Raw genomic sequence first — 113438 nt, 5'->3', positions numbered from 1 at the left:
AGCGGACGGACTGCTCCATGAACCACTCGACGGCCCACATGCGGTGCCAGCCCAGGGCCCAGTTCTCGGCGGTGAGCCCGCCGCGCGGGGCGAGGGCGCCGGGGGTGCCGCCGGCGGTGACGTACTGCTCCAGGAAGACGCGCAGGCGCACGGGGTGCGGGGGCTCGATGGTGCCGTGCCAGCTGGCGAGGTCGAGCAGGCCGGGGCCGGTGAAGGCGCGGGCGAAGTCGAGCAGCCGCCAGCCGCGCTCGCCGATGTGGAGGCTGGTGGGGTGGAACTCGGAGTGCACCCATCCGAACGGCTCCAGCGTCGCTCCGGCCGAGCGGGCTTCGGCGGCCTGGGCGATCCGGTCGAGCGCGTCCTCGATGTCGTCGGCGTCCTGCCACCGGTCGGCCTTGCGCAGCCGTTCGAGATGCTCCAGCGCCCTGGCCGGAAGCGTCCGCAGCCGGTCCTGGTCGAGGATGGGCAGGGGCGGAGCCGTACGGGTGCCGTGCAGGACCACGGCCGCAGCGACGCCGTCGAGGTCGTCGGCCTCGCGGACGGATGGTCCGAGGTCCTCCATGAGCATGCCGAGCCAGCCGTCCAGGACGGCGGAGGCGTGGACCTGGGGAACAGGTACGCCGAGGGTGCGGGCCAGGCGGAGGGCCTGGTCCTCGCTGTCGAACGGCTTCTTGGCGTACTTGAGGACGGCGGTGGAGCCGTCGGGGAAGGTGACGCGCTCGACGCCGGACATGGACCACACGCGCACCTCCTCCCGTACGGCGGTGGTCTGGCCGGTCGCGGTGAGGAGGTTGTCGAGGAGTTCGGCGCTGAGGTTCATGGTCACAGGAGGGCTCCGGAGAGATGGTGGCGTCCGGGGCGGGCGGGAGATGCCGGCCCGCCCCGGAGCCTGATCGAATGGTGGTTACGCGGCGGGGTTTACGCGGTGGGCGTAGATCTGCTCGATCCAGCCCGCCTTGAACGCGGCGAGGTCGTCGCGGAAGTTCGCCATCGAGGCGCCGTAGGGCGCGACCACGCCGCCGGACTGGTCCGGCACGGACTGGCAGCCGTGCACGAGCCGGCCGCCGAGCGCGGCGTGGGCCTTGATGGACTCGATCCGGCGGTGCTCGTTGAACCAGCCGCCGTGGTAGACCTCGTCGAGCATCCCGCCCGTCTCGTCGTCCAGGTCGAAGACGACGGAGGTGGCGGCGGGGAAGAACCAGCACGGGCCGACGTTGGAGATGTGCCCGTCGAGCTCGACCTTGTTGAGCGCCATGAGCGTGGCAGCCTCGCGGAGCATCCGCAGGTGGTCGGCGGTGATCTGCGGAAATCCGAGGCCGGCCAGGTGCTCGTCGCGGAAGAGGTAGGCGTACACCTCGTATGCGGTGGCCAGGACACGGGCGGCGTCGAAGGTCGACTCGCTGTGCTGCTTGATGAAGTCGAGCGTGAGCTGCTCGACCGCGCTCTCGGTCGTCTCGTCCACGTCCAGGAGCTGGGACTTGACCAGCTCCCAGTCGGCGACGAGCCAGGTGTTCGACTCGAAGCGGAAGAAGTACTCGGCCGGGTCGATCGTGATGCGCCGGCCGTCGACCTGGATGCCGGGCAGGCGGCTCCAGCGCGCGTCGAACGCCTCGGGCAGCTCGACCGTGATGGCCGTGGTGTCGATGGTGGTCACCGTGTCTCCGTCTCTGATCGGCCGGGTCCGGGCACAGGAATGCCCGAGCCCGGTGTGGGCGTACGGAACTTCGGGGTGCCGCCCGGACCAAGGGGGAGCCTGGATCACGGTCGCGCCGTTCCGGGCGGCTGCTGATAAGTGAACCGGTGGTCACGCTCAGTGGGTACGGTGGAAGGCAGTTGAAGCGGTATACGCGGTTTACAGCTCCGGAGTGGAGGCGATCGTGGCGGCGCAGAGAGAACCCAACTTCCGTCTGCGCGACGTCATTGAGGCGGTCGGCTGCACCTACGAGGCTCTCGCCAGAGACGTGCGGCGCATCGCCGCCGAGAACGGCGAGATCCTCCAGACCAACAAGTCGGCCATCTCGCACTGGGTGAACGGCACCCGTGCCCCGTCCGGCCGGGTAGGTCAGTACCTGGCCGAGGCGCTGTCTCGCCGAGCGGGGCGCACGGTCACCCAGACCGAGATCGGCCTCCAGGCCAGCGATGACGAAGCGCCGGCGGAATCCGACCCTGTCCTCGCCGCCACCGACCTGGGCCGCGCCGACGTCGAGCGCCGCCGCTTCCTCGCCATCTCGGCCTTCACCACTGCTGGCGTCGCCATGCCGCTCGGATACGACCACGAGGCCACCGCACGCATGCTCCGGGCCCGCACCGGCACGTCCGTGGTCGGGGTGGAGGACATGGACGTCGTACGGCAGATCACGGCGGCCTTCAGCGCGGCCGACGAGCGCCTCGGCGGCGGGCACGGACTGACCACCGTCACCGCGTATCTCGCCGATACCGCCGCCCCCATGCTGCGCGGACGCTTCCCCAGCGAAGCCTTACGCCGGGCCGCGTTCGGCGCCGTCGCCGAACTCGCCTACCTCGCAGGGTGGAAGCATCACGACCTCGGCCAGGAAGGCGCGGCCCAGCGCTACTACCAGGTCGGCTACAAACTCGCCTGCGAAGCCGACCCCCACGGCCACGCCGCCTGGATGATGCGCGCCCTCGCCCACCAGGCCCTCAGCCTCAAGCAGCCCCACCACTGCGTCGACCTCGTCGAAGGCGCCCTACACACAGGTCTCGGCCACGTCGACGGCCAGACCGAGGCCCTCCTCCACATCACCCACGCCCGCGCCTACGCGGCCGTCGATGAGCACCCCTTGGCCGCGCGCGCCCTACTCGCTGCCGAAGACGCCCTCCTCCGCGACGACGGCCCCCAGCCCACCTACTCCCGCGTCAGCGGCCCCGCCGCCGGCACCGTGGCCAGCCACACCGCCCGCACCCTGACCGACCTCGCCGACCACATCGGCACCGAACAGCAGCACCGAGACGCCCTCACCCGCTGGGACCCTGCGAAGTACAAGCGCGTCCACGCCCTCACCCACGCAGACCTCGGCGACAGCCTCGCCGCCCAGGCCCGCGCCGACGAAGCGGTCGCCGCCTGGACCCAGGCCCTGGTCCTGATGGAGGGCATGACCTCCGACCGCACCCGCAAGGCGATCACCTCAATCCGCTCCACTCTCGCGGTCTACCAGCGCCGCCGCGTTCCCGGTGCCGCCGATCTCGCACGCCGCGCCCGCGAGGCCCTCGCCTAACATGCCCAACAACCCGCCCGACGAAGGGAACACCGTGGCCCAGCAGACCGACGACCAGCCGAAGGCCCTCAAGCCGGCGCTCGAATCGATGACCCTGCTGGTCGCCGCCGTCATCGTCCACGACAAGGCCACCAACCGCGTCGTCCTCCTCCAGCGCAGCGAAAACGCGAAGTTCGCCCAGGGAATGTGGGACCTGCCCGTCGGCAAGAGCGAACCGGGCGAACCCATCACGGAAACCGCAATCCGCGAGCTCTACGAGGAGACGGGCCTCACGGTGAAGCCCGAGTCCCTCAAGGTCGCCCACATCATCCACGGTGCCTGGGGCGTCGAAGCCCCCAACGGCTTCCTCACCGTCGTCTTCGCCGCCCACGAATGGACCGGCGAACCGGAGAACCGCGAACCCCGCAAGCACTCCCAGGTCTGCTGGGTCGACGCCGACGCCATCCCCGAGAACTTCGTGGACACCACTTCAAGCGCCCTCCACCGGTACCTCGCGGGAGGCCCGGAGGTTTCCCTCGACGGCTGGCAATAGCGGCCCATGCGTCATCTTGGAAACCTCAGAACCACCTCGCCAAAAGAGCCAGCGATTGACTTAACGTCACTCGTAGGGTGAGTCCTTGGCCAACAGTGAGCTCCTTCGATGAGGAACCCAAGTGACAATAGGCAGTGATCGAGATCAGGTTCGCACTACTCCCCAAACAGGTGGGAACCGTGCTGGATCGGGACAACCACGCTGGGCATGGTGGGTCGTTGGGATTGTCATCCCCATCATCGGCATTCTCGTCACGCTACTCGCCAACGGAACGGGCGATCCGAGCCCGGAGGCTCGCGAAGACGGCGGAAAGCCTCCCACGGGGAATTCCGACTCGGAGGGGCTACCGGCACCCGACTCACAGCAGACTCCGAAGATCATGTACGGGCCGGAAGTGATCGCAGTCAAGGTAAGCGCCTACGGCTCGAACCTGGAACTGGACTCGTCGAAACCGATGCCGCTGGCTTCGGGAAAGGGGTCAGATCTCACCGCAACGTCAGCCGGAGACGGCACAAACGCCAGCACAAGGTTCTTCGCACCTCCTGCTGAGGACAGGCTCGCACCACTACCCCAAGGGTCCCCCAAGCCCACGGCCGCCGCGTGCGGTGAAGCCATTCGACGGAACGCCTCCTACGAGATAGACAATCTCATCTCGGGACGACAGTTCTGCATGTACACAGACGAAGGACGAACGGCTTACGTCCGGGTGATCTCAGCACCGGCAGCCAGCAATGTGATCAAGATAGAGGTGACCGTCTGGAACCTGGCCTCCTGATTTCCAGACGGGTCATGTTCCGCCTGGATCGGCAACTACCTCAGCCGAAGGCAGCCCAGCCAGTCCGCACACAGTCCGCAGGACACCCGATCAAGACCGTCGCACCCCATCGCCACCCAACAGCAAAAGGCCAGGTCAGCGACCTGCAGCCATCATCACCGCAGGTCACCGACCCGACCCATTACTAGGAGACCAAGAAGGCCTGATCTCCTCACCTTCATGGCCCCGGCTCCGCCGCGGGTCAGACGGTGAATCAGAAGAGCCCGACCGCTTCCGCCGGTCGGGCTCTTCTGCGCTCCCAAGATCGTATGGGAGACGTTTGGGAGATGGGGTCAGGGAAGAACGCCTCTCCCGCCACTCCGTCGCCTCATCCGCACTCAACGCGATTGCCCTCGACAGCCGGCTCCTCGGCCCGCTGCCCGGCCGGCTTCAGGCGCCGCTCCTCGCGCTGATACCAGCCGCGCTGACGTGGCCGGCCAGGTACCAAGCCCTGCCCACACCATGCAGCAGACACAAGGCAGTCGAGTGACCCCACAGGACCCGGGGTGTCCATTTTCCCGGCGCAGATGTATCAGGAGATGAGATCCCTGCACGACGCCGTGAGCCGGGTCGAGGCCAAGCTCGACGGACCGAGAGACAACTACGCCGAGGTCACGAAGGACATCGCTGACCACGTGACCCGAATCCGGGCATGGGAGGGCACGGTGTGGCGGGCGGCCCCGGCGCCGCAGCGCTCGGCGCCGGGGCCGGTGTCCTCGTACCGTTCCTCCTCCGGTGACACTGCGGTGCCGATTTTGTCTCGATCAGCGAAAGCACTGAGTTCCTGGCATCGCACGGCGCAACACCGCTGGTCGGGACCCTGGTCCCCGCGTGTGCGGGGTTGGTCCCATTACGACTGTTTGTACAGGTACCAAGCAGACGCTGGTCCCCGCGCATGTGGAGTTCGCGCTACCACGCCCCCCTGTCCTCTTCGGGCGAGAGGGGGCGGTTTCGTGCGTCCAGGGGTCAGCCGTCGTCCTCGGCCGGGTGTCGGACCACACTCTTCAGCTCCCGCACAACTTCGAAACGACGCCACTACAGGGTTGGGCCAGCAAGCACGCCGACCGCATCAAGGGCGAGATGCCATGGGTACCCCCCGGAACGACGCTCACCCGGCTGGTTTGGCACGAAGCCGCCCTCCCCGTACAGCACGGCGACTCCCATCTCTCGCAGCTCGGCGATACTCCGGTCGAGCGCGCGATGCTGCGCGTAGGCGGAGTTCACACAGGGCATTGCAACGAGCGGGATACCCTTCCCGATCGCCTCGGCCGCGAAGCCCACAACGAAGCTCGACGTGATTCCCAGCGCCCACGAGTTGATCGAATTGAACGTGGCCGGAGCGAACAGAGCCACGTCCCCGCGGGGCCATACATCGTCCGCCGTCGGCATTTTGTACTCGGACCGTACGGGGTGCCCGGTCAGCCGCTCCAGCTCTGCCAGCTCCGGGGCCAACCAGCGGGCCGCCGACGGAGTGAGGCCAAGGCACACGTCGTAACCGCGGCTCTGGGCATTCTCAACCGCCGAAGCGATCTCCAGGACAGGTGGAGCAGCAGAGCCGAGCAGGTAGAGAGTCGTCATGCCGTCATCCCATCGCGCCCGGGATCGAACACGCAACCGCCCCCAATCTGCTTCGGATCACGGGCGATTGAAGTCCATCACCGAAAGGCCCGGGTACCGTCCAGACGACGAGTCAGGAACGAGGTACCCCTATGCCCACCCCCGACGACAGCAGCACAGGCGATCGTGTCAAGGAGCAGCGGAAACGTGCCGGACTCAGCCAGCGTGGACTGGCTGCCCGCATCCCCTATTCCTACAGCTTGCTGAATCAAGTCGAGTGCGGGGCCCGGAGCGCCACTGCCGAGTTCACCGCTGCTGTCGCTGCCGCCCTCGGAATCGACATCACTATCCTCACAGGGCCACCGCACGAGACCGAAATGCAGCACGGGCGACTCGCCTGCCTGGTACGTCCGATCCGCGAGTCCCTCGCTCTGTACGACCTCGTCCCGGACGGGCACACGCCCACCCGCCCTGTGGGCGAGCTGGTACTCGAAGCCGACCGCCTCTGCCAAGAAGTACGGGCGACACACCTCAGGAAGGCCGCCCGCGCGCTCCCAGGGGTCATCAACGTCCTGACCCTCGCCGTCCACACGGCACCGACCACAGAGGCATGGCGCGCCCTGGCCTCCACATACCGCACCGCCCACGACATCGCCATCAAGCTCGGTTCCCCGGACCTCGCCGTCGTCGCCCTCGACCGCATGGGCTGGGCCGCCGACCACGCCTCCGACCCGTGCCTCGCCGCGATCCGCCAGTACCGGAGAGCCCTGGGCCACGCCGAGGCCGAGCAGGACCTGGGACAACGTCTGGTCGCAGCCGGCCAGGAACTCGTTGCTGACCAGACCACGCGGGAAGGGCTTGCTGTGGCCGGCCAACTGCACCTTGGCGCGTCGGCCGTGGCTGCCCGAGCCGGAGATGGAGGCGCCGTGGCGCAGCACATCGCCGCCGCCCGTGAGTTGGCCGACCGCGTCGGTGGCGAGGCCCGCGAAGTGCACTGGCTGTCGTTCGGCCAGATGAACGTGACCTTGCACGAAATGGGCGCAGCCATCACCATGCTCCAGTTTGACGACGCACTGCGCCAGGCCCGCGCCGTGAAGCTGCCGCCTGCGACGCTGACTTCACGACGGGCCCGCTTCCTCGTGGACCGGGCCGTCGTCGAGATGGAGACCGGGCACCCGGACGCCTCCCTGCGCCACCTTGTAGCAGCGCGGCGGGCCGCCCCGGAGCAGACCCGCTATCACCCACGAACCCGGGAAACCGTGACCGGGCTGCTCCACACGAGCCGCCGCACTTCGGACACCCTGATCAACTTGGCTGCCTGGATCGGCTTGTAGGCCACTTACAACACTCACAGAACTGTGAGCGTTGTGCCTCCCGCGCCCTGGCACCCTCCCACCAGTCAGAGATGAGCCGGAGATGCCATGACCGTGAGGGACTTATCGCTAGTCAGTGAACTGACGGAACGGCAGCAGCGCGGCGCAAGCTGCGTCTGGTGCGCGGCGCCCTTGTGGAACATGGCGGCGCACGACCTTGGGCCCCGCTATGTCGACGCGCACGGCAGCGCGGCGCGTTGGTTCCCCCGTTGCTGCCCCACGTGCTGGAAGGGGCACCAGTGATCACCCTGACGAAATCCGTACCCGGCGAGGCCGAGTACCGCGCGCTTCTCGGCCACACCTATGCGTGCGCGGCCTGCCGCTGCTCACCGTGCCCCACCGCGCTCCGGCTCAGCCGCACCTGGCGGGAGGCGCGCCGATGATGTGCGACCGCTGCCACAAGCCCATGGCTCCTGAGGAGTCGAAGGCGTGCGAGGTGGCCGGTGCGACCGGCCCCGGCATCACGGTCCACGTGCACGAGCGACCGTGCGCACTGCCCGCCTGGGCGCGGCCGCGGACGTATCCGGCCCGCCGTTCGTGAGCCCCGAGGAGCACGAGGCGGCATGGGATGCCCGCCTGGCCCGGATGGAGGCCGCGTGGGGCTCCCCGGTCAGCGCCCTCTGCGTCGCCGCCGAACGATTCGACGACCCGCCGCTGCATCACGAGTGCCGAAAGGCCGGCTGCGTCTGTTCCTGCCACACCCCCTGACTCCCGCCCGCGGCTGTGACCATCGCGCCGACCAGTCGCGGGCGGGCTCCATCCTCACCCGCGGCCGACGGCGGCCGGAGTCCGGGTGGCCATCCAGATCCGCCCATCACGCAAGGGCACCCGCACGGGCACCAGAGACACCATCAAGGCAGTGCGGTCCGTCATCGCGAGGGACGTCAGGAACGCGTCCACGCCCGACGCCCCCACACGGACGCAGGGCGCGGTGGCTGACCGGCGCATCCGGCAGCACGCCCCTGACCGGCTGTGCGGCGAGGATGCCGACCTGGTCGACGAGGAGTAGGCCCGCCTGCTCCCGTACGAAGTCTGCGAGCGGCATACGAAGTGCGGCAGCAGGCCGAGCGGGCAGTCGAGGCCGAGTCCGCCGTCGGGCCTCCACCGCGGAGCCGTCCGGACTGTCCGGTTTCTTTCGCGTAAGGTCAACGCCCGGCGTGTGCCCACCGTTTACCCCGCACGAGGCCGTACCCTCCGACGGGATCCCCGTCACCGCCATGACCCAGCCGGTGTTCGGCAGGTCCGGATGTCCATGGGGTCGAGTGCCCCCAATGCCCCAGTAATATCCGATGAGTTGCCGGACGGCATCAGTCGGTATGGGCGGACATGCGCACACGGCAGACATGCGCTCACGACAGGAGACAGCGATGACCACCGAGGGCTTCACCACGTGTCTGTGGTTCGACGGGCAGGCCGAGGAGGCGGCGGAGTACTACCTCTCGGTCTTCGAGAACTCCCGCCTCGGCAGGATCGTCCGCTACACCGAAGCGGGCCCGGGGCCCGCCGGGCAGGCGATGACGGTCGAGTTCGAGATCAACGGCCAGAAGTTCGTCGGGCTGAACGGTGGGCCGCAGTTCACCTTCAACGAGTCCATCTCGTTCCAGATCCGCTGCGGGGACCAGGACGAGGTGGACCGCTACTGGAGCAGTCTCACCGACGGGGGCGAAGAGGGGCCCTGCGGCTGGCTGAAGGACAGGTACGGCATCTCCTGGCAGGTCGTCCCCGAGGCGCTGATCGATCTGATCGGCGACCAGGACGCGGAGAAGGCCGCGCGGACGACTGCGGCGATGATGACCATGAAGAAGCTGGACATCGCCGCACTGCGGAAGGCGCACGACGAGGGCTGACGAGGGCTGACGAGGGCTGACAAGAGTCGACGCGAGCCCGACCCGAGCCGACAGGGCGGAGATGCCCGGCGGACAGTGAAGCCGTCGATGTCTCCGTCCCACAACTCCCTCCGACCTCCGGAAGTCCGGCAGTGCGACAGTCCGGCGGGCCGCAGAGTGGCGGTCCGGCAGCGGGTGGCGGTGCGGCCTGGGTGGCCCCGCTCCCGGCTGCCGGCCGACCGCGGTTCGCGCCACGAGGCGGCGGTGCGGGTGGGTGGGTAGGTAAGTAGAGGTAGGTACGTGCGGTGAGGCGCGGTCAGCCGGCCGGGTGGGCGCGCAGACGGGCCGCCCAGGGGTGGCCGGCGCCCTGGGCCAGGGTGATCGTCTCGGTCAGCCAGGCGCGCTGGTCCGCGGTGAGGACCGGCAGCGCCGTCGCGAAGTCCTGCTCGTCCTTGGGGCGCGGGGACGCGGCTTTGTACAGGAGCTGCACCTCGGGGGCGAGATACGGGACGCCGGACTTCGAGACCCGGCCGAGCCGGTCGAGCGGAAGGCGGATGCGGAAGTCGCGGCGGAACAGCCAGTCGGTGCCCTCCGCGTCGTCGAGCATGAGCTGGACGCGCCAGGGTTCGGCGGGGCCCGGGCGGCACCAGATGTCGTGGACGTACGGCGGCAGGACCTCGCCCGGGAGCCACGGGCACAGGGTGCCGGGCGGATCGGCGGCCCACCATTCCCAGCCCGCCAGGATCTCCTGGGCGACGAGCTGGTCGCGGCGCAGCAGCAGTACGTCGATGTCGCCGTGTTCCCGGAAGGTGTGGCCCACGGCGAGTTCGACCGCGTATCCGCCCGCGATCCACCACGGGACGTGCAGTGGGGCGAAGAGGCGCGCGGCCTCTTCGAGCGGGGGCGGGTCCCAGGGGCCCCAGGGGGTTTCCGTACGCATCGGCTGTCGGCTCTCCTCCGGGGCCGCCCGCCCCTCCACTCCTCCGGGGGCCGCTCGCCCCTCTTCTTCTTCCCGTACCGCCCGGCGCGAGGTCAGTCCGTCGTCAGCAGATGCCGGTAGCTGTCCGGATGGTCCCGCAGATAGGTGGCGAGGTTCGTCGCCGGATGTCCGGTGAGGTTCGGTACGGCGTCGGAGACGGTGGACATCTCGCCGGTGGCGATGGCCTCGTACGACGTCACCCAGCCGGCCACCTCCCAGTCCTGCGCACCGTAGTGCGCCCGTGAGGCGTAGGCCTCCTCGCGGGTCTCCGGTACGTAGGTGATGGTCCGTCCGGCGGCCCTGCCGAGCTCCTCGGCCGCTTCGGCGAGGGTGAACGCCTCGGGGCCCGTGAGGTCGTAGGTGACCCCGTCGTGGCGTGTGCCGTCGGGCTCGGTGTCGGCCAGCAGCACGGCGGTCGCGGCGTCCGCGATGTCGTCGTGGGCCACCGCCGCCACCCGGCCGTCGCCGCCCGGACCCCGCAGCACCCCGTCGGCGCCGGTCATCGCCGGGATCGCGGCGAGGTACAGGCTGTCGCGCAGGAAGGTGTAGCGGACCTCGGCGACCCGGATGTGCGCCTCGGTGTGCCAGTGGTCCCGGGCGAAGGTGAACGTGGCTTCCGGTGCGGCTCCGAGGAAGGAGACGTACACGATCCGTTCGACGCCCGCGGCGACCGCCGCGTCCACGGCCGTCGTGTGCTCGCGCACCCGGTCGGCGCTCTCGTGCGCCGAGACGAGAAAGAGGGTGTGCGCCCCGGCGAGCGCGCGGCGCATGGCCTCCCCGTCGCCGTAGGGGGCGGGCGGCGCGGCGACGGCGCCGGGCAGTTCCGGCAGCCGGGACGGGTCGCGGCCCAGGAGCCGCACGGGCACTCCGGCGCGCGCGAGCCGCCGGGCGACGCGGCCGCCGACCGCGCCGCCGGCGCCGGTGACGGCGACGATCGGGGCACCCGGGCCCACGGGGCCTGTGTGGTCTGTGTGGTCTGTGGGAGGTACGGGGTTCATGTGGGGTCGCCTTCCTTGCGCGGCCAGGGGAGCACCTCCACGACCGCGTCCACCGGGACGGGTCCGTAGATGTGCGGGAACTCCTCGCCGCCGATCTCGACGGACTCGTACCGTACGGGTGCCGGGAGCCGGGCGGGATCGATGACGAGGACCACCAGGTCCTGGTCACCCGCCCCGGCCCGGCTGCCGGCGCCGTACACCCTCTCGGCCACGCCGTCGAGCTGGTGCGGCAGCGAGCAGTGGATGAAGCCCTCTTCGTGCAGGGTGCGGCCGCGGGTGGACATCTCGTACGTCCCGATCCCGCGGGCCGCCTCCCACAAGGGGCCTTCGGTGAGGTGCAGCAGCAGTTCGGCCATGGGCCAAAGCTAGCCGCGTCGACGCGTCCTGCGGGCCATCAGCGTGGCCGCCGATCCGGCGACGAGCAGAACTGCGGCGATACCACCGAGAATCCATTCACCTCCGTTGGAACCGGTGTTCGGGAGCGAGCCCCCCTGGCCGGAGTGGTCCGGCCACTCGGAGCCGGGGTGGTGCGGCCAGGAGTGGCTCGGGGTGGGTTTCGGTCCGGGTGCCGTGTGCGAGGGGGTCGGGGCGGTGGTTTTCGTCTCCGACGGGGTCGGGGCGGGCGACTCCGTCTCCGACGGGGTCGGCGTGGGCGTGGGCGACTCCGTGGGCGTGGGCGTGGGCGACGGCTCCTCGCCGCAGGCCGGCAGGTCTCCGTCGAAGGGATAGGCGTGCAGTTCCTGGCCGCCCGACTGCCCCTCGGAGGTATGGGTCAGCGAACCGGCGGTGTAGAAGCGGCCGTTGGTGCCGCTCATCGCGAGCGTCGTCGTGCCCGACCGGTTGCCGGCCAGCACGCTGCCCTGGAACTGGCCGGTGCCCTTCAGACCGATCTCGGTGGCGTCCGGGAAGTTCCACATCAGGCGTTCACGGAGCCCGGCCCGGGGCAGCGAGCCCATCAGCGTGCTGATGGTGCGGCTGCTGCCGTAGACGTTGACCAGCACCGTTGCGCCGTCCGGAATGCCGTCGAACGTGATGCCCTGCTGGCCGCCCTGGGCGGTCGTCACATCGGCGTCCAGGGCGAAGACCTGGATCGCGGAGCTGCCGTCACCGGTGAAGACGGTCGCGGAGCCGTTGTTCCGCACGGTTCCCGTGGCGGGGCGGCGGTGGTCCTTGCCGTCGTCGTACGCATAGCAGTGGCTGGCCTCGGTCAGCCGGTCGCGCAGCGCGGTGTACGGCGCCGTGGCGTCGGGATCCCTGACCGCGACCGGGATCACCCTCCCGCTGAGATTCTGCGCGTACTTCACCGCACCGTGGTTCAGGCCCTCTTCGGCGAGCAGCCGCTGTCCGCTCGCGACGGTCAGATCGCCGCCCACGGTCAGGTAGTCGGAGCCGTTGGGCGGCGGTACCCGGGAGCCCACTCCCGCGACACCGACGTTGTAGATCTGCGAGGCGCCCTCGCGCTTGTCCATGTCGAACTCTCCGAGGGTGACGATCTTCCCCTCGGCCTCGGCGGCCGCCTCCCGGACCAGGAAGTCACCGCCCACGAAGATATTGATGTTGCTGTCGTGATGGGTGACGGGCCCGTTGCCCGGGTCGGGCCATGTCGTCGGGCAGTCGCTGCCCAGACACGGGCCGAGCCCGCCGGGCAGCGGGTCGGCGACAGCGGTGGACGCGAGCGTGCCCACCATTGCCGCAGCCGCCGCCACGGCCACCGCCGCCCGGATACCTTTGCCGCGTCTACGCGCACATGTTGCCATAAAAGCAAATATGCAGGTTTGGCGAACAAATGACCGGAATGCCACGCCGTTGGGTGACCTTCCGCCCGGATACCCCGATCACGGCGGTGACTGATGACGGCGATGCCCGATCACGGCGGTGCGCGATGACCGCCGTGCCCCATCACGGCGGTGACCGATGACCGCCGCGCCCCATCACGGCCGGTGCCGGAGGCCGCGTCGGGGCACGTCCTGCGCGCGGGTGTGTAAGCGCGCGTCAGGCCGTCTGCGCCAGCAGTGCGGCCTCCACTCGCGGGTCCAGACCGACCGCGGGGCGGTCCGGCCGCTGCGGGGCCGCGCCGTCCAGCCCTTCCAGCCATTTCCAGGTGTCGGCGACCGTCTCCTCGACCGGCCGGCAGCGCAGACCGGCCGCATGCGCCTTGCGGACATCGCCCCGGCACAGGGTGTCGTGCAGCTCACCCGGCGGCAGCCAGACCGGCAGATCGCTCCAGGGCTCCACACCCGCCGCGAGGATGGTCTCCGCGGGGATCCAGCGGAGTTCCGCACCGGAGCCGGTGGCTCGTACGCAGGCTTCCAGCAACTGCCCCATGGTGGCGTGGCCGGGGTGGCTGACCAGGTTGTACGGCCCGTGCAGACCGCCGCGTCCCGCGTCCAGGAGCCAGTTCGCGAGGTCGCGGGCGTCGATGTACTGGAGCATCAGGTCGGGTGTGCCCGGCGCCAGTACCGGGCCGCCGCGGGCGATCCGCAGCAGCCACCAGGGCAGCCTGCCGATGTTCTCCCAGGGGCCCAGGATCAGTCCCGCACGGGCCAGCAGGGCCCGGTCGCCGAAGGCGTCGAGTGCGGCCAGTTCTCCGCCGCGCTTGGCGAGGGGGTACGGGACGTCGCCACCGGCGTCGGGCGAGGCACCCGCCACCAGCGGACCGCCCTCGGGCAGACCGGCCGGAGCCGGGTTGTCGTAGACGGACCGGCTGGAGACGTACACGTACCGCCCGGCCCGGTCGGCCAGCAGACGGGCCACGTCCCGTACGGCCGAGGGGGCACCGCTCCAGGTGTCGACGACCAGGTCCCAGGTCCGCGCGCCCGCGCGGCCTCCGGCGGTCGCGGCCAGCGCGGCGAGGCCGTCGCCGGTGGTGCGGTCGCCGAGGAGTTCCGTCACGCCCGGCGGAGGTGCGTGACGGCCCCGGTGGAACACGGTGACCTCCCAGCCGCGCGCGAGCGCCGCCTCGGTGACCGCGCGACCGACGAATTCCGTACCGCCCAGCATCAGAAGTCTCATGACACCGACTCTGCCCGCCGGACGGCCGGGCGGACACCGATCCTCGCTCTCGGCGCAATCGGGGACCGCCCCTTCACGGTGTACGGGCGAGCGGGCTGCGGTTGCGCAGCAGCCACTGGTGGTACCCGGACGCCCGCTGGGCCGCCTCCCGGTAGGCGGCCTCCAGTTCCCCGTACACCGTCGCCGTGTCGGCGCCCGGCCGGGACACCAGCAGCAGCCGTACGGCGAGGGGGTCGTCGCGCAGCGGCCGGATCGCCATGTCGTCGCGCGGCCCGGAAGTGGGCTGGCAGGGGGCGACCGCCTCGCCGAGCACGACGAGGGACGCGGCGGTGAGGTAGTCGCCGTGCAGGACGGTCGGTGCGAGCCCGGCCTCGCCGAACACCCGGCGCAGCCCGTCCCATTCGCCGTCCACCGTGGGGTCGACCATCCACCGGTCGGCGGCCAGGTCCTCAAGGTCGACCACCGGCCGGGCGGCGGCCGGATGGTCCCGGGCCATGGAGATGAACTGCGGTTCCCGGTCCAGGAGTACGCGCTGCGCCAGGCCCTCCGGGACGGCCAGCGGACAGCCCTCGACCTCGTGCACGAACGCGACGTCGAGCCCGCCCGCCTCGACCGTACGCAGCAGTGCGCGGGCCGACACGTCGACCCGCAGCGAGATGTCCGTGTCGGGCAGCCGGAGCCGCAGCCTGCGCAGCCAGCTGCCGATGACCCGGCTGGCGGTGGAACCGATGCGCAGCCGGGGGCCGGAGGCGCGGACCGCGTCGGCCTCCGCCTTCGCGTCGCTGACCAGGGCGGCCATGCCGTCGACCAGGGGGCGGGCCCGGTCGAGGACGGTGCGGCCCAGCAACGTCGGGCGGCAGCCGGTCCGTTCGCGGCAGAACAATTCGGCGCCCAGGGCGTTCTCGATCCGCCGCAGCTGGGTGGTCAGGGAGGGCTGGCTCACGCCCAGCTTGCGGGCGGCTCGGTGCAGGCTGCCTGTGTCGGCGATGGCGCACAGCGCCCTGAGGTGCCTCACCTCAAGCTCCATGCCGTCGAGCGTAGGACGGCGCGAGGCCGTCGCACCAGACGCCACAACCCCATCAAAGCCCGTTAATTCACCGGGAGTTGACGCAGAAGCCGAGCACCGTACCGGCGGTGGCGATAGGGCGGTGCTATCGCCGGTTGACATCATCCGCCGCGGCTTCCACTCCCCGACACTCTCTCCGTACCGCACCCCGTCCGAGTCCGATGACCGGACGGGTTCATCGGACAGGCAATCGGTAGGAGAACCCCCCATGAGACACCCCAGGACCGTCATGTCGGCCGTGGTCGGCCTCGGCTTCGGACTCGCGGCCGCGCTGGGCACCGCACCCGCCATCGCCTCCTCGCCCGCACCCGCACCCGCACCCGCGGCTACCCAGGTGGGCTACACGTCCCACTCCGGTTCGCACGAGAGCGCCGCCGCCAACAAGGCGTTCTTCGAGGCGGTCGCCAAGTCCGTCGCCGAAAAGCGGGCGGCGAACCCCGGCGCCCAGTCGGTCACCATCGTCTACAGCACCGCCAACGCACCGAGCTTCCGCACCCAGATAGCCAACAGTGCGCAGATCTGGAACAGCTCGGTCTCCAACGTCCGGCTGCAGGAAGGCTCGAACGCCGACTTCACCTACTACGAGGGCAACGACCCGAGCGGGTCGTACGCCAGCACCGACGGGCACGGCAACGGGTACATCTTCCTCGACTACGCGCAGAACCAGCAGTACGACTCGACCCGCGTCACCGCTCACGAGACGGGTCACGTGCTCGGCCTTCCGGACCACTACTCCGGCCCGTGCAGCGAGCTGATGTCCGGGGGCGGCCCCGGCCCGTCATGCACCAACCGGTATCCCAACGCGAGCGAGCGCAGCCAGGTGAACTACCTGTGGCAGAACGGCTTCGCGGCCGCGCTCGCACGCAGCGCCTCCTGACCGCGGCCTCCCTGCTCAGCGGCAACGGGGCCACCTCGTAGGACGGGGTGGCCCCCTCGGCGTCCCCGGCCGGTGAGGGCGTCGGCGATCCCGGCCCCGGGCGCCGCGCCGGGGCCGGGAGGCCGGCAGGTGAACGCACGCCGGGCCGGGAGGCCGCCGGATCCGGCAGCCGGACGAGGCGCCGCGCCGGGGCCGGTACGGCCCGCGCCGCCCTACGAACTGCCCAGCGCGGTGCGGACGAGGGCCAGCAGCTCCTCCTCCGTCATCCCCAACTCGCGTGCGTCGGCGACCACTTCGCGTACGCGTTCCAGCAGTCGGGCCCGGTGCGGGGACGCGCCGCCGGTGACGGCCGCGCCGCGCCCCCGGCGGAGTTCGATCAGCCCCTCCTCGCGGAGCTGCTGGTATCCGCGCAGCACCGTGTGGACGTTGACCCCCAAGGACTCGGCGAGCACCCGGGCGGCGGGCAGCCGCTCGCCCGGCGCCACCGTCCCTTCGGCGACGGCGCGGCGTACGGACGCCGCGATCTGATCACCGAGCGGCACGGTGGAGGTGGGATCGACCCGGAAGAGCATGGTCAGTGCCCCGCCCGTCGCCGGTCGATCAGGGTGTTGAGGAGTGCGGCCCCGGTCGCCGAGTCGTCGACCGTCACCGCGAAGTCCCGGCCGCCGACCAGCGTCGCCACGATTCCTTCGCCGGGACGGATCATGACACCGCTCCGTCCCGGGCGGATGCGGTAGCCCCAGCCCCCGTACTCCGCGATCGGGTTGATGTCCCGGCTGGTCGCCGTCTCGATCCGGTCCAGCGGCACCCTGACGCGCGGCCAGGGCAGCATGCCCGAGATGGTGATGCCGCGCCGGTCCACCACCACGTACGGCCGCGCGAAGCCGGCCATCAGCACACCGAGGAGCAGCAGCGGAATCGCGGCCGCCCAGCCCACGACGAACAGCAGCACCACCCCGCCGGCCATGCACGAGAGCGCGATCAGCGGCAGCCACCAGCTTCCGGCGCTGCGCGCCCATCCGGCGACCTCCCCGTCGGCGAGCGTGATCCGCGCGCCGTCCCCGGCGCTCAGGGGCGCGGCCGGCTCCTCCGGTACGGGGGCGAGCGCGGCCAGCACCAGACCCAGCCCTCCGGCGAGCGCGGCGACCCCCAGGGCGACGGCGAGCTGCCACATGGGCATCGACACGCCCTGGGCGTCCCCCCGCGCGTTCTCGACGGCGTCCACGTTGGCGAGCAGCATGGCGGCCATCACCCAGCCGAGGAACCCGGCGAAGGCGTAACCACAGGCCACCAGCCGGCGGTGGGGCCGCCCGTCGAACTTCCCCCGCACCACCATCAGGGTCCACAGCACACCGGTCACGACGAACAGCAGGACGTCGGCCACGGCGTGCCCCCTCTGGCCCATGTGTCCGTCCGCCCGGCCGTCGGCCCCGAAATGGCTGGCCAGCCGGTCCGGAAGCCGGTCACGGAAGGCCGCCAGCAGCGCCAGATCCAGGATGAGCGCGAGCAGGAACGGCAGGGCGACAAGGGTGGCCCTGCCCAGGTTCTTACGCTTCATGAAAACCTCCATTGTTTGCATGCTAGTAGAACAATGAAGGTGCGGCAAAGCCTTGACGGCATGCCGCTGCCCCGGCCCGGCTTCATCGGCATGCCGATTCCCGGCCGGGGCAGCGGCCGAACGCCGTCGCGGCCGGACGTTGCCACCTGGCCGTAAGGCGCCACCTGGCCGTACGTTGCCGACGCCCCGCTTTCCGGCGGGGCCGGACGCGGACCGCCCTCGCCGTGGCGAGAGACAGTCCGACGAGCAGTTGGAGGGCGGCGAGCACGAGCAGTACGGCGAGGGGCCGTGCCCACCCCCCGGTGGCGGAGTGCAGCAGCCCGATACCAAAGGGGCCGGCCGGCCGACAGACCGCCTTACGCCTTACGGCTGACCGCTGACCGCTGACCGCTGACCGCTGACTACTGACTACTGACCGGCAACGGGCCGGTCGGGCAGGGGAGTTCAGGCCGGTTCAGGCCAGTTCCAGTGGGAACGCACCTCGATGTCCCGTACCTGCGCCCCGGTCCGGGCGGGGTTCGTACTCGCGGCAGCTCCAGACCTCCTGGACGAATCCGGTACGCCGGTCCCACAGGTCCAGGAGGTCGCCCTCGCCGGCCGCCCCGCGGTAGGCGTCTTTGGCCCCCCGGAAGCAGGCCAGGCCGCCGGAGAGGCCGCGGCGGGGAGCCGGGAAGTAGTCCGAGAAGGCACAGGCGATGCAGGTCTGGAGACGCACCCCGGGCGGCAGGACGCGCTGGATCGTGGCGAGCGCGGACGCGAAGTCGGTCTCGGCGCGGTGGGATCCGTACGCGGCCCCGCCGAACTGCAGCTCCAGGTAGAGATACGGATCGGGGTTGCGCAGCGACAACAGGCAGCTGAGCGTGGCCTGATGAACGGCTCCGTCCCAGACGACCGGGAGCGGCAGGTCCCATTCCAGGACGCAGTCGCCCAGCACACCGTCCACCAGGGCGAACAGGCCGTCGGCCGGTGGTGTGCCGGCCACCGGGGCGAGGCCGTCGAAGCTTTCGCCCTCGAAGTCGATGCCCCTGATCCGGAGGCGGAGTTGCTGTCCGTCGGTGGTGAGGACGACGGCGTCGGAACCCTGTCGGTCCCGGTACCACCCTGCCCATGACTCATCTGTCATGGGCAGGGACTGTAGCCCGTGCCCATGACAGCCGCTCTGTCGCCCTCCTTTTCGCCTCACGGGCCCGGTGACCTCGGCACCTTGCGCTGTCCTCCTCGCTCCGTCGCGCTTTCTCCGTTCGCCTCTCTCCGCCCCCTTCACCGCCCTCGACGCTCCCGGTTCCCTGCACCCGGCTCCCGGCACCCGGCACCCCTGTCCGCGCCCCTCCGGTGCCACTGCCCGTACTGCGCTCTCCCCGCCGGGCTCAGTGCGTACGGCGCGTGACGAACTCCGCCAGGGTCAGGAGGTCGCCCGCCGCGGCCAGGTCGGGGATCGCCCGCGACAGGTGGTGGACGGCGCGTGACATCCGGTCCGCCGCACCGATCTGCGCCCAGTCCCGGCCACCGGCCCGGTCGACGGCGTCGGTGGCACGGCTCACCTCACCGGGGGTGTTCATCGGTCCCCGGTAGAGCGCGGCGAGTTCGGATGCCGCCGGGGTGCCGGAGGTCAGTGCGGCGACCACGGGCAGGGACTTCTTGTGGGCGGCGAGATCCGCCCCGACCGGCTTCCCGGTCTGCGCCGGATCCCCCCAGATGCCGATCAGATCGTCGATGAGCTGGAAGGCGAGGCCCGCCTCCCGGCCGAATCCGTCCATCGCGCCGACCACCCGCTCCCCCGCGCCGGCGTACAGCGCCCCGAGCGCGCAGGCGCAGCCGAGCAGGGCGCCCGTCTTGGCGGTGGCCATGGTCAGGCACTCGTCGAGCGAGACCTCGCCCGGATCGCGGTCCTCGAAGGCGCAGTCGGCCTGCTGGCCGGCGCAGAGCTCGATGACACAGGTCGAGAGCCGTGCCGAGGCGCTGGCCGAGGCCGGGCCGCTGTCCTCGGCCAGCAGGCGCTGGGCGAGGGCGAGCATGGCGTCGCCGGCGATGACCGCGTCGGGGATGCCGAAGACCGCCCAGGCCGTGGGCCGGTGGCGACGGGTCCGGTCCTCGTCGATGACGTCGTCGTGCAGCAGGGTGAAGTTGTGGACCAGCTCCACGGCGACGGCCGCCCGTACCGCCCGTTGCGGGTCGCCGCCCAGGGCTCGGGCGGCGGCGAGAACGAGGGCGGGCCTGATCGCCTTGCCCGCCTGTCCGGACACTGGTGTGCCGTCGGCCTGCTGCCAGCCGAAGTGGTACATCGCGACGCGGCGGATCGATCCGGGCAAGGAGTCGACGGCGGCGCGCAGTTCGGGGTCGACGAGGGTCCGGGTCTGCTCCAGGAGGGCCGGGGCCTCTTGAGCCGGGGGCATGAGCGCGGCCGGGTCGTCGTTCCCGGGCGCGCGGGGTGTGGGTGGTTGGAGTGCGTGCTGAGTCTTCACTGGGACGTCCTCCCGGGACCGCCCCGGGCACGGCTGCCCGGTGGCGGGGGTTGACGGGGGCCGGACCCTGCCGTCCGGGCCCCCGAGCGGCTACCGCCAGCGGCTGACCTCGACGTTTTCCAGTACGCCCAGGGCGTCCGGTACGAGGATGGCCGCGGAGTAGTAGGCCGTCACCAGGTAGGAGATGATCGCCTGCTCGTCGATGCCCATGAAACGCACCGACAGACTGGGCTCGATCTCGTCGGGGATGCCGGTCTGCTGGAGTCCGACGACGCCCTGCTCGGCCTCACCCGTCCTCATGCAGATGATCGACGTGGTCCGGGCGTCGGTGACGGGGATCTTGTTGGACGGGAAGATCGGTACGCCCCGCCAGGCCGGCACGTGGTGCCCGCCGACGTCCACGCTCTCCGGCACCAGACCGCGCTTGTTGCATTCACGGCCGAACGCGGCGATGGCCCGCGGGTGGGCGAGGAAGAGCTTGGAGCCCCGGCGGCGGGAGAGCAGTTCGTCCATGTCGTCGGGGCTGGGCACACCGTCGTGCGGCTGGAGGCGCTGCCCGTAGTCGCAGTTGTTGAGCAGGCCGAACTCCCGGTTGTTGATCAGCTCGTGCTCCTGGCGCTCGCGCAGCGCCTCGACCGTGAGCCGCAACTGCTGCTCGGTCTGGTTCATCGGCTGGTTGTAGAGGTCGGCGACCCTGCTGTGGACCTTCAGCACGGTCTGGGCGACGCTCAGTTCGTACTCGCGCGGCGCCGCCTCGTAGTCGACGTACGTGTGCGGGACGACGGCCTCGCCGACATGACCGGCGGAGAGGTCGATCTCCGCCTCGCCGTACTTGTTGGTGCGCTGCTGCGGAACGTTGAGCAGCCCGGCGAGGTGGAGGCGGAGGGAATCCGCGCGCTCGGCGAGATTCAGCACATCGGCCCGGCTCAGCGTCAGCACCGTGCAGGCCGTGACGGCGCGGGCCGTGTACTCCCAGACCGCGTCGCCGTCGATCAGGGCGTGGTCGCCGAAGTAGGCCCCGTCCGCGTGGACCCCGAGCACCGTCTCGTCCCCGTAGGGGCCGGTGCCGACCTTCTCGACCCTGCCGTGCGCCAGCAGGAAGACGCGGTCCGCCGCGTCCCCGGTGGAGGCCAGCAACTGGCCGGCCGCGATGTCGCGCTGCTCGCACCGCCGGGCCAGCTCACCGAGCACCTCCTCGTCGCCGAACTCCCGCAGGGCGGGGAGCTCTCCGAGCTCGGCGGGGATGACCGAGACCCGGTCGCCCGTCTGCACGAAGGTCACCCGGCCGTCCCCCACCGAGTAGCTCAGCCTGCGGTTCACCCGGTACGTGCCGCCCTGCACCTGCACCCACGGCAGCATCTTCAGCAGCCACCGTGAGGTGATTTCCTGCATCTGCGGAGCGGACTTGGTGGTCGTCGCGAGGTTCCGCGCCGCTGCCGTGCCCAGACTCTGCTGCGGCGGCACCGGTGCGTTCTGAACCTCTTCACCAACGGACATCTGACGCCCTCTCGATCATTCATTGGTTGACCTGTGCGAAGAAGCCTTTCAGCACGGAGAGTCGGCGCACCATTACACAAATGAGTGTGATTAATCGGGCTTTGGGCTGGGCACGACGCTCGGCAATGTCCACGGGGGCCATTAAGTTGCATCTCCGATGCAACTTATCTAACGTGACCACCATGCGGCTGACGAGATTCACCGACGTGGCGCTGCGCGTACTGATGCGCCTCGCCGTCGTGGAGAACGAGGACCCGCCGACCACCCGGGAGGTGGCGGCGACCATGCAGGTGCCGTACACCCACACCGCGAAGGTGGTCGCCAAGCTCCAGCACCTCGGCCTCATCGAGGCACGCCGGGGCCGCGGCGGCGGGCTCAGCCTCACCGGAGCGGGCCGGTCCGCCTCGATCGGCGGACTCGTCCGGGAGCTGGAGGGGCCCGGCGACGTCGTCGAGTGCGAGGGCGCCACCCCCTGCCCCCTCCGCTCGGCCTGCCGGCTGCGCGGCGCCCTGCGCCGGGCCGAGGAGTCCTTCTACGCGACACTCGACCCGATCACGGTCGCCGAACTCGTCGCCTCCCCCACCGGACCGCTGCTGATCGGCATCAGCAGGGGCCGCCCGGCCCCCGACTGAGGCCGGACCGCCCCCGCCGACACCCCTCCACGCCCGCACTCGCACCCACACCACCGTTCGCACCGCACCACGGGTGCCCTCACCCGGTTTCACGCTGCCCAAAAATACGAATCTCAGATTCCAATTCAAGAGTCAGGAGTCACCGATGCTCTCCGAGTCGTCGACCGCCACCGTCCGTGCCACCCTCCCCGCCGTGGGAGCGGCCATCGGAGACATCGCCGATCTCTTCTACCGCAAGCTCTTCGACGCCCACCCCGAGCTGCTGCGCGACCTCTTCAACCGCGGCAACCAGGCGTCCGGCGCCCAGCGCCAGGCCCTCGCGGGCTCCATCGCCGCCTTCGCGACCCAACTGGTCGAGCACCCGGACACCCGCCCCGACGTGATGCTCGGCCGGATCGCCCACAAGCACGCCTCCCTGGGCGTCACCGCCGCGCAGTACGACATCGTGCACACCCATCTGTTCGCCGCCATCGCCGAAGTGCTCGGCGACGCGGTCACCCCGGAGGTCGCCGCCGCCTGGGACGAGGTCTACTGGCTGATGGCGGGCGCCCTGATCTCGATCGAGGAGCGGCTGTACGCACAGCAGGGCGTCATCGCGGGCGACGTGTGGCGCGAGTGGGAGGTGGCCGCCCGGATCGAGGAGACGGCCGATGTCGCCACCTTCCAGCTCCGCCCGGCGGACGGCGCGCCCGCCCCCGCCTTCCGCCCCGGCCAGTACGTCTCCGTGCAGGTGGAACTCCCCGACGGCGCCCGCCAGATACGCCAGTACAGCCTCTCCGGCGCCCCCGGCTCGCCGCTGCGCTCGATCACCGTCAAGCGGGTGCACGGCGGCGGCTCGCCCGACGGCGAGGTCTCCCGCCATCTGCACACCGAGGTCGGGGCCGGCGACCGGCTGCGGGTCTCCGCCCCGTACGGCGACCTCGTGCTCGACTCCGCCGATGCCCCGCTCCTGCTCGCCTCCGCGGGCATCGGCTGCACCCCGATGCTCTCGATGCTGGAGCACCTCGCGGCGACGGGACACCGCGCCCCGGTCACCGTCGTGCACGGCGACCGCTCCCCCGCCACCCACGCGATGCGCACCGACCACACCCTGCTCACCGGCAAACTCGCCGACGCCACCGCCCACTTCTGGTACGAGGACCCGGAGCCCGGCCACCCCGCCGACCGCACCGGACAGGTCGACCTGAGCGCCCTCGCGGTCGCCCCCGGCACCCACGCCTACCTCTGCGGCCCGCTGCCCTTCATGCGTGCGGTACGTACCCAGCTGCTGGCCAAGGGCGTCCCCGCGGCCGACATCCACTACGAGGTGTTCGGCCCCGACCTCTGGCTCGCGCAGGACTGAAACCGGCCAACGGCGCGGTGATCCACCACACGGCCCCGAGGGCACCACGTCCACCGTCCGCATCTGCCGCGACGGCCACCCGAAGGTGCCCGGCCCGCTGTGCCACGGGGTGATCGCCAAGGACGGCACGGTCCACCCGGTCGGCCACGGCAGGGCCGACCACGCCGGACTCGGCGACGACGGCGTACTGCGCGCCGTCGTCGCCGAGAAGCGCCTCCCGTCCGACAACGAGGCCGACACCGGCGGAAGCAGGCGCTTCCACGGCTTCGCGTGCGAGAACCTCGGGGACGGCGAGGACCCCTGCCCGAAATGACCCGCATCCACCCCTCCCCTCCACGGCCGGGTACGGCACGACGACAATGGCGGCATGTCTTCCGAAGTACTCGACCTCTCCCGCCTGCGGCCGGTGCTCCCCTCACCCCTGCGTCCGGCCGAGGACGACCGCTTCGCACGCCACGGCGTACGGCTGCTGCTCAAGCGCGACGATCTGATCCACCCCGACCTCCCGGGCAACAAATGGCGCAAGCTCGCCCCCAACCTGCGGGCCGCTGCCGGGCGCACCGTGCTGACCTTCGGCGGCGCCTACTCCAACCATCTGCGGGCCACGGCCGCCGCCGGGCGGCTGCTCGGGTTCCCCACGGTCGGGGTCGTACGCGGTGACGAACTGGCCGGCCGCCCGCTCAACCCCTCGCTCGCGCAGTGCGCCGCCGATGGCATGACCCTGCACTTCGTGGACCGTGCGACGTACCGCGCGAAGGCCGATCCCGAGGTCCTGGCGGGGTTGCTGAGCGCCTTCGGGGAGTGCTGCGTCGTCCCGGAGGGCGGCAGCAACGCCCTGGCCGCACAGGGCTGTACGGAGCTGGGCCACGAGTTGCGCGGGCGGGCCGACGTGGTCGCGGTGGCCTGCGGTACCGGTGGCACACTCGCCGGGCTCGCCGCCGGCCTCGCACCGGGGCAGCGCGCCCTCGGCATCCCGGTGCTGCGCGGCGGCTTCCTCGGCGACGCGGTTCGGGAACTGCAGCAGGAGGCGTTCGGCGGGCCTGCCGGATCGTGGTCCCTGGACGAGCGCTTCCACTTCGGCGGCTACGCCCGTACGCCCGCGCGGTTGCACGCCTTCGCGGACGACTTCGAGCAGCGGCACGGGCTGCCCGTCGAGCGGCTCTACGTCGCCAAGCTGCTGTACGCGCTCACCGCGCTGGCAGAGGAGGGCGCGTTCCCGGCGGGAACCACGGTCGCGGCCGTGGTCACGGGCCGGCCCACGCCGTAGGCGGGAGGGCCGGCTCGCCGCACGTGCCTGCCTCACCGGGCCCGTCGTACCGACCCGCTTCCGTGTCCCAGGCACCGGCAGACGGGAGGGCTGCGGCATCAGCCACCGCACGACGCCCCGGCCCCTTCCGGTTCCGGCCCGTCCGGTCAGGGCGCGTCGGACTCCTCCCGGTAGGCCGCCGCCTCCTCCAGGTCGAGCCGTCTGAGCAGGGTGCGGAGCATCTCGTCGTCGATCCGCCGCTCGTCCCGCAGCCGTACGAAGACCTCGCGCTCGGCGTCGATCATCTCCCCGGCCAGGCGCCGGTACGTGTCGTCCGCCGACTCCCCGGTCACCGGATTGGCCGCGCCCAGCCGCTCCCACACGGCGTTGCGGCGGCGCTCCAGGACGGTGCGCAGCCGGTCGGTGAGCGGTCCCGGCAGCGAGTTGCGCGGGTCGTCGAGCAGCTCCCCCAGACGCGCCTCGGCCGCCGTGGACGCCTCGCTCTGCGCCTGCGCCTCGGCCAGCGTCTCCGCCGTCGTGTCGCGGCCGGGGAGCCTGAGGACGCGCACCAGCAGCGGCAGGCTGAGCCCCTGCACGACGAGGGTGCCGATGACGGTGGTGAAGGTCAGGAACAGCACCAGGTTGCGGGCCGGGAAGGCCGCTCCGGCGGTCGTGACCAACGGGATGGAGAAGGCGATGGCGAGCGAGACGACCCCGCGCATGCCGGCCCAGCCGACGATCAGCGGCCCCATCCAGGTCGTCTCCGTCTCGCGCTCCCTGATCCGCCGCGACAGCCAGCGGGGCAGATACGTCGCCGGATAGACCCAGATGAAGCGGACCACGACGACGGCGAGGAACACGGCGACCGCGTACCAGAGGGCGTCCGCCACCGCGTATGTGCCGAGCCCCTTGAGTACGAAGGGCAGCTGGAGCCCGATCAGCGCGAAGACCGCGGACTCCAGGATGAACGCGACCATCTTCCACACGGCCGCCTCCTGGAGCCGGGTCGCGAAGTCCACCTGCCAGGACCGGTGCCCCAGATAGAGCGCGACGACGACCACGGCGAGCACCCCGGAGGCATGCACGCGTTCGGCCGCCGCGTACGCCACGAAGGGAATCAGCAGCGACAGCGTGTTCTGGAGCAGGGCCTCCTTGAGGTGCGTACGGAGCCAGTGCAGCGGCACCATCAGCGCCAGGCCGACCACGACGCCGCCGACCGCGGCGAGGAGGAACTCACCGATCCCGGCGCCCCAGCTCATGCCCTCGCCGACGGCGGCGGCGAGCGCCACCTTGTAGGCGGTGATCGCGGTGGCGTCGTTCACCAGGGACTCACCTTGCAGGATCGTCGTGACGCGGCCGGGCAGCCCGACCCGGCGGGCGATCGCGGCGGCCGTGACCGCGTCCGGCGGGGCGACGACCGCGCCGAGCACCAGGGCGGCGGTGAGGGGCAGGTCGGGCACGAGGCGGTACGCCAGCCAGCCGACCGCGACGGTCGCGAACAGGACGTAACCGACGGAGAGCAGCGCGATGGGCCGGAGATTGGCCCGCAGATCGAGGTACGAGCTGTCCACAGCCGCCGTGTAGAGCAACGGAGGCAGTAGCAGCGGCAGCACGATGTGCGCGTCCAGGCTGTATGTCGGCACCCCCGGCAGATACGAGGCGACCAGCCCCGCCGCGACCAACAACAGGGGGGCCGGTACGGGGGTGCGGCGCGCGGCCCCCGCCACGGCCGCACTGGCAGCGACCAGTGCCACCAGCGGCAATGCGTCCATTTCACGGTCCTCGCATCCGTCGTAACCTGACAATCATGAGTGAATGTCCGCACGTGTCCGAACTGCCGCGCCCCGAGCCGGCCCCGCTGAGCGAGACCTGCCTCCGCTGCCTCGCGGCGGGGAGCCATCCGGTGCAGCTGCGGCTCTGTCTGGTCTGCGGCCATGTCGGCTGCTGCGATTCCTCTCCGCTGCAGCACTCCACCGCACACTTCGAGGAGACCGGCCATCCGGTGATGCGGAGCTTCGAGCCGGGCGAGAGCTGGCGCTGGTGCTTCGAGGACGGTTCGATCGTCTGACGTCTGGGTACGTCAAACCGGCGCCGGTTGTTCGTAATTGGCCGCCGCAGACCCCTACCCACCGTGTGTACTCATGGGCTTACCATGAGTGACAGTCATGGGTGGGGGCCCGGCGACACGGCATCATGGATCGCGATAGCGTCGCCGGGCCAGAACCGAAGACGTACCGCATGGCTCCGGGGCACCCTTCCCGGATCCTCGAAAGAGTTTGTGCCACCTTGGAGGTGAGGGTGTCCCAGATCGCAGGCGAGCCCGGGAATCAGGACTTCGTAGAGGTCCGGCTGCCCGCTGCGGGTGCCTACCTGTCGGTGCTGCGTACGGCCACGGCCGGTCTCGCAGCGCGCTTGGACTTCACCCTCGACGAGATCGAGGATCTTCGCATCGCGGTCGACGAGGCCTGCGCGATCCTGCTTCAGCAGGCCGTGCCGGGCTCCGTCCTCAGCTGCGTCTTCCGGCTCATCGAGGATTCCCTCGAGGTGACCGTGTCGGCGCCGACGACGGACGGCCGGGCACCGGAGCGCGACACCTTCGCCTGGACGGTGCTCTCGGCACTGGCCGGAAAGGTGGACTCCTCGGTGGCCGACGACCGCACGGTCAGCATCAGCCTGTACAAACAGCGCGGCGCGGGACCCGGGCCGGCGTGAGCAGCGGGAACGGGGACGGTCCTGTGCGGGACGAGACGATGCGACCAGGGGTGGTGCGCGCAGCAGGCATCCCGGAGCAGCAGGCCCTGCCCCATCCGGAGGACGGGGTGGACGGGCCTGCGCGCCGTACGGTCGCGGTGGAGCAGTCGCAGGCGGAGCGGGCGGGCCAGATGAGCGAGCACGGGCACCACGATCCACAGGACCGCAGCGGGGCGCGGGCGCTGTTCATCGAACTGCGCGGCCTTCCCGACGGGTCGGCCGAGAAGGCGGAGCTGCGCAATCGGCTGGTGCGGATGCATCTGCCGCTCGTGGAGCATCTCGCCCGCCGGTTCCGCAACCGCGGCGAGCCGCTGGACGACCTGACCCAGGTCGCCACGATCGGCCTGATCAAATCGGTCGACCGGTTCGACCCGGACCGCGGCGTCGAGTTCTCGACGTACGCGACCCCGACGGTCGTCGGCGAGATCAAGCGCCACTTCCGCGACAAGGGCTGGGCGGTCCGGGTGCCGCGCCGGCTCCAGGAGCTGCGCCTCTCGCTGACCACGGCCACCGCCGAGCTCTCCCAGCAGCACGGCCGCTCACCGACGGTGCACGAGCTCGCCGAGCGGCTGGGCATCTCCGAGGAAGAGGTCCTGGAGGGCCTGGAGTCGGCCAATGCGTACAGCACGCTCTCGCTGGACGTGCCGGACACGGACGACGAGTCCCCGGCGGTCGCGGACACGCTGGGTTCCGAGGACGAGGCGCTGGAGGGCGTCGAGTACCGGGAGTCGCTCAAGCCGCTGCTGGAGGACCTGCCGCCGCGCGAGAAGCGGATTCTGCTGCTGCGCTTCTTCGGCAACATGACCCAGTCGCAGATCGCGCAGGAGGTCGGCATCTCGCAGATGCACGTCTCGCGGCTGCTGGCCCGCACACTGGCGCAGCTGCGCGAGCGGCTGCTCGTCGAGGAGTAGCGCGAAGGACCGGTGCGGGCGCGCGGGACGGCGGGAGCGTCGAGGACCGCGCGCCCCGCGCGGGCGGGGCGGACGGGTTCGCGACCGCCTCACCCGGGCTCCCGGCTCAGGCCTCCGGCGTGGTGCCGGGTTCGGTGCCCGTCGCCGTGCCGGGGCGGCGGATGCCGAGTGCCTCGATCGTCGTCGGCCTGACCAGCTGGTAGAGCGCCGTCAGGACCACCGCGGCGAGGACGATCCCGGCCGGGATCAGCGCACCGTGGGACCGCAGCAGCGTCCAGGCCACCGGGAGCGCGATGATCTGTGTGATGAGCGCGGGACCGCGGCTCCAGCTGCGCCGCCGCAACAGGCCACGCGCGGCGATCAACGGGATCAGGCCGAGCGCGATCAGCGTGAGGCCGCCCATCTCCGCCTGCTGCGGGCTCTCGGGGCGTCCGAGCAGCCCCATGACCAGCATGTAGATCCCGCCGATGACGAGCGCCGCCCCCTCCAGGGCGGTGAGTCCGGCCACGAGGGTGATCCTGCTCGGCTTCGCCGGTTCGGCCGACGGCAGAGGCGACGACGACGGCGTGTTCTGCTGAGTACTCACCCTTGCAGGTTGGCATCCCGGCCCCGTGAAAGCGAAGCCGGGGTGAAAACGCGCCCGGTCCGTCACCGAGCGTAAAGGCTATGGGGCAGGACTTCAGAGCGATACCGCGCGGTAGGTAGTCTGGCCGTCATGCGCGCACTTCTCGTGGTCAATCCAGCTGCTACCACCACCAGTGCGCGGACGCGTGACGTGCTGATCCACGCGCTGGCCAGCGAGATGAAGCTGGAGGCCGTGACCACGGAGTACCGGGGCCACGCCCGGGACCTGGGGCGGCAGGCCGCGGACGCCGACGACATCGACCTCGTGGTCGCCCTGGGCGGCGACGGCACGGTCAACGAGGTGGTCAACGGCCTCCTCCACAACGGCCCCGACCTGGACAGCCTGCCGAGCCTCGCGGTGGTTCCCGGCGGCTCCACCAATGTCTTCGCGCGCGCCCTGGGCCTGCCCAACGACGCGGTGGAGGCGACCGGCGCGATCCTGGACGCACTCGCCAACCGCACCGAACGTACGGTCGGTCTCGGACTGGCGGCCGGCACCCCCGGCACCGAGGACGAGTCGGTTCCGGAGCGCTGGTTCACTTTCTGCGCCGGACTCGGATTCGACGCGGGCGTGGTCGGCCGAGTCGAACAGCAGCGCGAACGCGGTAAGCGCTCGACGCACGCCCTGTATGTACGCCAGGTGGTCCGGCAGTTTCTGGAGGAGCCGCACCGCAGGCACGGTGTGATGACCCTGGAGACCCCGGGGCAGGATCCGGTCACCGACCTCGCGCTTTCCATAATCTCCAACACGGCCCCCTGGACCTACCTGGGAAATCGCCCCATGTACGCGTCCCCGAAGGCCACCTTCGACACCGGTCTGGACGTGCTCGGACTGAAGCGGCTGTCCACTTCGGCGGTCGCCCGTTACGGCACCCAGCTGCTCACTTCGAGTCCCGAGAAGGGGCCTCGCGGCAAGCACGCCGTTTCACTTCACGACCTCACGGACTTCACCTTGCATTCAAAGGCACCACTGCCTTTCCAGATGGATGGCGACCATCTGGGAGTGCGCACCAGTGTGACGTTCACAGGCGTACGCCGTGCACTGCGTGTGATTGTGTGAGTGGAAGGGACCAAAGTCCTTTAACTCGAACGTTTGGGCTGGACTCCACCCCATAGAAGTACGGCTGTGACCTAGTCGACACCGAGGAATCAAAAAAAACTTTCCAGAAGGGGTTGTATCCGCCGCTGAGGTTTGCGAATCTCTACATGGCGATCGGGACGGCGCAACAACAGCCTCCACTGAGAGCCAGAACCCCTCCTCACCACACAGGACCACAACCAGTTCATCTGGGCGTCGGCCCGTCACCTGCGGGGGGATTCGTGAAAGCGTTCACATTCACAAGCACCAGTATGTAATACCAAGGAGAGGTAGCAGCCATGGACTGGCGTCACAACGCCGTTTGTCGTGAGGAAGACCCCGAGCTGTTCTTCCCCATCGGCAACACCGGTCCTGCGCTGCTGCAGATCGAGGAAGCCAAGGCCGTCTGCCGCCGCTGCCCCGTCATGGAGCAGTGCCTGCAGTGGGCGCTCGAGTCCGGCCAGGACTCCGGCGTCTGGGGTGGCCTCAGCGAGGACGAGCGCCGCGCAATGAAGCGCCGTGCAGCTCGCAACCGGGCGCGTAACGCCAGCGCCTGATCCGACGCCACCGCTACGAGCCTCAGCCAGGCGGCGCGTACAGAGCGTACGCACAACCCCGCCCCCCGAGTCGCAGCGCGCAGTACCCCCGAAGCGCACGCTTGAACAGTGAGCCCGGACCGTGATCACGGTCCGGGCTCACTGCTGTGCTCGTTCCGGCCGGCGGCCGGCCGCCGGGGCTACTTCGCGGTGCGGACCGGGATGTCGAGGACGACCCGGGTGCCTCGCTCGGGGGCCGGGACCATCCCGAAGGCTCCGCTCAACTCGCCCTCCACCAGCGTTCGCACGATCTGGAGCCCCAGATTGCCGGCGCGCTGCGGGTCGAAACCCTCGGGCAGACCACAGCCGTCGTCCTGAACGGTGATCAGCAGCCGCGCTTCGGCGGAGGAGCCACCGCGTACCGCCGACACCTCCACCGTGCCGGACTCGGCGAGGGTGAAGGCGTGTTCCAGGGCGTTCTGCAGGACTTCGGTGAGCACCATCGCCAGCGGTGTGGCCACTTCGGCATCGAGTATGCCGAAGCGGCCCGTGCGCCGGCAGGTGACCTTGCCCGGGGAGATCTCGGCGACCATCGCGATGACCCGGTCGGCGATCTCGTCGAACTCCACCCGCTCGTCCAGATTCTGGGACAGCGTCTCATGAACGATGGCGATCGAACCGACGCGCCGCACCGCCTCGTTGAGCGCCTCACGGCCCTGCTCCGAGTCCATCCGGCGGGCCTGGAGCCGCAACAGGGCGGCGACGGTCTGGAGGTTGTTCTTCACCCGGTGGTGGATCTCCCGGATGGTGGCATCCTTGGTGATCAACTCCCGCTCGCGGCGGCGCAGTTCCGTGACGTCCCGGAGGAGGACCAGGGAGCCGATCCGGACCCCCTTGGGCTTGAGCGGGATCGCCCGGAGCTGGATCACCCCGCCCGCGCACTCGACCTCGAACTCGCGGGGCGCGTAGCCGCTGGCGAGTTTGACCAGTGCCTCGTCGACCGGGCCGCGGGAGGGGGCCAGTTCGGCGGTGATCCCGCCGAGGTGCTGGCCGACCAGATCGGAGGCGAGGCCGAGACGGTGGTACGCGGAGAGGCCGTTGGGGCTGGCGTACTGGACGACTCCGTCGGCGTCGAGCCTGATCAGCCCGTCGCCGACGCGCGGCGACGCGTCCATGTCGACCTGCTGGCCGGGGAACGGGAAGGACCCGGCGGCGATCATCTGGGCCAGGTCGGAGGCCGACTGGAGGTAGGTGAGTTCCAGCCGGGACGGCGTCCGTACGGTCAGGAGGTTGGTGTTGCGGGCGATGACGCCGAGGACCCGGCCCTCACGGCGTACGGGGATGGACTCGACCCGGACCGGGACCTCCTCGCGCCACTCCGGGTCGCCCTCGCGCACGATCCGGCCCTCGTCCAGTGCCGCGTCCAGCAGCGGGCGCCGGCCGCGCGGCACCAGGTGCCCGACCATGTCGTCCTGGTAGGAGGTGGGGCCGGTGTTGGGCCGCATCTGGGCCACGGAGACGTAGCGGGTGCCGTCGCGGGTGGGGACCCACAGCACGAGGTCGGCGAAGGAGAGGTCGGAGAGCAGCTGCCACTCCGACACCAGCAGATGCAGCCACTCCAGGTCGGTGTCACCGAGGGCTGTGTGCTGGCGGACGAGGTCGTTCATGGAGGGCACGTGTGCGAGCGTACCCGCGGACGGGTACGGGTTCCGAACCGAATGACCCGGCCGTACGTGCAAGGGGAAGGAGCCCCGGAAATTGCGGTGCTCCGACGGATGGACAGGGGTGAATGGTCTAGTCCACAATGCTCAAGACAGAGCTTCCGCTCTCCCCGCACAGGAGAGCGGATCGAGGTACCCGCGCTCTCTGCCCTGACCGCGCAGGTGCCTCTCCCCGGCCGGGGGCACCGCACACCGCCGGCCGAGCAACTCCGGGCTGCGGTGCCGGACGGGCCGAGGGTCCCGTCCCGGCGCCGCGGCCCGCGGGTGTTTCCGGGGGGCCGCGCCCTCGTGACCGGCGCGGTCGGCGGGTCTCGGCGACCTCGGCCGGTGCACGGGGAGCGTCCGGGTCCCGGCCGCGGGCGATCGCCACCTCGCACGTCGGCGTCCTGGGCGGCGAGAGCTCGGCGCTGTCCGGCGCACCACGGGCCGCAAGAAGGACGAAACGCGGTTTCCCCGCCGCGATCCCGGCGGCCACCTCGCGGATCCCGGGGACGCCCCGGCCGGTGACGCGGCGCAGCGCAGCGGGCTGTTCGGCCCTCTCACCGGCCGTGATCCGCCCCGGCTGCCCGCTCCCCCGGCGGAACAGGCGGCGAACATGCCGAGCGCCCCCAAGCGTGTTCTGGGGCGTCAGGAACGCCGCTCGCCCCCGTTGGCCACGGGGATCCGGACAGCCGCCTGCGAGGTGCGGCCGGGGCGGATGCGGGAGTCCGTGCCCGCGTTACCCGGTTCTGCTAGATTGGACCACGATTGGTCTATACCACATATTGATACGACTCCTCAGATCGGCAGGCCCCGCGTGGAAGTTGTCATCGTCCCGGACGCCAAGGCAGGCGGCGAACTCATCGCAGAGGCCATCGGCGCCCTGCTGAGCCGCAAGCCCGACGCCCTTCTCGGCGTTGCCACGGGCTCTACTCCGCTGCCCATCTACCAGGCGCTGGCGGCCAAGGTCCGCTCCGGCGCCGTGGACGCCTCACGCGCCCGCATCTGCCAGCTCGACGAGTACGTCGGGCTGCCGGCGGGCCACCCCGAGTCCTACCGCTCCGTGGTGCTGCGCGAGGTCGTCGAGCCGCTCGGCCTGTCCGAGGCGTCCTTCATGGGCCCCGACGGCTCCGCCGAGGACATCCCGGCCGCCTGCCAGGCGTACGACAAGGCGCTCGCCGAGGCCGGCGGGGTGGACCTGCAGCTCCTCGGCATCGGCACCGACGGGCACATCGGCTTCAACGAGCCGTGCTCCTCGCTCGCGTCGCGCACCCGGATCAAGACGCTCACCGAGCAGACCCGGGTCGACAACGCCCGCTTCTTCGACAACGACATCTCGCAGGTTCCGCACCACGTGATCACCCAGGGCATCGGCACGATCCTGGAGTCCCGCCACCCGATCCTGCTCGCCACCGGCGAGGGCAAGGCGGACGCCGTGGCGCAGACGGTGGAGGGGCCGGTGGCCTCGATCGTGCCCGCGTCCGCGCTGCAGCTGCATCCGCATGCGACGGTGGTGGTGGACGAGGCCGCGGCGTCGAAGCTGAGGCTGGCGGACTACTTCCGCGCCACGTACGCGGCGAAGCCGCTGTGGCAAGGCCTTTAGGGTCTTTCGTTTGCGTCGGGCCGGGCTCGCGGGGTCCGGCACGCACGCTCCCTGATCCGGCCTGATCCAAACGAGAGGCCCCAGCCGTCGTCCCGGACATGGAGAGAGGGCCGGGGCACCCGTGATGGGTGTCCCGGCCCTCTCGCGTTCGCCGCGCCTCCCGCGGGTCCTCGACCGCCGGACGGGACCGTCCGGCCCTGCGCCGCGGGGAGGCGCGGACGCGTGGACGGGTGTCTCAAGCACCGGACGGGCGCGGGGGCGGCCCGGGGCCGGGCAGGCGTGATGCGGACCCCCGGGCCGCATCACGCCGTGCCGTCAGGCCCGGGAGCCGCCCGTACCGCCGGCGATGATCTCCGCGGCCGCCAGGCCGCAGACGCGGGCCGCGCCGTGGGTGGCGATGTGCAGGCCGCCCCTGGGAGGCGCCTGCGGAACGCCCATCTCGACCACGACCGTGTCGGGGCGCTCCGCCACCAGGGCGTCGAGGGCCTCGGCCATCCAGGCGTGGCGGTGGACGTCGCGGACGACCACGACGACGCGCCGCTCCCCCGCGGCCCGCAGCACGGCGGCCGCGGGTTCCTCGGTCTCGCTGCTGTACGTGTCGGTCTCCGTACCCGGCACCAGCCGGCCCAGCTCCGCGGCGACGCCCCAGGGGGTCTCGTTGCCGACCGCGATGTTCGACGCGGAGGTGAACGCGGCGACATAGGCGGGTCCGGTCAGCGGCTCGGCGGAGCCTGTCACCCGCACCGCGCGGCGGGCGGCGACCAGGCCGATGTCGGAACCGATCCCGGTGCCGGACGCGGTCCCCTCCCGCACTGCCGCGCCCGGCCCCGAACCGGTCCTCGCGGCCCCCTGCGTCCAGGACGCGAGGGCACGCACCCGTGCGGCCGCGTCCGCGAGCCGCTCCTCGGCGAGTTCGCCGCTGCGTACCGCCGCGACCAGCGCGTCGCGCAGCCGCTGCACCGTGCCGTCGTCCTCCAGCCCGCCACCGACGCACAGGGCGTCGGCCCCCGCGGCGATCGCGAGGACGGAGCCGCGCTCGATGCCGTACGTCCCGGCGATGGCCTGCATCTCCACGGCGTCGGTGACGATCAGGCCGTCGTAGCCCAGCTCTTCGCGCAGCAGTCCGGTGAGGATCTGCGGGCTCACCGTCGCGGGGCGGTCCGGGTCGAGTGCGGGCAGCAGGATGTGCGCGCTCATCACGCACTTGGAACCCGCCGCGACGGCTGCCCGGAAGGGCACCAGCTCACGGGCGTACAGCGTCTCCAGGTCCACGTCGATGCGCGGCATCGCGTGGTGCGAGTCGACCGCCGTGTCGCCGTGCCCCGGGAAGTGCTTGGTGCAGGCGGCGACTCCGGCGGCCTGGAGACCCTCGATGTACGCGGCGGTGTGCCGGGCCACGAGTTGGGTGTCGGCGCCGAAGGACCGTACGCCGATGATCGGGTTGCCCGGGTTGGAGTTGACGTCCGCGGACGGTGCCCAGTTGAGGTTGACGCCGCACTCCGCGAGCCGGCGCCCCAGTTCCTGGGCGACCGCGCGGGTCAGCGCCACGTCGTCGACGTGGCCGAGCGCGAGGTTGCCGGGGAAGGAGGACCCGGTGCGCACCTCCAGCCGGGTGACGTCACCGCCCTCCTCGTCGATCGCCACGAGGAGGTCCTCGCGCCCGGCCCTGAGCTGGGCGGTGAGCGCGGTGAGCTGCTCGGCCGTCTGGATGTTGCGGCCGAACAGGGCGACGGAGGCGAGACCTTCGTCGACCCGGCGCAGCACCCAGTCCGGGGCGGTGGTGCCGGTGAATCCTGGCTGCAGCACGGCGAGAGCGTCGCGGGTGACGGTGTCCGTGGTGGATGTCAAGGTGGTCATGGAGGAGCGTTATCCCTTCACGGCGCCGGAGGTGAGGCCGGTTGCCATGTACTTCTGCACCAGCAGGAAGAAGGCCACGACCGGGATCGCGATCAGCGTCGAAGCCGCCATCAGCGCGCCGTAGTCGATGCCTCGCGACGTGGTGAAGTTCATCAGCCAGACGTTGAGGGTGTACTTGTCGTTGTCCTGCAGGACGACGTAGGCAAGCAGGTATTCGTTCCAGGCCGTGATCAGCGAGAAGATGGAAGCGGCGGCGAGGCCGGGGGCCAGCAGGGGGAAGGTGACGCGCCAGAACGCTCCCATCCGGCTGCAGCCGTCGACCATGGCCGACTCTTCGAGTTCCTGCGGGATGTTGATCACGAAGCCGCGGATCATCCACGTCGCGAACGGCAGGGTGGAGACGAGGTAGATGACGATGACGCCCCAGTACTCGTTGAGTCCACCGAGGTCGTTGAGCTGGATGTAGATGGGGATCAGCATGGCCGTCGGCGGCAGCAGCTGGACGACGAGCAGCACGATCATGAAGAACTTGCGCCCGCGGAACCGGAACCGGCCGATGGCGAAGGCCGCGATCGTGGCGAGCAGCATGCCGCCGAGGACGGCGACGCCGCACACGATGAGGCTGGATTCGATGGCCGTGCCGAAGTTCGGCTGCTTGATGGCCCGGGAGAAGTTGTCGAAGGTGATCGACGTCGGCCACAGCGTCTGGTCGTAGCTGCGGATCTCGGCGTTGGGCCGCAGGGAGCTGACAACCAGCCAGTAGACCGGGAACGCCATGAGCACGAAGGCGACGAGACCCGCGATGTTGTAGCCGATGCGGCTCTTCTTGCGGTCCGGGCGGAGGACCTGAGGCGTGGAGGTACTCACTCGACCTCTCCGATCTTGAGCAGCTGGCGCAGGTAGTACACGGCGACGCCGGACAGCAGCAGGACCGTGATGAGTGAGATGGCGGCGCCCTGGCTGAACGAGTTGGACTCGAATGCCTTCTCGAACGAGTAGATGCCGAGAACGGAGTACTCGGGTTCCGGCTTGTTGCCGCGCATCAGGAAGATCTGGCCGAAGACATTGAAGTCCCAGAGCACGGACAGGGTGGCGACCATCTGGAAGACCGGCTTGATGACGGGCCAGGTGACGTAGCGGAAGACGCCGAAGGTGCCGGCTCCGTCGAGCGAGGCGGCTTCTTCGAGCTCCTTGGGAACCTGGGTCAGCGCGGCGTACAGGGTCACGGAGACGAAGGGGATGGCCCCCCAGACCACGACCGCTCCGATGATGACGAAGCCCTGCTTCGGGTCAAGGAACCAGTTGTGCCCCTGCGCGTCGATCCCGAGGTACTTGCTCAGCACCATGTTGAGGACGCCGTAGTCGGAGTCCGCGAACCACCGGAAGATGGAGGTGGCCACGAGGAGGGGCATGGACCACGCGGCGACCAGTGCGGCGGTCAGCAGGAGCCGTACCCAGGTGGCCATCCGCTGCATGAGCATGGAGAGGCCCAGGCCGCCGACCATGGTCGCGGCGACGCAGACGGCCATGAAGACGATGGTCCGCCAGACGACGTCCCAGAACTCGCCGTCGCCCAGGATGTTGGTGAACTGGTCGAAACCCACCCAGGGAGCGGCCTGTCCCGACCACAGCTCCCGGCGGCCCACGTCCTGGAAGGACATGATGACCGTCTTGATGAAGGGCCAGACGAACACAGCGGCGATCGCGATGAACGCCGGAGCTATCAGGAGGTACGGCAGCAGAGCGCCGGCCTTCCGCGGGGGACGGTTCACGTTCTTCGCAGGCTGAGGTTGCGTCTCCTCAGGGGCCCGCGGGACGGACACCGGCGGGTCGGCTGCTTTCATATCGGCGGCACTCACTGTGCTGGCCTTCCGTTCGGACCTGGTACCGGGGGGCGGGGGCGGCGGTTCCTTTCGGACCGTCACCCCCGCGAATGATCACTGGAGCCGCTGGTTCAGGAGTCCACCGGCTCGGATTCCGTGAGACGGAGGCTCAGGAGTCCTTGTTGATCATCGAGTCGATCTCCGCGTCGGCCGCCTTGGTGGCGTCCGCGACCGACTTGCCCTTGATGATGTCGAGCAGCATGACTTCGAGCGTTTCCTTCTTCTCGATCGCCGTCCAGCCCGGGGCGATCGGCGTGAACCAGGCGTCCGGCACGGCGTTGGCGATGGCCGCGGTCTCCGGCTTGGCCTTCAGCGGCTCAAGCTGCTTGGTGTTGTTCGGGAGGATGTTCTTGGAGGCGAGCACCTCTTCGGACTTCTCGCTGGTGAACATCGAGATCCACTCCTCGCCAAGGTCCTGGACCTTGGACTTGGAGATGGTGGCCAGGTCGGAGCCGCCGATGAAGGAGGGGAGTGCCTTGCCGTTCGGGCCGGGCATACCGGCGGTGGCGATCTTGCCTTCCAGCTTCGGGTTGCCGTTCGCCTTGGAGTCGACGACGCTTCCGGCCTCCCAGCCGTTGCCGTAGAGAAGCGCGGTCTTCTCGTTGGCCATGACGTTGGCGTGGTCCGCCTCGTCCTTGGTCTTGTCCCCGTGGTTGTACTTCTTGACCAGCTCGACGAAGTCGGTGATGCCCTTCTGGGCCTCGGGGGTGGAGAGGGTGGACTTCCACTCCTTCTTGCCCTCGTCGTACTTGGCTATCTGGCCGCCCTCGGCAGCGACGTAGGACATCGCGGCGTACCAGTACCGACCCGGCAGGTACAGCGGCGAGAACGCCTTGTCCTTGCCGTACTTCTCACCGATCTTGTCGAGGGCGGCGGTCAGCTCGTCCTGCGTGGCGGGGAGGGCGTCCTTGCCGGTGCCGGCCTTGAACATGTCCTTGTTGTAGATCGCCACGCGGGCGCCCGCGTAGTACGGCACGCAGTACTGCTTGCCCTCGAAGGCGCAGGTGTCCTTCAGACCCTTGATCCAGGTGTCCGAGTTCTCGTACTTCTTCGGGTCGATCTCCCCGAGGGCCCCGTTGAGGATGTACGTCATGGTCTCGGTGTTGCCGAGCTCGACGACGTCCGGGAACTTGTCACCGGCCAGAGCGGCGTCGAGCTTCTTGGCCTTGTCCGCCCAAGTCTGGTACTGGACGTTGACCTTGACGTTGGGGTACTTCGCCTTGAACTGGCTGTTGACATCCTTGACCAGCTCGGGCCAGGTGCTCTGCGCGTCCGACATCAGCCAGACGGTGAGCGTCTCCTTGCGGTCCTTCGGGTCCTTGGACGAAGTCTTGTCGTCGTCCGAACCACACGCTGCGATCGAAACCAACATGCCCGCGACGCCGATCGCCGCGATGAGCTTGCGCTTCACGCCACCCTCCTCAGGGATGCTGCAACCCCTCCCCCGCGAAGACCGTCGACGAGTACTGCTGGGGCTGGGACCTGGTCTTTAATGGTTTAGACCAGTACCGGGAGCTTGGCCTAGACCTTTTGGGGTGTCAAGGGTGTATAAGAAGTGCACTCGCGTCCGTTATAGGACCGACACCTGAGGGAGGGCGACGAGCCGTGACCGGACCGTGCCACCATGTGAGCCGCGACAGACGGAGGAGCCGGTGACGGCAGCAACGCAGCAGTCGGGAAGGCGGGCCATGGGTGCCGACGGGGGCAATACGGAGAACGAGACGGGCGCGGCCACACGGACGGCGCGCGTCCCCAAGTACTACCGGCTGAAGCGACATCTCCTCGACATGACGGACACCATGCCGCCGGGCACACCCGTGCCGCCGGAGCGGACCCTGGCCGCCGAGTTCGACACCTCGCGCACGACCGTGCGCCAGGCGCTCCAGGAGCTGGTCGTCGAGGGCCGGTTGGAGCGCATCCAGGGCAAGGGCACCTTCGTCGCCAAACCGAAGGTCTCCCAGGCCCTGCAACTCACCTCGTACACCGAGGACATGCGCGCCCAGGGGCTCGAACCGACGTCCCAGTTGCTGGACATCGGCTATGTCACGGCCGACGACACACTCGCCGGACTGCTCGACATCACGGCCGGCGGCCGCGTGCTGCGGATCGAGCGGCTGCGGCTCGCCAGTGGGGAGCCGATGGCGATCGAGACCACGCACCTTTCGGCCAAACGCTTTCCCGCGCTGCGCCGTTCACTGGTGAAGTACACCTCGCTCTACACCGCACTGGCGGAGGTGTACGACGTACGGCTGGCCGAGGCCGAGGAGACCATCGAGACCTCGCTGGCCACCCCGCGCGAGGCCGGACTGCTCGGGACCGACGTGGGCCTGCCGATGCTGATGCTGTCCCGGCACTCACTCGACGGCCGGGGCGAGCCCGTGGAGTGGGTGCGCTCGGTCTACCGCGGTGACCGGTACAAGTTCGTGGCGCGGCTGAAGCGGCCGACGGACTGAACCCCCAGCGCGGCGGCCAACCATTTCCGGCCACCGCACTCTCCGTACAACCGCCTCGGCCCTCGTGGGATCCAGCACCCCGCGAGGGCCGTTCGCGTGCCCCGGTCCGGACCAAGTTCCGTACACTTGAAACCATTTCGAACATTCACACCCATTCGCGGGACCGTTTCCGGACGGCAATGCGGACGGGGGGTGACGGTGACCGGATTCCTCCCCTAGATTTCCTGCGCATTACGCCAGGTGATCAGCGAGGGGACGGAGTCGCCACATGCCAGTAGACCCAGTAGACCCAGCAGACCCAGCAGAGAATCCACCCACCGTCACACCTGTACGGGTGGTCATCGCCCTCTGTCTCGTCGCGCCGTTCGTGGCGATGCTCTGGGTGAGTTCGTACGCGAAGGTGGACCCCGCCTTCATCGGTATTCCGTTCTTCTACTGGTACCAGATGCTCTGGGTGCTGATCTCCACCGCGCTCACGATGCTCGCGTACAAGCTGTGGCAGCGTGACCAACGCGCCCGCAAGGGGGGTGCGTCGGCATGAAGGACGGCGTGAACGGCGTCGCGCTCGGCGTCTTCATCTTCTTCTTCCTGGCCGTCACGGTCATGGGCTTCCTGGCGGCACGCTGGCGGAAGGCCGAGAACGACGCCAGTCTCGACGAATGGGGCCTGGGCGGACGGTCGTTCGGGACCTGGGTCACCTGGTTCCTGCTCGGCGGCGACCTGTACACCGCGTACACCTTCGTCGCCGTTCCCGCGGCGATCTACGCGGCGGGCGCGGCCGGCTTCTTCGCCGTGCCGTACACGATCCTCGTGTACCCGCTGATCTTCACCTTCCTGCCGCGGCTCTGGTCGGTCTCGCACAAGCACGGCTACGTGACCACCTCGGACTTCGTCCGCGGGCGCTTCGGGTCGAAGGGGCTGTCGCTGGCGGTCGCCGTCACGGGCATCCTCGCCACGATGCCGTACATCGCGCTCCAACTCGTCGGCATCCAGGCGGTACTGGACGTGATGGGCGTCGGCGGCGGCGAGAACACCCACTGGTTCGTCAAGGACCTGCCGCTGCTGATCGCGTTCGCGGTGCTCGCCGCGTACACGTACTCGTCCGGGCTGCGGGCACCCGCGCTGATCGCGTTCGTCAAGGACGGGCTGATCTATCTGGTCATCGTGGTGGCGATCATCTACATCCCGATCAAACTCGGGGGCTTCGACGACATCTTCGCCAAGGCGGGCGAGGCGTTCTCGCAGAAGAACGCGGCGGCCGGCAAACCGGTGGCCGGACTCGCGCCGGGCGAGGCGGGGCAATGGGGTTACGCCACCCTGGCGCTGGGCTCGGCGCTGGCGCTCTTCATGTATCCGCACTCGATCACGGCGACGCTCTCCAGCCGCAGCCGCAACGTGATCCGGCGCAACACCACGATCCTGCCGCTGTACTCGCTGATGCTGGGTCTGCTGGCGCTGCTCGGCTTCATGGCGATCGCCGCCGGGATCAAGGTGGACAACGGGCAGTTGGCCATCCCGCAGCTGTTCGAGGACATGTTCCCGGACTGGTTCGCGGGCGTCGCGTTCGCCGCCATCGGCATCGGCGCGCTGGTGCCCGCCGCGATCATGTCGATCGCCGCGGCGAACCTCTTCACCCGCAACATCTACAAGGACTTCCTGAAACCGGACGCGACCCCCGAGCAGGAGACCAAGGTCTCCAAGCTGGTGTCGCTGCTGGTGAAGGTCGGCGCGCTCGCCTTCGTCCTCACCATGGACAAGACGGTCGCGATCAACTTCCAGCTGCTCGGCGGGATCTGGATCCTCCAGACGATGCCGGCCCTGGTCGGCGGCCTGTTCACCCGCTGGTTCCACCGCTGGGCGCTGCTCGCGGGCTGGGCGGTCGGCATGGTGTACGGGACGGTGGCCGCGTACGGGGTCGCGAGCCCGACCCAGGCGCACTTCGGCGGGTCGTCCAAGGAGATCCCGGGGATCGGTGAGATCGGGTACATCGGTCTGACGGCGTTCGTGCTGAACGTGGCGGTGACGGTGGTGCTCACCTTCGTCCTGAACGCCGTGAAGGCGCCCGCCGGGGTCGACGAGACCTCTCCGGCCGACTACACGGCCGACGCCGGCGATCCGGGCGTCCAGGTGGAGCTCCCGGCGGCCACGGCCGGGGCTCCCGGCGGCCACTGACGGTCGCGCCGACACCGTGCGGACGGCCCGTCGAGCCCCTTCAGCGGGGCGCGGCGGGCCGTCCGCACGGTCGGGGTCCCGCGGCCCGCACGAGGGCCGCAGAACCCGTTCTCCGGGTCCGAGTTCTGTTGCGCGACACAACATGTGGGGGCTGCCTCATCGGGCGGCCCCCACATGTATGCTCATCCTCGCTGTCGCCGCAGGGGAATCCGGTGCGAATCCGGAACTGTCCCGCAACGGTGTGATCGGTGTGCATTTGCGCACCCCCGAGTGAGTCCGAGGACCTGCCGACAGCGCGTCCGGCTCGACCGAACCGGATGCCAAACGTCCGGGCCTCGCGGATGGGCCGGTGGACGCCGAGCGGAGTACTGCCCTGCCCCGGGCCCACCTCTGCCCGGCTGCCCCGTTCCCCGCCGGCCCCGAGCCGAGCGAGGGAGAGCACCCCGTGACCATCGCGCCAGCCGATCCGGCTTCAGTCGCCCTGTCCGAAGCAGTCGAGTCCGAGGCGACCGCATCCGACGGACCGGGGACCGCGCTGCTGCGGACCCTGACCGACCTCACCGCCGATCTGCCCGACACCGACCCCGGTCGCGTCGCCGCCGCCGCGCTGCGCGGCCGCAGCGCCCGCGCGGACGAGGCCGAGCTGCGGTCGCTGGCCACCGAAGCCGCCGCGGGGCTGATCTCCGAGGACCCCGCCTACTCCCGGCTCGCCGCCCGGCTCCTGACCCGCACCGTCGCGGACGAGGCGGCCGGACAGGGCGCGGTCTCCTTCTCCTCCTCGGTCGCCGTCGGACATCGCGAGGGACTGATCGCGGACCGTACGGCCGCGTTCGTCGCGCTGCACGCGGCGGCCCTCGACGCGCTGGTGGAGCGTTCGCTCGCCGACGGCGCCGACGACCGCTTCGGCTACTTCGGGCTGCGGACCCTGCACAGCCGCTACCTGCTGCGCCACCCGCACACCCGCCAGGTCATCGAGACGCCCCAGCACTTCATGCTGCGCGTGGCGTCCGGGCTCGCCGAGGACGACTCGCAGCGCGCCCTGGACGAAGTCGCGGCGCTGTACGGGCTGATGAGCCGGCTCGACTACCTGCCGTCCTCGCCGACCCTGTTCAACTCCGGCACCCGCCACCCGCAGATGTCCTCCTGCTATCTGCTGGACTCCCCGCTCGACGAGCTCGACTCGATCTACGACCGCTACCACCAGGTGGCGCGGCTCTCCAAGCACGCGGGCGGCATCGGTCTCTCGTACTCCCGCATCCGCGCCCGCGGTTCGCTGATCCGCGGCACCAACGGGCACTCCAACGGCATCGTGCCGTTCCTGAAGACGCTCGACGCCTCCGTCGCCGCGGTCAACCAGGGTGGCCGTCGCAAGGGCGCTGCCGCCGTCTACCTGGAGACCTGGCACGCGGACATCGAGGAGTTCCTGGAGCTGCGCGACAACACGGGCGAGGACCAGCGGCGTACGCACAACCTCAACCTGGCGCACTGGATCCCGGACGAGTTCATGCGCCGGGTCGACGCGGACGGCGACTGGTCGCTGTTCTCGCCCGCCGACGTGCCCGAGCTGGTCGACCTGTGGGGCGACGAGTTCGACGCCGCGTACCGGGCCGCCGAGGCCAAGGGGCTGGCCCGCAAGTCGATGCCGGCCCGTGAGCTGTACGGCCGGATGATGCGCACCCTCGCGCAGACCGGCCAGGGCTGGATGACGTTCAAGGACGCCTCCAACCGGACCGCGAACCAGACCGCCGAGCCGGGCCGCGTCGTCCACTCGTCGAACCTGTGCACCGAGATCCTCGAAGTCACCGACGACGGCGAGACTGCCGTCTGCAACCTGGGTTCGGTCAACCTGGGCGCGTTCGTCGCCGACGGCTCCATCGACTGGGAGCGGCTGGACGCCACCGTCCGTACCGCCGTGACCTTCCTCGACCGGGTCGTCGACATCAACTTCTACCCGACCGAGCAGGCCGGCCGCTCCAACGCGAAGTGGCGCCCGGTCGGCCTCGGGGCCATGGGCCTGCAGGACGTCTTCTTCCAGCTGCGGCTGCCGTTCGACTCCCCCGAGGCCCGCGCGCTCTCCACGAAGATCTCCGAGCGGATCATGCTCGCGGCGTACGAGGCGTCCTGCGAGCTCGCCGAGCGGTCGGGCCCGCTGCCGGCCTGGTCCGAGACGCGTGCCGCGCGCGGTGTGCTGCACCCCGACCACTACGACACCGAGCTGAACTGGCCGGAGCGCTGGGACGCGCTGCGTGCCCGGATCGCGCGGACCGGGATGCGCAACTCGCTGCTGCTCGCCATCGCGCCGACGGCGACGATCGCCTCGATCGCGGGCGTGTACGAGTGCATCGAGCCGCAGGTCTCCAACCTCTTCAAGCGCGAGACGCTCAGCGGTGAGTTCCTCCAGGTCAACGCGTATCTGGTGGAGGAGTTGAAGCGGCTCGGCGTGTGGGACGCGCGGACCCGCGAGGCGTTGCGCGAGGCGAGCGGCTCCGTGCAGGGCTTCGCCTGGATCCCGGCGGACGTGCGGGCGCTCTACCGCACGGCGTGGGAGATCCCGCAGCGCGGTCTGATCGACATGGCGGCGGCCCGTACGCCGTTCCTCGACCAGAGCCAGTCGCTGAACCTGTTCCTGGAGACGCCGACGATCGGCAAGCTCTCCTCGATGTACGCGTACGCCTGGAAGCAGGGGCTGAAGACGACGTACTACCTGCGCTCGCGCCCGGCGACCCGGATCGCCCGCGCGGCCTCCGGCCAGACCGCGGCCGCCGCCCCCATTCCCGTACAGCAGGCTTCGGCGCCCGACGCGGACGCGATCGCCTGCTCCCTCGAAAACCCCGAGTCCTGCGAGGCCTGCCAGTAATGAGCTCCACCAAATCCGAGAAGAACCTGCTCGACCCGGGCTTCGAACTGACCCTGCGCCCCATGCGCTACCCGGACTTCTACGAGCGCTACCGCGACGCGATCAAGAACACCTGGACGGTCGAGGAGGTCGACCTCCACTCCGACGTCGCCGACCTCGCCAAGCTGTCCCCCGGCGAGCAGCACATGATCGGCCGGCTCGTCGCGTTCTTCGCGACGGGTGACTCGATCGTCTCCAACAACCTCGTGCTGACGCTGTACAAGCACATCAACTCCCCCGAGGCGCGGCTGTACCTCTCGCGGCAGCTCTTCGAGGAGGCCGTGCACGTCCAGTTCTATCTGACGCTGCTGGACACCTATCTGCCCGACCCGGACGACCGTGCCGCCGCGTTCGACGCGGTCGAGGAGATCCCCTCGATCCGTGAGAAGGCGCAGTTCTGCTTCAAGTGGATGGACTCGGTCGAGAAGATCGAGCGGCTGGAGACGAAGGCCGACCGCCGCCGCTTCCTGCTGAACCTGATCTGCTTCGCGGCGTGCATCGAGGGGCTGTTCTTCTACGGCGCGTTCGCGTACGTCTACTGGTTCCGCTCGCGGGGTCTGCTGCACGGCCTCGCCACGGGCACCAACTGGGTGTTCCGTGACGAGACGATGCACATGAACTTCGCGTTCGAGGTCGTGGACACCGTCCGCAAGGAGGAGCCGGACCTCTTCGACGACGAGCTCCAGCAGCAGGTCACCGACATGCTGAAGGAGGCCGTGGCCGCGGAGCTGCAGTTCGGCCGCGATCTGTGCGGTGACGGCCTGCCGGGCATGAACACGGAGTCGATGCGGCAGTACCTGGAGTGCGTCGCCGACCAGCGGCTCACCCGGCTGGGTTTCCCGGCGGTCTACGGCTCCGAGAACCCGTTCTCGTTCATGGAGCTGCAGGGCGTGCAGGAGCTGACGAACTTCTTCGAGCGCCGGCCGTCCGCGTACCAGGTGGCGGTGGAGGGCTCGGTCGCCTTCGACGACGACTTCTAGTCGGACAGCCCTTGGGGTCTTCCGTTCGGACCGGGCCGTATCAGGGACCCCGCGAGCCCGGCGTGTTCCCCACGAGAGACCCTGGCTAGATCCTGGCCCAGCTTCTGAGGTAGGGACGCCGCGTGGCCGTGACCGGCTGCGCGGCGTCCGCCGTTTCCGGGGGCGCGTCCCCCCGCGCCCGTTCCGCCTCCCGCAACTGGCGGTCGATGCGGCGTTCCCGGAAGAGTCCGAGCAGGGTGGGCACCAGGAAGAGAGTGAAAAGTACGGCTATGCCCAGGACGTTCTCGATCGCGTTCATGGCTCCACTCTCGTCCGCGCGGACGGGATCCGGCAGTGGCAGGACTGTCATGGAACATCGAATTACTGCCACACTGGCGTCATGCTGAACAATGTCGCCGCCCTGCTGCTCGACGAGGTCCACCCCTTCGAGCTGGGTGTGCTGTGCGAGGTCTTCGGACTCGACCGCAGCGACGAGGGGCTGCCGGTCCACGATTTCGCGGTGGTCTCCGCCGAGGGCCCGGTGCTGCGGACCCATGCCGGGTTCACCATCGGTACGCCGCACGGCCTCGACCGCCTGGAGGAGGCCGACCTCATCGCCGTGCCCGCGGGCAGCCACTTCATCGAGCGGGACTACCCCGAGGAGATCCTCGACGCCCTGCGCCGGGCCGTGGACCGGGGGGCGCGCGTGCTGAGCGTCTGCTCCGGCGCGTACGTACTCGGCGCGGCGGGACTCCTGGACGGGCGCCGCTGCACCACCCACTGGCGCCACGCCGGAGAGCTGGCCCGCCGCTTCCCGCGCGCGGTCGTCGAACCCGATGTGCTGTACGTGGACGAGGGCCCGGTCATCACCTCGGCGGGCACGGCGGCCGGGATCGACGCCTGTCTGCATCTGGTCCGGCAGGCCTACGGCCCCGGTGTCGCCAACGCGATCGCCCGCCGCATGGTGGTCCCCCCGCACCGGGACGGCGGGCAGGCGCAGTACATCGAGCGGCCGCTCCCCCGCACCCGGTGCGACACGGTCGGCGAGACGCTGGTCTGGATGGAGCGCCACCTCGACCAGGAGATGACCGTCGAACAGCTGGCCGCCCAGGCGCACATGTCACCGCGTACCTTCGCCCGCCGCTTCCAGCAGGAGACGGGCACCACTCCGTACCGCTGGCTGCTCCGCCAGCGGGTGCTGCTGGCACAGCACCTCCTGGAGACCTCCGACGAAACGGTGGACACGATCGCCGGGCGCACCGGCTTCGGTACCGCCGCCGCACTGCGCCATCAGTTCGTACGGTCGTTGGGCACCACGCCGAACACGTACCGCCGCACCTTCCGCGGGCCGGCCGCGACGACCGAAGTCGCCTGAGCCACAACGGACTTGAGGCCCGATCGCCCGCACCACCGGACAAGCCCCCGGTACGCCGGTCCGGACGGGCCGGCGTACCGGGCCCTCATGTGTCAGATGCCGCAGTTCGGCGCCGACCAGAAGCGGCTGGGCCCCTGGTTGACGTGGACGTGGTCGCCGTGGTCCGGGTAGCCGGGGCCGAGGATCCCGTTGAAGCCGTGGTTGCGGGCCTCCTTGGCGAGGGTGCAGAGCGCGTGCGGTCCGGCGCCCAGGTCGGCCGCGTCCCCGTACAGATGGCGGCTGTTGGACGCGCCGCCGACCGCACTGTTGCAGGAGGTGGAGCGGAAGCCGCTGGTGATCCGGATCGACTGGTCGCCGAGCGCGTGCCGCAGCGCCTCCAGCTTCCACATGGTGCTCAGGGCGTTGGCCTTCGCCGTGCCCGCCGCCACGGCACCGCCTGCCCAGGTCGTATTGCACTGGTTGTGCTCGGCGTACGTGAAGTGGACCGGAGTGCAGTCGTTGTCCTGGAGCGAATAGATCCTGGCCTGGGTGGCCGGGCCCGCGATGCCGTCGGCGGCGAGGCCGTAGGCGGCCTGGAAGCGCTTGACGGCGGCGGTGGTGGCCGGCCCGTAGGAGCCGTCGACGGCGAGCACGGAGTTGTAGCCCGGATAGCCGGCCACCCGTATCTGGAGCTGGACGACGTCATTGCCGGTGGCCCCGGGGGACAGTGTGCGGGTCCAGGTGTAGCAGCCGTCGGCCTGTGCGGTGCCGGCGGTGGCCACGGCCCCGCCCCAGGCAAAAGCCATGACCATGACAAGTCCCAGCAGGAGTCGTGCGGCGCGTCTGAGCATGAAGGGGCTCCCTACCATGACGGAGATGTGGTGAGAGAGCTTGTCGGACGAGTCGACGCGCGTCAACTATGCGCAAATAAACGGTGGTTGACGATCGCCCGGAGGGCGGAGACCGAGGTCGGAACCGGCGGACGCAGAACGGGGCCGGCGGACGGAGAACGGAAACCGGGGCGGAAACCGGCGGGCCCGGCCTCCCGCGCAGGGGAGACCGGGCCCGCCCGGTGGCCCGGACGCTCAGTCGTTCGGCACGACCTCGTAGCGCGGCGTGTTCTCCGCCATCTGCCGCAGCGCGTCCTTGCGGTCCCGCTTCGAGAGCCGGTCGATGTACAGGTATCCGTACAGGTGGTCCGTCTCGTGCTGGAGGCAGCGGGCGAAGTAGCCGTTGCCCCGGATCCTGACCGGGTTGCCCTTGGCGTCCTGTCCGCGTACCACCGCGTAGTCCGGGCGGGCCAGCGCGGCGTACGCCGTCGGGACGGAGAGGCAGCCCTCGTTGGAGTCGTCCAGGATCCGGTCCTCCGGCGCCAGCTCCTCCAGCACCGGATTGCAGACGGCGCCCACGTGCCGCACGCCGTCGTCGTCCGGGCAGTCGTAGACGAAGACCTTCAGGTCGACGCCGATCTGGTTGGCGGCCAGGCCCACGCCCTCCGCCGTCCGCTGGCTCGCGAACATGTCGTCGATCAGCCGGCTCAGCTCGTCGTCGAACTCGGTGACGTCCCGGCACTCCTTGTGCAGCACCGGGTTGCCCACGACCGTGATCGGACGGGAGGTGCCACGCTCGCGACAGGCCGTCTCGCGCGCCTCACAGTCCTCCGTGTCCACGACGAAGCCCTCGTCGTCGACGATGATCTGCTCGTCCGTCTCCTGCTGCGCCATGTCCGCCGTACGCCTTCCTCAAAACCTGAAACCCGGGCATCCGAAGGTCCGGGGACCCGGGCACCCGTGCACCGCGATCGGTGCCCGTACAGCCTACGGGCACCGGTCAGCAGACTTCTTCGAGATCCCGCCACTCGCGGCTGTCCGGGCTGTCCGCGACCCAGCCGTCCAGCAGTCCGCGCACCAGTCCGGCCGGTGCCGCTATCCCGCACTCGCGCTCGGGCACCCACAGCTCACCGGCGGTGCGGTGGCCCAGCGGGCCCGGGTGCCCCGGCTCGCTGTGGTCGTGCGGGTCGAGGTGCTCACCGTCGCCCTCGTCGCTCTCCATCCGGCTCTCCGAGCAGGCCCGGCAGAGCAGCCGTACGGACGACGACCAGTCCTCGGCGGCGAACCCGGCGTCGGACGCGAGCTGCTCCAGCGCGTCCCGGTCCGCCTCGGTGGCCGCTTCGAGCAGCACCACCCAGGTGGGTACGGGGGACGGCGCCCACAGCTCGATCTCGTCGAAGACGGGGTACGAGGGCCCGGCCGCGGTGACCCGCTCGCCGTGCGGCACCCCGTCGTGCAGGACGACCTCGCCCCAGCGGCGGCCGGACGACGGCAGCGGGATGGAGAGCACCTCCATCCGGGCCGGATCGAGCCTGCGCCCCCAGACCACCTCGGCCTCGCCCTCCGGCGACAGCCGTACCGCGGCGCTGCCCAGCTCCATGCCGACGGGCTCGCTGTTGGCCGCCGAGGTGTGCTGGCCGGCGCCCGGCACCTTCAGGCCGTACGCCTGCCAGGCGCGGCGCGCCAGCGGCCAGTCCTGCAACGCCGTGGCCGCGATCCCGACGTTCCACCAGTCCGGAGCGCCGGATTCCTTGTCGAGCAGCGCGACGGCCCTCAGGCCGGCGGCTCTCGCCTGTTCCCAGTCATGCCGGAACTTGTGCAGCAGGGCCAGGTTGAACCACGACTCGGAGAGCCAGGGTTCCAGGTCCGCCGCACGTGTCAGCAGCGCGCCCGCGTCCTCGTACCGGCCGTCGCCGATCAGCGTGAACGCGCGGTCCGTGGCCTGCCGCCAAGAGGCGGACGGCCGATGCCGTACCTTCCCGAAGATCCTCACGATTCCCGCCTGTCCCGACTGGACACCCTCGTTTTCCGCTCTTCTTCGCATCCAACCATGCCGGGCCGGACGCTCGCTCATTACCCATGGGTTACCCATGCGGGACAGGGGCCAGACCGCCCCGGGCCGGGACCCGGGCCAGTGATTCCACGACCTCGGACCGGTGGGCGCGGCCGGTCCCGGGCCCGAGCTGTTCCAGCGCGCCCGGCGGCCCGATGAGACCTTCCCCGGAGAGGTCGCCGTATGCGTCGACGGCCTCGACGATCCTGGCGGACAGCGGCCGCTCGCGGTAGGGGTCGGCCCGCCGTTCCGCCACGACAGCGGCCTCCGGGCCCACCCCGGTCCGCCGGACCGCGGCCCCGCCGAGCAGCGCGGTCCGGCGCCGCTCGGTGAGGGGCGGGGCGGCCGTTCGGCCGCGACCTGGATGGAGCCGTCCGGGGCGGCCAGGACGAGGCCGAAGGCCAGGGCGGCGGCGCAGGCGGGCAGCAGGGCGTACGGGAGGTCGGGAGGCAGGCCGGTGCAAGTGCAGGTGCCGATGCGGGTGCGAGTGCCGGGGGCGGGGCCGCCGAGCGCGCCGGTGCCGCCGAGCGCGCCGGTGCCGCCGAGCGCGCCGGTGCCGCCGGGTGTGGCCGGTGCCGCCGGGTGTGGCCGGTGCCGCCGAGCGGACCGTGGACGGGCGGGGCCGCCCAGGCGGTGACGGCGAGCCGCGCGGCCCGCCGCCGGACGCGCCGTGCGGTGGCGGGCACCATGGCCAATGGAGGTGCCACATCGGCGAGTTGGGTGTGCGGCCGAGGGTCAACGGCCGGATTGACACATTCGGGTGATGTGCCGGAGACGTGGACACATACGAGGGGGCGCCCCTACGCGCGGCGCCCGCCGGGCATCATTCCTTGGCGGCGGTCGGCTGACCGGACTCCGACGCCGTCACATCCTGCTCGGGCACCGCCTGCCCCGAGCGGATCAGGTCGATCCTGCCCATCACCTTGGAACGCAGATCGCTCGGCACGTCGTCCTGGCCGCAGCAGCGTTTCACCAGCTTCTTCACGGCCTGTTCCAGACCGTACTTCTCCAGGCACGGGGAGCACTCCTCGAAGTGCACCTCGAACTTGGTGCAGTCGCTGTCGGGCATCTCGTGGTCGAGAAACTCATACAGATGATCGAGGACCTCTGAGCAGTCCGTCTCGTGCGGCTCTCCGCAGCTCATGAGCCCGAGCCTTTCCGATCGTCCGACTCTCCGGCACCGGCCGGGACGAGCCCGCGCTCACGGGCGTAGTCCTCCAGCATGCCGCGCAACTGGCGGCGGCCCCGGTGCAGTCGGGACATCACCGTACCGATGGGAGTCCCCATGATGTCCGCGATCTCCTTGTAGGCAAAGCCCTCTACATCGGCGAGATACACGGCGATGCGGAACTCTTCGGGGATCGCCTGCAGAGCGGACTTCACATCCGAGTCCGGCAGGTGGTCGAGCGCCTGCGACTCGGCGGAGCGCAGACCGGTCGACATGTGCGACTCGGCGCGCGCCAGCTGCCAGTCCTCGATCTCTTCGGCGGCGCTGCGCTGAGGTTCACGCTGCTTCTTGCGGTACGAGTTGATGAACGTGTTGGTGAGGATGCGGTACATCCACGCCTTGAGGTTCGTGCCCTCGCGGAACTGGTGGAAGGAGCCGTACGCCTTGGCATACGTCTCCTGGACCAGGTCCTCGGCGTCCGCGGGGTTGCGCGTCATGCGCAGCGCGGCCGAGTACATCTGGTCGAGGAAACCGAGAGCGTCCCGCTCGAAGCGCGCGTTGCGCTCGGCGGTCGTCTCCTGCGCGCGGCCGTCGTCGGTCCCTGTGTCGGTCCCAGTGACCGGACCCACCTCCTCCAACGCTGTGGCGGAGCCGAAACCGGACCCGCTCGAATCGGAGAATAGTCGACCTTGCTTCGAGGCGGGCTGTCGATCCGATCCGCTCAGCGCTCGCTCGGGAGTGGTCTTGGCCGCATGCAGCACCGTCCACTCCAGGTCAGCGGCGTTCGAGCGGCGCGGGCAGATGGTCGAACCCATGCGACGGACTCCCTCTCCACGTACGACGTTGATGTACCGATGACTCGCACAACAGTGGCCCCTGCCTCAACATTCCCGGGGGTGTGTCACACGAGCGCGGACAGCCACCCGGTCACAGCGGTGGTCAGGATCTCCATCGCCTGGTCCTCGGTCGGGCCGGACTTCTTCGGTACGGCGAACCCGTGGTCGGCGTACGGCACCTCGGTGAGCTCGTACTCCCCCGGAGGGAATTCGGCGGGCCGCCCGAACGGGTCGTTGCCGCCCTGTACGACGAGTACGGGTACGCCCGCCCCGAGGAGCTCGTCCTCGCGGGACTTCTCCGGCTTTCCCGGTGGGTGCAGCGGGAAGGCGAGTGCGAGGACGGCGTGGGCGCCGAGCTCCGCCGCCGTCCGGCAGGCCACCCTCGCCCCGGCGCTGCGTCCGCCCGCGACGACGGGCAGCCCGGCGGCGGTGAGCGCGGGCCACAGGCCCCGCCACCCGGTGTCCAGGGTCTTCGGGGCGGGCGCGACCTTCTTCCCGGCGACCCGCCACGGCTGCTCCACCAGGGCGACGGTCACCCCGTGGGCGGGCAGCGCGGCGGCCAGGGCCCGGAGGTCACGGGTCTCCACGCCGCCGCCCGCGCCATGGCTGACGGCGAGCACCAGCCGGGCACCCCGGGTGCGCTTCGCCGGGCACCAGGTGATCCTGGCCTGTCCGGCCTCGGTGTCGACCGTCTCGGTCTCGTGCTCGCGGCCTGTCTCTGCGGTGGTCACGCGCCCCATCCTTCCCGGTGAGCGGTCAGAAGAGCGTCCCCGCCTCCGGCGCGGCCAGCTCCTCCAGCAGTTCGGGGCCGTTGTTGCGGACGTTGCTGACGGCCGTGGCGACCGGGTACGCCCGCATCAGCCCGCCCGGCGGCGGTGCGAGCAGCGCCCGCAGTTCCCCGACGTCGGTGCGTGACGGGTCGAGCCAGGCGTCCCACCGGTCCGGGGTCAGCATCAGCGGCATCCGGGGGTGGATGTCGGCGAGCGCGGCCGGGCCCTCGGCGGGGGCGACGGCGAGCGGGGTGGTCTCCGCCTCGGTCGTGATCACGGAGCAGGTCGCCCACCAGGCCGTCGGGTGGTCGTCCGGCAGGGTCCGGTCGCGCCAGAACTCGTACAGCCCGGCCATCGCGAAGACCGATCCGTCGGCGGGTGTCACGAAGTACGGCTGCTTGCGCGGCCGCTTCTTCTTCCCCTTCTCCTCCAGCTGCCGTTCGTCCGCGCCGGTGACCCACTCGTAGTAGCCGTCGGCGGGCAGGATGCAGCGCCGGGAGAGGAAGGGGCGGCGGAAGGACGGCTTCTCGTGGACGGTCTCCGCACGGGCGTTGATCATGCGGGCGGCGCCCTCGGGGGACTTCGCCCAGGACGGCACGAGCCCCCATTTCAGGGCGCGCAACTGGCGAACCGGACGCTGCTCGTCTGCGTCTTTCAATGGACGTTCCAGTACGGCGTAGACCTCCTTGGTCGGCGCCACGTTCCAATCGGGCGCCAGGGCCTCCGCCGGTTCCCACTTCTCGACCCGGAAGAGTCCGGTCAGGTCCTCGGGCCGCCGACTCGCTGCATACCGTCCGCACATGAGTGCCAGACTGCCACGACTGCCACGACGGCAGGACGCCGATACCGCAAGGAGCCGCCCGCACCATGGACAGCACCGATCTGGGCAATCTGTGGGACCGCGTCTTCGGCACCCAGCCCCTCCCCGAGCAGTGGCTGGTGGTGGTGACCGGCACGCTCGCGCTGATCGCCGTCGTGCCGAACCCGATATGGCGGCTGGCCCGCAACGCGATCACCATCGCGCACGAGGGCGGCCACGGGCTGATCGCGCTGTGCACCGGACGGCAGCTGTCCGGCATCCGGCTGCACTCGGACACCAGCGGGCTGACGGTCAGCCGCGGCAGGCCGACCGGCATCGGGATGATCCTGACCGCGGCGGCGGGCTACACCGCCCCGCCGCTGCTGGGCCTGGGCGGGGCATGGCTGCTGGTCGCCGGCCGGATCACGCTGTTCCTGTGGCTGGCCACCGCGCTGCTCGCGGTGATGCTGGTGATGATCCGCAATGTGTACGGGGCGCTGGCGGTGATCTTCACCGGATCGGCCTTCCTGCTGGTGTCCTGGCTGGCCTCGCCCGCCGTGCAGTCGTTGTTCGCCTGCACCGCGGTCTGGTTCCTGCTGCTCGGCGGCGTACGCCCGGCCTTCGAGCTCCAGTCGAAGCGGCGGCGCGGAGGTGCGCCGGACTCGGACGCGGACCAGTTGTCGCGGCTGACCGACGTGCCGGCCGCGCTCTGGCTGTTCCTCTTCCACGCGGTCTCGCTCTGCTCGCTGATCGGCGGCGGACGCTGGCTGCTCGGTATGTGAGCGGCCGCCGCCGCGCCGGTATCGGCTCCGCGACGACCGGTAGCGGTCCCACGCTGCCTTACCACGATCGCGTTACACCCCGATTTCGTCATGTTTGATCGAGATTCGGGTTTGCGGTGAACCACTAAAGTGAGGTCCATGACCGAAAGTTCCGTGCACCCCGCCCTCTGGCCCGCCCCGCATGCGAGCGGAGCCGTCGACGCGACCGTCACCGTGCCCGGATCGAAATCGGTCACCAATCGCGCGCTCGTCCTCGCCGCTCTCGCCGCCGAGCCCGGCTGGCTGCGCCGCCCGCTGCGCTCCCGCGACACCCTGCTGATGGCCGAGGCGCTGCGCGCGATGGGCGTCGGCATCGAGGAAGGCGTCGGCCCGGACGGCTCCGGCGAGGCCTGGCGGGTCATCCCGGCCGGACTGCACGGCCCGACCACGATCGACGTCGGCAACGCCGGGACGGTCATGCGATTCCTGCCGCCGGTCGCCGCCCTCGCCGACGGCCCGGTCCACTTCGACGGCGACCCCCGTTCGTACGAGCGCCCGCTGAACGGCGTGATCGACGCGCTGCGGGTGCTCGGCGCCCGGATCGACGACGACGGACGCGGATCGCTGCCGATGACCGTGCACGGCAGCGGTGCGCTGGACGGCGGAGCGGTGGCGATCGACGCCTCCTCGTCCTCCCAGTTCGTCTCGGCGCTGCTGCTGTCGGCGCCGCACTTCAACCAGGGGGTGGTGGTGCGCCACACCGGCGCCCGGCTCCCCTCGATGCCGCACATCCGGATGACCGTCGACATGCTGCGGGCCGTCGGCGCCCAGGTCGACGAGCCGGAGACGGGCGGCGAGCCGAACGTCTGGCGGGTCTCCCACTCCGCCCTGCTCGGCCGCGATCTGACCATCGAGCCCGATCTCTCCAACGCCCAGCCGTTCCTCGCGGCCGCGCTGGTCACCGGCGGCCGGGTCACCATCCCCGACTGGCCGGAGCACACCACTCAGCCGGGCGACGCACTGCGGGAGATCTTCACCGCGATGGGCGGCAGCTGCGAGCTGACCGAGCGCGGCCTCACCTTCACCGGTTCGGGCCGTGTCCACGGCATCGACGTCGACCTCGGCGAGGTCGGCGAGCTCACCCCGGGCATCGCGGCGGTCGCGGCCCTCGCCGACGGCCCGTCCACCCTGAGCGGCGTCGCCCATCTGCGGCTGCACGAGACGGACCGGCTCGCCGCGCTCACCAAGGAGATCAACGGGCTCGGCGGCGATGTCACCGAGACCGCCGACGGGCTCCACATCCGCCCGCGACCGCTGCACGGCGGTACCTTCCATACGTACGACGACCACCGGATGGCCACCGCGGGGTCGATCATCGGCCTTGCCGTCCCCGGAGTGGAGATCGAGAACGTGGCGACAACCGCCAAGACCCTGCCGGACTTCCCGCAGATGTGGACCGGAATGCTCGGGGCCTGAGAGATGCGCCGCTACGGCAAGAACCCCGACGAGGACGACATCCGGTTCCGCCCCAACCCGAAGGGCAACCGGCCTCGTACGCACACCCGCCCCAAGCACGAGGACGCCGAGGACGGCATGGTCCTCACCGTCGACCGCGGCCGCCTCACCTGTCTCGTCGACGGCCGTACGGTCATGGCGATGAAGGCCCGCGAGCTGGGCCGGAAGGCCGCCGTGGTGGGTGACACCGTCTCCCTCGTCGGCGATCTGTCCGGCGACAAGGACACCCTCGCCCGGATCGTCCGCATCGGTGAGCGCCGCTCGGTTCTGCGCCGGACCGCGGACGACGACGACCCGTTCGAGCGGGTGGTCGTCGCCAACGCCGACCAGCTGGCGATCGTCACCGCGCTCGCCGATCCGGAACCCCGGCCGCGGATGATCGACCGCTGTCTCGTCGCCGCGTACGACGGCGGGCTCTCCCCGCTCCTCGTCCTCACCAAGTCCGACCTCGCCTCCCCGGACAAACTGCTGGAGGCGTACACCCCGCTGGGCGTCCCCTTCATCGTCACCAGCCGCGAGGAGCTGGAGAACGGCGACGCGGCCGAGCGGGTCCGCGAGCAGTTGAACGACCGGGTCACGGCCTTCGTCGGGCACTCCGGTGTCGGAAAGACGACGCTGGTCAACGCACTCGTGCCGAAGGACCGGCGGCGTACGACAGGGGTCGTCAACGCGGTCACCGGCCGAGGCCGGCACACCACCACATCGGCGCTGGCGCTCCCGCTGCCCGACTACCGCGGCTGGGTGATCGACACCCCCGGCGTCCGCTCCTTCGGGTTGAACCACATCGATCCGTCCCGGGTGATCCACGCGTTCCCGGACCTGGAGCCCGGAACCGAGGAGTGCCCGCGCGGCTGCACCCACGACAGCCATGAACCGGAATGCGCCCTGGACGCCTGGGTGGCGGACGGCCACGCCGATCCGGCGCGGCTGGACTCGCTGCGGCGGTTGCTCTCCACCCGGGAACGACGCGAAGGCGACTGATCCGGGCACGTTTGCGATCGGACGAGACCGGTAAATGCATAATCACGCCCAGCGGGGCAAGGCGGTCACCGACGTGGGAGGGCACTGACGATGGCGTGGCTGCTGGTCGTGGTCGCGGGGATCCTGGAGACCGGCTTCGCCGTCTGCCTGAAGCTCTCGCACGGGTTCACCCGGCTCTGGCCGACCATCGCGTTCTGCGTCTTCGCCCTCGGCAGCTTCGGCCTGCTGACGCTGTCGCTGAAGAAACTCGACGTGGGGCCCGCCTACGCCGTGTGGACCGGCATCGGTGCGGCGGGCACCGCGATCTACGGCATGGTCTTCCTCGACGACGTGGTCTCCACCCTCAAGCTGGTCTCGATCTCCCTGGTGATCGTCGGGGTGATCGGGCTGCAGCTCTCGGGCTCGTCCCACTGACCGCCCGGCGCGCTCACGCCGTGACGGGGCCGCACGCGGGCAGGGGCCCGCGGGACGGGAGGGGCAGCAGAACGGCCCGGGGCTGCGCCCGGGTGCCCGGCCCGGCAGGTCACCGCGCGTCCGGCCCGGTCGGCGCCGGCTGTGCCGGGGCCGACCGGCTCACCCGGGGACCGGCGTTCATCCGGCCGGGAGCCGCTCCACCAACTCGCGCACCAGCGGCGCCGTCTCCCCCTCCCCTCCCCGCCCGGCCTCCGGGGAAGCCGGGACCAGCGCGTAGCTCAGCGCGAGCCGCAGCGCGATCTCGCAGGTCGCGGCCAGTACTTCCGGGTCGTGCGGCGGCCGCCCGCCGCCGAGGGCGGCCACCGCACGTCTCCTGACCCGGTCGAGCAGTTCGGCGGGGGTCGGTGTCCCCGCATCGGCGCGCCGCTGGGCGGGCACGCGCGACGCGATCGGCGCGGCCGGGTGTACGGGATGGGGTAGCCACTCTCCCCAGCAGCCCGTGAGCAACCCCCTGACCAGGGCGTTCGCACGCACGGCACGGACGGTCCAGGCAGCGGTGGCAGCCAGCCTGTCGCCCGTACCGCCCGGTGATGCCAGCGCCCGTTCGACACCGGCCAGATAGCCGTCGGCCGCGCCCCGGACGAGGGCGCGGGCCAGGCCGTCCTTGCTGCCGAACTCGTTGTAGAGGGTCTGCCGGGAGACCCCGGCGGCGGACGCGACATCGACCATGCGCACCACCGGCCAGGGCAGGGTGGCCAGCGCCGCGAGGGCGGCGTCCAGCAAGGCGTCTCGCGCCGTGGGCATCGTCGCCTCCCGCGCCAAGGGTTCTGCGTTCCAGAGGTTCTGCGTTCCAGAGTTGAGGTGCTCCCGGAGGCTGTCAATGGTCCGGGCGGCGCGAGGTCCGGTGGCTCTTGTTCATCTGCGGTCGATACTGTGACGGCATGCCCGACTACCACGATGATCTGCGCCTCGCCCATGTGCTGGCGGATGCCGCCGACGCGGCGACGATGGACCGGTTCAAGGCTCTGGACCTCAAGGTCGAGACCAAGCCGGACATGACTCCGGTGAGCGAGGCCGACAAGGCCGCCGAGGAACTGGTCCGCGGCCACCTCCATCGGGCGCGCCCGCGCGACGCGATCCTGGGCGAGGAGTTCGGGATCGAGGGCACCGGTCCGCGGCGCTGGGTCGTCGACCCGATCGACGGCACCAAGAACTACGTCCGCGGCGTGCCCGTCTGGGCGACGCTGATCTCGCTGATGGAAGCGGGTGAAGACGGCTTCCAACCGGTGGTCGGCGTGGTGTCGGCGCCGGCGCTCAACCGGCGCTGGTGGGCGGCCAAGGGCGCGGGCGCGTTCTCCGGTCGCAGTCTGACCTCCGCGACCCGGCTGCAGGTGTCGAAGGTGGAGCGGATCGCGGACGCCTCGTTCGCGTACGCGTCGCTGAGCGGCTGGGAGGAGCAGGGCCGGCTCGACGGGTTCATGGATCTGACCAGGGCCTGCTGGCGCACTCGTGGCTACGGGGACTTCTGGCCGTACATGATGGTCGCCGAGGGATCGGTCGACATCTGCGCGGAGCCGGAGCTCTCGCTCTGGGACATGGCCGCCAACGCGATCATCGTCCAGGAGGCGGGCGGGAGGTTCACCAGCCTGGACGGCGTCTCCGGTCCCGGCGGCGGCAATGCCGCGGCCTCGAACGGACTGCTCCACCACGAACTGCTGGGCTATCTGAACCAGCGCTACTGATCCGGAGTACGCCCCCGAGGGGCGGCGCGCACCACCGCGCGCCCCTCGGACGACCCCGTCCCCCCTTGTCCCGGTGTCGCATCGATGCAACCCTGAGAGTCCCCCTGCTTGTGAACTTGTGAATCGACTCACACGGTCGTTTCACGAAGGAGGTGGCTCTTTTCATGCTCGTCCGTGACGCCATGAGCACGCTGGTCCTCACCATCGGACCCACCCATACACTCCGCGACGCCGCCCGGCTGATGTCGGTCCGGCACGTGGGAGCCGCAGTCGTCCTCGACCGGGACACCAGCGGGCTCGGCATTCTCACCGAGCGCGACATCCTCGACGCGGTCGGATCGGGCCGGAATCCCGATGTCGAGACCGCCTCCGCCCACACCACCACCGATGTGGTGTTCGCCGCGCCCACCTGGACTCTGGAAGAGGCGGCGGAGGCCATGACGCACGGCGGGTTCCGCCATCTGATCGTGCTGGACGACCACGGACCCGTCGGCATCGTCTCGGTCCGCGACATCCTGCGCTGCTGGACACCCACCAGGCGCCGCCACCGCGCGGAACTCGTCGGCTGAACCCATGAACGACCGGTGGGCCGGCCCCCTCCGAAGAGGGGACCGGCCCACCGCCGACGACAGGCGTCCCGTCAGCCACGCAGGGCCTGGACCGCGGCCTCCAGACGCTTGCCGAAGTCGCCGTCCGCCTGGCGGAAGTTGTGGATCGCGCGCTCGGCGATGTCATCGCGCGACACCTTGGCGATGAACCCCGCGAGGTTGTCGATCAGCCGGGCCTTCTCGTCCTCGGAGAAGAGCCGGTAGAGGTTCCCGGCCTGCACGAAGTCGTTGTCCTCGGCGTGGCTCGGGGCCTCGTGCGTGCCGACCTCGCCCGTGACCGGAGTGGCCTCCCACAGCGGCCGGTCCGTCTGGGCCGGTCCGCCGAAGCTGTTCGGCTCGTAGTTCTTCGCACCCTTGTGGCGGCCGTCGTACAGGTAGCCGTCGCGGCTGTTGGTACGCGCCTCGGTGGCGTGCGGACGGTTCACCGGCAGGTGGTCGGCGTTGATGCCGACGCGGTAGCGGTGGGCGTCGCCGTACGCGAAGAGGCGGCCCTGGAGCATCTTGTCGGGGGACGGACCGATACCCGGCACGAGGTGCGCGGGGCTGAAGACCGACTGCTCGACCTCGGCGAAGATGTTCTCCGGGTTGCGGTTCAGCTCCAGCTTCCCGATCTCGATCGGCGGGTAGTCCTCGTGCGGCCACACCTTGGTGAGGTCGAACGGGTTGAAGCGGTACGTGGCCGCCTCGGCCGCCGGCATGATCTGGACCTGCACCGTCCACGACGGGAAGTCACCGCGCTCGATCGCCTCGCGCAGATCGCGCTGATGGCTGTCCGGGTCCTCACCGGCGAGCGTGTTGGCCTCGGCCTGGGTGAGGTTCTTGATGCCCTGGTCGGTCTTGAAGTGGTACTTGACCCAGAAGACCTCGCCGGCCTCGTTGCTCCACTGGTACGTGTGCGAGCCGTACCCGTTCATGTGGCGGAAGCTGGCCGGGATGCCGCGGTCGCCGAAGAGCCAGGTCACCTGATGGGTCGCCTCGGGCGACAGCCCCCAGAAGTCCCAGACGTTGTCCGCCTCCTGCGAGCCGGTGTACGGGTCGCGCTTCTGGGTGTGGATGAAGTCCGGGAACTTGATGGCGTCCTTGATGAAGAACACCGGGGTGTTGTTGCCGACGAGGTCGTAGTTGCCCTCCTCGGTGTAGAACTTCAGCGCGAAGCCGCGGGGGTCGCGCACCGCGTCGGCGGAGCCGAGGTTGCCCGCGACGGTCGAGAAGCGGAGGAACGTCTCGGTCTGCTTGCCGACCGCGGAGAGGAACTTCGCCCGCGTCCACTGCGAGACGTCGCGGGTCAGGGTGAACGTGCCGTACGCGCCGGCGCCGCGGGCGTGCACGATGCGCTCCGGAATGCGCTCGCGGTTGAAGTGCGCGAGCTTCTCCAGCAGCGACTGGTCCTGTACCAGTACCGGACCGCCGACGCCCGCGGTCTGGCTGTTCTGGTTGTCGGCGACCGGCGCGCCGGCCTCCGTGGTGAGCGGTCCCTGCGTCACGTGCGCCTCCTGCGTCGTTCCTGCACATTCGTCATGTCCTGCACAGCCTGTCCCTTGGCCTATGCCGGTTCCGATCCTACAATGGACATTGTCCAAGTCAAGTGAACATCCAAATTCACACACGTTCGGGACCCGGTCCCCCCACTGTTAGGCTTGTGCTTATGAGTGACCTGTTGGAACGACTTCGCGGACGCGGCTGGCGCATGACCGCCCAGCGGCGCGTCGTGGCCGAGGTCCTCGACGGGGACCACGTACACCTGACGGCCGACGAGGTCCACGCCCGGGCCGTCGCCAAGCTGCCCGAGATCTCCCGCGCCACCGTCTACAACACCCTGGGCGAGATGGTGACCCTCGGCGAGGTCATCGAGGTCTCCACGGACCGCCGGGCCAAGCGGTACGACCCGAACGCACACCGCCCCCACCACCACCTCGTCTGCGCGCGCTGCGGCACCATCCGCGACGTGCACCCGGCCGGCGACCCGCTCGCGGACCTGCCGAGCGACGAGCGGTTCGGCTTCACGGTCTCCGGCGTCGAGGTGACCTACCGCGGCATCTGCCCGAACTGCGCCACGACGACCTGACTTCTGTCACGGAGGGCCCCGGTGCGAGCATCACCCGCACCGGGGCCCTCCGCGTGAGCGCCCGCGGGACATGACGCACACACCCGGCCCCACCACGCGCGCACCCCCTTCCCGAAACTGACGGGTCGTCATATCGTCGGCGGCGATCACGTCCGCCCCGCGGCGGATCCGCACCTCGATACGCGCGAGGAGAGACCCGTGGGAGATCCGCACCCGACGCCACCCGAAGCCCCGGCCCCGTCTCCGGCCATCGCCACCGCCACCGCCACCGGTCCCAAACTCCGCGCCGACGCGCTCACCCGCTCGTTCGGACGCGGCACCAAGGCCCTGCCCGCCCTCGGCCCCGTCGATCTCTCCGTCGCACCGGGCGAGTTCACCTGCCTCGTCGGCCCGTCCGGCTGCGGCAAGTCCACGCTGCTCAGAATCGCCGCCGGGCTGCTCCGCCCCAGCTCCGGCGAGCTGTCCATCCGTACGGCCTCGTCCCGCCCGGCCGCGATGATCTTCCAGGACTACGGGATCTACGACTGGAAGACCGTACTGGCCAACGTCCGCTTCGGCCTCGACATCCAGCGCGTACCGCGCAAGGAGGCCGACGCCAAGGCGCGCGACTGGCTGGCCCGGATGGGGCTCTCCGACTTCGCGGGGGCGTATCCGGCCACCCTCTCCGGCGGGATGCGGCAGCGGGTCGCGATCGCCCGTGCCCTCGCCGTCGAGCCCGAGCTGCTGCTGATGGACGAGCCGTTCGCGGCGCTCGACGCCCAGCTGCGCACGATTCTCCAGGACGAGCTCCTCGACCTCACCCAGACCACCCGTACCACCACTCTCTTCATCACCCACAGCCTCGAAGAGGCGATCGTCCTCGGGGACCGGGTGCTGGTGATGTCCGCCAGGCCGGGGCGGATCATCGCCGAGCGCCGCCCGCCATTCGGCCGCCCGCGCACCGGCGAGGTCCGGTCGGCACCCGAATTCACCGCGCTGAAGAGCGAACTGTGGGAACTGCTGCGCGGCGAGGTGCGGAGGGAGGCGGTCCCGGCATGAGCACCGCCGTACGTGCCACGAAACCCGACGACGGTGTGCTGATCCGCAGACCGGGCCCGCAGGAGCTTCATCCGATACGCACCCACCGCAGGCGCCGCGCCCTCGAACTCGCGCTCGCCGTCGCCGTACCGCTGGCGCTGGTGCTGCTCTGGCAGCTCGCCGCCACGCAGTCCTGGATCGACGGGCGGGTCTACCCCGCCCCCTCCACCATCCTGGCGGACGGCTGGGACCGGGCGGGCGCCGGTGAGCTGTGGCCGGATGTGTGGGCCACGCTCAGGCGGGTCCTCGGCGGCTATGCGATCGGCACCGTCGCGGGATACGCGCTCGGGCTGCTGATGGGCTCGCTCTCACTCGTACGGGCGGCGCTGGAGCCGTTGCTCGACGCCCTGTACGTCGTGCCGAAACTGGCCCTGCTGCCGGTCTTCCTCAACATGTTCGGCCTCGGCGAGGGGCCGCAGATCGCCCTGGTCGCCGCGACCGTCTTCTTCTTCGTCTGGATCTCCACCATGGCGGCCGTGCTCGCCGTCCCGGTCGGCCACCGTGACGCCGGTCGGGTCTTCGGCGCCTCTCCCCGGCAGATGTTCCGGCACGTACTGCTGCCCGCGTCGCTGCCCGCGGTCCTGGTCGGGGCGCGGATCGCGGCGGGGGTGGCCGTACTGGTCATCGTCGCCTCCGAGCAGATCGCGGCCGCCGACGGACTCGGCCATCTGATCTTCGACTCCCGGGCGTTGTTCCGGAACGACGTGATGTTCGTCGGCATCGTGTGCGTGGCGGTCCTCGGTGTCGTCTTCTCCGAAGTGGTGCGGATCGCCGGTCGGCTGCTCACCCCGTGGGCCCCGCGCGACCGCGGTCGCGGCCAGTCCTGAACGGCTCCCCCACGTTCTTCGTACGGAGGCACTGTGCGTACACGTACCCCCTTGACCTGCACCGTCGTACTCATCGCCGCGTCCCTGCTCGGCGCGGCGGGCTGCGCCGGGAAGGACTCCGCCCACGGCAGCGGTCCGGCCGCGCCCCGCACCGTCACACCCGTCGCGGGCTGCGGCACCGGCAGTTGGACCGACCCGGCCGACCTCGCCCCCGACCGGAAGCCGGCCCGCTGCGGCAAGGGAGCCCCGGCCCCCCGGCCCCTGGCGAAGAAACGGAAGATCACCGTCGCGACCGGCACCCTGAGCGCGGAGTACGTCGCTCCGCTCCAGGTCGCGGTGGCGAAGGGCGAGTTCGCCGAGGAGGGGCTGGACGTGCGGCTGAAGGTGCTGCCCACCCCGGACGCCCTGCCGCTGCTCGCCAAGGGCGATGTGGACGCCCAGTGGGCGGCTCCCGAGGCGGCCGTGATGAACGGCATCAACGGCGGCTTCGACATCAAGTGGGTGGCAGGGAACTTCTCCCCCGACCCCACCTCCAAGAGCGGCCTGTGGGTACACCTCAAGGACGGCGAGAGCGCCGATCACGTCGACATGGCGGGCCGCAGGATGGGCACGATGATCGGCAAGGGATCGGTCATCGTGTACCCGATGGACACCTCCCTGCAGAAGCACGGCGGCGGCCTCGACAGGATCGGCTTCCAGCAGCTCGGTTCCGCGGACGTGCTGACCGCACTGGAGAACGGCGGCGTGGACTCCGCATGGCTGCTCGACCCGGTCTGGCGCACGCTGGACGGCGACAAGAAGTACGCGTTCCTGGGCGGACAGCCGGTCGGCGAACCGCTCGGTGGCTTGCTCTTCGGCCCGGCACTGCTGAACCAGGACCCGGACGCGGGCGTCGCCTTCCTCCGGGCCTACATCCGGACGGTGAACACCTACTTCGCCGGCGACTACAAGTCCGACCCCATGTTCGTCGCCGAGCTGGCGAAGCTGATGAAGACCGACGAGGCCACGCTGCGATCGACCCCGTCACTGCGGATGGACTGGGAGATACGGAAGGGCACGACGGACCGGCTGCAGAAGGCGTACGCGGACGCGGATGTCTCGAAGGGCGCCCCGGTACCGGAGGCGAAGGCGGTCGACCGGGCGATGTACGCGGAGGCGGTGGGCCACAGCCTCTGATACACAGGCACGGATACGCACGGAAGGCCGGATCCTCTGGAGGATCCGGCCTTCCGTGTTTAGTAGCGGGGACAGGATTTGAACCTGCGACCTCTGGGTTATGAGCCCAGCGAGCTACCGAGCTGCTCCACCCCGCGCCGTTGTGTTCCCCACCGTACGTCACCGCTCCGGACCAGCGCAAATCTGTTCCGGCGCGGGGCGGGACGGGGGTGTCCGGCGCGGGGGCGTCCGGGGCAGCGCGGGGCGGGACGGGGACGAGGCAGGGCAGCGGTCCGGCACGGAACGAGGCGGGGCGGCGGTCCGGCGCGGGACGAGGCGGGGCCGGGACCGCTGCTTTCACGAGCCCCGCCCGCGGCCTCACCGCTCGGCCCCCGCTCGGTCCTACGCGGCCCTACTCGGCCCCGCTCGGTCCTACGCGGTGAGCTCCTGGTGCAGCGCCTCGCGCAGCCGGGCGGCGCGCTCGGCGACCTCCGGCGGCCCCAGCTCGACCGCCCGCGCGCACCAGCGCTGCCCCTCGGTGAGCTCGCCGCGGCGGGCGGCCAGCAGGGCCAGGCGCAGCGCGGCCCGCCCGTGCCCGTCGTTGGCCGCTCGGCTCCACCACAGCGCGGCCTCCCGTTCGCTGCCCTCACGGGCGAGCAGCAGTCCGAGATTGAAGGCGCCGTTGCGGCTGCCCGCCTCGGCGGCCTCGCGGTACCAGCGGGCCGCGCTGTCCACGTCGCCCCGGGCGGCCGCGAGCATGCCGACCCGCACCTGGGCGCGGCGGTGCCCCTGCTCGGCGGCCCGCTCGTACCACTCCTCGCACTCGGTCTTCTCCGGCATCGGCTCGCCGAGCGCGGGAGGGCCGGGCGGCGGCTGCCGCGAGTCCAGTACCCCGGCCAGCCGGAAGGCCGCCTCGGCGCTGCCACCGCCCGCCGCGCAGCGCAGATGGCGCTCGGCCTCCTGCGCCTCGCCCTGGTGCAGCAGGGCCATGCCGACCTGGAGCGCGGCCTCGGTGTGGCCGGCCGCCGCGGCGCGCTCGTACCAGACCAGCGCCGCACGATCCTCGTCGCGTCCGGCGTACAGGATGCCGAGGTTGAAGGCCGCGTCCACGCTGCCCGCCTCGGCGGCCTTGGAGAACCAGGGCTCGGCGCCGGTCGCGTCGCCCGCCTGGAGCAGGAGCACGGCCAGCGCGTTGGCGGCCTCGCGGTGGCCCGCGTACGCGGCACGGCGGTACCACTGCTCGGCCTGGGGCGTACGGTCCTGAGCCGCGCAGAGCAGCCCCAGGTTGTAGGCGCCGTTGACGTCGCCCGCGTCCATGGCGGCGCGGTACCAGCGCTCGGCGGTCTGCTGCTCGCCGCGGGCCGCGTGCAGGGCGCCCAGTGCGTTGGCGGCGTTCCCGTCCCCCTCCTGGGCGGCGCGCAGCCACCACACGGCGGCGCTCTCCTCGTCGCCCGCGTCACGGAGCAGGAAGCCGAGCGCGCAGGCGGCCCGCGCCTCACCGGCCTTCGCGGAGACGAGGTACCAGCGGCCGGCCTCCTTGGGCTCACCGCGCTGTTCGAGGATGGCGCCGAGGTGCAGGGCAGCGCGCCGGTGACCGCGCGCGGCGGCCTGCCGGTACCACTGCTCGGCCTCGCCCACGCGCCCGGTCGCCGGGCCTGCCACCGGGCCGTCGGTCCGGCGCCCCGCGGACCGGCCGGTGGCACCCGCCCGATCGGCCACGCCCGCACCGGTTGCGGAGCCGAGGCCGGGACCGGGGCCCAGCCCGGGGCGGCCGAAGGCATCGTGCGGATCGTCGGCGGAGCTGCGGTCCAGCATGCGCGCGAGGCGGTACGCGGCCTCCCGGTGCCCCTGTTCGGCGGCGGCACGCAGCCAGCGCTCGGCGCCTACGTCGCTGCGGTGTTCCAGCAGGTCGGCCAGGGCGTACGCCCCCAGCGCGTGCCCCTGCTCGGCGGACTGCCTCAGCCAGTACTCGGCACCGGGCTCGTCACCGCGCTCCCGGTAGTGGCGGCCGAGGGCGTGCGCGGCGGCGGCGGAACCCGCGACGGCCGCGATACGCCACCAGCCGGCCGCGTCGTCGATGTACCCGCGCTGATGGAGAAGGACGCCCAGGTTGTTGGCCGCGGCCCGGTCGCCGTCCGCGGTGGCCGCGCGCAGGTAGGACTCGGCCCCGTCCAGATCACCGCGGCGCAGCAGCAGGGCGCCGAGGACGCTCATCGACGCGGTGTCGCCGGCGTCGGCGGCGCGGCGGTGGCGCGCCTCGCTCTCGGCACTCTCCGGACTCTCTCGGGCCTCCTGGACCCCTTGGGCCACGGGGCCCTCCGCAGCCTCAATGGCCCCGGCGGTCCCGGTGATCCCGGTGATCTCCGCGCTCTCGGCGCTTTCTGTGCTCTCGACGGTCGCGGCACACCCCGCAGTCTCGGCGGTCTCGGTCGTCCCAATGATCCCAGAGGTTGCAGTGATCCCAGAGGTCTCGGTGACCTCAGAATTCTCGGTGATCTCAGCGGTCTCGTTGCTCTCCGCGGCAGCTGCGCCAAAAGCCGCATTCATCACACTATCCGGCCGATGAACACGGCGCTGCACAAACCGCCCTGTATCCAACAGAGTTGCCCTGTCCCCCATAAATACCATCGTCGCACCACCCGCAACCCGCGTACACCTCGTATACCGCGGCCAGTGAGGTCACTTCAGCGTTTTGTCGACATGCCCACAGAGAGATAAGTCAAACACGTCCGGGGCCAACTCGTGCCCCGCGAACCGCCCTTTACACGCACCGTTCAAGAATGTCGCCGCGACACGACGAAGGCCCGGATCCTCGAAAGGATCCGGGCCTTCGTCTTTCAGTAGCGGGGACAGGATTTGAACCTGCGACCTCTGGGTTATGAGCCCAGCGAGCTACCGAGCTGCTCCACCCCGCGTCGTTGTGTTTAAACAGTACCACGACGCCAGGTGGGGCCTTTACCGGGTCACTCAGCCACCACTACCAGCTTCAGACGATTTGTCCGAATGGCCCGAACTATCGGAACTATTCGCACCGTTCGCGGCGCCGGTGCTGTTCGCACTGCCCGACTTGGGCTGGGCGGCCGCCGCACGCCGCAGCGCGTCCTGGAGATCCGCCTGGGCCTTTCCGTAGGCGCTCCAGTCCTGCTTCTTCAGGGCTGCCTCGCCTTCCGCGTAGGCCTTCTGCGCATCCGCGATCGCCTTCTTCAGCGCTGCGTCACCGGTGGCCGGCGGCTGTGTCGTTTCGCCTGGTGGCCTGGTGGTTTCGGCGGGTGGCTGGCCGGTGTCGGATTCCGTCACCCCGAAGACCGCGTTGAGCGCCTCCCCGAGACTGTTCTCGAAGACGGTCTTCGACCCGTACGAGGCAGCGACCTTGCGCAGCAGCGGGTAGTTCTGCGTGCCACCGCGCGTGTACACCGGCTCGATGTAGAGGAAGCCTCCTTCGAGCGGCACGGTCAGCAGATTGCCGTACTCGATGTCGGAGTCGGTTCCCTTCAGGTTTCTCACGAACTCGGCGACGTCGTCGTTGCCGTTGAGCTCGCTCTGCACCTGGCCGGGGCCCTTCACCGTGGTGGTGACTCTCAACAGCCGTATCGTGCCGTAGTCCTTACTGGCCGCGTCGGCGTCGACCGCCATGAACGCCCCGAGGTCGGGCCGCCCCTTCGGGGTGAACGTCGTCGTCAGCGAGAACTTCTGGGCCGCCTGGTCCGGCATCTTTATGCTCAGGTAGTACGGCGGGACGGCACCGGACTCCTTGTTGGTCGGGTCGTCCGGGACCTGCCACGCGTCACTGCCGCTGTAGAACTGGGCGGGGTTCGTGACGTGGTAGCGGGTGAGCAGCTCCCGCTGCACCTTGAACAGGTCCTGCGGGTACCGCAGATGGTCCCTGAGCTCCTGCGGGATGTCCGTCTTGGGCTGAACGGTCCCCGGGAACGCCTTGCGCCAGGTCTTGAGGACCGGGTCCTCGGTGTCCCACTCGTAGAGCTTGACCTTGCCGTCGTAGGCGTCGACGGTGGCCTTCACCGAGTTGCGGATGTAGTTGACCTGGTTCTGCTGGGCGACGACCGCACGCTGGTTGGTGGTCAGCGAGTCGGCCGTGGTGTCACCGAGCGTCGTACGCGAGGCGTACGGGTAGCCGTTGGTGGTGGTGTACGCGTCGACGACCCACTGGATGCGGCCGTTCACCACGGCCGGGTAGGCGTCGCCGTCGATGGTCAGCCACGGGGCGACCGCCTCGACGCGCTCCTTGGGCGTGCGGTTGTAGAGAATCCGCGAGCCCTCGCCGATGGCCCCCGAGTAGAGGATCTGCGGCTCGCTGAACGCCACCGCGTACGCGGCGCGGTTGAAGGCGTTGGAGAGACTGACCCCGCTGTTGCCCTGGTAGCTGGTGGTCTTCTCGCCGTCCTCCTCGTAGTCGAGCTCCTTCTGGGGCCCGCCGACGATGGAGTACTGCTCGGTCTTCTCGCCGTAGTAGATCTGCTGCTCGTACTTGCCCAGCTCACCCGAGGTCGGCAGACCGGACTCGGTGAAGTCCGGGGAGCCCTTCGGGTTCTTGCCGGTCGTCGTGCCCCGGGCCGCGATGGCGCCGTAGCCGTGGGTGTAGGTGAAGTGGTCGTTGATCCAGTTGCGCTTGGGGATGCCGTCGAGGTTGAGCTCGCGCAGACCGATGACCGTGTCCTGGTCCTTGCCGGCGGCGTCCTTGTAGCGGTCCACGTCCAGCGTCTTGGGGAACTGGTAGTAGTTCCTCTTCTGCTGGAGCTGCTGGAAGGCCGGAGAGACGACGTTGGGGTCCATCACCCGGTAGCTGGCGGCGTCGTCCGCGCTCGCGCGCAGTTTGGCGTCGTCACTCGTCGTGCTCTTGCCCGAGTAGTCGTCGACCTGCGCGTTGTCGATGTCGTACGCGTCACGCGTCGCTTCGATGTTCTTCCGGATGAACGGCGCTTCCTTGGCCTGCTCGTTCGGCTGGACCTGGAACTTCTGCACGATCGCCGGGTACAGCCCGCCGATCAGGATCGCCGAGAGCACCATCAGACCGAAGCCGATCACCGGGAGCTGCCAGGTCCGGCGCCAGAGCGTCGCGAAGAAGAGCACGGCGCAGATCGCGGCGATGCAGAACAGGATGGTCTTCGCCGGAAGGTAGGCGTTGGCGTCGACGTAGCGCAGGCCCGTCCAGTTGTCCGTGGCCTTGAAGTCGCTGGACTTCACTGCCAGACCGTAGCGGTCGAGCCAGTACGCCACGGCCTTCAGCGAGACGAAGACACCGAGCAGCACCGACAGGTGGCCGGTGGCCGCGCCGGTCGCCCGCGCGCCGGGGCTGGTGATGCGGAGCCCGCCGTACAGATAGTGGGTCAGCGCGGCGGCGATCAGCGAGAGCACCGTGGCCGCGAAGCCGAAGCCCAGCAGGAAGCGGTACCAGGGCAGATCGAAGGCGTAGAAGGAGACGTCCAGATGGAACTGGGGGTCCTTCTGGTGGAACGCCACGCCGTTCACGTACATCAGCCAGGTGCGCCACTGGCCGGAGGCGGATGCTCCGGCGATCAGCCCGACGAGCGCGGTGATCGCGAGCAGCACCCACTTCTTGTACGGGGCGAGGCTCATCCGGTAGCGGTCCAGGCTCTGCTGCTCCAGGGACATCGCGCTCAGCGGCGGCCGGAGCCGGTGCGCGAGCCAGATGTTCAGGCCGACGACGAACGCCATCAGCAGTCCGAAGACGAGGAACAGCCCGATCTTGGTCCACAGGGTGGTGGTGAAGACGGACGAATACGCGACCGACCGGTACCAGAGCCAGTCCGTCCAGAACCCGGCGAACATGACGAACGCCATGGCGAGAACCGCCAGGACGCCAAGTGTCATGAGCAGGGTACGGGCACGCCGGGACGGGCGGCCGACTCTGATCCGTGGCCCGGTCGGGCCTCCGCCGCGGTCCGGCATCTGGAAAGCCAACGTGCGCACCTCGAAGTTCGCGGGTCGTGTGGAGCGGGCCCAGCGATCGTAGAGCCCACCTATGCAACTTACTGACGCTTTACCTAGTTCCCGCTCCCGGGGCAGAAGGAGGCAGGATGTCGGTCATGCCCAACGTTTCCCCCTCAGGCCCCCCGATGGCCGCGAGCCCCCTCACCGTCGCCGTGCTCGAAATCGACGAGTACATCTCCGGCCTCGGCTGGGACCAGCCGGCCCGGCTCTTCGCTCTCGTCGACACCGCCCGGCTGCGGGCCCAGGAGCCCGGCCTCGCCGCCCAGCTCGGTCTCGACAGCTCCGACTCCCCGACCGCCCCACTCACCCCCATCGAGCAGGAGGAGCTTCCGGCCGGCACCGCCCTGGACGAGTTCCTCGCCACGATCGCCTGGCCCGACGCGGTGATCGGATGCGCGATGACGGTGGAGCGGCTGATGCTGCCGCCGTCCGCCGAGGCCTCCGTACCGGAGGGACTCGGCGATGCCCAGCTGGCCAAGTGGGTCGCCAAGCACCCGGAGCGCCAGGAGGTGCGGATGACCGTGGCCGTCCTCAGGGACGGTACGCGCGAGTCGGCCGTACGGCTCCGCGAGAAGGACTCGCCGAGCGAGGTGAGGACCGGCTCCGGCCTGGTGCCCGGACTGGCCGACGCACTGGCCGCGACCTTCGAGGCCTGACCCGCCGCGTCCCCGCCGGGGGCGCGGTCAGCCCGCCGAGCAGCTCGGCAGGCCGGCCGTGTCCCCTGCCTTGATCTTCTCCAGCGACTTCTTCGCGTCGTCGATCGTCTTCACCTTCACCAGCGTGAGTCCGCTCGGGGTGTCGGACGCTGCGGCCTTGCAGTTCTCGTCCGGCGTCAGGAAGTACCGGGCGCCGGCGTCGCGCGCGCCGACCAGCTTCATGTTGATGCCGCCGATCGGGCCGACCTTCCCCTTGTCGTCGATCGTGCCGGTGCCGGCGACGAACTTCCCGCCGGTGAGGTCGGTGGGCGTCAGCTTGTCGATGATGCCCAGGGAGAACATCAGCCCGGCGCTCGGGCCGCCGACGTCGGCCAGCTTGATGTCGATCCGGAACGGGAACGTGTGGTCCGTCCCGGCCTGGATGCCGACGATCGCGCGGTTCTCCTTGGGGGCCTTCGCGGTGGTGATGGTGATCTTCCGGCTGCCCTCGGGCTCCTTGCCGGCCTTCTCGGCCTCCTGCGCCGTCTTCGCCGGGATGACCGTGAACGTGACGTCCTCGCCGGGCTTGTGGCGGGTGACGAGCTTCGCGACGTCCTCGGGCTGCTTCACCGCGCTGCCGTCGACCTGCTTGATCACGTCGCCGGCGTGCAGCTTGCCCTGGGCGGGGCTGTCCTTGACGACCGTGGAGACCACGACACGCGACGGCACCGGGATGCCCAGCTCGGTCAGGGCGGCGACCTTGGCGCTCTCCTGGGACTGACTGAACTCCTCGGCGTTCTCCTGCGTCGACTGCTGCTCGGTCTTGCCGCCGGGGTACAGCGTGTCGTGCGGCACGACCACGCTGTCGTGGGCCAGCCAGCCGTACACGGCCTCGACGAGGTTCATCCGGTAGTCGGCGCCGGTCACCCGCACCGTCGTCATGTTGAGGTTGCCGGACGTCGGGTACGTCTTGCGCCCGGAAATCTGCAGAACCGGTTCGCCGTCGACCTTGCCGAGGGTGTTCACCGTCGGCCCGGGAGACATCTCCGAATACGGCGCTTTGATCAGCACGCCTGCGCAGAGCAGCGCGATGAGGATCAGCGTGGAGGCGAGCATCGTCGCGGTGCGGCGTGGCATGGAACGACAGTACGGGAAGGGGCTGTGAGTGCACCGTCGGGGCCGGGCCGTACGGGGCGGGGAGCCGGGCGTGGGGCGGTGCCGGAGGGCTTCGGCCTTCGGTGCCGCGCTGCGGATTGGCGACTGCGTACGTTCGCCGGGGGGTCAGACGACATCGGAACCGGAGTGCGACTTCTCCATCGCCTCACGGAACCGGGCATACCCGGCGAGTTCTGAAACATCACCGGTCGTGCGATTGCGGGTGGCCCAGCTTCCCCATATCGCAGCACCGAGCGCAGCAAAAAGCGGAATCAGCAACCAGGCGAGTGCTGCCATGACGACCTCCCTACCCCATGAGCGACCGCAACTGACCGATCAGCAGATTAACCAGCTGCAGGACCAACGCTCATGGTAGGGGTGCGGTTACGCAAATCGGGGCGGACCACCACCCGATCGGGCTTGCGCTCAGCAGGCCCCGACCCACTCCTCGGTGCCGTCCGAAAAACGCTGGTGCTTCCAGATCGGAACCTCGCGCTTGAGATCGTCGATCAGCTTGCGGCATGCCTCGAACGCCTCCGCCCGGTGCGGGCAGGCGACGGCGACGACGACCGCGAGGTCGCCCACATGGAGGTCACCCACTCGGTGGACGGCGGCCAGCCCCCGGACCGGGAAATCCGCGACGACCTTCTCGGCCACCCGGCGCAATTCGTCCTGCGCCGAGGGGTGGCAGGAGTAGCCGAGGGCACCGACGTCCTGACCGTCGTCGTGGTTGCGCACGGTGCCGACGAAGAGCGCCGTGCCGCCCGCTGCTTCGTCCCCGACGGCCCGGAAGACCTCGTCGACCGACAGCGGCGTCTCGCGGATCTCCAGCAGCCGGATGGGGTCGGTCGCCGCCCGCTCGCCGGGGTGGTCGTGAGTGGGAGCCATGGGGCCCATGGTGCCGTACGGCGCCGACGTCGTGAAATAGCGCTTTCCACCTGCGGTGCGCCGTCGGCCTTGGAGCCTTCTACAGCGTCCCGCGGTCCGCCGACCGGGGCCGAGGGCTTTCCCGTCCGGACCGGCCGGAGCCGAATGCCCTCCGTCCGGATCGGGCCTGATCGGTGGGCGGCGCCCGGTGCCGTGTGCCGCAAGGCGGAGGAGGGGCCGGCCGGGGTCTCTCCCGGCGAGCGCGGCAGGGAGCCCGGGGAAGGAGCCCTGGCGACCGGCGGCAGCGCGGCAGCGCGGCAAGACACGGTGCCGGGCAGCCCTTAGATACGGCGACGCGCCTTGCGGGCGCGGCGGACCAGGGCGGCCGTGCCGAGCAGCGCCACGGTCGCACCGGCGGCACCTGCCGCGGTGGCGTCCTTGCGGCCGAGGCGGCGTCCGGCGACGGTGTGCCGCCCCTCCACCTCTTCGAGGAGCGCGGCGAGCACCTCCTCGTTGGTCCAGCCGGGGCGCCAGCCCGCGTCGTGCAGCCGGCTCACGCTGACCACCCACGGGTGCATCGTGTACGCCAGGTCGCCCGCCGGGGACGGGGTGAGGCCGATCCGGTGCAGCCGGGCGGCGGCACCGAGGGCCACGGCGGAGGGCAGCTCCATCCGGCGGACGCCGCTGAGCTCCTCGACCTCCGCCTGTTCCAGCCAGCCGTCGCAGCCGACCGCGAACTCGCCGTCGATCTTCTCCAGCGCCGCGTACTCCAGGGCCGTGACCAGGTCCTCGACGTGGCAGAACTGCCAGGTGGGGCGTGATCCGGCGACGACCAGGAGGCGCGGCGACTCGAAGTAGCGGGTCAGCGCGGTGTCCGTACCGCCGACCAGGACGGTCGGCCGGACCACGGTCACGTTGAGTCCCGGGTGGGCGCGCGGTGCGCGGCGGCCGAGACGTTCGATCTCCAGGAGGTCGCCGACGCCGGTCGCCTCGGCCGTGGCGCGCAGCTCGGCGTCCTCGGCGAGCGGGATGTCGTTGTCGGGCAGCGCCCCGTAGACCATCGCCGAGGTGCACAGCACGACCCGGTGGACCCCCACGGCCGCGGCCGCGGTCAGCACGGTCTGGGTGCCGCGCACGTTGTAGGCGGTGCGGGCGGCGGGGTCGGTCTCCAGGTCGAGGTCGAGCGCCAGATGCACCACGACGTCCGCGCCGCGCAGCTTCTCCGCGATGGCGGGGTCCCGGACGTCGAGGATGTGCCAGGTCGCCTCGGAGACCTCTCCACGGCGTTCATCGATGGCGATGACCTGCTTGATCTCCTCGGAGCGGGCGAGGCGTGCGGTGAGCAGCTCACCGATGCCGCCCGCGGCTCCGGTGATCGCGACGACGGGGCCACGGCTTCTGGAGCGGCTTTTTGCGGACTTGTTCTCGGTCGAGGGGTCGGACAGGTTTCGCGCTGCGCGAACCTGAGGATCTGGGGAACTCACCGGGCGTCTCCAGCGGTTGTCTTCAGTACGTACGCGAATGACGCGTACGTACCAGGTGGCGTCCATCCTGCCGCAGGCCGGGAGCCGGCGGAGCACTGAGGCCCCGAGCGGACTTTTGGTGTCTACGCTGGATGGTGATGTCGGGCAGTCGCCGTCGGTTCGAGCCGGCGGCCCTACGAGCCGAGGAAACCCGTGAGTGACACCCCATTCGGATTCGGCCTTCCGCCGGAGGAGCCGGACAACGGCGACGAGGGCAAGAAGAAGGACCCCACCGGAGGTGGGCAGGGTTCGGGCGGGCCGGCGAACCCGTTCGGCTTCGGGCCCGGCGCGGGCGGGGACAACCCGTTCGCGGCGATGTTCGGCACGATGAACCCCAACGACCTGGGTGCGGCCTTCCAGCAGCTCGGCCAGATGCTGAGCTACGAGGGCGGTCCCGTCAACTGGGACATGGCCAAGCAGATCGCGCGCCAGACGGTCTCGCAGGGCACGCCGGACGGCACCAAGGACGCGAGCGTCGGCCCGTCCGAGCGCTCCGCGGTCGACGAGGCGCTGCGGCTGGCCGACCTCTGGCTGGACGGGGTGACCTCGCTGCCCTCCGGCTCGGTCTCGACCGTGGCGTGGAGCCGTGCCGAGTGGGTCGAGGCGTCTCTGCCCGCCTGGCAGAAGCTGGTCGACCCGGTGGCCGAGCGGGTCGGCCTGGCCATGGGCGATGTGCTGCCCGAAGAGATGCAGGCGATGGCGGGGCCGCTGATCGGCATGATGCGGTCGATGGGCGGCGCGATGTTCGGCCAGCAGATCGGGCAGGCCGTCGGTGTGCTCGCCGGCGAGGTGGTCGGCTCGACCGACATCGGACTGCCGCTGGGCCCGGCGGGCAAGGCCGCGCTCCTTCCGCTGAACGTCGAGAGGTTCGGCAAGGACCTCAGCGTGCCGCAGGAGGAGGTGCGGTTGTACCTCGCCCTGCGCGAGGCCGCCCATCAGCGGCTCTTCGCCCATGTTCCGTGGCTGCGCTCGCATCTGTTCGGCGCCGTCGAGGGGTATGCGCGCGGCATCAAGGTCGACACCAGCAAGCTGGAGGACGTGGTCGGTCAGTTCGACCCGTCGCAGCCCGAGCAGTTGCAGGACGCCCTTCAGCAGGGCATGTTCCAGCCGGAGGACACCCCGGAGCAGAAGGCCGCCCTGGCCCGGCTGGAGACGGCGCTCGCGCTGGTCGAGGGCTGGGTGGACGCGGTGGTGCACGAGGCCGCGAAGTCCCGTCTGACCTCGGCCGACGCGCTGCGCGAGACCATGCGCAGGCGCCGTGCCTCCGGCGGTCCGGCCGAGCAGACGTTCGCCACGCTCATCGGTCTCCAGCTGCGTCCGCGGCGGCTGCGTGACGCCTCGCGCCTGTGGGCGTCGCTCACGGACGCCCGCGGTCTCGACGGCCGCGACGCCCTGTGGGAGCACCCCGACATGCTGCCGACCGCCCAGGACCTGGACGATCCGGACGGCTTTGTGCACCACGAGCAGCTGGACTTCTCCGAGCTGGACAAGATGCTCGGCGAGGCCGCGAAGGGTCCGCAGAAGCCCGAGGCCGCAGCGGGCGAAGCAGGCTCCGGAGAAACCGGAGAAACCGGAGAAACCGACCGGAAGAACGATGGCAAGGGCGACACCGACCGGTGAGCCTGTACGACGACGCCGTTCTCGTACTGAAGGGGTACGAGAACCCGGTGGACCCGGCCCAGGAGGAACTGCGTCAGGTCTATCTGGATCATCTGGCTCGGCACCCCGACGGCATGTGGAAGGCCTGCGCGGCCGGGCACCTGACGGCCAGCGCACTGGTCGTCGATCCGGAGCGCGGGCGGGTCCTGCTCACCCTGCACCGCAAGCTGCGGATGTGGCTGCAGATGGGCGGCCACTGCGAGCCGCAGGACACCACGCTGGCCGCCGCGGCCCTGCGTGAGGCCACCGAGGAGTCCGGCATCGGCGGCCTGACCCTGCTCGCGGGCGGACCGGTGACGCTGGACCGCCACCGGATCCCCGCCCCCTGCCACTGGCATCTGGACGTGCAGTACGCGGCGCTCGCCCCGTCGGGCGCGACGGAGCAGATCAGCGACGAATCGCTGGACCTGCGCTGGTTCGCGTACGACGAGGTCGCGGCCGTGGCCGACACCTCGGTCGTACAGCTGATGACACGCGCCCGCGCCGCGCTGGAGCAGCTCCGGTAGGCCGGACGGCATACGGCACGGGTGAGGGGCGGTCGCCGGGGAGACCGCCCCTCGCCCGTGTGGCCCGTGCCGGTGCTCGGCGGCTCAGTTCCAGGCGTTGTTCTGGTTCTGGCCGTGGGCGCCCTGCTGGCCCATGCCGTACTGGGCCCTGATGCCCTGGCCGATCTCGTGGTTCTGCGGGGGCAGCACCTCGCTCGGCTGCACCAGGGCGAAGCCCTGGCCGAGGAAGCTGAGCTCCCAGCCCTCGCCGGTGTTGCCACGCCGCCGCCAGACGCCCGAGGAGTGTGTCTGGGCCTGCATCTGCACGCGCAGCGAGCTGGACCAGGCGACGATCGCGTCGGCGTCGGCGTTGACGTACTTGTCCGGCGTGACTTGCATCATCAGCGGCCGGCCCGAGGTCATCAGGGCGACCTTGCCCGTGCCGGAGATGTTGAGCTGGTACTTGCCGGTGCCCGAGATGCCGTACTGGCTGTCCACCGCGATGACCTCGGTGTGCAGCGAGGAGTCGAGGGCCAGGACGTAGGCGCTGTCCACCGTGATGCCGTCGTGGTCGACGTCCACGACATGGATGTACTGCGCGAGGTTGGCGAGGTAGGCGGTGCCCTGCCCGGAGCAGCGCATCAGTTCCAGGCCCTCGCCGGTGCTCGCGCGGGCACGGCGCTGCCCGTGCGACTGGTACTCGCCGTCGAACTCCATCAGCCCCTGGTAGGCGACCATGGCGCCCTTGCGGGCGAGGACGTCGTCCCGGCCGGTCAGCGAGACCCGCAGGAGCTGCGGGTTCTGGACGGTGTACCGGTCCTGGGACTGCTGTTCCGTGTAGCTGAAAAGCGGACTCTGCATGGTGTGTTTCTCCTCCCCCTCAGTTCCGGACCCGCAGGCGGTCGGTACTGTCCTCACTCGGCTGTACGACGACGATGCCCTGGCCGGAGAAGGCCATCTGGTACGCCTCGCCGCTGCCCCGCCCGATGAGGGAGGAGGCCTTGAAGCTGCGCTTGCCCTTCACCTTGAGGTTCGGGGACCACGCCACGAGGGCGTCCGGGTCGACGTAGGTCTCGTCCTCGCCGCGTCCGCAGTCGACGACGATCGGTGTGCCGCGCGAGGTGATGGCGACCCAGCCGGTGCCCGAGATACAGACGTTCCACAGTCCTTGGCCGGCGAACTTGGCGAGGCCCTTGACCCGCTCCACGCCCCAGGTGAGATGGCTGTCGAAGGCGAGGACGTTGGTGCCGTTGACCGAGAGGGAGTCGTTGTTGAGGTTGATGACGACCACATCGGCGCCGTAGTCCGCGAGGTAGAGCAGTCCGTCGCCGGAGCACTTCATGATCGGTGCGCCCTCGCCGGTGATCCACTGCGAGGCGATCTGACGGACGGCCGGCGGGTTGGGTTCGTACTGGATGAAGCCTTCGTACGCCACCATCGAGCCGGTACGTGCGTAGAGGTCCTGGCCGGTGGCCATGGCGACCTTGAGCATCGTGTGGCCGTGGTTCTCCATACGGGCCGTGACGGGGGTCGGGGCGTAGCCCGCGAGTTGCTGGTTCATGACGGGCTCCCTCAGACCTCGTAGGGCTGGACGACGATGAAGTTGCCGGGGGCGCCCCGGAACTGAAGGTTCACGGTCTCCCCGCTGTGCCCCGGGTACGCGTTGCGGCGCAGCCGGACCTGGCTGGAGATGATCACCTGGGACGCGGACGACCAGGCGACGACGGCGTTGCAGTCGGCGAAGGTGGTCGGGGTGACGGGCAGGACGACGGGGACGCCGTGGGTCTTCACGACGACCGTGCCGGTGCCCTGGAACTGCATGGTGAACAGGGCCCCACCGGGAATGCCGTGGCCCTCGATCCTGCGGACCTCGTGCTGCAGCGACTCGTCGAACGCGAGGACGTTCTCCGCCGAGACGCAGATGCCGTCGCCCTGGAGCTCGATGGCGTGCAGATGGGAGCCGTCCTCGGCGAGGAAGACCTGCCCGCGGCCGGTACAGCGCATCAGCTGCAGTTCCTGGCCGGTCGCGTTGCCGACGATGCGGCCCGCGAAACCGGCGCCCTTGTAGCTGAAGTCGACCTTGCCCTGGTACATCACCATGCTGCCCTGCCGGGCGAGCACGGGCATGCCGCCCATGGTGAGGTCGACCCGCATGAGCTGCTGGTTCTGCGGGGTCCAACGCTGGCCGGTGGCCGTCTCCTTGTACAGCTGGAGCGCGGCCTGAAGCCCGGCACCGGCCTGCGGCATGCCTTGCGGCACCCCCTGGGGCATTCCGGGGGGCTGCATTCCGGGCGGCTGCTGGCCGTACGGGGCGGGGGCCTGCTGGCCGTACGGAGCGACGGGTGGGGGCTGCTGCCCGGGGATCTGCCCGAACTGCGGCTGCTGGGGCGGCAGGCCCGGCTGTCCGTACGGGGCCGGAGCGGGGGCGGGCGGCGGCACCATGCCGCCGTGCGGCGCCATCGGGGCCGCCATCGTCGGCGCGGAATGCATCTGCTGCTGCGGTGCGGGGGCCGGAGCCGGTGCGGCCGGGGCCCCGAAGGACGGGGCGGGCGGCGGCGCTTGGGGGGCCTGCGGTGCGGCCGGGGCGCCGAAGGACGGGGCGGGTGCCGGGGCGGCCGGCTGGGCGGGCGGGGCGAACGACGGGGCGGCCGCCTGCGGCTGAGGTGCGGCGGGCGCCTCCTCGGCGACCTCGCCGCCGAAGTTCTTCAGCAGCGCTTCGAGGCCGCCGTCGAAGCCCTGGCCGACGGCGGCGAACCGCCAGACGTCCTTCAGGTAGAAGTCACCCAGCATCACCGCACGCTCGGTGGTGAACTCCGAACCGTTGAAGGCGTACCTGACGACTTCCTCGCCACCCGCGACGATCCGGATGTAACCGGGGCCGACCTGGGACATCTGCCCGGCACCGTCGACCGTCGCAGTGAACGACAGCTTGTGGATGTTCGCCGGAATGCGGTCCAGGGTGACGCGGAACGACTCGGTGTCACCGGCCTGGGCACCGAGAAGCTGAATGGACTCCTCGGGCGATTTAGGCTGATTGAAGAAGATGAAATACCGGTCGTCGGAGAGCTGCTCATTGGCATCGAGGCCGAAGCAGCTGATGTCAAAGGTCAGTCCCGGGCCGGCGATCTGCACACCTACGTACAGGTCCGTCCCCGGTGTGAGATCGCTGATCTTGGCCTTGTGGCCGCGTTGGAATTCCCTGGCCATGCGTAACGACCGTCCCCCATCCCGAATGTGAATGCGTCGCGTCAGGCTAACCGCAAACTCCGACGTTGAGCTAAGTCGGTACACACCCGGTACAGAATCGCCGAACGTCACTCACCGCGTGCGGCGGGCAGATGCGGCAGCCGGTCGGCCGCCACCACGCCCTCCAGGTAGCCACGGGCCCGCTCCGTGCGGGGGTACGCCTCCAGCAGCCGCCAGAAGCGCGGACCGTGGCCGGGGACGAGCAGATGGGCCAGCTCATGGACCAGTACGTAGTCGACGACGTACTCGGGCATGCCCTGGAGCCGGTGCGACAGCCTGATGCTGCCCTCCGCCGGGGTGCAGGACCCCCATCGGGTGTTCTGATTGGTCACCCACCGCACGGACGCGGGCCTGGCCCGGCCCTCGAAATACTGGGCGGACAACCGCTCCGCCCGCTCGGCCAGTTCGCTGTCGCCGAGGATGCGCTTGCTCTCCTGGGCCGCGAGCTTGTCGAGCATCACGCTCACCCAGCGCCGCTCCTCGGCCTGCGACATCCGGGCGGGGATGAGCACGATGGTGCGGTCCCCCTCCCGGTACGCGGAGACCGTTCTGCTGCGGCGGGTGCTCCTGCGGACCTCGACCGCGCTCGTCGCCGAGGCGCGGGGCGGGCGGTCCACCGCGCTGCGCTGATGGGTTCCGGCACTGCGCGCGGGGGTCTCCCCGGCGAATCCGGGTGACGGGTCGGCGGGCACGCCATGACGTTACCCGGTGTCAGTGGGGGAAGTCCCGCCTCCGGGACGGTTCGCGTGTGATCCGCTCCACGGCATGCACCATTTGAACGACTAATACCCCGCACCTGTGGACAACTTTCCGCACACTTCGCCGCCGGCCTGCATTCTGACAACGGATCTCGCGGAGATCCGGGCCATGGCCCACACACAGAGATCATGGAACACAGACCGGGGGACGCCGTGTATCCGATGTTGAAACCCGCACTGCGCCGCGCATGGCGCGGCCGGGGCACCGTGCAATTCGGGGTGACCCGCGCCCATGCGGTGAAGCTCGGTCCGATGGATATCGCCACGGGCTGTTTTCTGGAACTGCTCGACGGCACGCGCGGCCTGCCGCTGCTGCGCGAAGAAGCCCGGTCCATGGACCTGTCGGACCATCAAGTGGAGACCTTGGTGCGCCGCTTGAGAGACGCGGGCCTGATCGACGATGTGCGGACCGCCGGCCCGGAGGCGGATGCGCTGAGGAACCGGCCCGAGGCACTGCAGCGGTACCGCCCTGATCTGGCGTCACTCTCCGTCGTCCATCCCGAGCCGGGTGGCGGGATGCGGCGGCTGGCGGCCCGCCGGGCGATGCGGGTCCAGGTGCGGGGCGCCGGCCGGGTCGGTGCCGCGATCGCGGCGGTGCTGTCCGGGTCCGGAGTGGGCCGGGTGGAGGTACTGGACGGCGGGTGCACCGAGCCGTCGGACGTCTCGCCCTGCGGGCTTCCACCAGCGGCCGTCGGGGAGCGCAGGGCCACCGCGGCCCGGCAGTTGGTGCGCAGATCCGCCGTCGGCCCGGCTCCCCGGGCGGCGGAGGCGGCGGATGCCTCGGCGGGCGGTGAGCCAGGGCTGTCACTGATCGTGGTCGCCCCTCGTGACGGTCTCTCGGCGTACGCCCCCGATCCGAGGCCTGCGGAACCATGGATCGCTTCGGGGACTCCCCACCTCTATGCCGGAGTGATGGAGGCGACGGGAGTGGTCGGGCCCCTGGTCCTGCCCGGGGGCACCGCGTGCGCGGGATGCCTGGCGCTGGAACGTGCGGAACGGGACGAGCAGTGGCCGAGGATGCTCTCGCAGTGGCAGTCCGGTCGGCGCAACGCCGTCCAGGCCTGCGACCTGGGGCTGGCGACGGCGGTGGCCGGCCTGGCGGCCGCTCACGCACTGTCCTTTCTGGACGGGGAGCTGCCCGCCAGTACAGGGACCCGCTGGGAGGCCGCGCTGCCGCTGTTGGACTGGCGCTCCGAGCAGATCCGGGCACATCTCGGCTGTTGCTGCGGAGCGGCTGGGCAGACTGAGGGGGAGCGTGCCTCCGGGGCCGACGCGGTACACGACACAATGGCCGGGTAACCGCCGCACGCGGTACGGCAGTCTGGGATTTGGAGGGGCTCATGTCTGATCTACCCCGGAAAGCGGTCACCCGTACCGCCAAGTTGGCCGCCCTGCCACTGGGCTTCGCCGGCCGCGCCACGTGGGGCCTGGGCAAGCGGATCGGCGGGAAGTCGGCGGAGTTGGTGGCCCGGGAGGTTCAGCAGCGCACCGCGGATCAGCTCTTCAAGGTCCTGGGTGAGCTGAAGGGCGGGGCGATGAAGCTGGGTCAGGCCCTGTCCGTCTTCGAGTCGGCGCTACCCGAGGAGGTCGCGGGCCCGTACCGGGCGGCGCTCACCAAACTGCAGGAAGCCGCGCCTCCCCTGCCCAGCGGCACGGTGCACGCGGTGCTGGCGGAGCGGCTCGGCGAGGACTGGCGGGAGCTGTTCCTCGACTTCGAGGACAAGCCGTCGGCCGCCGCCTCGATCGGTCAGGTGCACCGCGCGGTGTGGCACGACGGGCGGGACGTCGCGGTGAAGGTGCAGTATCCGGGCGCCGGAGAGGCACTGCTCTCCGATCTGACCCAGCTCAGCAGGTTCGCCCGGCTGCTCGGCCCGTTGATCCCCGGAATGGACGTCAAGCCGCTCATCACGGAGCTGCGCGACCGGGTTTCGGAGGAGCTGGACTACGAACAGGAGGCGCGGTCGCAGCGGGACCATTCCGAGGAGTTCGCGGCCGATCCGGATGTCGTGATCCCCGATGTGGTGCACCAGTCCGACCAGGTGCTGGTGACGGAGTGGATGGACGGCGTTCCGCTTGCCGACGTGATCGCCGGGGGCACCCCGGAACAGCGCGACCGGGCCGGTCAGTTGCTGGCGCGCTTCCTCTTCTCGGGGCCGGCGCGCACCGGGCTGCTGCACGCGGACCCGCATCCGGGCAACTTCCGGCTGCTGCCCCCGGACGACGAGACGGACGAGGCCGGACAGTGGCGGCTCGGGGTGCTGGACTTCGGCACGGTCGACCGGCTGCCGGGTGGTCTGCCGCAGACCATCGGGGACTCCTTGCGGCTGGCACTGGCCGGTGACGCGGAGGCGGTGTACGAGCTGCTGCGCGAGGAGGGGTTCGTCAAGGACTCGATCGACCTCGATCCGGACGCGGTGCTCGACTACCTCCTCCCGATCATCGAACCGGCGCGCGTGGAGGAGTTCACCTTCACCCGGAGCTGGATGCGCAATCAGGCGGCACGGATCGCTGATCCCCGCTCGCCCGCTCATCAGCTGGGCAAGCAGCTGAATCTGCCGCCCGCCTATCTGCTGATACACCGGGTGACGCTGAGCACGATCGGGGTGCTGTGCCAGTTGGGTGCGACGGTGCGGCTGCGCGACGAACTCGAATCCTGGGTCCTGGGATTCCTGTCGGAGGATGAGCAGGAGGTCGTGGTGCAGGAGTTGGCGGGCGACGCCCCCGGCGCATAGGGCAGTCGGCCTTCGGCCCCGTCACCGAGCCCGGACCGTCACACCCCGGCCCCACAGCCCCGGGTTTCGTGCCCCGAGCGCCACCACCAAGCGCACGCCCCGTGTGTCACTCCCTGGCGCACGCCTCATGGGTCACTCCCCGGCGCACACCTCATGTGTCACCGCCAGACGTCACGCACCGGCCTCACCACCAGGCGGAGTCGAGGCGGCTCTCGATCGCCCTGATATGGGTGCGGGCGCACTTTTCGCAGACGTACTGGTGGCTGCCGTTCTCGACCGAACAGCTCCAGGTCGGCGGTGCGGTCTCGCTGCCGGCGGAGGCATCGCACAGGGCGCACGCGGCCACTGCGGTGTCCTCTGCGCGGGTTGCCGCATCCGGTGATGAGTCTCCTCGTCCACGTGGTGACGACAATTCCGCCGCCACCGTGCCGCGCGGCACCACACAGCACGACCGCGGGGCCGGTCCGTTCGGACCGGCCCCGCGGAAGGGGTACTGAGCATGGGTACTGATTGCTGCCGGGCAGAGCGGCTGCCCGGCAGCGGGTGCTGCTGGTGTCCTGCCCGGCTAGTGCATGACCGCCATGGCCAGCGCACGGCGGGCGCGCATCGAGGCGCGCTCGGCCCGGCGCTGCATCCGGCGCGCGGTGACCAGGCGCACGGCCCGGCGTTGCGTGTCGGCTTCCCTCAGGCGGTCGTGCATATGCGCACGAGCCAGGGCTTCTGGAATGAGTTGCATCTCGCGGGTCCTGTTCTGACGCGAGTCGTTCGCGCCGATGATCGTGACGTTCGGTGTTGCGGAGCCGACGGGCTCATTCGTGGGGACGGACATTGGTGCCTGATTTCGGGGATCGTGGGTGTGGGGACGGTCGATGGTTCCGATGCGCTTCATGGGTTTGGGGGCCGCGACCCCCAGTCCGGCGATCACGCCGCGACCGGGTTCTTGCGCGGACGACCACGCGGCCGCTTGCGAGCGACGACGACGCCCTGGATGAAGAGCTCACCGCCCCAGACGCCCCACGGCTCGCGACGCTCCTTGGCGCCGGCGAGGCAGGCCTCGACGAGCGGGCAGGTGCGGCAGAGGGACTTGGCGTACTCGACATCGGCCGGCGACTCGGCGAAGAAGACCTCCGGGTCGTAGGAGCGGCAGGGGACGGGCACGCCGAGGTTCTCGATGGCGTCGTCGAGCGCGGTGAGCGCGGTGAGGGGGGTCAAGGTGGAGTCCTCCGTGAGGCCGGGCGGCGGGATCGTGTCGGAAGGCGGTACGGACGGGGCGTGCGCTTCGAGTTGCACGGTGGGTGGTGTCCTCGTCTGGTCGTTCCGGCCTGTTGGCCGGGTGGCGGCTGGTACCGGGTGCTGCTTGTCCCGAGGCTCCTTCGCGCTGTCTCGTCCGTTTGGACAAAACAAAAGGGCCGCGGATCCCGAGTGGGGTTCCGCGGCCCTGAAGGCGCCGGCCTGATGGCGAATCAGGCTGGATCACTCCAGGGTTCAGGCCCACGGAAGGCCCACATCGTGTGGTGGTGTGTCATCTGCTTCTTGGCGCCGGATTCCGCTCCCGCACCGACGGCCGCAAAGGCATAGGCCTGGGCCTGTCCCTTCGCTACTGCTGCTGCCGGTGCCTGGGTCGGTCGCTCATTGCGCTCCCGCACGGGGAGGCTCGCCGAGGACAGCGGGCCGGCGGCAGAGATGCCGGACAGACCGGTGCCACGGAGCGAGGACTCGGAAGAGCAGGCGAGGCCGAGCGAGCAGGCGGAGACGACCGAGAGATCGGTCATTTTGTTGGTCTCGATGATGCTGATCACTTCAATCGCCTCCTCTCGGCGTCTCGGGGGGACCGGCGGGCCGGTCCTGCGTATTCGGATAAGTACAGCACAGGACTAGGGCTTCAGAGAAGTCGCTGTTCCCGTGGTTAAGAACCTATGGTGATGACTGGGGCAGGCGCAAACTATTTTTTCGACGAGTTTTTCTCACACCTCGTCAACGACGCCCCCGTGTCCTTCCCCTACCGTCTCACCTGCGCAAATGGCGAGTACCGCGGTCCCGAACCGGTCCAGCTTCCGCGCGCCGACTCCGGAGATCACGGCCAGTTCTCCCGCGCTGCCCGGCACCGTCTCCGCGATCGCCATCAGCGTCTTGTCCGTGAAGACGCAGTACGCGGGCTGGCCGATCTCCTTCGCCCGGACCGCCCGCCAGTCGCGCAGCCGCTCGTACAGCGCCTCGTCCATGTCGGAGGGGCAGTCGTCGCAGCGCATCAGCTTCATCTCGCCCGCGTCGGTGAGGGTCTTGCCGCAGACGCGGCACCGGGCAGGACCGCGGCGGCTGCGCCGGGCGACCGGTCCGGCGCCCCGCTCGATCCCGCCGCCACCCGCCGCGCCACGCGTGCCGGGAGCCGCCGCCGAGCCGGGACGCATCCCGTTCAGGAACCGGCTCGGGCGGCGTCCGGCGCGGCCCCCGGGTGAGCGGGACAGCGACCACGACAGCGAGAGGTGCAGGCGCGCCCGGGTGACGCCGACGTACAGCAGCCGGCGCTCCTCCTCGATCTGCTCGTCGGTCTTGGCGTAGGTGATCGGCATCATGCCCTCGGTCAGCCCGACCAAGAACACGGCGTCCCACTCCAGGCCCTTCGCCGAGTGCAGCGAGGCGAGAGTGACCCCCTGGACGGTGGGGGCGTGCTGGGCGGCGGCCCGCTCGTCGAGCTCCGCCACCAGATCGGAGAGCGTCGCGCCCGGCTTGGCCTGTTCGAAGTCCTCGGCGAGCCGGACCAGGGCGGCCAGGGACTCCCAGCGGTCGCGCACCGCTCCGGAGCCCGCGGGCGGCTCCGAGGTCCACCCCTTGGTGGAGAGCACCGCACGCACCTCCGCCGGCAGCCCCTCCGCGTCGTCGAGCAGGGAGTCGTTGCCCCCCGCGCGGGCCGCGCCGCGCAGGGCGACGCCCGCCTCCCGTACCTCCGCCCGTTCGAAGAAGCGCTCGGCGCCCCGCAGCTGGTAGGGCACGCCCGCGTCGGCCAGGGCCTGTTCGTAGACCTCGGACTGGGAGTTGACCCGGTAGAGCACGGCGATCTCGCCGGCCGGGACGCCCGCGGCGATCAGATCGCGGATGCGGCGGGCGGTGCCCTCGGCCTCCGCGGGCTCGTCCGCGTACTCCGTGTAGGCGGGCTCGGGGCCGGGCTCGCGCTGCGAGACCAGTTCGAGCCGGTGCTCGGCGGCGCGGCCGCGGGCCTGGCCGAGCAGCCCGTTGGCCAGATGGACGACCTGGGGGGTGGAGCGGTAGTCCCGGACCAGCTTGACCACCGTCGCCCGGGGGTGGCGGGTACGGAAATTCAGGAGGTGGTCGGGGGTGGCTCCGGTGAAGGAGTAGATCGTCTGACTGGCGTCACCGACGACGCACAGGGTGTCCCGGTCACCGAGCCAGAGATCCAGCAGCCGCTGCTGAAGCGGGCTGACGTCCTGGTACTCGTCGACGACGAAGTGCTGGTACTGGCGGCGGACGTGGTCGGCGATGTCGTGGCGGTCCTGGAGGATGGCGACGGTGAGAAGCAGCACATCCTCGAAGTCGATCACCGAGCGGTCGCGCTTCAGCTGCTCGTACATCGCGTAGATCTGGGAGATCTCGGCCGGGTCGCGCGGGGCGTCGCGCTGGGTCTTGGCGACCACGGCCGGATAGTCGGCGGGCACGGTCTGGGTGACCTTGGACCACTCGATCTCGCTGGTGACATCGCGCAGCTCGTTGCGGTCGAGGCGGATGCGGCAGCGGGCCGCGGCCTCGGCGACCAGCTGGACCTTGCGCTCCAGCAGCCTCGGCAGGTCACCGCCGACCGCTTTCGGCCAGAAGTACTGGAGCTGGCGCAGGGCGGCGGAGTGGAACGTCCGCGCCTGCACCCCGCCCGCGCCGAGCTGGCGCAGCCGCCCCCGCATCTCGCCCGCGGCCCGGTTGGTGAAGGTGACGGCGAGCACGCTCGTCGGCTGGAGTATTCCGGCACGCACTCCGTAGGCGATGCGGTGCGTGATCGCACGCGTCTTGCCCGTACCGGCTCCGGCCAGCACGCACACCGGGCCGTGCAGGGCCGTGGCGACCTCGCGCTGCTCGGGGTCCAGGCCGTCGAGCACGGCGTCGGCCGACTCGGGGACCTGCGGGAAGAGGGAGGAATGCGTTGCTGCTGTCACCCCGCCATGCTGCCAGGTCGGATGAGGCCGGTGCGGAAGTTGTCCACAGGGGGGCCGTATCGGTCGTACTTATGCGGGGGTGGCGGCGGGAATGGTGGTTGCCTCACGTACGTTCCCTTTCCGTGCGGCGACGCACTTTCCAGCTTCTCCGCGTGCCGGATGAGACGGATGAGACAGACGCGTCCGAGCGGACAGACGAGTCCGGGGACGCGTCCGATACGACTGACGAGACAGAGGAGCGCGAAGACATGCCGGGCACTGTGACGATGTACAGCACCACGTGGTGCGGCTACTGCCGTCGGCTCAAGAGCCAGATGGACCGCGAGGGCATCGCGTACAACGAGATCAACATCGAGCAGGACCCGGATTCCGCGGCCTTCGTCGAGAAGGCCAACGGGGGCAATCAGACCGTTCCCACCGTCCTGGTGGTCGCCTCCACGGGCGTCGAGGCCGTCATGACGAACCCGTCCCTGGCCCAGGTGAAGCAGGCGCTCGCCGTCTGATTCCGCCGCTCCCGCAGCACGGCCGCGCCCCCTCCGGTACTCAAGCCCGACCGGAGGGGGCGTTGCCGTGCCCGTCCGCGGGCGCGATCGTCCGCCGGCGGTGAGTCGAACGTCAGCCGACGGTGCCCGGCTTCGGGAGCGGTTTGCCGTACCAGAGCTCGATCAGGCGGGCCGCGATCGAGATGCCGAACGGGGGCATGACCTCTCCCGACTCGAACGCCGCCGTCAGGTCCTCGCGGGAGAACCAGCGGGCCTCCTCGATCTCCTCGCCGTCCACGTCGATCTCGGAGGACGTCGCCCGTGCCATGAAGCCGAGCATCAGGCTGGACGGGAAGGGCCAGGGCTGGCTGGCGATGTACTCGACCTCGCCGACGGTGATGCCCGCCTCCTCGAAGACCTCGCGGGCGACGGACTGCTCGATCGACTCCCCCGGCTCGACGAAGCCCGCGAGCGTCGAGAAGCGGCCCTCGGGCCAGTGCACCTGGCGGCCCAGCAGGGCGCGGTCCTGGTCGTCCGTCACCAGCATGATGACGGCGGGGTCCGTACGCGGGTAGTGCTCGGCGCCGCACGCCGGGCAGCGGCGGATGTGACCGGCCGCCGCGATGACCGTGCGTTCGCCGCAGCGTGAGCAGAAGCGGTGCAGGCGCTGCCAGTTCTCCAGCGCCACCGCGTGCACCATCAGGCCGGCGTCGCGGGGGCCGAGCAGCAGCCCGGCCTCGCGCAGGCCGGCCGGGCGGGCCGGCTGGTCCATGCGTCCGGGCAGGGAGTCCTTCTGGAGCGCGAAGTAGCTGACGCCGTCCTCGTCGGTGCCGAGGAAGTAGCGGTGGGTCTCGGTGACCGGGGCGTCGAAGGCCGGGGTCATGACGATCTCCGTGCCGCCGTCGGCCGTGTCGTCGATCAGCACCTGCCCGCCGGAGACGACGAACACACGGGTGGTCGGGTGGCTCCACGCGGCGGACAGCCAGGCCTCGTCGAGGCGGTGGTGCGCCGCGCGGTCGATGCCGCTGGGCGCCGTGAGACCGATGGGCCGGTCTGCGGTGGCGTTGTCGAAGGTGCTCACAGGTGCTTCCTACTCCCCCGGGATGGATCGGGTGTTCAGAGGATTCAGCGGAGTGCGGCGGCCAGTTCGCCCCAGAGGTGGGCCGCTGTCTCGACGCCCTTGAACAGGAGGTCGAGTTCGACCTTCTCGTCGGGGGCGTGCCAGCCGTCGGACGGTACGGAGATGCCCAGGAAGAGGACGGGTGCGCCGAGCACGTCCTGCAGGTCGGCGGCGGGCCCCGAGCCTCCTTCGCGGGTGAAGAGGATCTTCTGGCCGAAGGCCCGTCCCATGGCGCGGGCCACGGCCCGCAGGGCCGGGTGGTCCAGCGGCGTCAGGCAGGGGCGGGTGGCGGGGGCGAAGGCGATCCGGTGCCGGACACCGGCCGGGACCTGCGCCTCCGCCCAGGCCCGGACGGCCTGCTGGACATGGTCGGGGTCCTGGCCCGCGACCAGCCGGAAGCTGATCTTCACCAGGGCGGAGGACGGGACGATCGTCTTGCTTCCGGCACCCTGGTACCCGCCGCCGATGCCGTTGACCTCTGCCGTGGGGCGGGCCCAGATGCGCTCCAGCGTGGAGTAGCCGGCCTCGCCCGACGCCGCTCGGGACTTGGCGGTACGCAGCCAGGTCGCCTCGTCGAAGGGGAGTTCGGCGAAGAGCGCGCGCTCGGTGTCGGTGAGTTCTGCCACTCCGTCGTAGAAACCGGGGATCGCGACCCGGCCGTCCGCGTCGTGCAGCGCGGCGACGAGCCGGGCCACGGCCGTCGCGGGGTTGGGGACCGCGCCGCCGAACGAACCGGAGTGAATGTCCTGCTCCGGGCCGTGCAGCTCGATCTCGCACTCGGCGAGGCCGCGCATGCCCGTGCAGACGGTGGGGGTCGTCTCGTCCCACATGCCGGTGTCGGAGACGATCACGGCATCGGCGGTGAGCCGGGCGGCCCGCTCCTCGACCAGGGCGCGGAAATTCGGGGAGCCGGACTCCTCCTCGCCCTCGATCAGCAGTTTGAGGTTGACGGCCGGGGTGGTGCGGCCGGTGGTGGCGAGGTGGGCGCGGACGCCGAGGGTGTGGAAGAACACCTGCCCCTTGTCGTCGGCGGCGCCCCGCCCGTACATGCGGCCGTCGCGGATCACCGGCTCGAAGGGGTCGGTGTCCCAGCCGTCCTCGCGGGCGGCGGGCTGCACGTCGTGGTGCCCGTAGACAAGGACGGTCGGGGCGTCCGGGTCGTCCGAGGCCCACTCGGCGAAGACCGCGGGAGCGCCGGGTGTCTCCCAGATCTCGGTGACCGGGAAGCCGGTCTCCCTGAGCTTGGCGGACAGCCACTCGGCGCTGCGTCGTACGTCCCCGGCGTGCTCCGGCTGGGCGGATACGGACGGGATGCGCAGCCAGTCGGCGAGGTCGTCGAGGAAGGCTGTGCGGTGTTGATCGGTGTACGTACGGACGGCGCTGTCCGGGGTGTCGCTCATGGCCTTGAGCCTATCGGCCCGTCGGAGGTGGCTCGTCCCACAGGAGACGCTCCAGTTCCGCCCGGCCCGGCAGGCGGGTGGGGCGGACGGTCTCTCCGCTGCGTACGTACAGGAACGTGGCGGTGACGGCGGTGAGCGGCAGGTCGTGCAGCTCGGCCCAGGCCAGGCGGTAGACCGCGAGCTGGAGGGGGTCGGCGGTATGGGCGCGGGCGGTCTTCCAGTCGACGATCTCGTAGGTCTCCCCGGTGCGGTACACCGCGTCGATACGGCCCCGGACCACCCGGCCGGCCAGGGTGATCTGGAACGGTGTCTCCACGCGGTACGGGGTGCGGCGGGCGTACGGGGTGCGCTCGAAGGCCTCCTTGAGCGCGGCGAGGTCGCGCTCGTCGGCGATCTCGGCGTCGCTCTCGTCACCGCCGGGCAGCTCGTCCGGTCCGAGCATGGGCAGTGGCAGCTCCTCGAAGCGGGACTCCACCCACGCGTGGAAGCGCGTGCCCCGGCGGGCCGCGGGCTGCGGGGGCCGGGGCATGGGGCGGGCCAGCTCCTGGGCGAAGCCGTCGGGGTCGTCGGCGAGGCGCAGCAGCTGGGTGGCCGAGAGCGAGGCGGGCACGAGGACGTCGCGCACGGTGGCGCGGGCGCGGCGCAGTTCGCCGGTGAGGGCGTCGAGGTCGCGGTCCCAGGAGGCGAGGGTGCGGGACTCCTCGGGGGTGAGGTGGTGTGCCCCGGCGCACTCCGGGGCGCGGGCCGCCGGGACGTGCGGGGTGGGGGTGCGCGGTGTGGGGGCCGGGGCGGGCGGTGCGGGGGCGGGAGGCTCCGTCGACAGCGTGTCCCAGTCGTCGGCGCCGTCGGGATACGCCTCGTCGCCGGGGAACGGATCCTCGTCGGGGAACGGGTCGTCGTCGTACGGGGCGTCGTCGGGGGACGGGCCGTCGTGCGGACCCGGGGCGGCGGGCGGCGCCTCGTACGCGTCCGGCGCACCTCCCGCCGCGGCCAGGGACTCCAGATGTGCCATGACGGTGTCCGCGGCGGCCCGGCGGCGGCTCAGCGCGACGTCGTCGAGGGGAAGCGGCCACGCGTGGTCGGCCTCCTTCCCGGCGAGCGCCGGGTTCTCCTCGTCCTCGGCCGGTTCGTCCGCCCAGACCTCGATCTCGCCGTGTCCGGCCGCGCAGTGCTCGTACAGCGCGTGCAGGAAGCCGGACGGGCCGCGCGGCTTCTTCTGGCTCGGACCCCACCAGTGGCCGGAGCCGAGCAGCAGGGTGCGGGGCCGGGTGAAGGTGACGTATCCGAGGCGGAGCTCCTCGGTGTGCTGGTGCTCCTTCATCTCCTCCTTGAAGCCCTTGAGTCCCTTGGCGTCCCAGGAGTGGACGACGGGGAGGGTGGCCGTGTCCCCGCGCAGGGCGTGCGGGAGGACCTTCGACTGGGAGGTCCAGGCGTCGCGGGACTGGCTGCTGGGGAACTGGCCGGTGACCAGGCCGGGCACCGCGACGACGTCCCACTCCAGGCCCTTGGACTTGTGCGCGGTGAGGACCTTGACGGTGTTCTCGCCGCCGGGCAGGGCGTTGTCCAGGCCCTTCTCGTACTGCACGGCGGTGCGCAGGAAGCCCAGGAAGGCGAGGAGGGTGGCCTCGCCGTCGACGGTGGCGAAGCGGGCCGCCACGTCCAGGAAGTTGGCGAGCGTCTCGCGGCGGCGGGCGGCCAGCGCGTGCGGCGACGCGGAGAGCTCGACCTCCAGGCCGGTGGTGGCGAGGACGCGGTGGAGCACGTCCATCAGGGGATCGGCCAGCGAGCGGCGCAGGTCGCGCAGTTCGGCGGCCAGGTGGGCGAAGCGGACGCGGGCCTCGGCGGAGAACGGAAGTCCGTCGTCCACGCCGCCGCCCGATTCGAGGAAGGTGTCCAGCGCGTCGGCGAGCGAGATCACTTCGGCCGGGTCGATGCCTTCGACGGCCTCGGCGAGGCGGCGGTCGGGGTCGAAGCCGTCCTCGTCGCCATGGGCCGCGCGGTGGACGAGGAGGCGGGCGCGGCGGCCGAGGAGTGCCAGGTCCCGGGGGCCGATCCGCCAGCGGGGGCCGGTGAGCAGCCGGACCAGGGAGGCGTTGGCGCCGGGGTCCTGGAGGACTTCGCAGACCGCGACGAGGTCGGCGACCTCGGGCAGGTGCAGCAGCCCGGACAGGCCGACGACCTCGACGGGGATGTCGCGGGCGACCAGCGCGGCCTGGATCTCCGGGAAGTCGCCCGCGGTGCGGCACAGGACGGCTATCTCGCCGGGTGCCTTTCCCGTTCCCACGAGGTGGGCGATCGAGTCGGCGAGCCAGTCGATCTCTTCGGAGTGGGTACGGAGCAGGGCGCAGCGGACGATGCCGTCGCGCTCGGCGCCCGGGGCGGGACGCAGGGCCTCGACGCCCTCGTGCAGGGCGCGCAGGGGTGCGGCGAGGCCGTTGGCGAGGTGGAGGAGACGGCCGCCGCTGCGGCGGTTCTCGCTGAGGGAGTAGCGGGTGGCGGGGGTGCCGTCGGCGTGCGGGAAGTGGCGGGGGAAGTCGTCGAGGTTGGCCACGGAGGCCCCGCGCCAGCCGTAGATCGCCTGGCAGGGGTCGCCGACCGCGGTGACGGCGTGCCCGGTCGGCGCCGCTCCTTCGGGGCCGCGGCCGAAGAGGGCGGAGAGCAGCAGCCGCTGGGCGACCGAGGTGTCCTGGTACTCGTCGAGCAGTACGACGCGGAACTCGTCGCGCAGGATCGCGCCGACCTCGGGCCGGGTGAGGGCCAGCTCGGCGGAGAGGGCGATCTGGTCGCCGAAGTCGAGGAGGTCGCGGCTCTTCTTGGCCTCGCGGTAGCGGCGGGTCAGTTCCAGCAGTTCGCGGCGGGCCTCGGCGATCTCGGGGATCTTGCGCAGCTCGGCGTTGGTGAGCCGGGCCGATTCGAGCGTACGGAGCAGTTCGGTGTCGTACTCCGCGAGTTGTCCGGGGCGTACGAGATGCTCGGCCAGCTCGGCGTCGAGGGCCAGCAGATCACTGACCAGCGTGGGGAACGACCTGGTCAGAGCCGGGTACGGGCCGGGGGCCTCGCGCAGCACGCGGGCGGCGAGCTGGTAGCGGGTGGCGTCGGCGAGGAGGCGCGTGGTGGGTTCGAGGCCGATGCGCAGCCCGTGCTCGGTGAGGAGCCGGCCGGCGAAGGCGTGGTACGTGGAGATGCTGGGCTCGCCCGGAGGGTTGTCCGGGTCGAGGGCGTCCGGATCGGTGACCCCGGCCGCGACGAGGGCCTTGCGGACGCGCTCGGCGAGCTCGCCCGCCGCCTTGTTGGTGAAGGTGAGTCCGAGGACCTGCTCGGGGGCCACCTGCCCCGTCCCCACCAGCCACACCACGCGCGCCGCCATCACCGTGGTCTTCCCCGACCCGGCTCCGGCCACGATCACCTGCGGGGCGGGCGGCGCCGTGATGCAGGCCGTCTGCTCCGGGGTGAACGGGATCCCGAGGAGCTCCTTCAGCTGCTCGGGATCAGTGATGCGTGAGGACACCCGACCGAGGCTAACCGGACGCACCGACAATGTGCGGGTCGGCGCCTGCCCGGCGCCCCGCTCGCTTCGGGGCGTGGCAGCTCACTCCGGAGCGTGACGGTCCACTCCGGGGCGTGGCGGTCCACTCCGGAGCGTGGCGGCCCACTCCGGAGCGTGGCGGCCCACTCCGGAGCGTGGCGGCCCACTCCAGGACGTGACGGCCCACTCCGGAGCGTGGCGGCCCACTCCAGGACGTGACGACCACCGCAGGAGGTGGCGGCTCACTCCAGGACGTGGCGGCCCTCCGGCTGCGCGCTGCACGAGGCCCGGAAGGCGCAGTGCGTGCAGTGCTGGCCGGTCGTGGGGGTGAACCGTTCGTCCAGGACCCGTCCGGCGGCCGTGGCCAGCAGGTCGGACACCCACTCGCCGGAGAGCGGTTCCTGGGCCTGCACCTTGGGAAGGGCGTCGCCTCCCTCCTTCTTGGGGGCGGGCTGGCGCAGCTGTACGAGTTCGGCGCCGCCGGGCTCGGGGCGCCTGCCGTCGAAGATCTCGTCGACCGCTCCTTCCCGGACGGCCAGCTGGTACACGGCGAGCTGGGGGTGGCGGGCGACCTCGTCCTTCGTCGGGGACTGTTTGCCGGTCTTGAAGTCGACGACGTACGCCCGGCCCTCGGCGTCCTGCTCGACGCGGTCCATCGAGCCCCGGATGCGTACCTCGTACTCCCCCGCCTCCAGGGTCACGTCGAAGTCGTGCTCGCTGGCGGCGGGGGCGCGTCCGGCGCGGTCCATGACGTGCCAGCGCAGGAAGCGTTCGAGGGCGACCCTCGCCTGCTCCTTCTCCTGCCGGGACTTCCAGGGGGCGTCGAAGACGAGGCCGTCCCAGACCGAGTCCAGGCGCTCCATCAGGACGGCCAGATCGGCGGGGGTGCGCCCGGAGGCCACCTCGTCGGCCAGGACGTGGACGACGTTGCCGAAGCCCTGCGCGGCCGTCGCCGGAGCGTCCGCCTTCACCTCGCGGCCGAGGAACCACTGGAGCGCGCAGGTGTGGGCCAGCTGGTCGAGCGCGCTGCCGGAGAGGGCCACGGGCCGGTCCCGGTCGCGGAGCGGGACGGCGGAACGGGTCGGCTCGTACAGGCCCCACCAGCGGTAGGGGTGGGCCGCGGGTACCAGTGGCCGGTCCTCGTCGTCGGTGAGTGCGGCGAGGCGGGCGAGGCGGTGGGCGGCCTCCTCGCGCAGGGCGTCGGAGGCGTCGGGGTCGACGGTGGTGGCGCGGAGTTCCGCGACGAGCGCGGCGACGGCGAGCGGGCGGCGCGGGCGGCCGGTGACGTCGCGCGGTTCGGCACCGAGTTCGGCGAGGAAACGGGACGCCTGGTCGCCGTCGTCGGCGGCCGCCTTGACCGCGGTGACGACGAGGCGTTCACGCGCACGGGTCGCCGCGACGTAGAAGAGGCGGCGTTCCTCGGCGAGGAGGGCACCGGGGGTGAGCGGCTCGGCCAGCCCGTCACGGCCGATCCGGTCCGCTTCGAGCAGCGAGCCGCGGCGGCGCAGGTCCGGCCAGAGCCCCTCCTGCACGCCCGCGACGACGACGAGGCGCCACTCCAGGCCCTTGGACCGGTGTGCGGTCATCAGCCGTACGGCGTCGGGACGCACGGCGCGCCTGGAGAGGGTGTCGGCGGCGATGTCCTGGGCGTCGACCTCCTCCAGGAAGTTCAACGCACCGCGCCCGCCGGTGCGCTCCTCGGCGCGGGCCGCGGTGTCGAAGAGGGCGCAGACGGCGTCGAGGTCGCGGTCGGCGTTGCGACCGCCCGAACCCCCGCGCAGCGCGGCACGCTCCAGCCGCCCCGGCCACGGGGTGCCGGCCCACAGCTCCCACAGCGCCTCCTCCGCGGTACCGCCGCCTTCGAGGAGCTCACGCGCCTTGCGCAGGAGCGCACCGAGGCGCTGGGCTCCGCGCGCGTACGCCGGGTCGTGCGCGACAAGCCGTTCGGGCTCGGCGAGCGCGCGGGCCAGCAGGTCGCCGGAGGGGGCCGGTACGCGATTTCCGGCAGCCCGCTCCTCGTCGCGCAGGGCGCGGCCGAGCCGGCGCAGGTCGGCCGCGTCCATGGCGCCGAGAGGGGAGGTGAGAAGGGCCAGGGCGGTCTCGGTGTCCAGCCAGGAGGGCGTGTCGGGGGCGGGCGGTTCCTCGGTGGACGCGTCGGGTTCCCGGCCCGGAACGGGAGCCTCCGGAGCCGCACCCGCCGAAGCCCTCCCAGCCGCGTCCTCCGGGACAGCCGCATCCGCCGGAGCCTCCACGCTCTCCGGAACAGCCGCATCCGCCGAAGCCCTCGCACCCTCCGACGCAGTCGCACCCGCCGAGACAGCCGCGCCCTCCGAAGCCTCCGCACCCGCCGGAACAGACACACCCTCCGACGCAGTCGTACCCGCCGAGACAGCCGCGCCCTCCGAAGCCTCCGCACCCGCCGGAACAGACACACCCTCCGGCGCAGTCGCGCCCGCCGAGGCCTCCGCACCCGGCGCACCCCGGCGCAGGGCCGCCGTGGCGACCGCGCGGAGGGCGGTCAGGAGCGGGGCCACCGCCGGTTCGTGGCGCAGGGGGAGGTCGTCGCCGTCGACCTCCAGGGGCACGCCCGCCGACGTCAGGGCCCGGCGCACCGAGGGGATCGTGCGGCCTCCGGCCCGTACGAGCACCGCCATCTCGTGCCACGGGACGCCGTCCTCCAGATGGGCCCGGCGCAGCAGGTCGGCGATGTTGTCGAGCTCGGCGGAGGCGGTCGGATAGGTGTACGCCTCCACGCTGCCGCCCTCACGGACCGCGGCGAGCTCCCGGTGGGCGCGGACCTTCGCCGAGGGCAGCCGGGTCAGCGGCATCCGGCGGGTGAGCAGCCGGGTGGCGGCCAGCAGCTGTCCGCCGGAGCGGCGCGAGGTGGTGAGGACGCCGACCGGAGCCGGAGCGCCGTCCGCCCGCCGGAACCTCTCCGGGAAGTCGGGGATGCCGTTCACATCGGCGCCCCGGAACGCGTAGATCGACTGGTCCGGGTCACCGAAGGCGATCAGGTCCCGCCCGCCCCCGGCGCCCGGGGCGCTCCCCCGGTTGCCGGCCAGCGCGTGCAGCAGCCGTACCTGCGCCGGGTCCGTGTCCTGGTACTCGTCCACGAACACCGCGTCGTACCGCCCGGCCAGCAGCGCGGACACCTCGGGGCGCTCCGCGAGCAGCACGGCCCGGTGCACCAGCTCCGCGTAGTCCAGCACCCCCTGCGCGTCCAGCACGTCCAGGTACTCGGCGAGGAACTCGGCGGCGGCGCCCCAGTCCGGCCGGCCGGTGCGGCGGGCGAAGTCGGCCAGCGCGTCCGGGGCCAGACCCAGTTCGCGGCTGCGGGCGAGCACCGCCCGTACCTCGTCGGCGAAACCGCGCGTGGTCAGGCAGGCCCGCAGCTCGTCGGGCCAGCGGATGTGCGGGAAGCCGTCCCGTTCCAGTTCGAGCTGGCCGGCGAGCAGCTCGCGGACGGTCACGTCCTGCTCCGGCCCGGAGAGCAGCCGCATCGGTTCGGCGAAGAGGTCGGCGTCCTGATGGGACCGGACCAGCGCGTAGCAGAAGGAGTGGAACGTGGTGGCCTGCGGACCGCGGGCGGCACCGAGCCGGGCGGCCATCCGGTCGCGCAGTTCCACGGCGGCCTTGCGGCTGAAGGTGAGGACCAGGAGGCGGGCCGGGTCCGCGCCCCGTGCCACGCGCGCGGCGACCGTCTCGACGAGCGTGGTCGTCTTGCCGGTGCCGGGTCCGGCGAGCACCAGGAGCGGGCCGCCGGGGTGGTCAACCACCGCGCGTTGCGCCGCGTCCAGGAGAGGGGGATCCACGGAGCCCGGCGGGGTGCGCACCAGTCGGTACGCGCCCGCGGTCCGCTGCCGTGCCTGACGGTGCGGACTGTGCCGGGTGGTGGAGGAGGAGCTCACGTGGATCGCCGGTCCTGGTGGGTGGACGAGGTGTACTGGGTGTACGGGTGGTCTCGGGTGTACGGGTGGTCTCGGGTGTACGGGTGGTCTCGGGTGTACGGGTGATGAGGGTGCGGTGCGTGCCGCGAACTGACGACGCTACGCCGACGCGGGCGCGATACGGGACGAGTCCGCTGCGTACCTCGTCACGTTCCGGGGCGCGGGGGCCGGCCTCGCGGGTACCGGCAGGCAAGGTGTCGCGGGTGCCAGGCGTGTCGCGGGTGCCGACGCGCGGCGCGTCGTGTTCCGCGTCACGCGCCGGGCCCGGCGCCGCCCGTTGGGCCTCCGAATGGCCGAAGCTGTCAGATGTGAGCACCTCTGTCCCTGTCCCCGTCCGCGTCCGCGTCCGCGCCACCGGTGACGCCGTCCCACCGCGCCCGCTTCATGTCGAGGCGTGGCAGATGGCCCTCCGCGCCGCGCGACGCCTCGCGCAGCGGGGTGCTCTCCTCGCGGTAGTGGTCCAGCGCCCGCAGTTCGTGGCCGGGCAGCATCGCCCCGTCGGCGCGCACCACACGCCACCACGGCACTGCGGCCCCGTACAGCGCCATGACCCGGCCGACCTGGCGCGGGCCGCCCTCGCCCAGCCACTCCGCGACATCGCCGTAGGTCATGACACGGCCGGGCGGGATCAGCTCGGTGACATCGAGGACCCGCTCCGCATACTCCGGCAGCTCGTCGACCGCCCGGCCACCGCTCGCCCGGTCGTCTCTCGTCCGGCCACCGCTCGCCCGGTCGTCTCTCGTCCGGTCGCCGATCGCGCGGTCGCCGCTCGTCCCGTTGCCGCTCGTCCGGTGTTGGCTCATCCGGCCCATCCTGCCGTACGGCACCGACAGCCCGGACCGATCCGCGCGCGCCCGCTCACGGGGCGTGCGTGCGGGAGCAAAGGAGCGTATCTTGCGCTTCGCGTGTGCGCGCAGTACACCCTGATGCCCTCCTCCGTCGCCGGGCCGTGCCACCATCGTGCGGGCGGTGACCGGTGATACGAGAACACGAAGACCAATCAGAGGCGACGAAGGAGCAGGGCGTGCAGCCACCGAAGGCGGCGGACGCCCCTGACGCCGAGCCGTACTCGGACACGCCGGACGGGCCAGCCGGAAAGCCCGGTGCGGGACGGGGAGAGCCCGGTGCGGATCGAGGCACCCCCGGTGCGAAGCGGACGGAGCCCGGCGCGCGGCAGGCGGCGCCCGATGCCGGGCGGCAGGACGTCCCCGGGCACCTGGCCGGCGCGACCCTCTCGACCGCCGCGGCGGAGGCCGAACGCGTCTCGGGCGACGAGCCGCTGCTCCCCGCCCGGGTGCACCGCCCCTCCGACCTCATGCGCCTCCTCATCGGCGTCCTCGCGATCGCCGTCCTGTTCTCGATCGCCGCGTTCGCCCACGGCACGACCACCGGCCTCGAACAGGACATCAACAAGGGCACCGGCCAGGCACCCGACATCCTGATCAAGCTCGCCGGGCTGGTCTCCAGCATCGCCGTGCTGCTCGTCCCGGTCGCCTTCGCCATCGAACGGCTGATCAAACGCGACGGACTGCGGATCGCGGACGGCGTGCTCGCCGCCGTACTGGCGCACGGCGTCACGCTCGCCGCCGACCTCTGGGTGGCCAAGTCCGCCCCCGGCACGATCCAGGACGCCCTGACCCAGCCGCAGCCCGGTGACGCGCTCACCGATCCCGTACACGGCTATCTCGCCCCGGTGATCGCCTATATGACGGCGGTCGGAATGGCGAGACGGCCACGCTGGCGGGTCGTGCTGTGGGTGGTGCTGCTGCTCGACGCGTTCGCCATGCTGGTCGGCGGCTACACGACCCCGTTCTCGATCATCCTCACCGTGCTGATCGGCTGGACGGTGGCATACGGCACGCTGTACGCGGTCGGCTCGCCGAACGTACGGCCGACGGGTCAGCACCTGATGGCCGGGCTGCGCCATGTCGGCTTCCACCCGGTCACCGCGATGCGTGCCGAGGACGCGCCCGACTCCGGCGATCAGAACGACCGGGGTCGCCGTTACCTGGTCACGCTGGAGGACGGGCCACCGCTCGACGTGACGGTCGTCGACCGCGAGCAGCAGGCCCAGGGCTTCTTCTACCGGGTGTGGCGCAGGCTCACCCTGCGCGGCATCACCCAGCGCCGTTCCATCCAGTCGCTGCGCCAGGCGCTGGAGCAGGAGGCGCTGCTCGCGTACGCGGCGATCGCCGCCGGGGCCAACGCGCCCAAGCTGATCGCCACCTCCGAGCTCGGGCCCGACGCCGTGATGCTGGTGTACGAGCACATCGGCGGCCGTTCCCTAGACGCGCTGGAGGACTCGGAGATCACCGACGAACTGGTGCGCGGCGCCTGGCGTCAGGTGAAGGCGCTCCAGTCCCGCCGGATCGCGCACCGCAGGCTCACCGGCGACGCCATCCTGGTGGATCGTGCCGGCAAGGTGTTCGTCACCGATCTGCGCGGCGGCGAGATCGCGGCCGGTGATCTGGTGCTGCGGATGGACGTCGCGCAGCTGCTGACCACGACGGGTCTGCGGGTGGGTGCCGAGCGGGCCGTCGCCGGTGCCCTGGAGGTGCTGGGCCCCGATGCCGTCGCGGACTGTCTGCCACTGCTCCAGCCGATCGCGCTGAGCCGCTCCACCCGGGCCACCCTGCGCCGGCTCGCCCGGGAGCGCTCGCAGCGCGAACGCGAGGCGGTGCTCGACGCGTCGGACGCGGCCAAGCGCGCCAGAGCGCTGGAACACGGAGCGGCTCAGGAGACCGCCGCGTCCGGAACGGGTCCCGATCACAAGACCGGCCACAAGACCGACCGCAAGGCCGCCCGCAAGTCGCTGCGCAACCAGAAGCAGGCCGAGAAGCGGGCCATGGACGAGGCCCTGGAAGAGGCGCGCGAGGAGGACCTGCTCTCCCAGATGCGGCAGCAGGTGCTGCTGATCCGGCCGCAGGCACCGGTCGAACCGGTCCGGCTGGAGCGCATCAAGGCACGCACCCTGGTCAGCTGCATCGCCGGCGCGATCGCCGCGTACTTCCTCATCTCCCAGTTCACCCAGGCCGACTTCGGCGCGGTCGTCGAGCAGGCCGAGTGGGGCTGGGTGGCGGCGGCGGTCGGCTTCTCGGCCCTCAGCTACGTCGCGGCGGCGATGAGCCTCCTGGGCTTCGTGCCGGAGCGGGTGTCGTTCCGCAAGACCGTGCTGGCGCAGGTCGCCGGGTCCTTCGTGAAGATCGTCGCCCCGGCCGCGGTCGGCGGTGTCGCGCTGAACACCCGCTTCCTCCAGCGCGCCGGCGTACGCCCGGGGCTCGCCGTGGCGAGCGTCGGCGCCTCGCAGCTGTTCGGTCTCGGCTGCCACATCCTGCTGCTGGCGGCGTTCGGCTACCTGACCGGTACGGAGAAGACCCCGTCCTCGCTCACCCCGTCCAGAACCGTGATCGCCGGGCTGCTGACGGTCGCCGTACTGGTGCTGGTGGTGACGGCGGTCCCGTTCCTGCGGAAGTTCGTGGTGACGCGGGTGCGGTCGCTGTTCGCCGGAGTCGTACCGCGCATGCTCGACGTGGTGCAGCGGCCGCAGAAGCTGCTGACGGGCATCGGCGGGATGCTGCTGCTGACCGGCCTGTTCGTGATGTGCCTGGACGCGTCGGTCCGGGCGTTCAGCGGCCCGGATGTGCCGCACCTCAGTTATGCCAGCATCGCGGTGGTCTTCCTGGCCGGCAACGCGCTCGGGTCGGCGGCGCCCACGCCGGGCGGAATGGGCGCGGTCGAGGGCGCGCTGACCCTGGGGCTGATCGCGGTCGGCCTGCCGAAGGAGGTCGCGGCACCGGCCGTTCTGCTCTACCGGCTGCTGACCCTGTGGCTGCCGGTGCTTCCCGGCTGGCTCTGCTTCAACCATCTGACGCGCAAGGGCGAGCTCTGACGGCTCCTCAGCCGCCGTGCGAGCCTGTCCCCCGAGACCGGCCGGGAGTCTTCGAAGGGCACCCCTCGGCTGCCCGCCGCGCCGATCGGGCGACTCCGGCCACCCGCTTGGACCGGTGCCGGTGCACCGCTCCGGTTCCCGCCGCACGATGAGCCCATGAGGACCTCCCCTGCCCTGCGCGCCGCCGCTCTCGCCGCCACCGTCACCGTGCTCCTTCCCCTCACCGCCTGTTCGGAGAACAACGACAAGGGCGGTCCGGGCGGGCCTCACAGCTCTCCGCTCGCCGCGAACGCCGCCGAGGCGAACAGCAGCCCCGGCGGCCTCGCCTCCCAGAAGCTGACGTGGCAGCCGTGCCCCGCGCCGTCCGCCGCGCAGGGCGGTGGAAAGGCCCCCTCGCCCCTGCCCGACGGCACGCGCTGGGAGTGCTCCTTCATGAAGGCTCCGCTCGACTACGCGAACCCCGGCGGCGAGACGATCGAGCTGGCGCTCATCCGGGCCAGGGCCAAGAACCCGGACAAGCGGATCGGTTCCCTCATCTTCAACTTCGGCGGTCCCGGCGCCTCCGGTGTCTCGACCCTGCCCGCCTTCGGCACCGACTACGACAAGCTCCGCACCCGCTACGACCTGGTCAGCTTCGACCCGCGCGGGGTCGGCAACAGCGCGGGTGTGGAGTGCGAGACCGACCAGCAGCTCGACGCCCGCTTCGAGAGGGACGACACCCCGGACTCCGACGCCGAGGCGAACGCCGTCATCCAGGACGCCAAGACGTTCGCGTTGGCCTGCAAGAAGAACTCCGGCAGGGTGCTCCCCTACGTCGGCACCGCCAACGCCGCCCGCGACATGGATCTGATGCGCCAGGTGCTCGGCGACAAGAAGCTGTACTACTTCGGCATCTCGTACGGCACCGAGCTGGGCGGCGTCTACGCCCACCTGTTCCCGAAGAACGTCGGCAGGTCGGTGCTGGACGCGGTGGTCAATCCGACCCAGGGCATCGAACAGGCCTCGCTCGGCCAGGCCAAGGGGTTCCAGCTCGCGCTGGACAACTTCACCGAGGACTGCGCGGCCCGCGGCGGCGCCTGCACGCTCCCCGGTTCCACCGGGAAGGAGATCGAGCAGGGGATCTCCGGCCTTCTCGCCCGGCTGGAGAAGAAGCCGATCCCCGGGCTCGGCAACCGGCAGCTGACCCAGACCCTGGCCACCACCGGCATCGCGGCCGCCCTCTACTCCAAGGAGACCTGGCCGCTGCTGGAGCAGGGAGTGGACGAGGCCGACGGCGGGAACGGCGCGCTGCTCCTCGCCCTCGCGGACTCGCTCAACGGCCGTTCCGAGAACGGCCACTACGACAATTCCATCGCCGCCAACACCGCCATCAACTGCGCCGACTCCAAGCAGCGGTTCACCACCCAGCAGACCGAGGCGAAGCTCCCGGAGTTCCGGGCCGCCTCCAACGTCTTCGGTGACTACCTGGGCTGGGGCCTGATGGTCTGCACCGGCTGGCCGGTGGCGGGCGCCTGGGTGACCCCGGACGTCAGCGCCCCGGGCGCGGCCCCCATCCTCGTCATCGGCAACACCGGCGACCCCGCGACCCCGTACGCGGGCGCGAGGGCGATGGCCGACGCGCTGGGCAAGGGTGTCGGTGTGCGGATGACGTACGAGGGCCAGGGGCACGGCGCGTACAACAGCGGCAACGCCTGTGTGCAGAACACCGTGGGCGCCTATCTGCTCGAAGGCAGGGTTCCGGCGGTCGGGACCGTCTGCAGGTAGTCCCTCCGCCGCGGACGCGAGCAGTTCGTGTGGGGGCTTCGGCGGCGCGCTCGATCGCTCGCCCGTCCGCCGCGGACGCGAGCAGTCCGCCCTCCGCGGACGGCCTACGGGACGGCCCATAGCATGGGCGCACTTTCTGTACGGCGTACGTACAGGCACATCGGGGAGGACGTACACGTGGCCGGACACGCACGCGCCGGGGCTCTGGCCGGCGCCGCACTTCTGCTGACGGGGCTGCTCGCGGGCTGCGACAGCGCTGCCGACGGCAAGCCGGCCGACCGGACTGACCTCGGTGCGGCGTCCTCGCCAAACGCGTCGTCCGCCACGCCGAGCGGGCAGCCCGGTACGCCCGCCCTGCCCGCCGCGCTGACCTCCCAGCGGCCGGACTGGAAGCGCTGCGGGGCCCCCGCGGGCGGCACGGCGCCCGGTGCCGACTGGCGGTGCGCGACGGTCGAGGTGCCGCTGGACTACGCGAAACCGGGCGGCGACACCATCCGGATCGCACTGATCCGCAAGGAGGCCCGGGACAGGGGCCGGCGCCTCGGCTCGATGCTGTTCAACTTCGGCGGCCCCGGCGGTTCGGGGGTCTCGATACTGCCGCGCGCCGCCGACTCGTACGGGTACGGGAAGCTCAACTCCCGCTACGACCTGGTGAGTTTCGATCCACGCGGGGTCGCGAGCAGCGCCGGGGTGAACTGCCATACCGACCAGGAGACGGAGATCGCCAACCGCAGGGTCGACATCACTCCGGACACGGCGGCGGAGGAGGCGGCGTTCATGAAGGACGGCGCGGACTTCGGCGCCGGGTGCGAGCGCCGCTCCGGCAGGGTCCTGCCGTACGTCGGCACGACGAACGCCGCCCGGGACATGGATCTGATCCGTGAGGTGCTCGGCGACAAGAAGCTCACCTACTTCGGCATCTCGTACGGCACGGAGCTGGGCGGCACCTACGCGCACCTCTTCCCGAAGAACGTGGGGCGTGCCGTCTTCGACGCCGTCGTCGACCCGACCGCGGACGCGATCGGACACGCCCGCAACCAGGCGACCGGCTTCCAGCGGGCACTGGAGAACTACCTCAAGGACCGCGGCCAGGACCCGAAGACGGGCACGCAGCGCATCGCCCGGCTGCTGGAGCGGATCGACAGGAAGCCGCTGCCGACCGGCTCGGACCGTGAGCTCAATGAGTCGCTGGCGGTCACCGGCATCGTCATGCCGCTCTACTCCAAGAGCAGCTGGCCGTATCTGACCCAGGCGCTGGACGAGGCCGAGAAGAGGGGCACCGGCTCCATGCTGCTGCAGCTGGCCGACTCGTACAACGGCCGGGACGAGAAGGGCCACTACGACACCCAGAACCAGTCGCAGCGCGCCATCTCCTGCGCGGACAGCAGGCTCCGGCCGACGGCGGCCGAGGCCAGGGCCATGCTGCCCGAGTTCCGGAAGCTGTCCCCGGTGTTCGGCCCGTTCCTGGCGTGGGACACGGCCGGCTGGTGCGCGCAGTGGCCGGTGGAGGGCGAGCACGACACCCCGGAGGCGAGCGCTCCGGGCGCCGGTCCGATCCTGGTCGTCGGTACGACCGGCGACCCGGCGACGCCCTACGAGGGCGCGCGGAAGATGGCGGACGAGCTGGGCGAGGGCGTCGGGGTCATGCTCACCAACAAGGGCGAGGGGCACGGCTCGTACGGCGGGAGCGCGTGCGTGACGTCGACCGTGGACGCGTACTTCCTCGACGGAAAGGTCCCGGCGGACGGCAAGACCTGCTCGTGACACGGCCCCGGGGGCCCCGGGTATGCCGAAGGGGCCGGTCCGCGCGCGGACCGGCCCCTTCGAAGTGCGTCGTCAGTACACCGGCTTCTCGGGCTCGATCTGGTTGACCCAGCCGATCACGCCACCGCCCACGTGCACCGCGTCGGCGAAGCCCGCCGACTTGAGGACCGCGAGGACCTCGGCGCTGCGGACGCCGGTCTTGCAGTGCAGGACGATGCGCTTGTCCTGCGGGAGGTCCTGGAGGGCGTTGCCCATCAGGAACTCGTTCTTCGGGATCAGCCGGGCGCCCGGGATCGAGACGATCTCGAACTCGTTCGGCTCACGGACGTCGATGATCTCGATCTTCTCGTCCGCGTCGATCCACTCCTTCAGCTGCCTGGGAGTGATCGTGGAGCCGAGCGCAGCCTCCTGGGCCTCCTCGGACACGACGCCGCAGAAGGCCTCGTAGTCGATGAGCTCGGTGACGGTGGGGTTCTCGCCGCAGACCGCGCAGTCGGGGTCCTTGCGGACCTTGACTTGGCGGTACTGCATCTCCAGGGCGTCGTAGATCATCAGTCGGCCGACCAGCGGGTCGCCGATACCTGCGAGCAGCTTGATGGCCTCGGTGACCTGGATGGAGCCGACGGAAGCGCAGAGCACCCCGAGCACGCCGCCCTCGGCGCAGGAGGGGACCATGCCCGGCGGGGGCGGCTCCGGGTAGAGGCAGCGGTAGCAGGGGCCGTGCTCGGACCAGAAGACGGACGCCTGGCCGTCGAACCGGTAGATCGAGCCCCAGATGTACGGCTTGTTCAGCAGTACGGCCGCGTCGTTGACCAGATAGCGGGTGGCGAAGTTGTCCGTGCCGTCCACGATCAGGTCGTACTGGGCGAAGATGTCCATCACGTTGTCGGCTTCGAGCCGCTCCTCGTGAAGGACCACATTCACGTACGGGTTGATGCCCAGCACCGAGTCCTTGGCGGACTCGGCCTTGGAGCGGCCGATGTCGGCCTGGCTGTGGATGATCTGGCGCTGCAGGTTCGACTCGTCGACCTCGTCGAACTCCACGATGCCGAGGGTGCCGACACCGGCGGCGGCCAGGTACATCAGCGCCGGCGAGCCGAGACCGCCGGCGCCCACACAGAGCACCTTCGCGTTCTTCAGCCGCTTCTGCCCGTCCATCCCGACATCCGGGATGATCAGGTGGCGGGAGTACCTGCGGACCTCGTCGACGGTGAGCTCGGCAGCCGGCTCGACCAGGGGTGGCAGCGACACAGGAACCTCAACAATGCAGGTGGTCGGTTTCTACGTACTTCAACTACGTACGGTTGCTCTTGCCGTAACACTGCCACGCCCCTTCTCATTCCGAGATACCAGGTCCGATCCGCGAGACGATTTCGTCCCAGTAACTGGGCAGCGCCGCGAATGGGTCCGTTTGTCCGTGCTGTCTGTCCCGGTCCGTGAAGAAGATCGTGCCCGCGCCCTGCCAGCGGGCGATGCGCATGGCCTCTTCGAGATGGGTGCGCGGAACGCCGTGGACGAAGTGCGCGAAGCGCTCCGGCGGATAGGCGGCGGTCCACTCCGCCACCTGCGACCAGCGGTAGTCGGCCCACGGTCCGCAGAAGGTGACCACCTGGTCGGCGGCCTCGGCGTAGCCCGGATGCGGATGGGTGCCCGGTCCCAGCACCAGCAGCCCGCGCTCGTCCCCGCCTTCGTCGTGTTCGAGGAGCGTGGCGAGGGTGCTGGTGAGCCGGCGGACGGCCGGGAGTTCGGCACGCCCGGCCGGGCACCGGCCGAGGTAGAAGCCGTCGACGCGGTACCAGTCGAGGAAGGACTGCGCGTCGGCGATCAGCTCGCCGAAGGCGCGGCTGCCGAAGGCCAGATCGAGATGGCCGAGCAGCTGGCCGCCCGCTCCCGGGGCGGAATCCCGCGGGGTCGCGCCGCGCACGGCCCGCTCGCGTGCGTTGCGGAGCCGGCCCACGGCCTCCAGGCAGTGCGGGTCAGGGCGGGCGCCCGGACCGTCGTCGATGTTGAGGACCGCCCAGTGCAGCGGGGTGCCGGGGCGGGTGAGCTCGGCCCATTCGGTGGGCGCGAGCAGCGGGTGCGCGTAGCCGGGGACGCCGAAGCCGAGCTGTTCGGCGCCGCCGGTCCGGCAAGTGGTGCCGGTGGAGGTCAGATACGGCACGCCGCCTCCATCCAGATGTCGGCCAGGGACTCCTCCAGATTGATCCGGGGGCGCCAGCCAAGCCGGTCCCGGGCGGTACGGACGTCGGCCTGCTGCCAGGCGCCGCAGCCGTCCGGGTAGGGGGACGGGGTCGCCGAGAGGTGCTCGACGACCGACTCGGTCGAGGTGCGCGGGGCCCCGATGGGCAGCCGGGGCGGGGGCGCGTCGAGCTCGTGGAGTGCGCCCGCGTATCCGGCGACCCTGGCGAGGACGGCGGCCGCGTCCCGGAGCCGCACGGCGCGGCCGGTGCCGATGTTGACGACGCCCTGTGCCGCGGAGAGCGAGGCGGCGTGCACGGCGCGCGCGACATCGCGTACGTCGACGAAGTCGCGCTGCACGCCGAGGCCGCTGAGCTTCAGCTCGCCGTCGCCGGACTGCATGGCCCGGCGCATCGCCTCGGCGAGCCTGCCGAGCGGGGAGCCGGCCGGGGTGCCGGGGCCCACGGGGGAGAAGACCCGCAGCACGACCGCGTCGAGGCCGGAGCCGAGGACGAGTTCGGTGGCGGCCAGCTTGCTGACGCCGTACGGGCCGCCGGGACGCGGAATCGCGTCCTCCGCGGTCGATGAGCCGGGCTGCGAGGGCCCGTACTCCGACGAACAGCCGACCTGGACGAGACGGGCCGTACAGCCGCTGCGGCGCATCGCCTCGCAGACGGTGGCGACGGCGACGGTGTTGTGGCGGGTCAGGTCGCGGGCCCCGCCTCGGGTCGCGCCCGCGCAGTTGACGACGACGCCGGGGTGGACGGCGTCCAGGAAGCGGGTCAGCGCGCCGGGGCTGCCGCTGGCGAGGTCGAACCGTACGTCCGCGTCGTCGCCCCGGCCCAGCGCCGTGAGGTGCACGGCGGGGTCGGCGAGCAGGCGGTCGGCCACGAACCGGCCGAGGAATCCGTTGGCTCCGAGCAGCAGCACCCTCATCGCGCGCCCCCTGGGAGCCGACGGCGGCCTGCCGGTGCGGGGGATTGGGGGGTCATGTCCGGTGTCTCCTTGAGGAAGTGAAGTGTGGTCCGGTACGGGGAAAGGGCCCGCGGCGTCGGCTCCGCGGGGCATGCGGGTGGTTCGTGTGCGGAGGGTGGAGCGGTGGAGCGGCTTCGGTCGCGCGGGGTGCGCGGGGTGCGGGTGCGGTCGCGGGGATTACGCGGGGGTGCGGGTCCGGTCGCCGGTCCGGGCCGGGGAGTGGGCGGATGCCCGGGGCAGCACGACCGCGGCGGTGACCAGCAGTCCGAGCCCGGCCGCGCCGCAGGCGAGGGCGGACACGGCCCCGGTGCCGGCCGCCGCGACCAGGGCGTCGACGGGCCGGGCGAGGAAGTGCAGACCGGGCAGCCGCCCGGTCAGGACCAGGGCGGGCGCCAGCGCTTCCACCGAGCAGGCGGCGGCGAGTCCGGCGGTGGCGGGTTCGGGGAAGCCGTGCACGGTCAGCATCCGGGCCAGCAGGAGCAGTCCACCGAGCGCGGCCGCTCCGACGAAGGCACCGCCGCCCCCGTATCCCAGGTGTGCGAGGTACAGCAGTCCGGCGAGGGCGCACAGATGGAGCGCGACGGCCCCGAACAACAGGGGGCGCACGCCTGCGGCGAACTCATCCAGTGCGCGGCTGCCGACGAGTTTGCGGTGTGCGTGCACGGAGAAGAGGTGCGCGCACCAGGCGGCCGGGGCGAGGGAGAGGGCCAGCCCCAGCAGCGGTGCGGGGGTGAGTGTCCAGGGGCCCTCGGGTCCGCCGCTGAGCACCTGGTCGAGCAGTGCGTCGCCGTACAGGACATGACCGAGGAGCCAGCAGCCGTACACCTGGGCGGCACCCGAGGAGCCGCCCTCGGCGTGCAGGGGGCCGCTGCGCAGACCGAGGACCAGGCCGACGACCGCGACGAGCGCTCCGGTGAGGGCGATCGCGAGCCGGGCCTGGCCGCCGAGCGTCCCCTCGGTGAGCCTCAGCACCCCGGCGGTCGCGACGCAGGCGGCGCCCGGCACCAGTGCGCGGAGCGACCAGGCGGCGCGTGTCCCGGTGTCGCGCTCCGGCGCGCGGAGCCCTGTTCCGGGTTCCTCCGCCACGGCGGGTACCCGGGCGAAGAGTTCCTCGGCGAGCGAGAAGACGTCGCGGTGCCGGTAGCGGGCGGCGGCGCGGTCGGTGACGCCACGGGCTTCGAGCCCGGCGGCGATCTCCAGTGGATCGACGGCGCGCTCGCACAGTTCGCGGTGGCGGTGCATCAGCGATTTCACGGGGTCGGCGGGACCGCGGCGCGAGGTGCGGAGCCTGCGCGCCGGAGCGGCGCGCGCGATCTCGGGGGGCCGGGGCGCGGCAGCCCGCGCGTCGGCGCTGCTCCCCGTGCCGGCCTGCTCCCCGCCGCCCTGCTCCTTGGCAGTCTGCCCCTCGACGAGCCGCCCCTCGACGGCCTGCCCCGTGACGACCTGCCCCGCGGCGGGGCGCTCCGTCACGGCTCGCTCCGTGGCGGGGCGCGGCGCCGATGCGGGCTCGGCGCCGGAGGCCGGGGCCGAGATCTCGGTGGCGGGCGTCCTGGCGGCGGAGCTCCTGGAGACCAGGGCCCGGGAGCGAAGGTCCCCGCTCGCACCGGTGGACGGTCTGGCGGGTGCGTCGGACACCTCGGTCGGGCGGCCCATCGTCTCTCCTCCGTGATCGTCGCCGGCTTCCTCGGACCGTCCCGCCCCGCCGCTGCGGCCCGGCCGGTCCGTTTCCCGTTCACACATCGCCGCCACCCGCTCCCCGCGCTGCCGCGCAGACGGCCCGGGGCCCGGCGGCCCAGCCGGGTGTGCGGTCGACCGGCCGCGCCGGGGCGGCGCCCGAGGCCGTCCACGGGCCCAGGACGTGCGCCTCCGGCGGGGTGGCGAAGGGGCGCGGTCCGCCGTCGGCGTTCACCGCGTCGGCCTCCCTGTGCACCGGGGCGTGCGAGATCAGCTCCCGGTAGATGCCGTGAAGCGCCGCCAGGTTCTGTTCGACGGTGAAGAGTTCGAGCGCGCGGGCGCGCGCCGCCGCTCCGAGCCGCGCGCGGCGCTCGGGGTCGCGCAGCAGCGCGAGACAGGCGTCGGCGAGCGCCTGGGGATTGCGCGGTGGCACCACGAGCCCGGTGCCACCGATGACTTCGACCACCGCGCCGACGTCCGTCGACACCGTCGCCCGTCCGCAGAACATCGCCTCGACGAGACCGGAGGGGAAGCCCTCGGCCACGCCGGACAGGACGACGACCCCGCCCGCCGCACAGGCCTCCGGAAGATCCGGCCCCTCGGCCCCGCCGAGGGGCTCGAAGGAGTCCGGGTTGCTGCCGACGGCACGTGCGTCGCCGGCCTCGTCGGGGAACAGCTGGGCGGCGAGCGCCCGGCAGCGCGCGAGACAAGCGGCCCCCTCCGGGCCCTGCGCCGCTTCGCCGACGATCCGCAGCCGGGCGGCCGGTTCGGCCTTCCGCACCTCCGCGAAGGCGTGCAGCAACGCGATCAGGTCCTTGGCGGGCCCGATCCGGCCGACCTGGACCAGCGTGTCGTCGGGGCCGCTGTCACCGCTCTCCCCCAGCGCCGTGAACCGGTCCGGCTCCATGCCCGGGTGGACGGTGCGCAGCTTCTCGCGCTCGGCACCGCACCGTTCCTGCCAGCGGCGGGCGTGGCTGTCGCCGGATGTGACGATCGCGGCCTGCCGGTACACCTCGGCGGCAAGCCGTCCGTGGAAGGTGGCGAGCAGAGCGCGCACCGGCACACTCAGGAGGGTGTCGTCGGCGGCGAGATAGTGCGCCCGCAGCCGCACGCCGTGCTCGGTGACCAGCAGCGGAACTCCGAAGAAGCGTTTGGCCAGCAGACCGGGCAGGGCGGCGGCCCCACCGGATGCGGCGTGGCGGAGGTCGACCGCGCCGAGGCTCTCCCCGTCGTACCAGTCGAGGGAGAGCGGAAGCAGCACCCGGTCGAGCTCCCGGGCGAAGGCGAGGAGGTCGGGGACGGTCGCGGTCCGGACGGTGCGCCCGGCGCCCGGGGCGCGGCAGGCGGCTTCGAGTACGCGTACGGCGGTTTCGGAGCGGAGTGCCGCGCGAAGCCCCCCGTGTTCGCGGGCCGGCTCGGCGAGTCCGTACAGCCCCTCCGTGAACTGCGTGTCCGCCGCACCGGGGGTCGTACGCCCCGCGCACGACTCTTCGCCCCGCACGCAGGAAGCCGCGCCCCCGCTCGCGTCGCAGGGAACCGCGCCCCCGCTCGCGTCGTTGAGAGCCGCGCCCCCGCTCACGCCTCCGGCGTCGTCCGCGCCGGCCGCCGCACCCACCGCACCCGCCGCGCCAGTCGCGCAGAGCGAGGCCGCGAGCGCCGTGAAGCGCGCCGTGAAGCGGCGCCGTTCACACCGTCCGTACGAGCGCTCGCCCCCGCCCGTGACCATCCGGGCGAGCAGGCCCTTGGGGGCGCGGGTGCCCGGGACGGACGCGCCGGACACTCGCAGCGGCGCCGTCCGCACCCGGCCGGCCTGCGCCGGGAGCCGGTCCCGGCCCCGCTCCTCCTGCTCTGCGGACCGGCTGAGCGCGAAGAGATCGAACTCGTGCTGCGCGAGCCCGCGCACCAGACGGTCGCACCAGAGCCTGGACTCACCGGTCGCATACGGATGACCACCTTCCGTGAGGAGTCCGATCCGCACGAGTACACCCCCGATCTCCCTAGTGGGCGGCCGCCGCGGGAACGGCGACTCACAGCGGGACGACCGTAAGCGGATACGCCGGTGGTGGGGCGGCGGCGGGGGTCGGGCCCCCCCCCAGGACGGCGACCCCGGGGCGGAAATTGCCACCCCCCGCGTCTTAGAGACATAT

Annotated in this window: 100 protein-coding genes, 2 tRNA genes, 2 pseudogenes and 1 riboswitch (1 of these 105 cut by a window edge); of the genes and pseudogenes, 44 read left to right on the top strand and 60 right to left on the bottom strand. The window is 71.0% G+C overall.

Annotated features, from left to right (window positions below):
* Positions 1 to 826, bottom strand: the 5' portion of a protein-coding gene (locus tag ACFVT1_RS12095; RefSeq protein ID WP_389794404.1) for a phosphotransferase family protein. It extends 86 nt beyond the left edge of the window; the window shows 826 of its 912 coding nt (coding positions 1–826); the start codon lies at positions 824 to 826; the stop codon falls past the left edge of the window.
* A 78-nt stretch (positions 827 to 904) separates the two neighbouring features.
* Positions 905 to 1654 (bottom strand): hypothetical protein, encoded by a 750-nt coding sequence (locus ACFVT1_RS12090; protein WP_389794403.1) that lies wholly within the window; start codon positions 1652 to 1654, stop codon positions 905 to 907.
* Positions 1655 to 1877: 223 nt separating this feature from the next.
* On the opposite strand from ACFVT1_RS12090, the gene ACFVT1_RS12085 reads away from it, so the two are divergent.
* The 3 genes from ACFVT1_RS12085 (at position 1878) to ACFVT1_RS12075 (ending at position 4540) form a co-directional block, all read left to right on the top strand.
* Positions 1878 to 3233, top strand: a complete 1356-nt coding sequence (locus tag ACFVT1_RS12085) for a tetratricopeptide repeat protein (protein ID WP_389794401.1) — start codon at positions 1878 to 1880, stop codon at positions 3231 to 3233.
* 1 nt (position 3234) lies between these two features.
* Positions 3235 to 3765, top strand: coding sequence for an NUDIX domain-containing protein (locus ACFVT1_RS12080; RefSeq protein ID WP_389794400.1), 531 nt, complete (start codon positions 3235 to 3237; stop codon positions 3763 to 3765).
* A 121-nt stretch (positions 3766 to 3886) separates the two neighbouring features.
* Positions 3887 to 4540, top strand: a complete 654-nt coding sequence (locus ACFVT1_RS12075) for a hypothetical protein (protein ID WP_389794399.1) — start codon at positions 3887 to 3889, stop codon at positions 4538 to 4540.
* 1074 nt (positions 4541 to 5614) lie between these two features.
* Here ACFVT1_RS12075 and ACFVT1_RS12070 read toward each other — a convergent pair.
* Complete coding sequence (locus tag ACFVT1_RS12070; protein WP_389794398.1) at positions 5615 to 6157, bottom strand: flavoprotein; 543 nt, start codon at positions 6155 to 6157, stop codon at positions 5615 to 5617.
* Between the two features lie 131 nt (positions 6158 to 6288).
* On the opposite strand from ACFVT1_RS12070, the gene ACFVT1_RS12065 reads away from it, so the two are divergent.
* From ACFVT1_RS12065 to ACFVT1_RS12045, 5 genes are all read left to right on the top strand, one after another.
* A complete protein-coding gene (locus ACFVT1_RS12065) occupies positions 6289 to 7470 on the top strand; it encodes a helix-turn-helix domain-containing protein (protein WP_389794397.1) in 1182 nt (393 codons plus the stop codon).
* Between the two features lie 278 nt (positions 7471 to 7748).
* Positions 7749 to 7892: a hypothetical protein gene (locus ACFVT1_RS12060; protein WP_389794396.1), complete on the top strand. Its 144-nt coding sequence runs from the start codon at positions 7749 to 7751 to the stop codon at positions 7890 to 7892.
* A gap of 103 nt (positions 7893 to 7995) precedes the next feature.
* Positions 7996 to 8217 (top strand): hypothetical protein, encoded by a 222-nt coding sequence (locus ACFVT1_RS12055; RefSeq protein ID WP_389794395.1) that lies wholly within the window; start codon positions 7996 to 7998, stop codon positions 8215 to 8217.
* Positions 8218 to 8302: 85 nt separating this feature from the next.
* The gene (locus ACFVT1_RS12050; protein WP_389794393.1) at positions 8303 to 8518 is read left to right on the top strand and encodes a hypothetical protein; all 216 of its coding nucleotides are present in this window, start codon (positions 8303 to 8305) and stop codon (positions 8516 to 8518) included.
* 358 nt (positions 8519 to 8876) lie between these two features.
* Positions 8877 to 9356, top strand: coding sequence for a VOC family protein (locus tag ACFVT1_RS12045; RefSeq protein ID WP_389794392.1), 480 nt, complete (start codon positions 8877 to 8879; stop codon positions 9354 to 9356).
* 295 nt (positions 9357 to 9651) lie between these two features.
* Here ACFVT1_RS12045 and ACFVT1_RS12040 read toward each other — a convergent pair whose 3' ends face one another.
* The 6 genes from ACFVT1_RS12040 to ACFVT1_RS12015 form a co-directional block, all read right to left on the bottom strand.
* Positions 9652 to 10275, bottom strand: coding sequence for a nucleotidyltransferase domain-containing protein (locus ACFVT1_RS12040; protein WP_389794391.1), 624 nt, complete (start codon positions 10273 to 10275; stop codon positions 9652 to 9654).
* 92 nt (positions 10276 to 10367) lie between these two features.
* Positions 10368 to 11312: an NAD(P)H-binding protein gene (locus tag ACFVT1_RS12035; RefSeq protein WP_389794390.1), complete on the bottom strand. Its 945-nt coding sequence runs from the start codon at positions 11310 to 11312 to the stop codon at positions 10368 to 10370.
* Positions 11309 to 11668 carry a DUF952 domain-containing protein gene (locus ACFVT1_RS12030; RefSeq protein WP_389794389.1) on the bottom strand — a complete coding sequence of 120 codons (360 nt, stop codon included), beginning with the start codon at positions 11666 to 11668 and terminating at the stop codon, positions 11309 to 11311. Before ACFVT1_RS12030 ends, ACFVT1_RS12035 begins: the two co-directional genes overlap by 4 nt.
* 9 nt (positions 11669 to 11677) lie before the next feature.
* Positions 11678 to 13000: a choice-of-anchor A family protein gene (locus ACFVT1_RS12025; protein WP_389794388.1), complete on the bottom strand. Its 1323-nt coding sequence runs from the start codon at positions 12998 to 13000 to the stop codon at positions 11678 to 11680.
* Positions 13001 to 13304: 304 nt separating this feature from the next.
* Positions 13305 to 14312, bottom strand: a complete 1008-nt coding sequence (locus ACFVT1_RS12020; RefSeq protein WP_389794610.1) for an NAD-dependent epimerase/dehydratase family protein — start codon at positions 14310 to 14312, stop codon at positions 13305 to 13307.
* Between the two features lie 85 nt (positions 14313 to 14397).
* Positions 14398 to 15351, bottom strand: coding sequence for a LysR family transcriptional regulator (locus ACFVT1_RS12015; protein ID WP_389794387.1), 954 nt, complete (start codon positions 15349 to 15351; stop codon positions 14398 to 14400).
* Between the two features lie 247 nt (positions 15352 to 15598).
* Here ACFVT1_RS12015 and snpA point away from each other — a divergent pair, with 247 nt between their 5' ends.
* Positions 15599 to 16267, top strand: coding sequence for a snapalysin (gene snpA / locus ACFVT1_RS12010; protein ID WP_389794386.1), 669 nt, complete (start codon positions 15599 to 15601; stop codon positions 16265 to 16267).
* 212 nt (positions 16268 to 16479) lie between these two features.
* Here the strand turns inward: snpA and ACFVT1_RS12005 are convergent, their stop codons facing one another.
* From ACFVT1_RS12005 to ACFVT1_RS11985, 5 genes are all read right to left on the bottom strand, one after another.
* Positions 16480 to 16839: a GntR family transcriptional regulator gene (locus ACFVT1_RS12005; RefSeq protein ID WP_362200751.1), complete on the bottom strand. Its 360-nt coding sequence runs from the start codon at positions 16837 to 16839 to the stop codon at positions 16480 to 16482.
* Between the two features lie 2 nt (positions 16840 to 16841).
* A complete protein-coding gene (locus tag ACFVT1_RS12000) occupies positions 16842 to 17825 on the bottom strand; it encodes a DUF1648 domain-containing protein (RefSeq protein WP_389794385.1) in 984 nt (327 codons plus the stop codon).
* 454 nt (positions 17826 to 18279) lie between these two features.
* Complete coding sequence (locus ACFVT1_RS11995) at positions 18280 to 18948, bottom strand: DUF6304 family protein (protein WP_389794384.1); 669 nt, start codon at positions 18946 to 18948, stop codon at positions 18280 to 18282.
* Between the two features lie 244 nt (positions 18949 to 19192).
* Positions 19193 to 20218, bottom strand: a complete 1026-nt coding sequence (locus ACFVT1_RS11990) for a family 2 encapsulin nanocompartment cargo protein polyprenyl transferase (protein ID WP_389794608.1) — start codon at positions 20216 to 20218, stop codon at positions 19193 to 19195.
* 159 nt (positions 20219 to 20377) lie between these two features.
* Positions 20378 to 21784, bottom strand: coding sequence for a family 2B encapsulin nanocompartment shell protein (locus ACFVT1_RS11985; RefSeq protein WP_389794383.1), 1407 nt, complete (start codon positions 21782 to 21784; stop codon positions 20378 to 20380).
* A gap of 182 nt (positions 21785 to 21966) precedes the next feature.
* Here ACFVT1_RS11985 and ACFVT1_RS11980 point away from each other — a divergent pair, with 182 nt between their 5' ends.
* From ACFVT1_RS11980 to ACFVT1_RS11965, 4 genes and pseudogenes are all read left to right on the top strand, one after another.
* Positions 21967 to 22416, top strand: a complete 450-nt coding sequence (locus ACFVT1_RS11980) for an RrF2 family transcriptional regulator (protein ID WP_389794382.1) — start codon at positions 21967 to 21969, stop codon at positions 22414 to 22416.
* Positions 22417 to 22561: 145 nt separating this feature from the next.
* A complete protein-coding gene (locus tag ACFVT1_RS11975; protein WP_389794381.1) occupies positions 22562 to 23758 on the top strand; it encodes a globin domain-containing protein in 1197 nt (398 codons plus the stop codon).
* 2 nt (positions 23759 to 23760) lie between these two features.
* Positions 23761 to 24065 (top strand): annotated as a pseudogene (locus tag ACFVT1_RS11970) (N-acetylmuramoyl-L-alanine amidase); the annotation flags it as partial.
* A gap of 60 nt (positions 24066 to 24125) precedes the next feature.
* The gene (locus ACFVT1_RS11965) at positions 24126 to 25025 is read left to right on the top strand and encodes a 1-aminocyclopropane-1-carboxylate deaminase/D-cysteine desulfhydrase (protein WP_389794380.1); all 900 of its coding nucleotides are present in this window, start codon (positions 24126 to 24128) and stop codon (positions 25023 to 25025) included.
* Positions 25026 to 25171: 146 nt separating this feature from the next.
* Here the strand turns inward: ACFVT1_RS11965 and ACFVT1_RS11960 are convergent, their stop codons facing one another.
* Entirely contained in the window at positions 25172 to 26776 is a 1605-nt protein-coding gene (locus tag ACFVT1_RS11960; RefSeq protein WP_389794379.1) for a Na+/H+ antiporter, read from the bottom strand.
* A gap of 35 nt (positions 26777 to 26811) precedes the next feature.
* Here ACFVT1_RS11960 and ACFVT1_RS11955 point away from each other — a divergent pair, with 35 nt between their 5' ends.
* The 3 genes from ACFVT1_RS11955 to ACFVT1_RS11945 all read left to right on the top strand — a co-directional run bounded on the left by ACFVT1_RS11955 (position 26812) and on the right by ACFVT1_RS11945 (position 28666).
* Positions 26812 to 27072, top strand: coding sequence for a UBP-type zinc finger domain-containing protein (locus tag ACFVT1_RS11955; protein ID WP_389794378.1), 261 nt, complete (start codon positions 26812 to 26814; stop codon positions 27070 to 27072).
* A 230-nt stretch (positions 27073 to 27302) separates the two neighbouring features.
* Positions 27303 to 27716 carry an anti-sigma regulatory factor gene (locus tag ACFVT1_RS11950; RefSeq protein WP_073781878.1) on the top strand — a complete coding sequence of 138 codons (414 nt, stop codon included), beginning with the start codon at positions 27303 to 27305 and terminating at the stop codon, positions 27714 to 27716.
* On the top strand, positions 27713 to 28666 hold the full coding sequence (locus ACFVT1_RS11945; RefSeq protein WP_389794377.1) for an RNA polymerase sigma factor SigF: 954 nt from the start codon (positions 27713 to 27715) through the stop codon (positions 28664 to 28666). The genes ACFVT1_RS11950 and ACFVT1_RS11945 overlap by 4 nt, the downstream gene beginning before the upstream one ends.
* 106 nt (positions 28667 to 28772) lie before the next feature.
* Here ACFVT1_RS11945 and ACFVT1_RS11940 read toward each other — a convergent pair whose 3' ends face one another.
* Positions 28773 to 29174 carry a hypothetical protein gene (locus ACFVT1_RS11940; protein ID WP_389794606.1) on the bottom strand — a complete coding sequence of 134 codons (402 nt, stop codon included), beginning with the start codon at positions 29172 to 29174 and terminating at the stop codon, positions 28773 to 28775.
* Positions 29175 to 29381: 207 nt separating this feature from the next.
* Between ACFVT1_RS11940 and ACFVT1_RS11935 the strand changes: the two genes are divergently transcribed.
* Entirely contained in the window at positions 29382 to 30350 is a 969-nt protein-coding gene (locus ACFVT1_RS11935) for a diacylglycerol/lipid kinase family protein (RefSeq protein ID WP_389794376.1), read from the top strand.
* Positions 30351 to 30667: 317 nt separating this feature from the next.
* Positions 30668 to 30925, top strand: a complete 258-nt coding sequence (locus ACFVT1_RS11930; RefSeq protein WP_003953983.1) for a WhiB family transcriptional regulator — start codon at positions 30668 to 30670, stop codon at positions 30923 to 30925.
* 179 nt (positions 30926 to 31104) lie between these two features.
* On the opposite strand, the gene ACFVT1_RS11925 is transcribed toward ACFVT1_RS11930, so the two are convergent.
* A complete protein-coding gene (locus ACFVT1_RS11925; RefSeq protein ID WP_389794604.1) occupies positions 31105 to 32571 on the bottom strand; it encodes a histidine kinase N-terminal domain-containing protein in 1467 nt (488 codons plus the stop codon).
* A gap of 451 nt (positions 32572 to 33022) precedes the next feature.
* A pseudogene (locus ACFVT1_RS11920) lies at positions 33023 to 33211 on the bottom strand (glucosamine-6-phosphate deaminase); the annotation flags it as partial.
* Between the two features lie 210 nt (positions 33212 to 33421).
* Between ACFVT1_RS11920 and nagB the strand changes: the two are divergent.
* Positions 33422 to 34207, top strand: coding sequence for a glucosamine-6-phosphate deaminase (gene nagB / locus ACFVT1_RS11915; protein WP_389794375.1), 786 nt, complete (start codon positions 33422 to 33424; stop codon positions 34205 to 34207).
* A gap of 315 nt (positions 34208 to 34522) precedes the next feature.
* Here the strand turns inward: nagB and ACFVT1_RS11910 are convergent, their stop codons facing one another.
* The 4 genes from ACFVT1_RS11910 to ACFVT1_RS11895 form a co-directional block, all read right to left on the bottom strand.
* On the bottom strand, positions 34523 to 36064 hold the full coding sequence (locus ACFVT1_RS11910) for a glycoside hydrolase family 3 protein (RefSeq protein WP_389794374.1): 1542 nt from the start codon (positions 36062 to 36064) through the stop codon (positions 34523 to 34525).
* A gap of 9 nt (positions 36065 to 36073) precedes the next feature.
* The gene (locus ACFVT1_RS11905) at positions 36074 to 36931 is read right to left on the bottom strand and encodes a carbohydrate ABC transporter permease (protein WP_351200973.1); all 858 of its coding nucleotides are present in this window, start codon (positions 36929 to 36931) and stop codon (positions 36074 to 36076) included.
* Complete coding sequence (locus tag ACFVT1_RS11900) at positions 36928 to 37923, bottom strand: carbohydrate ABC transporter permease (protein WP_389794373.1); 996 nt, start codon at positions 37921 to 37923, stop codon at positions 36928 to 36930. Before ACFVT1_RS11900 ends, ACFVT1_RS11905 begins: the two co-directional genes overlap by 4 nt.
* Before the next feature lie 133 nt (positions 37924 to 38056).
* Positions 38057 to 39358, bottom strand: coding sequence for a sugar ABC transporter substrate-binding protein (locus ACFVT1_RS11895; RefSeq protein WP_389794372.1), 1302 nt, complete (start codon positions 39356 to 39358; stop codon positions 38057 to 38059).
* 277 nt (positions 39359 to 39635) lie between these two features.
* Here ACFVT1_RS11895 and ACFVT1_RS11890 point away from each other — a divergent pair, with 277 nt between their 5' ends.
* The 5 genes from ACFVT1_RS11890 (at position 39636) to ACFVT1_RS11870 (ending at position 46448) form a co-directional block, all read left to right on the top strand.
* The gene (locus ACFVT1_RS11890; protein WP_389794602.1) at positions 39636 to 40400 is read left to right on the top strand and encodes a GntR family transcriptional regulator; all 765 of its coding nucleotides are present in this window, start codon (positions 39636 to 39638) and stop codon (positions 40398 to 40400) included.
* Between the two features lie 334 nt (positions 40401 to 40734).
* Positions 40735 to 40941, top strand: coding sequence for a DUF3311 domain-containing protein (locus ACFVT1_RS11885; protein WP_389794371.1), 207 nt, complete (start codon positions 40735 to 40737; stop codon positions 40939 to 40941).
* Positions 40938 to 42572, top strand: coding sequence for a monocarboxylate uptake permease MctP (mctP, locus tag ACFVT1_RS11880; RefSeq protein WP_389794370.1), 1635 nt, complete (start codon positions 40938 to 40940; stop codon positions 42570 to 42572). Before ACFVT1_RS11885 ends, mctP begins: the two co-directional genes overlap by 4 nt.
* Positions 42573 to 42775: 203 nt before the next feature.
* Positions 42776 to 42857, top strand: a riboswitch (cobalamin riboswitch).
* A gap of 160 nt (positions 42858 to 43017) precedes the next feature.
* Positions 43018 to 45429 carry a ribonucleoside-diphosphate reductase subunit alpha gene (locus ACFVT1_RS11875; protein WP_389794369.1) on the top strand — a complete coding sequence of 804 codons (2412 nt, stop codon included), beginning with the start codon at positions 43018 to 43020 and terminating at the stop codon, positions 45427 to 45429.
* Complete coding sequence (locus ACFVT1_RS11870; RefSeq protein WP_362200698.1) at positions 45429 to 46448, top strand: ribonucleotide-diphosphate reductase subunit beta; 1020 nt, start codon at positions 45429 to 45431, stop codon at positions 46446 to 46448. Before ACFVT1_RS11875 ends, ACFVT1_RS11870 begins: the two co-directional genes overlap by 1 nt.
* Before the next feature lie 85 nt (positions 46449 to 46533).
* Here ACFVT1_RS11870 and ACFVT1_RS11865 read toward each other — a convergent pair whose 3' ends face one another.
* Positions 46534 to 46746 (bottom strand): hypothetical protein, encoded by a 213-nt coding sequence (locus tag ACFVT1_RS11865; protein ID WP_389794367.1) that lies wholly within the window; start codon positions 46744 to 46746, stop codon positions 46534 to 46536.
* 81 nt (positions 46747 to 46827) lie between these two features.
* Between ACFVT1_RS11865 and ACFVT1_RS11860 the strand changes: the two genes are divergently transcribed.
* A complete protein-coding gene (locus ACFVT1_RS11860; protein WP_389794366.1) occupies positions 46828 to 47802 on the top strand; it encodes a GlxA family transcriptional regulator in 975 nt (324 codons plus the stop codon).
* A gap of 92 nt (positions 47803 to 47894) precedes the next feature.
* Here ACFVT1_RS11860 and ACFVT1_RS11855 read toward each other — a convergent pair whose 3' ends face one another.
* From ACFVT1_RS11855 to ACFVT1_RS11820, 8 genes are all read right to left on the bottom strand, one after another.
* Complete coding sequence (locus ACFVT1_RS11855) at positions 47895 to 48632, bottom strand: D-Ala-D-Ala carboxypeptidase family metallohydrolase (protein ID WP_389794365.1); 738 nt, start codon at positions 48630 to 48632, stop codon at positions 47895 to 47897.
* Between the two features lie 234 nt (positions 48633 to 48866).
* Entirely contained in the window at positions 48867 to 49505 is a 639-nt protein-coding gene (gene def / locus ACFVT1_RS11850; protein ID WP_389794364.1) for a peptide deformylase, read from the bottom strand.
* Positions 49506 to 49611: 106 nt separating this feature from the next.
* The gene (locus ACFVT1_RS11845) at positions 49612 to 50604 is read right to left on the bottom strand and encodes a hypothetical protein (protein ID WP_072483827.1); all 993 of its coding nucleotides are present in this window, start codon (positions 50602 to 50604) and stop codon (positions 49612 to 49614) included.
* Positions 50605 to 50695: 91 nt separating this feature from the next.
* Positions 50696 to 50920, bottom strand: a complete 225-nt coding sequence (locus tag ACFVT1_RS11840) for a hypothetical protein (RefSeq protein ID WP_389794363.1) — start codon at positions 50918 to 50920, stop codon at positions 50696 to 50698.
* A gap of 567 nt (positions 50921 to 51487) precedes the next feature.
* On the bottom strand, positions 51488 to 51808 hold the full coding sequence (rsrA, locus tag ACFVT1_RS11835) for a mycothiol system anti-sigma-R factor (RefSeq protein ID WP_362200685.1): 321 nt from the start codon (positions 51806 to 51808) through the stop codon (positions 51488 to 51490).
* Positions 51805 to 52461 (bottom strand): sigma-70 family RNA polymerase sigma factor, encoded by a 657-nt coding sequence (locus tag ACFVT1_RS11830; RefSeq protein WP_189273941.1) that lies wholly within the window; start codon positions 52459 to 52461, stop codon positions 51805 to 51807. Before ACFVT1_RS11830 ends, rsrA begins: the two co-directional genes overlap by 4 nt.
* A gap of 272 nt (positions 52462 to 52733) precedes the next feature.
* The gene (locus tag ACFVT1_RS11825; protein WP_389794362.1) at positions 52734 to 53408 is read right to left on the bottom strand and encodes an alpha/beta family hydrolase; all 675 of its coding nucleotides are present in this window, start codon (positions 53406 to 53408) and stop codon (positions 52734 to 52736) included.
* A gap of 16 nt (positions 53409 to 53424) precedes the next feature.
* Positions 53425 to 54240, bottom strand: a complete 816-nt coding sequence (locus tag ACFVT1_RS11820; RefSeq protein ID WP_389794361.1) for an SOS response-associated peptidase — start codon at positions 54238 to 54240, stop codon at positions 53425 to 53427.
* Positions 54241 to 54305: 65 nt separating this feature from the next.
* Here ACFVT1_RS11820 and ACFVT1_RS11815 point away from each other — a divergent pair, with 65 nt between their 5' ends.
* From ACFVT1_RS11815 to ACFVT1_RS11800, 4 genes are all read left to right on the top strand, one after another.
* Positions 54306 to 55019: a M50 family metallopeptidase gene (locus ACFVT1_RS11815; RefSeq protein WP_389794360.1), complete on the top strand. Its 714-nt coding sequence runs from the start codon at positions 54306 to 54308 to the stop codon at positions 55017 to 55019.
* Between the two features lie 138 nt (positions 55020 to 55157).
* Positions 55158 to 56474, top strand: coding sequence for a 3-phosphoshikimate 1-carboxyvinyltransferase (aroA, locus tag ACFVT1_RS11810; protein ID WP_389794359.1), 1317 nt, complete (start codon positions 55158 to 55160; stop codon positions 56472 to 56474).
* A gap of 3 nt (positions 56475 to 56477) precedes the next feature.
* Positions 56478 to 57494 carry a ribosome small subunit-dependent GTPase A gene (gene rsgA, locus ACFVT1_RS11805; RefSeq protein ID WP_389794358.1) on the top strand — a complete coding sequence of 339 codons (1017 nt, stop codon included), beginning with the start codon at positions 56478 to 56480 and terminating at the stop codon, positions 57492 to 57494.
* Positions 57495 to 57584: 90 nt separating this feature from the next.
* Positions 57585 to 57908: a multidrug efflux SMR transporter gene (locus ACFVT1_RS11800; protein WP_362200667.1), complete on the top strand. Its 324-nt coding sequence runs from the start codon at positions 57585 to 57587 to the stop codon at positions 57906 to 57908.
* A 177-nt stretch (positions 57909 to 58085) separates the two neighbouring features.
* Here ACFVT1_RS11800 and ACFVT1_RS11795 read toward each other — a convergent pair whose 3' ends face one another.
* Complete coding sequence (locus ACFVT1_RS11795) at positions 58086 to 58712, bottom strand: TetR/AcrR family transcriptional regulator (RefSeq protein WP_389794357.1); 627 nt, start codon at positions 58710 to 58712, stop codon at positions 58086 to 58088.
* A 137-nt stretch (positions 58713 to 58849) separates the two neighbouring features.
* Between ACFVT1_RS11795 and hisN the strand changes: the two genes are divergently transcribed.
* Positions 58850 to 59650, top strand: a complete 801-nt coding sequence (hisN, locus tag ACFVT1_RS11790) for a histidinol-phosphatase (RefSeq protein ID WP_389794356.1) — start codon at positions 58850 to 58852, stop codon at positions 59648 to 59650.
* A gap of 164 nt (positions 59651 to 59814) precedes the next feature.
* On the top strand, positions 59815 to 60219 hold the full coding sequence (locus ACFVT1_RS11785; protein ID WP_362200657.1) for a CBS domain-containing protein: 405 nt from the start codon (positions 59815 to 59817) through the stop codon (positions 60217 to 60219).
* A gap of 71 nt (positions 60220 to 60290) precedes the next feature.
* Here the strand turns inward: ACFVT1_RS11785 and ACFVT1_RS11780 are convergent, their stop codons facing one another.
* Positions 60291 to 61742: a catalase gene (locus tag ACFVT1_RS11780; protein WP_389794355.1), complete on the bottom strand. Its 1452-nt coding sequence runs from the start codon at positions 61740 to 61742 to the stop codon at positions 60291 to 60293.
* A gap of 161 nt (positions 61743 to 61903) precedes the next feature.
* On the opposite strand from ACFVT1_RS11780, the gene ACFVT1_RS11775 reads away from it, so the two are divergent.
* The 4 genes from ACFVT1_RS11775 (at position 61904) to ACFVT1_RS11760 (ending at position 65403) form a co-directional block, all read left to right on the top strand.
* On the top strand, positions 61904 to 62323 hold the full coding sequence (locus tag ACFVT1_RS11775) for a Fur family transcriptional regulator (protein WP_389794354.1): 420 nt from the start codon (positions 61904 to 61906) through the stop codon (positions 62321 to 62323).
* A 249-nt stretch (positions 62324 to 62572) separates the two neighbouring features.
* Positions 62573 to 63361, top strand: coding sequence for an ABC transporter ATP-binding protein (locus ACFVT1_RS11770; RefSeq protein WP_389794600.1), 789 nt, complete (start codon positions 62573 to 62575; stop codon positions 63359 to 63361).
* Positions 63358 to 64227 carry an ABC transporter permease gene (locus ACFVT1_RS11765; RefSeq protein ID WP_389794353.1) on the top strand — a complete coding sequence of 290 codons (870 nt, stop codon included), beginning with the start codon at positions 63358 to 63360 and terminating at the stop codon, positions 64225 to 64227. Before ACFVT1_RS11770 ends, ACFVT1_RS11765 begins: the two co-directional genes overlap by 4 nt.
* A 51-nt stretch (positions 64228 to 64278) precedes the next feature.
* Positions 64279 to 65403, top strand: a complete 1125-nt coding sequence (locus ACFVT1_RS11760) for an ABC transporter substrate-binding protein (RefSeq protein ID WP_389794352.1) — start codon at positions 64279 to 64281, stop codon at positions 65401 to 65403.
* 63 nt (positions 65404 to 65466) lie between these two features.
* On the opposite strand, the gene ACFVT1_RS11755 is transcribed toward ACFVT1_RS11760, so the two are convergent.
* The 4 genes from ACFVT1_RS11755 to ACFVT1_RS11740 form a co-directional block, all read right to left on the bottom strand.
* Positions 65467 to 65540 (bottom strand) — tRNA-Met (locus ACFVT1_RS11755).
* A 274-nt stretch (positions 65541 to 65814) separates the two neighbouring features.
* Positions 65815 to 68010, bottom strand: coding sequence for a tetratricopeptide repeat protein (locus ACFVT1_RS11750; protein WP_389794351.1), 2196 nt, complete (start codon positions 68008 to 68010; stop codon positions 65815 to 65817).
* Between the two features lie 213 nt (positions 68011 to 68223).
* Positions 68224 to 68297: transfer RNA gene (locus ACFVT1_RS11745), tRNA-Met, on the bottom strand.
* A 52-nt stretch (positions 68298 to 68349) separates the two neighbouring features.
* Positions 68350 to 71310: a UPF0182 family protein gene (locus ACFVT1_RS11740; RefSeq protein WP_389794598.1), complete on the bottom strand. Its 2961-nt coding sequence runs from the start codon at positions 71308 to 71310 to the stop codon at positions 68350 to 68352.
* A 128-nt stretch (positions 71311 to 71438) separates the two neighbouring features.
* Here ACFVT1_RS11740 and ACFVT1_RS11735 point away from each other — a divergent pair, with 128 nt between their 5' ends.
* A complete protein-coding gene (locus ACFVT1_RS11735; protein ID WP_389794350.1) occupies positions 71439 to 72008 on the top strand; it encodes a PPA1309 family protein in 570 nt (189 codons plus the stop codon).
* Between the two features lie 27 nt (positions 72009 to 72035).
* Here the strand turns inward: ACFVT1_RS11735 and ACFVT1_RS11730 are convergent, their stop codons facing one another.
* The 4 genes from ACFVT1_RS11730 to ACFVT1_RS11715 all read right to left on the bottom strand — a co-directional run bounded on the left by ACFVT1_RS11730 (position 72036) and on the right by ACFVT1_RS11715 (position 75493).
* Positions 72036 to 73124 (bottom strand): PDZ domain-containing protein, encoded by a 1089-nt coding sequence (locus ACFVT1_RS11730; RefSeq protein WP_389794349.1) that lies wholly within the window; start codon positions 73122 to 73124, stop codon positions 72036 to 72038.
* Between the two features lie 144 nt (positions 73125 to 73268).
* Positions 73269 to 73439 carry a hypothetical protein gene (locus ACFVT1_RS11725; RefSeq protein ID WP_389794348.1) on the bottom strand — a complete coding sequence of 57 codons (171 nt, stop codon included), beginning with the start codon at positions 73437 to 73439 and terminating at the stop codon, positions 73269 to 73271.
* 129 nt (positions 73440 to 73568) lie between these two features.
* Positions 73569 to 74030 (bottom strand): molybdenum cofactor biosynthesis protein MoaE, encoded by a 462-nt coding sequence (locus tag ACFVT1_RS11720; RefSeq protein WP_389794347.1) that lies wholly within the window; start codon positions 74028 to 74030, stop codon positions 73569 to 73571.
* A 320-nt stretch (positions 74031 to 74350) separates the two neighbouring features.
* Positions 74351 to 75493: an SDR family oxidoreductase gene (locus ACFVT1_RS11715; protein ID WP_362200627.1), complete on the bottom strand. Its 1143-nt coding sequence runs from the start codon at positions 75491 to 75493 to the stop codon at positions 74351 to 74353.
* A gap of 192 nt (positions 75494 to 75685) precedes the next feature.
* Between ACFVT1_RS11715 and ACFVT1_RS11710 the strand changes: the two genes are divergently transcribed.
* Both ACFVT1_RS11710 and ACFVT1_RS11705 read left to right on the top strand, forming a co-directional pair.
* The gene (locus tag ACFVT1_RS11710) at positions 75686 to 77152 is read left to right on the top strand and encodes a zinc-dependent metalloprotease (protein WP_389794346.1); all 1467 of its coding nucleotides are present in this window, start codon (positions 75686 to 75688) and stop codon (positions 77150 to 77152) included.
* Complete coding sequence (locus ACFVT1_RS11705; protein ID WP_389794345.1) at positions 77149 to 77697, top strand: NUDIX hydrolase; 549 nt, start codon at positions 77149 to 77151, stop codon at positions 77695 to 77697. The genes ACFVT1_RS11710 and ACFVT1_RS11705 overlap by 4 nt, the downstream gene beginning before the upstream one ends.
* An 84-nt stretch (positions 77698 to 77781) precedes the next feature.
* Here ACFVT1_RS11705 and ACFVT1_RS11700 read toward each other — a convergent pair whose 3' ends face one another.
* The 4 genes from ACFVT1_RS11700 to ACFVT1_RS11685 form a co-directional block, all read right to left on the bottom strand.
* Positions 77782 to 78537, bottom strand: a complete 756-nt coding sequence (locus tag ACFVT1_RS11700) for an AIM24 family protein (protein ID WP_389794343.1) — start codon at positions 78535 to 78537, stop codon at positions 77782 to 77784.
* 19 nt (positions 78538 to 78556) lie between these two features.
* Positions 78557 to 79237, bottom strand: a complete 681-nt coding sequence (locus tag ACFVT1_RS11695; RefSeq protein ID WP_362200615.1) for an AIM24 family protein — start codon at positions 79235 to 79237, stop codon at positions 78557 to 78559.
* 11 nt (positions 79238 to 79248) lie between these two features.
* Positions 79249 to 80883: a TerD family protein gene (locus tag ACFVT1_RS11690; RefSeq protein WP_389794342.1), complete on the bottom strand. Its 1635-nt coding sequence runs from the start codon at positions 80881 to 80883 to the stop codon at positions 79249 to 79251.
* A gap of 107 nt (positions 80884 to 80990) precedes the next feature.
* Complete coding sequence (locus ACFVT1_RS11685) at positions 80991 to 81614, bottom strand: M48 family metallopeptidase (protein ID WP_362200609.1); 624 nt, start codon at positions 81612 to 81614, stop codon at positions 80991 to 80993.
* 219 nt (positions 81615 to 81833) lie between these two features.
* Here ACFVT1_RS11685 and ACFVT1_RS11680 point away from each other — a divergent pair, with 219 nt between their 5' ends.
* Complete coding sequence (locus ACFVT1_RS11680) at positions 81834 to 82979, top strand: ThiF family adenylyltransferase (RefSeq protein ID WP_389794596.1); 1146 nt, start codon at positions 81834 to 81836, stop codon at positions 82977 to 82979.
* A 41-nt stretch (positions 82980 to 83020) separates the two neighbouring features.
* Positions 83021 to 84412, top strand: coding sequence for an ABC1 kinase family protein (locus ACFVT1_RS11675; RefSeq protein ID WP_389794341.1), 1392 nt, complete (start codon positions 83021 to 83023; stop codon positions 84410 to 84412).
* Between the two features lie 184 nt (positions 84413 to 84596).
* Here ACFVT1_RS11675 and ACFVT1_RS11670 read toward each other — a convergent pair whose 3' ends face one another.
* The 5 genes from ACFVT1_RS11670 to ACFVT1_RS11650 all read right to left on the bottom strand — a co-directional run bounded on the left by ACFVT1_RS11670 (position 84597) and on the right by ACFVT1_RS11650 (position 88572).
* Complete coding sequence (locus ACFVT1_RS11670) at positions 84597 to 84758, bottom strand: hypothetical protein (RefSeq protein WP_389794340.1); 162 nt, start codon at positions 84756 to 84758, stop codon at positions 84597 to 84599.
* Between the two features lie 219 nt (positions 84759 to 84977).
* Positions 84978 to 85301, bottom strand: coding sequence for a hypothetical protein (locus tag ACFVT1_RS11665; RefSeq protein WP_362200959.1), 324 nt, complete (start codon positions 85299 to 85301; stop codon positions 84978 to 84980).
* 32 nt (positions 85302 to 85333) lie between these two features.
* Complete coding sequence (locus ACFVT1_RS11660; protein WP_362200603.1) at positions 85334 to 85702, bottom strand: WhiB family transcriptional regulator; 369 nt, start codon at positions 85700 to 85702, stop codon at positions 85334 to 85336.
* 173 nt (positions 85703 to 85875) lie between these two features.
* Positions 85876 to 86211 carry a hypothetical protein gene (locus ACFVT1_RS11655; RefSeq protein ID WP_389794339.1) on the bottom strand — a complete coding sequence of 112 codons (336 nt, stop codon included), beginning with the start codon at positions 86209 to 86211 and terminating at the stop codon, positions 85876 to 85878.
* 165 nt (positions 86212 to 86376) lie between these two features.
* A complete protein-coding gene (locus ACFVT1_RS11650) occupies positions 86377 to 88572 on the bottom strand; it encodes an ATP-dependent DNA helicase UvrD2 (RefSeq protein ID WP_389794338.1) in 2196 nt (731 codons plus the stop codon).
* A gap of 248 nt (positions 88573 to 88820) precedes the next feature.
* Here ACFVT1_RS11650 and ACFVT1_RS11645 point away from each other — a divergent pair, with 248 nt between their 5' ends.
* The gene (locus tag ACFVT1_RS11645; RefSeq protein ID WP_389794337.1) at positions 88821 to 89075 is read left to right on the top strand and encodes a mycoredoxin; all 255 of its coding nucleotides are present in this window, start codon (positions 88821 to 88823) and stop codon (positions 89073 to 89075) included.
* 112 nt (positions 89076 to 89187) lie between these two features.
* Here ACFVT1_RS11645 and nudC read toward each other — a convergent pair whose 3' ends face one another.
* The 5 genes from nudC to ACFVT1_RS11620 all read right to left on the bottom strand — a co-directional run bounded on the left by nudC (position 89188) and on the right by ACFVT1_RS11620 (position 99718).
* Positions 89188 to 90135, bottom strand: coding sequence for an NAD(+) diphosphatase (gene nudC, locus ACFVT1_RS11640; RefSeq protein WP_362200594.1), 948 nt, complete (start codon positions 90133 to 90135; stop codon positions 89188 to 89190).
* Between the two features lie 44 nt (positions 90136 to 90179).
* Positions 90180 to 91574 (bottom strand): dipeptidase, encoded by a 1395-nt coding sequence (locus ACFVT1_RS11635; RefSeq protein WP_389794336.1) that lies wholly within the window; start codon positions 91572 to 91574, stop codon positions 90180 to 90182.
* Between the two features lie 10 nt (positions 91575 to 91584).
* On the bottom strand, positions 91585 to 95082 hold the full coding sequence (locus ACFVT1_RS11630; protein WP_389794335.1) for a UvrD-helicase domain-containing protein: 3498 nt from the start codon (positions 95080 to 95082) through the stop codon (positions 91585 to 91587).
* A gap of 260 nt (positions 95083 to 95342) precedes the next feature.
* On the bottom strand, positions 95343 to 99008 hold the full coding sequence (locus tag ACFVT1_RS11625) for a UvrD-helicase domain-containing protein (RefSeq protein WP_389794334.1): 3666 nt from the start codon (positions 99006 to 99008) through the stop codon (positions 95343 to 95345).
* 341 nt (positions 99009 to 99349) lie between these two features.
* A complete protein-coding gene (locus ACFVT1_RS11620) occupies positions 99350 to 99718 on the bottom strand; it encodes an MGMT family protein (RefSeq protein ID WP_389794594.1) in 369 nt (122 codons plus the stop codon).
* Positions 99719 to 100071: 353 nt separating this feature from the next.
* On the opposite strand from ACFVT1_RS11620, the gene ACFVT1_RS11615 reads away from it, so the two are divergent.
* The 3 genes from ACFVT1_RS11615 to ACFVT1_RS11605 all read left to right on the top strand — a co-directional run bounded on the left by ACFVT1_RS11615 (position 100072) and on the right by ACFVT1_RS11605 (position 106464).
* Entirely contained in the window at positions 100072 to 102936 is a 2865-nt protein-coding gene (locus tag ACFVT1_RS11615) for a lysylphosphatidylglycerol synthase domain-containing protein (RefSeq protein WP_389794333.1), read from the top strand.
* A 156-nt stretch (positions 102937 to 103092) separates the two neighbouring features.
* On the top strand, positions 103093 to 104700 hold the full coding sequence (locus ACFVT1_RS11610) for an alpha/beta hydrolase (RefSeq protein WP_389794332.1): 1608 nt from the start codon (positions 103093 to 103095) through the stop codon (positions 104698 to 104700).
* A gap of 177 nt (positions 104701 to 104877) precedes the next feature.
* A complete protein-coding gene (locus ACFVT1_RS11605) occupies positions 104878 to 106464 on the top strand; it encodes an alpha/beta hydrolase (RefSeq protein WP_389794331.1) in 1587 nt (528 codons plus the stop codon).
* 72 nt (positions 106465 to 106536) lie between these two features.
* Here ACFVT1_RS11605 and moeZ read toward each other — a convergent pair whose 3' ends face one another.
* The 5 genes from moeZ to ACFVT1_RS11580 form a co-directional block, all read right to left on the bottom strand.
* Positions 106537 to 107715, bottom strand: a complete 1179-nt coding sequence (gene moeZ / locus ACFVT1_RS11600; protein ID WP_362200570.1) for an adenylyltransferase/sulfurtransferase MoeZ — start codon at positions 107713 to 107715, stop codon at positions 106537 to 106539.
* 85 nt (positions 107716 to 107800) lie between these two features.
* Positions 107801 to 108625 (bottom strand): spherulation-specific family 4 protein, encoded by an 825-nt coding sequence (locus tag ACFVT1_RS11595; protein WP_389794330.1) that lies wholly within the window; start codon positions 108623 to 108625, stop codon positions 107801 to 107803.
* A complete protein-coding gene (locus tag ACFVT1_RS11590) occupies positions 108613 to 109578 on the bottom strand; it encodes an NAD-dependent epimerase/dehydratase family protein (protein WP_389794329.1) in 966 nt (321 codons plus the stop codon). The genes ACFVT1_RS11595 and ACFVT1_RS11590 overlap by 13 nt, the downstream gene beginning before the upstream one ends.
* A 216-nt stretch (positions 109579 to 109794) precedes the next feature.
* Positions 109795 to 111270, bottom strand: a complete 1476-nt coding sequence (locus ACFVT1_RS11585) for a hypothetical protein (RefSeq protein WP_389794328.1) — start codon at positions 111268 to 111270, stop codon at positions 109795 to 109797.
* A gap of 79 nt (positions 111271 to 111349) precedes the next feature.
* On the bottom strand, positions 111350 to 113269 hold the full coding sequence (locus ACFVT1_RS11580; RefSeq protein ID WP_389794327.1) for a DUF3492 domain-containing protein: 1920 nt from the start codon (positions 113267 to 113269) through the stop codon (positions 111350 to 111352).
* Positions 113270 to 113438 lie beyond the last annotated feature (169 nt).

The sequence above is a fragment of the Streptomyces sp. NPDC057963 genome (assembly GCF_042887155.1).
Classification (GTDB): Bacteria; Actinomycetota; Actinomycetes; order Streptomycetales; family Streptomycetaceae; genus Streptomyces.
The sequence above is the reverse complement of the archived record's forward strand: the minus strand, read 5'-3'. Positions and strand labels throughout refer to the sequence as shown.

Excerpts from the sequence above, each read along its gene's own strand:
- ACFVT1_RS11750 (WP_389794351.1), bottom strand. The coding sequence starts at position 68,010 with ATGGTATTTATGGGGGACAGGGCAACTCTGTTGGATACAGGGCGGTTT.
- rsgA (WP_389794358.1), top strand. The coding sequence starts at position 56,478 with ATGCGCCGCTACGGCAAGAACCCCGACGAGGACGACATCCGGTTCCGC.
- ACFVT1_RS12025 (WP_389794388.1), bottom strand. The coding sequence starts at position 13,000 with ATGGTGGGCACGCTCGCGTCCACCGCTGTCGCCGACCCGCTGCCCGGC.
- ACFVT1_RS11725 (WP_389794348.1), bottom strand. The coding sequence starts at position 73,439 with ATGGCAGCACTCGCCTGGTTGCTGATTCCGCTTTTTGCTGCGCTCGGT.
- ACFVT1_RS12020 (WP_389794610.1), bottom strand. The coding sequence starts at position 14,312 with ATGCTGGGCGGTACGGAATTCGTCGGTCGCGCGGTCACCGAGGCGGCG.
- ACFVT1_RS11735 (WP_389794350.1), top strand. The coding sequence starts at position 71,439 with ATGTCGGTCATGCCCAACGTTTCCCCCTCAGGCCCCCCGATGGCCGCG.
- ACFVT1_RS12045 (WP_389794392.1), top strand. The coding sequence starts at position 8,877 with ATGACCACCGAGGGCTTCACCACGTGTCTGTGGTTCGACGGGCAGGCC.
- ACFVT1_RS11765 (WP_389794353.1), top strand. The coding sequence starts at position 63,358 with ATGAGCACCGCCGTACGTGCCACGAAACCCGACGACGGTGTGCTGATC.
- ACFVT1_RS11975 (WP_389794381.1), top strand. The coding sequence starts at position 22,562 with ATGCTCTCCGAGTCGTCGACCGCCACCGTCCGTGCCACCCTCCCCGCC.
- mctP (WP_389794370.1), top strand. The coding sequence starts at position 40,938 with ATGAAGGACGGCGTGAACGGCGTCGCGCTCGGCGTCTTCATCTTCTTC.
- ACFVT1_RS11820 (WP_389794361.1), bottom strand. The coding sequence starts at position 54,240 with ATGTGCGGACGGTATGCAGCGAGTCGGCGGCCCGAGGACCTGACCGGA.
- ACFVT1_RS12040 (WP_389794391.1), bottom strand. The coding sequence starts at position 10,275 with ATGCGTACGGAAACCCCCTGGGGCCCCTGGGACCCGCCCCCGCTCGAA.
- snpA (WP_389794386.1), top strand. The coding sequence starts at position 15,599 with ATGAGACACCCCAGGACCGTCATGTCGGCCGTGGTCGGCCTCGGCTTC.
- ACFVT1_RS12030 (WP_389794389.1), bottom strand. The coding sequence starts at position 11,668 with ATGGCCGAACTGCTGCTGCACCTCACCGAAGGCCCCTTGTGGGAGGCG.
- ACFVT1_RS12065 (WP_389794397.1), top strand. The coding sequence starts at position 6,289 with ATGCCCACCCCCGACGACAGCAGCACAGGCGATCGTGTCAAGGAGCAG.
- hisN (WP_389794356.1), top strand. The coding sequence starts at position 58,850 with ATGCCCGACTACCACGATGATCTGCGCCTCGCCCATGTGCTGGCGGAT.
- ACFVT1_RS11870 (WP_362200698.1), top strand. The coding sequence starts at position 45,429 with ATGAGCTCCACCAAATCCGAGAAGAACCTGCTCGACCCGGGCTTCGAA.
- ACFVT1_RS11925 (WP_389794604.1), bottom strand. The coding sequence starts at position 32,571 with ATGAACGACCTCGTCCGCCAGCACACAGCCCTCGGTGACACCGACCTG.
- ACFVT1_RS11800 (WP_362200667.1), top strand. The coding sequence starts at position 57,585 with ATGGCGTGGCTGCTGGTCGTGGTCGCGGGGATCCTGGAGACCGGCTTC.
- ACFVT1_RS11730 (WP_389794349.1), bottom strand. The coding sequence starts at position 73,124 with ATGCCACGCCGCACCGCGACGATGCTCGCCTCCACGCTGATCCTCATC.
- ACFVT1_RS11955 (WP_389794378.1), top strand. The coding sequence starts at position 26,812 with ATGAGTGAATGTCCGCACGTGTCCGAACTGCCGCGCCCCGAGCCGGCC.
- ACFVT1_RS11795 (WP_389794357.1), bottom strand. The coding sequence starts at position 58,712 with ATGCCCACGGCGCGAGACGCCTTGCTGGACGCCGCCCTCGCGGCGCTG.
- ACFVT1_RS11860 (WP_389794366.1), top strand. The coding sequence starts at position 46,828 with ATGCTGAACAATGTCGCCGCCCTGCTGCTCGACGAGGTCCACCCCTTC.
- def (WP_389794364.1), bottom strand. The coding sequence starts at position 49,505 with ATGGCGCAGCAGGAGACGGACGAGCAGATCATCGTCGACGACGAGGGC.
- ACFVT1_RS12005 (WP_362200751.1), bottom strand. The coding sequence starts at position 16,839 with ATGCTCTTCCGGGTCGATCCCACCTCCACCGTGCCGCTCGGTGATCAG.
- ACFVT1_RS11665 (WP_362200959.1), bottom strand. The coding sequence starts at position 85,301 with ATGAAGCGCATCGGAACCATCGACCGTCCCCACACCCACGATCCCCGA.
- ACFVT1_RS11990 (WP_389794608.1), bottom strand. The coding sequence starts at position 20,218 with ATGCCCCCGGCTCAAGAGGCCCCGGCCCTCCTGGAGCAGACCCGGACC.
- ACFVT1_RS11985 (WP_389794383.1), bottom strand. The coding sequence starts at position 21,784 with ATGTCCGTTGGTGAAGAGGTTCAGAACGCACCGGTGCCGCCGCAGCAG.
- ACFVT1_RS11695 (WP_362200615.1), bottom strand. The coding sequence starts at position 79,237 with ATGAACCAGCAACTCGCGGGCTACGCCCCGACCCCCGTCACGGCCCGT.
- ACFVT1_RS11865 (WP_389794367.1), bottom strand. The coding sequence starts at position 46,746 with ATGAACGCGATCGAGAACGTCCTGGGCATAGCCGTACTTTTCACTCTC.
- ACFVT1_RS11740 (WP_389794598.1), bottom strand. The coding sequence starts at position 71,310 with ATGCCGGACCGCGGCGGAGGCCCGACCGGGCCACGGATCAGAGTCGGC.
- ACFVT1_RS11825 (WP_389794362.1), bottom strand. The coding sequence starts at position 53,408 with ATGGGGCGCGTGACCACCGCAGAGACAGGCCGCGAGCACGAGACCGAG.
- ACFVT1_RS11690 (WP_389794342.1), bottom strand. The coding sequence starts at position 80,883 with ATGGCCAGGGAATTCCAACGCGGCCACAAGGCCAAGATCAGCGATCTC.
- ACFVT1_RS11700 (WP_389794343.1), bottom strand. The coding sequence starts at position 78,537 with ATGCAGAGTCCGCTTTTCAGCTACACGGAACAGCAGTCCCAGGACCGG.
- ACFVT1_RS11590 (WP_389794329.1), bottom strand. The coding sequence starts at position 109,578 with ATGAGGGTGCTGCTGCTCGGAGCCAACGGATTCCTCGGCCGGTTCGTG.
- ACFVT1_RS12070 (WP_389794398.1), bottom strand. The coding sequence starts at position 6,157 with ATGACGACTCTCTACCTGCTCGGCTCTGCTGCTCCACCTGTCCTGGAG.
- ACFVT1_RS11935 (WP_389794376.1), top strand. The coding sequence starts at position 29,382 with ATGCGCGCACTTCTCGTGGTCAATCCAGCTGCTACCACCACCAGTGCG.
- ACFVT1_RS11960 (WP_389794379.1), bottom strand. The coding sequence starts at position 26,776 with ATGGACGCATTGCCGCTGGTGGCACTGGTCGCTGCCAGTGCGGCCGTG.
- ACFVT1_RS11890 (WP_389794602.1), top strand. The coding sequence starts at position 39,636 with ATGGGTGCCGACGGGGGCAATACGGAGAACGAGACGGGCGCGGCCACA.
- ACFVT1_RS11930 (WP_003953983.1), top strand. The coding sequence starts at position 30,668 with ATGGACTGGCGTCACAACGCCGTTTGTCGTGAGGAAGACCCCGAGCTG.
- ACFVT1_RS11965 (WP_389794380.1), top strand. The coding sequence starts at position 24,126 with ATGTCTTCCGAAGTACTCGACCTCTCCCGCCTGCGGCCGGTGCTCCCC.
- ACFVT1_RS11610 (WP_389794332.1), top strand. The coding sequence starts at position 103,093 with ATGAGGACCTCCCCTGCCCTGCGCGCCGCCGCTCTCGCCGCCACCGTC.
- ACFVT1_RS11720 (WP_389794347.1), bottom strand. The coding sequence starts at position 74,030 with ATGGCTCCCACTCACGACCACCCCGGCGAGCGGGCGGCGACCGACCCC.
- ACFVT1_RS12080 (WP_389794400.1), top strand. The coding sequence starts at position 3,235 with ATGCCCAACAACCCGCCCGACGAAGGGAACACCGTGGCCCAGCAGACC.
- ACFVT1_RS11675 (WP_389794341.1), top strand. The coding sequence starts at position 83,021 with ATGTCTGATCTACCCCGGAAAGCGGTCACCCGTACCGCCAAGTTGGCC.
- ACFVT1_RS11775 (WP_389794354.1), top strand. The coding sequence starts at position 61,904 with ATGAGTGACCTGTTGGAACGACTTCGCGGACGCGGCTGGCGCATGACC.
- ACFVT1_RS11585 (WP_389794328.1), bottom strand. The coding sequence starts at position 111,270 with ATGGGCCGCCCGACCGAGGTGTCCGACGCACCCGCCAGACCGTCCACC.
- rsrA (WP_362200685.1), bottom strand. The coding sequence starts at position 51,808 with ATGAGCTGCGGAGAGCCGCACGAGACGGACTGCTCAGAGGTCCTCGAT.
- ACFVT1_RS12035 (WP_389794390.1), bottom strand. The coding sequence starts at position 11,312 with ATGAACCCCGTACCTCCCACAGACCACACAGACCACACAGGCCCCGTG.
- ACFVT1_RS11855 (WP_389794365.1), bottom strand. The coding sequence starts at position 48,632 with ATGCTCAGACGCGCCGCACGACTCCTGCTGGGACTTGTCATGGTCATG.
- ACFVT1_RS11785 (WP_362200657.1), top strand. The coding sequence starts at position 59,815 with ATGCTCGTCCGTGACGCCATGAGCACGCTGGTCCTCACCATCGGACCC.
- ACFVT1_RS11980 (WP_389794382.1), top strand. The coding sequence starts at position 21,967 with ATGCGGCTGACGAGATTCACCGACGTGGCGCTGCGCGTACTGATGCGC.
- ACFVT1_RS12000 (WP_389794385.1), bottom strand. The coding sequence starts at position 17,825 with ATGAAGCGTAAGAACCTGGGCAGGGCCACCCTTGTCGCCCTGCCGTTC.
- ACFVT1_RS11645 (WP_389794337.1), top strand. The coding sequence starts at position 88,821 with ATGCCGGGCACTGTGACGATGTACAGCACCACGTGGTGCGGCTACTGC.
- ACFVT1_RS11995 (WP_389794384.1), bottom strand. The coding sequence starts at position 18,948 with ATGACAGATGAGTCATGGGCAGGGTGGTACCGGGACCGACAGGGTTCC.
- ACFVT1_RS11910 (WP_389794374.1), bottom strand. The coding sequence starts at position 36,064 with ATGACCACCTTGACATCCACCACGGACACCGTCACCCGCGACGCTCTC.
- aroA (WP_389794359.1), top strand. The coding sequence starts at position 55,158 with ATGACCGAAAGTTCCGTGCACCCCGCCCTCTGGCCCGCCCCGCATGCG.
- ACFVT1_RS11815 (WP_389794360.1), top strand. The coding sequence starts at position 54,306 with ATGGACAGCACCGATCTGGGCAATCTGTGGGACCGCGTCTTCGGCACC.
- ACFVT1_RS11635 (WP_389794336.1), bottom strand. The coding sequence starts at position 91,574 with ATGAGCGACACCCCGGACAGCGCCGTCCGTACGTACACCGATCAACAC.
- ACFVT1_RS12015 (WP_389794387.1), bottom strand. The coding sequence starts at position 15,351 with ATGGAGCTTGAGGTGAGGCACCTCAGGGCGCTGTGCGCCATCGCCGAC.